98 protein-coding genes and 3 pseudogenes (2 of these 101 cut by a window edge) are annotated in these 115,343 nt (G+C 55.3%); 87 read left to right on the top strand and 14 right to left on the bottom strand.

Features of this window, described 5'->3' with window-relative positions; translation table 11 throughout:
* The 17 genes from JW799_RS13115 to JW799_RS13190 form a co-directional block, all read left to right on the top strand.
* On the top strand, positions 1 to 116 hold the end of the coding sequence (locus tag JW799_RS13115) for a DUF3048 domain-containing protein (RefSeq protein ID WP_205430158.1). It extends 970 nt beyond the left edge of the window; only the last 116 of its 1,086 coding nucleotides appear in the window; its start codon lies off the left edge, out of view; it ends in the stop codon at positions 114 to 116.
* Positions 117 to 215: 99 nt separating this feature from the next.
* The gene (locus JW799_RS28635; protein ID WP_338026264.1) at positions 216 to 701 is read left to right on the top strand and encodes a PucR family transcriptional regulator ligand-binding domain-containing protein; all 486 of its coding nucleotides are present in this window, start codon (positions 216 to 218) and stop codon (positions 699 to 701) included.
* Positions 635 to 1,870 (top strand): PucR family transcriptional regulator, encoded by a 1,236-nt coding sequence (locus JW799_RS13120; protein ID WP_240353259.1) that lies wholly within the window; start codon positions 635 to 637, stop codon positions 1,868 to 1,870. The genes JW799_RS28635 and JW799_RS13120 overlap by 67 nt, the downstream gene beginning before the upstream one ends.
* A 141-nt stretch (positions 1,871 to 2,011) precedes the next feature.
* Complete coding sequence (locus JW799_RS13125; protein WP_205430160.1) at positions 2,012 to 3,319, top strand: dihydroorotase; 1,308 nt, start codon at positions 2,012 to 2,014, stop codon at positions 3,317 to 3,319.
* Entirely contained in the window at positions 3,316 to 4,494 is a 1,179-nt protein-coding gene (locus JW799_RS13130; protein WP_205430161.1) for a phosphopentomutase, read from the top strand. Before JW799_RS13125 ends, JW799_RS13130 begins: the two co-directional genes overlap by 4 nt.
* Before the next feature lie 206 nt (positions 4,495 to 4,700).
* The gene (locus tag JW799_RS13135; RefSeq protein ID WP_205430162.1) at positions 4,701 to 5,444 is read left to right on the top strand and encodes an ATP-binding cassette domain-containing protein; all 744 of its coding nucleotides are present in this window, start codon (positions 4,701 to 4,703) and stop codon (positions 5,442 to 5,444) included.
* On the top strand, positions 5,444 to 6,220 hold the full coding sequence (locus JW799_RS13140; protein ID WP_080835285.1) for an ABC transporter permease: 777 nt from the start codon (positions 5,444 to 5,446) through the stop codon (positions 6,218 to 6,220). Before JW799_RS13135 ends, JW799_RS13140 begins: the two co-directional genes overlap by 1 nt.
* A gap of 19 nt (positions 6,221 to 6,239) precedes the next feature.
* Positions 6,240 to 7,028 (top strand): phosphorylase family protein, encoded by a 789-nt coding sequence (locus JW799_RS13145; protein ID WP_205430163.1) that lies wholly within the window; start codon positions 6,240 to 6,242, stop codon positions 7,026 to 7,028.
* Positions 7,029 to 7,030: 2 nt separating this feature from the next.
* Entirely contained in the window at positions 7,031 to 8,095 is a 1,065-nt protein-coding gene (locus tag JW799_RS13150) for an ABC transporter substrate-binding protein (protein ID WP_205430164.1), read from the top strand.
* A gap of 16 nt (positions 8,096 to 8,111) precedes the next feature.
* The gene (locus JW799_RS13155) at positions 8,112 to 8,885 is read left to right on the top strand and encodes an ABC transporter permease (RefSeq protein WP_080835279.1); all 774 of its coding nucleotides are present in this window, start codon (positions 8,112 to 8,114) and stop codon (positions 8,883 to 8,885) included.
* Positions 8,886 to 9,001: 116 nt separating this feature from the next.
* Positions 9,002 to 10,255 (top strand): M20 family metallo-hydrolase, encoded by a 1,254-nt coding sequence (locus JW799_RS13160; RefSeq protein WP_080835618.1) that lies wholly within the window; start codon positions 9,002 to 9,004, stop codon positions 10,253 to 10,255.
* Entirely contained in the window at positions 10,252 to 11,040 is a 789-nt protein-coding gene (locus JW799_RS13165) for a dihydroorotate dehydrogenase electron transfer subunit (RefSeq protein ID WP_240353260.1), read from the top strand. The genes JW799_RS13160 and JW799_RS13165 overlap by 4 nt, the downstream gene beginning before the upstream one ends.
* Positions 11,037 to 11,972: a dihydroorotate dehydrogenase gene (locus JW799_RS13170; protein ID WP_205430165.1), complete on the top strand. Its 936-nt coding sequence runs from the start codon at positions 11,037 to 11,039 to the stop codon at positions 11,970 to 11,972. Before JW799_RS13165 ends, JW799_RS13170 begins: the two co-directional genes overlap by 4 nt.
* Before the next feature lie 494 nt (positions 11,973 to 12,466).
* Complete coding sequence (locus JW799_RS13175) at positions 12,467 to 14,170, top strand: methyl-accepting chemotaxis protein (protein WP_205430167.1); 1,704 nt, start codon at positions 12,467 to 12,469, stop codon at positions 14,168 to 14,170.
* Positions 14,171 to 14,998: 828 nt separating this feature from the next.
* On the top strand, positions 14,999 to 18,745 hold the full coding sequence (locus JW799_RS13180) for a PD40 domain-containing protein (protein ID WP_205430169.1): 3,747 nt from the start codon (positions 14,999 to 15,001) through the stop codon (positions 18,743 to 18,745).
* A complete protein-coding gene (locus JW799_RS13185) occupies positions 18,742 to 24,366 on the top strand; it encodes an S-layer homology domain-containing protein (protein WP_205430170.1) in 5,625 nt (1,874 codons plus the stop codon). The genes JW799_RS13180 and JW799_RS13185 overlap by 4 nt, the downstream gene beginning before the upstream one ends.
* Positions 24,367 to 24,785: 419 nt before the next feature.
* Positions 24,786 to 25,502 carry a DNA-binding response regulator gene (locus tag JW799_RS13190; protein ID WP_139787183.1) on the top strand — a complete coding sequence of 239 codons (717 nt, stop codon included), beginning with the start codon at positions 24,786 to 24,788 and terminating at the stop codon, positions 25,500 to 25,502.
* Between the two features lie 656 nt (positions 25,503 to 26,158).
* On the opposite strand, the gene JW799_RS13195 is transcribed toward JW799_RS13190, so the two are convergent.
* The 7 genes from JW799_RS13195 to JW799_RS13225 all read right to left on the bottom strand — a co-directional run bounded on the left by JW799_RS13195 (position 26,159) and on the right by JW799_RS13225 (position 35,581).
* A complete protein-coding gene (locus JW799_RS13195; RefSeq protein WP_080835260.1) occupies positions 26,159 to 27,193 on the bottom strand; it encodes a glycoside hydrolase family 88/105 protein in 1,035 nt (344 codons plus the stop codon).
* Positions 27,194 to 27,220: 27 nt separating this feature from the next.
* The gene (locus JW799_RS13200) at positions 27,221 to 28,066 is read right to left on the bottom strand and encodes a carbohydrate ABC transporter permease (protein WP_080835257.1); all 846 of its coding nucleotides are present in this window, start codon (positions 28,064 to 28,066) and stop codon (positions 27,221 to 27,223) included.
* Position 28,067: 1 nt separating this feature from the next.
* Entirely contained in the window at positions 28,068 to 28,967 is a 900-nt protein-coding gene (locus tag JW799_RS13205) for a carbohydrate ABC transporter permease (protein WP_080835254.1), read from the bottom strand.
* Positions 28,968 to 29,293: 326 nt separating this feature from the next.
* On the bottom strand, positions 29,294 to 30,649 hold the full coding sequence (locus JW799_RS13210) for an ABC transporter substrate-binding protein (RefSeq protein WP_080835251.1): 1,356 nt from the start codon (positions 30,647 to 30,649) through the stop codon (positions 29,294 to 29,296).
* A 108-nt stretch (positions 30,650 to 30,757) separates the two neighbouring features.
* Positions 30,758 to 32,320, bottom strand: a complete 1,563-nt coding sequence (locus JW799_RS13215) for a response regulator transcription factor (protein ID WP_205430171.1) — start codon at positions 32,318 to 32,320, stop codon at positions 30,758 to 30,760.
* A gap of 3 nt (positions 32,321 to 32,323) precedes the next feature.
* Positions 32,324 to 34,072 carry a cache domain-containing sensor histidine kinase gene (locus JW799_RS13220; protein ID WP_205430172.1) on the bottom strand — a complete coding sequence of 583 codons (1,749 nt, stop codon included), beginning with the start codon at positions 34,070 to 34,072 and terminating at the stop codon, positions 32,324 to 32,326.
* 399 nt (positions 34,073 to 34,471) lie between these two features.
* Positions 34,472 to 35,581 carry a rhamnogalacturonan acetylesterase gene (locus tag JW799_RS13225; protein WP_080835242.1) on the bottom strand — a complete coding sequence of 370 codons (1,110 nt, stop codon included), beginning with the start codon at positions 35,579 to 35,581 and terminating at the stop codon, positions 34,472 to 34,474.
* Between the two features lie 290 nt (positions 35,582 to 35,871).
* Here JW799_RS13225 and JW799_RS13230 point away from each other — a divergent pair, with 290 nt between their 5' ends.
* From JW799_RS13230 to JW799_RS13240, 3 genes are all read left to right on the top strand, one after another.
* Positions 35,872 to 36,486 (top strand): DUF47 domain-containing protein, encoded by a 615-nt coding sequence (locus JW799_RS13230; protein ID WP_080835238.1) that lies wholly within the window; start codon positions 35,872 to 35,874, stop codon positions 36,484 to 36,486.
* A gap of 26 nt (positions 36,487 to 36,512) precedes the next feature.
* Positions 36,513 to 37,511, top strand: a complete 999-nt coding sequence (locus JW799_RS13235; RefSeq protein ID WP_080835236.1) for an inorganic phosphate transporter — start codon at positions 36,513 to 36,515, stop codon at positions 37,509 to 37,511.
* A 156-nt stretch (positions 37,512 to 37,667) separates the two neighbouring features.
* Positions 37,668 to 38,612, top strand: coding sequence for a DUF1861 family protein (locus JW799_RS13240; protein WP_205430173.1), 945 nt, complete (start codon positions 37,668 to 37,670; stop codon positions 38,610 to 38,612).
* A 238-nt stretch (positions 38,613 to 38,850) separates the two neighbouring features.
* Here JW799_RS13240 and JW799_RS13245 read toward each other — a convergent pair whose 3' ends face one another.
* Positions 38,851 to 39,387 (bottom strand): hypothetical protein, encoded by a 537-nt coding sequence (locus JW799_RS13245; RefSeq protein WP_205430174.1) that lies wholly within the window; start codon positions 39,385 to 39,387, stop codon positions 38,851 to 38,853.
* 151 nt (positions 39,388 to 39,538) lie between these two features.
* On the opposite strand from JW799_RS13245, the gene JW799_RS13250 reads away from it, so the two are divergent.
* The 3 genes and pseudogenes from JW799_RS13250 (at position 39,539) to JW799_RS13260 (ending at position 41,703) form a co-directional block, all read left to right on the top strand.
* The gene (locus JW799_RS13250) at positions 39,539 to 39,808 is read left to right on the top strand and encodes a hypothetical protein (protein WP_205430175.1); all 270 of its coding nucleotides are present in this window, start codon (positions 39,539 to 39,541) and stop codon (positions 39,806 to 39,808) included.
* Positions 39,809 to 39,989: 181 nt separating this feature from the next.
* A pseudogene (locus JW799_RS13255) lies at positions 39,990 to 40,277 on the top strand (YerC/YecD family TrpR-related protein); the annotation flags it as partial.
* Between the two features lie 733 nt (positions 40,278 to 41,010).
* The gene (locus tag JW799_RS13260; RefSeq protein WP_205430177.1) at positions 41,011 to 41,703 is read left to right on the top strand and encodes a winged helix-turn-helix domain-containing protein; all 693 of its coding nucleotides are present in this window, start codon (positions 41,011 to 41,013) and stop codon (positions 41,701 to 41,703) included.
* Between the two features lie 137 nt (positions 41,704 to 41,840).
* Here the strand turns inward: JW799_RS13260 and JW799_RS13265 are convergent, their stop codons facing one another.
* The 3 genes from JW799_RS13265 to JW799_RS13275 all read right to left on the bottom strand — a co-directional run bounded on the left by JW799_RS13265 (position 41,841) and on the right by JW799_RS13275 (position 43,193).
* On the bottom strand, positions 41,841 to 42,404 hold the full coding sequence (locus JW799_RS13265; protein WP_205430179.1) for a DUF1700 domain-containing protein: 564 nt from the start codon (positions 42,402 to 42,404) through the stop codon (positions 41,841 to 41,843).
* A gap of 2 nt (positions 42,405 to 42,406) precedes the next feature.
* Complete coding sequence (locus JW799_RS13270) at positions 42,407 to 42,751, bottom strand: PadR family transcriptional regulator (RefSeq protein ID WP_205430181.1); 345 nt, start codon at positions 42,749 to 42,751, stop codon at positions 42,407 to 42,409.
* A 193-nt stretch (positions 42,752 to 42,944) separates the two neighbouring features.
* Positions 42,945 to 43,193 carry a hypothetical protein gene (locus JW799_RS13275; RefSeq protein WP_205430183.1) on the bottom strand — a complete coding sequence of 83 codons (249 nt, stop codon included), beginning with the start codon at positions 43,191 to 43,193 and terminating at the stop codon, positions 42,945 to 42,947.
* A gap of 397 nt (positions 43,194 to 43,590) precedes the next feature.
* Here JW799_RS13275 and JW799_RS13280 point away from each other — a divergent pair, with 397 nt between their 5' ends.
* The 41 genes from JW799_RS13280 to JW799_RS13475 all read left to right on the top strand — a co-directional run bounded on the left by JW799_RS13280 (position 43,591) and on the right by JW799_RS13475 (position 90,965).
* Positions 43,591 to 45,441 carry a sensor histidine kinase gene (locus JW799_RS13280; RefSeq protein WP_080835214.1) on the top strand — a complete coding sequence of 617 codons (1,851 nt, stop codon included), beginning with the start codon at positions 43,591 to 43,593 and terminating at the stop codon, positions 45,439 to 45,441.
* Positions 45,419 to 47,038, top strand: a complete 1,620-nt coding sequence (locus JW799_RS13285; protein WP_205430186.1) for a response regulator — start codon at positions 45,419 to 45,421, stop codon at positions 47,036 to 47,038. Before JW799_RS13280 ends, JW799_RS13285 begins: the two co-directional genes overlap by 23 nt.
* Before the next feature lie 123 nt (positions 47,039 to 47,161).
* The gene (locus JW799_RS13290) at positions 47,162 to 48,154 is read left to right on the top strand and encodes an ABC transporter permease (RefSeq protein WP_080835209.1); all 993 of its coding nucleotides are present in this window, start codon (positions 47,162 to 47,164) and stop codon (positions 48,152 to 48,154) included.
* A gap of 20 nt (positions 48,155 to 48,174) precedes the next feature.
* Positions 48,175 to 49,110, top strand: coding sequence for a carbohydrate ABC transporter permease (locus JW799_RS13295; protein ID WP_080835206.1), 936 nt, complete (start codon positions 48,175 to 48,177; stop codon positions 49,108 to 49,110).
* Between the two features lie 116 nt (positions 49,111 to 49,226).
* Positions 49,227 to 50,834, top strand: coding sequence for an ABC transporter substrate-binding protein (locus tag JW799_RS13300; RefSeq protein ID WP_240353261.1), 1,608 nt, complete (start codon positions 49,227 to 49,229; stop codon positions 50,832 to 50,834).
* A 192-nt stretch (positions 50,835 to 51,026) separates the two neighbouring features.
* A complete protein-coding gene (locus JW799_RS13305; RefSeq protein WP_080835611.1) occupies positions 51,027 to 51,869 on the top strand; it encodes an Rpn family recombination-promoting nuclease/putative transposase in 843 nt (280 codons plus the stop codon).
* A gap of 171 nt (positions 51,870 to 52,040) precedes the next feature.
* A complete protein-coding gene (locus JW799_RS13310) occupies positions 52,041 to 52,886 on the top strand; it encodes a sirohydrochlorin chelatase (RefSeq protein WP_080835199.1) in 846 nt (281 codons plus the stop codon).
* 42 nt (positions 52,887 to 52,928) lie between these two features.
* A complete protein-coding gene (locus JW799_RS13315) occupies positions 52,929 to 53,846 on the top strand; it encodes a diacylglycerol kinase (RefSeq protein WP_080835196.1) in 918 nt (305 codons plus the stop codon).
* 204 nt (positions 53,847 to 54,050) lie between these two features.
* Positions 54,051 to 55,751: a 23S rRNA (uracil(1939)-C(5))-methyltransferase RlmD gene (gene rlmD, locus JW799_RS13320; RefSeq protein WP_240353262.1), complete on the top strand. Its 1,701-nt coding sequence runs from the start codon at positions 54,051 to 54,053 to the stop codon at positions 55,749 to 55,751.
* Positions 55,752 to 56,029: 278 nt separating this feature from the next.
* Positions 56,030 to 56,581, top strand: a complete 552-nt coding sequence (locus tag JW799_RS13325) for a cupin domain-containing protein (RefSeq protein WP_198829970.1) — start codon at positions 56,030 to 56,032, stop codon at positions 56,579 to 56,581.
* Between the two features lie 197 nt (positions 56,582 to 56,778).
* Positions 56,779 to 57,606, top strand: a complete 828-nt coding sequence (locus tag JW799_RS13330; protein WP_198828569.1) for a ParA family protein — start codon at positions 56,779 to 56,781, stop codon at positions 57,604 to 57,606.
* A complete protein-coding gene (locus JW799_RS13335) occupies positions 57,554 to 58,501 on the top strand; it encodes a ParB/RepB/Spo0J family partition protein (protein WP_429847922.1) in 948 nt (315 codons plus the stop codon). Before JW799_RS13330 ends, JW799_RS13335 begins: the two co-directional genes overlap by 53 nt.
* 74 nt (positions 58,502 to 58,575) lie before the next feature.
* Positions 58,576 to 58,788, top strand: a complete 213-nt coding sequence (locus tag JW799_RS13340; RefSeq protein ID WP_127486717.1) for a hypothetical protein — start codon at positions 58,576 to 58,578, stop codon at positions 58,786 to 58,788.
* Positions 58,776 to 59,384 (top strand): hypothetical protein, encoded by a 609-nt coding sequence (locus tag JW799_RS13345; RefSeq protein ID WP_205430188.1) that lies wholly within the window; start codon positions 58,776 to 58,778, stop codon positions 59,382 to 59,384. Before JW799_RS13340 ends, JW799_RS13345 begins: the two co-directional genes overlap by 13 nt.
* A 40-nt stretch (positions 59,385 to 59,424) precedes the next feature.
* Positions 59,425 to 60,546 carry an SAF domain-containing protein gene (locus tag JW799_RS13350; RefSeq protein ID WP_205430190.1) on the top strand — a complete coding sequence of 374 codons (1,122 nt, stop codon included), beginning with the start codon at positions 59,425 to 59,427 and terminating at the stop codon, positions 60,544 to 60,546.
* Positions 60,547 to 60,557: 11 nt separating this feature from the next.
* Positions 60,558 to 61,265 carry a hypothetical protein gene (locus JW799_RS13355; RefSeq protein ID WP_205430192.1) on the top strand — a complete coding sequence of 236 codons (708 nt, stop codon included), beginning with the start codon at positions 60,558 to 60,560 and terminating at the stop codon, positions 61,263 to 61,265.
* Positions 61,266 to 61,298: 33 nt separating this feature from the next.
* Positions 61,299 to 62,144 (top strand): CpaE/TadZ family protein, encoded by an 846-nt coding sequence (locus tag JW799_RS13360; RefSeq protein WP_205430193.1) that lies wholly within the window; start codon positions 61,299 to 61,301, stop codon positions 62,142 to 62,144.
* Positions 62,141 to 64,012, top strand: coding sequence for an ATPase, T2SS/T4P/T4SS family (locus tag JW799_RS13365; protein WP_205430196.1), 1,872 nt, complete (start codon positions 62,141 to 62,143; stop codon positions 64,010 to 64,012). Before JW799_RS13360 ends, JW799_RS13365 begins: the two co-directional genes overlap by 4 nt.
* A complete protein-coding gene (locus JW799_RS13370) occupies positions 64,002 to 66,071 on the top strand; it encodes a hypothetical protein (RefSeq protein WP_205430197.1) in 2,070 nt (689 codons plus the stop codon). The genes JW799_RS13365 and JW799_RS13370 overlap by 11 nt, the downstream gene beginning before the upstream one ends.
* A 76-nt stretch (positions 66,072 to 66,147) precedes the next feature.
* On the top strand, positions 66,148 to 66,627 hold the full coding sequence (locus tag JW799_RS13375) for an ABC transporter permease (protein WP_205430198.1): 480 nt from the start codon (positions 66,148 to 66,150) through the stop codon (positions 66,625 to 66,627).
* Between the two features lie 80 nt (positions 66,628 to 66,707).
* On the top strand, positions 66,708 to 67,097 hold the full coding sequence (locus JW799_RS13380; protein ID WP_110843994.1) for a hypothetical protein: 390 nt from the start codon (positions 66,708 to 66,710) through the stop codon (positions 67,095 to 67,097).
* Between the two features lie 10 nt (positions 67,098 to 67,107).
* Positions 67,108 to 67,656 (top strand): hypothetical protein, encoded by a 549-nt coding sequence (locus tag JW799_RS13385; RefSeq protein ID WP_205430199.1) that lies wholly within the window; start codon positions 67,108 to 67,110, stop codon positions 67,654 to 67,656.
* Positions 67,643 to 68,626: a hypothetical protein gene (locus tag JW799_RS13390; protein ID WP_205430200.1), complete on the top strand. Its 984-nt coding sequence runs from the start codon at positions 67,643 to 67,645 to the stop codon at positions 68,624 to 68,626. The genes JW799_RS13385 and JW799_RS13390 overlap by 14 nt, the downstream gene beginning before the upstream one ends.
* A gap of 113 nt (positions 68,627 to 68,739) precedes the next feature.
* A complete protein-coding gene (locus tag JW799_RS13395; RefSeq protein ID WP_338026266.1) occupies positions 68,740 to 69,846 on the top strand; it encodes a copper amine oxidase N-terminal domain-containing protein in 1,107 nt (368 codons plus the stop codon).
* A 385-nt stretch (positions 69,847 to 70,231) separates the two neighbouring features.
* Positions 70,232 to 73,669: a DUF5704 domain-containing protein gene (locus JW799_RS13400; protein ID WP_205432966.1), complete on the top strand. Its 3,438-nt coding sequence runs from the start codon at positions 70,232 to 70,234 to the stop codon at positions 73,667 to 73,669.
* A gap of 30 nt (positions 73,670 to 73,699) precedes the next feature.
* Complete coding sequence (locus JW799_RS13405) at positions 73,700 to 74,176, top strand: hypothetical protein (RefSeq protein ID WP_205430201.1); 477 nt, start codon at positions 73,700 to 73,702, stop codon at positions 74,174 to 74,176.
* A gap of 21 nt (positions 74,177 to 74,197) precedes the next feature.
* Positions 74,198 to 74,464: a helix-turn-helix domain-containing protein gene (locus JW799_RS13410; RefSeq protein ID WP_205430202.1), complete on the top strand. Its 267-nt coding sequence runs from the start codon at positions 74,198 to 74,200 to the stop codon at positions 74,462 to 74,464.
* Positions 74,465 to 74,477: 13 nt separating this feature from the next.
* Positions 74,478 to 81,749 carry a DEAD/DEAH box helicase family protein gene (locus JW799_RS30405; RefSeq protein WP_205430204.1) on the top strand — a complete coding sequence of 2,424 codons (7,272 nt, stop codon included), beginning with the start codon at positions 74,478 to 74,480 and terminating at the stop codon, positions 81,747 to 81,749.
* Between the two features lie 181 nt (positions 81,750 to 81,930).
* Positions 81,931 to 82,215, top strand: coding sequence for a hypothetical protein (locus JW799_RS13420; RefSeq protein WP_062410487.1), 285 nt, complete (start codon positions 81,931 to 81,933; stop codon positions 82,213 to 82,215).
* A 49-nt stretch (positions 82,216 to 82,264) separates the two neighbouring features.
* A complete protein-coding gene (locus JW799_RS28650) occupies positions 82,265 to 82,660 on the top strand; it encodes a hypothetical protein (protein ID WP_240353266.1) in 396 nt (131 codons plus the stop codon).
* Positions 82,657 to 83,214 (top strand): DUF3991 domain-containing protein, encoded by a 558-nt coding sequence (locus tag JW799_RS28655; protein WP_338026268.1) that lies wholly within the window; start codon positions 82,657 to 82,659, stop codon positions 83,212 to 83,214. The genes JW799_RS28650 and JW799_RS28655 overlap by 4 nt, the downstream gene beginning before the upstream one ends.
* A gap of 163 nt (positions 83,215 to 83,377) precedes the next feature.
* The gene (locus JW799_RS13430) at positions 83,378 to 83,668 is read left to right on the top strand and encodes a type II toxin-antitoxin system Phd/YefM family antitoxin (RefSeq protein WP_036623502.1); all 291 of its coding nucleotides are present in this window, start codon (positions 83,378 to 83,380) and stop codon (positions 83,666 to 83,668) included.
* Positions 83,646 to 83,963 carry a type II toxin-antitoxin system RelE/ParE family toxin gene (locus tag JW799_RS13435; RefSeq protein WP_124331898.1) on the top strand — a complete coding sequence of 106 codons (318 nt, stop codon included), beginning with the start codon at positions 83,646 to 83,648 and terminating at the stop codon, positions 83,961 to 83,963. Before JW799_RS13430 ends, JW799_RS13435 begins: the two co-directional genes overlap by 23 nt.
* Before the next feature lie 218 nt (positions 83,964 to 84,181).
* Positions 84,182 to 84,622: a plasmid mobilization protein gene (locus JW799_RS13440; protein ID WP_240353268.1), complete on the top strand. Its 441-nt coding sequence runs from the start codon at positions 84,182 to 84,184 to the stop codon at positions 84,620 to 84,622.
* A gap of 14 nt (positions 84,623 to 84,636) precedes the next feature.
* Positions 84,637 to 86,061, top strand: a complete 1,425-nt coding sequence (locus tag JW799_RS13445; protein ID WP_205430206.1) for a relaxase/mobilization nuclease domain-containing protein — start codon at positions 84,637 to 84,639, stop codon at positions 86,059 to 86,061.
* Positions 86,033 to 86,866, top strand: a complete 834-nt coding sequence (locus JW799_RS13450; RefSeq protein ID WP_240353269.1) for a PcfB family protein — start codon at positions 86,033 to 86,035, stop codon at positions 86,864 to 86,866. The genes JW799_RS13445 and JW799_RS13450 overlap by 29 nt, the downstream gene beginning before the upstream one ends.
* Complete coding sequence (locus tag JW799_RS13455; RefSeq protein ID WP_205430210.1) at positions 86,863 to 87,768, top strand: ArdC-like ssDNA-binding domain-containing protein; 906 nt, start codon at positions 86,863 to 86,865, stop codon at positions 87,766 to 87,768. The genes JW799_RS13450 and JW799_RS13455 overlap by 4 nt, the downstream gene beginning before the upstream one ends.
* Positions 87,769 to 87,807: 39 nt before the next feature.
* Complete coding sequence (locus JW799_RS13460; RefSeq protein WP_205430212.1) at positions 87,808 to 87,999, top strand: hypothetical protein; 192 nt, start codon at positions 87,808 to 87,810, stop codon at positions 87,997 to 87,999.
* 99 nt (positions 88,000 to 88,098) lie between these two features.
* A complete protein-coding gene (locus JW799_RS13465; protein WP_240353271.1) occupies positions 88,099 to 89,754 on the top strand; it encodes a VirD4-like conjugal transfer protein, CD1115 family in 1,656 nt (551 codons plus the stop codon).
* A 5-nt stretch (positions 89,755 to 89,759) separates the two neighbouring features.
* Positions 89,760 to 90,059: a glutamyl-tRNA amidotransferase gene (locus tag JW799_RS13470; RefSeq protein WP_425351434.1), complete on the top strand. Its 300-nt coding sequence runs from the start codon at positions 89,760 to 89,762 to the stop codon at positions 90,057 to 90,059.
* A gap of 66 nt (positions 90,060 to 90,125) precedes the next feature.
* Positions 90,126 to 90,965, top strand: coding sequence for a VirB6/TrbL-like conjugal transfer protein, CD1112 family (locus JW799_RS13475; RefSeq protein WP_144878491.1), 840 nt, complete (start codon positions 90,126 to 90,128; stop codon positions 90,963 to 90,965).
* 2 nt (positions 90,966 to 90,967) lie between these two features.
* On the opposite strand, the gene JW799_RS13480 is transcribed toward JW799_RS13475, so the two are convergent.
* Positions 90,968 to 91,219, bottom strand: coding sequence for a helix-turn-helix domain-containing protein (locus JW799_RS13480; RefSeq protein WP_054819090.1), 252 nt, complete (start codon positions 91,217 to 91,219; stop codon positions 90,968 to 90,970).
* A 169-nt stretch (positions 91,220 to 91,388) separates the two neighbouring features.
* On the opposite strand from JW799_RS13480, the gene JW799_RS13485 reads away from it, so the two are divergent.
* Genes JW799_RS13485 through JW799_RS13500 form a run of 4 tightly spaced genes read left to right on the top strand, consistent with a single transcriptional unit; the run spans position 91,389 to position 94,677 of the window.
* Positions 91,389 to 91,574: an aspartyl-phosphate phosphatase Spo0E family protein gene (locus tag JW799_RS13485; RefSeq protein WP_205430214.1), complete on the top strand. Its 186-nt coding sequence runs from the start codon at positions 91,389 to 91,391 to the stop codon at positions 91,572 to 91,574.
* 29 nt (positions 91,575 to 91,603) lie between these two features.
* Complete coding sequence (locus tag JW799_RS13490; RefSeq protein ID WP_205430216.1) at positions 91,604 to 91,960, top strand: hypothetical protein; 357 nt, start codon at positions 91,604 to 91,606, stop codon at positions 91,958 to 91,960.
* A gap of 34 nt (positions 91,961 to 91,994) precedes the next feature.
* Entirely contained in the window at positions 91,995 to 92,360 is a 366-nt protein-coding gene (locus JW799_RS13495; protein WP_205430217.1) for a PrgI family protein, read from the top strand.
* Positions 92,353 to 94,677 carry a VirB4-like conjugal transfer ATPase, CD1110 family gene (locus tag JW799_RS13500; RefSeq protein WP_205430218.1) on the top strand — a complete coding sequence of 775 codons (2,325 nt, stop codon included), beginning with the start codon at positions 92,353 to 92,355 and terminating at the stop codon, positions 94,675 to 94,677. The genes JW799_RS13495 and JW799_RS13500 overlap by 8 nt, the downstream gene beginning before the upstream one ends.
* A 726-nt stretch (positions 94,678 to 95,403) precedes the next feature.
* Here JW799_RS13500 and JW799_RS13505 read toward each other — a convergent pair.
* Positions 95,404 to 96,414 carry a ketoacyl-ACP synthase III gene (locus JW799_RS13505; RefSeq protein WP_240353658.1) on the bottom strand — a complete coding sequence of 337 codons (1,011 nt, stop codon included), beginning with the start codon at positions 96,412 to 96,414 and terminating at the stop codon, positions 95,404 to 95,406.
* Between the two features lie 854 nt (positions 96,415 to 97,268).
* Here JW799_RS13505 and JW799_RS13510 point away from each other — a divergent pair.
* The 8 genes and pseudogenes from JW799_RS13510 (at position 97,269) to JW799_RS13540 (ending at position 102,798) form a co-directional block, all read left to right on the top strand.
* Positions 97,269 to 97,598 carry an ArsR/SmtB family transcription factor gene (locus JW799_RS13510; RefSeq protein WP_205430219.1) on the top strand — a complete coding sequence of 110 codons (330 nt, stop codon included), beginning with the start codon at positions 97,269 to 97,271 and terminating at the stop codon, positions 97,596 to 97,598.
* 174 nt (positions 97,599 to 97,772) lie between these two features.
* The gene (locus JW799_RS13515) at positions 97,773 to 99,533 is read left to right on the top strand and encodes a SulP family inorganic anion transporter (protein ID WP_205430232.1); all 1,761 of its coding nucleotides are present in this window, start codon (positions 97,773 to 97,775) and stop codon (positions 99,531 to 99,533) included.
* Positions 99,534 to 99,581: 48 nt separating this feature from the next.
* A complete protein-coding gene (locus JW799_RS13520; protein ID WP_205430234.1) occupies positions 99,582 to 99,911 on the top strand; it encodes an ArsR/SmtB family transcription factor in 330 nt (109 codons plus the stop codon).
* A 96-nt stretch (positions 99,912 to 100,007) separates the two neighbouring features.
* On the top strand, positions 100,008 to 100,787 hold the full coding sequence (gene istA / locus JW799_RS28660) for an IS21 family transposase (RefSeq protein ID WP_240353272.1): 780 nt from the start codon (positions 100,008 to 100,010) through the stop codon (positions 100,785 to 100,787).
* Between the two features lie 47 nt (positions 100,788 to 100,834).
* Positions 100,835 to 101,227: a Mu transposase domain-containing protein gene (locus JW799_RS28665; protein WP_240353273.1), complete on the top strand. Its 393-nt coding sequence runs from the start codon at positions 100,835 to 100,837 to the stop codon at positions 101,225 to 101,227.
* 4 nt (positions 101,228 to 101,231) lie between these two features.
* Complete coding sequence (gene istB / locus JW799_RS13530; protein WP_205430236.1) at positions 101,232 to 102,008, top strand: IS21-like element helper ATPase IstB; 777 nt, start codon at positions 101,232 to 101,234, stop codon at positions 102,006 to 102,008.
* 98 nt (positions 102,009 to 102,106) lie between these two features.
* Positions 102,107 to 102,298 (top strand): annotated as a pseudogene (locus JW799_RS13535) (transposase); the annotation flags it as partial.
* A 296-nt stretch (positions 102,299 to 102,594) separates the two neighbouring features.
* Positions 102,595 to 102,798, top strand: coding sequence for a hypothetical protein (locus JW799_RS13540; protein ID WP_205430238.1), 204 nt, complete (start codon positions 102,595 to 102,597; stop codon positions 102,796 to 102,798).
* A gap of 212 nt (positions 102,799 to 103,010) precedes the next feature.
* On the opposite strand, the pseudogene JW799_RS13545 reads toward JW799_RS13540, so the two are convergent.
* Positions 103,011 to 103,787, bottom strand: a pseudogene (locus JW799_RS13545) (IS1595 family transposase).
* 563 nt (positions 103,788 to 104,350) lie between these two features.
* Here JW799_RS13545 and JW799_RS13550 point away from each other — a divergent pair.
* The 11 genes from JW799_RS13550 to JW799_RS13600 form a co-directional block, all read left to right on the top strand.
* Positions 104,351 to 104,878, top strand: a complete 528-nt coding sequence (locus JW799_RS13550; protein WP_205430240.1) for a hypothetical protein — start codon at positions 104,351 to 104,353, stop codon at positions 104,876 to 104,878.
* A gap of 264 nt (positions 104,879 to 105,142) precedes the next feature.
* Positions 105,143 to 105,289: a hypothetical protein gene (locus JW799_RS13555; RefSeq protein ID WP_205430242.1), complete on the top strand. Its 147-nt coding sequence runs from the start codon at positions 105,143 to 105,145 to the stop codon at positions 105,287 to 105,289.
* Between the two features lie 20 nt (positions 105,290 to 105,309).
* Complete coding sequence (locus JW799_RS13560; protein ID WP_205432969.1) at positions 105,310 to 105,777, top strand: cupredoxin domain-containing protein; 468 nt, start codon at positions 105,310 to 105,312, stop codon at positions 105,775 to 105,777.
* A 15-nt stretch (positions 105,778 to 105,792) separates the two neighbouring features.
* Positions 105,793 to 107,466 carry a cbb3-type cytochrome c oxidase subunit I gene (locus tag JW799_RS13565; protein WP_205430244.1) on the top strand — a complete coding sequence of 558 codons (1,674 nt, stop codon included), beginning with the start codon at positions 105,793 to 105,795 and terminating at the stop codon, positions 107,464 to 107,466.
* Positions 107,467 to 107,633: 167 nt separating this feature from the next.
* Positions 107,634 to 108,257: a hypothetical protein gene (locus JW799_RS13570; RefSeq protein WP_205430246.1), complete on the top strand. Its 624-nt coding sequence runs from the start codon at positions 107,634 to 107,636 to the stop codon at positions 108,255 to 108,257.
* A 1,407-nt stretch (positions 108,258 to 109,664) separates the two neighbouring features.
* Positions 109,665 to 110,753, top strand: a complete 1,089-nt coding sequence (locus JW799_RS13575) for a GerAB/ArcD/ProY family transporter (RefSeq protein ID WP_205430248.1) — start codon at positions 109,665 to 109,667, stop codon at positions 110,751 to 110,753.
* A complete protein-coding gene (locus JW799_RS13580; RefSeq protein WP_205430250.1) occupies positions 110,750 to 112,309 on the top strand; it encodes a spore germination protein in 1,560 nt (519 codons plus the stop codon). Before JW799_RS13575 ends, JW799_RS13580 begins: the two co-directional genes overlap by 4 nt.
* Entirely contained in the window at positions 112,306 to 113,475 is a 1,170-nt protein-coding gene (locus JW799_RS13585) for a Ger(x)C family spore germination protein (protein WP_205430252.1), read from the top strand. The genes JW799_RS13580 and JW799_RS13585 overlap by 4 nt, the downstream gene beginning before the upstream one ends.
* Positions 113,476 to 113,972: 497 nt before the next feature.
* On the top strand, positions 113,973 to 114,293 hold the full coding sequence (trxA, locus tag JW799_RS13590) for a thioredoxin (RefSeq protein WP_085170068.1): 321 nt from the start codon (positions 113,973 to 113,975) through the stop codon (positions 114,291 to 114,293).
* An 81-nt stretch (positions 114,294 to 114,374) separates the two neighbouring features.
* Positions 114,375 to 115,160: a sulfite exporter TauE/SafE family protein gene (locus tag JW799_RS13595; protein ID WP_085170067.1), complete on the top strand. Its 786-nt coding sequence runs from the start codon at positions 114,375 to 114,377 to the stop codon at positions 115,158 to 115,160.
* A 16-nt stretch (positions 115,161 to 115,176) separates the two neighbouring features.
* Positions 115,177 to 115,343, top strand: the 5' portion of a protein-coding gene (locus tag JW799_RS13600) for a rhodanese-like domain-containing protein (protein WP_205430253.1). 154 nt of this gene lie beyond the right edge of the window; only the first 167 of its 321 coding nucleotides appear in the window; the start codon lies at positions 115,177 to 115,179; its stop codon lies off the right edge, out of view.

The raw sequence follows: 115,343 nt of genomic DNA on the forward strand, positions 1-115,343 counted from the left end.
GCGATATCGTCCGGCTGGTCAAGGACGGCGCCGAGCTTCCTTTCGCGCCGGGCAAGACGTACTACCACGTCCTCCCGAGCTCGTCGCCGCTCGCTTCTCTCGTAACCTATCAATAGCCGAGAGCGGACAGGCGAAAAAAGGCGGTTTTGACATTTTAGGTTATAATAAAATTACACCAACGTCACAAAGACAACCAGAAGGAGAACACCATGGGAGTGACCGTCAGAGAAGCTCTCGGCATCGGGGGCTTTACGAAGTGCAAAGTGGTTGCCGGAGAAGCGGGGCTCGACCGGGAAATCGAATACATCACCGTCATGGAAGTGCCGGACGTCATTCAATGGCTGAAGGGCAACGATTTGCTGCTGACGAGCCTGTATCCGATCAAGGACGACCCCGAAGCGATCCGCGATCTGGTGCGGCAGCTCGACGAGGTGAACAGCTCGGCGCTGGCGATCAAGACGCAGCGCTACGTGCAGGAAATTCCCCGGCCGATCATCGAAGCGGGGAACCGGCATAACCTGCCGATTATCGAGATTCACAACGAGGTATCCTACCTGGACATTATGACTCCGCTCATGCAGATCATGGTCGACCCGGCGCTTAGCGGCAAGCAGGAGCTGGAGGCCTTTTTTCATTGGATTACGGAGCTGGCGATGGGGGGAAGGGCATTCCCGCGCTGGTCGAGGCGATGCAGCAAATGACCGACAATCTGATCACGGTCGGCTCGGATATTCCCGGTCTCGACGGATTGTTCAAGGGGCGCAGCATTTTTCCGCTGTCCCGGCTGCAGCGCAACGAGCTGAAGGCGGCGAAGCGCTCCATCCGGATGGAGCGCATGCTCGACGGACGGCTGACGCCGTGCATTGTGACGCCGCTTCAACTGAGCGACGAGCTGTATGGCGACGTCACGTGCTGGCAAACGAAGCGGCCGCTGGAGGAGCGGGATTTTCACCTTCTCGACCGCGCCGTGCCGCTACTCGCGCTGGAGTTCCTCAAGGTTATCACCCGCAACGACGTGGAGCAGGCGTTCAAGGACGATTTGCTGGCGGAAGTGCTTGACGGCAACGTGCCGGACAAGGCGGAGACGATCGAGCGGGCGCGGCTGTACGGCTGGGATTTGTCCGTCGACTACCAGGTGTTCGCGATCGCGTACGCCGGCGGCGGCCAGAGCCAGGACAATCTCGAAAGCAAGGAGCTGCGCCTGCAGGAGCAAAAACGCAAGCTTGTCCGCAAGGCAAACGAGTTTTTCCGGTTTCGCGGCGCGGGCACGATCGCGCTGGCCCGCAAGGAGTACCTCGTGATCCTGTACCCGGTAACCGGCGGGAGCGAGAACGGGCTGCCGGAAGGCGCGGACAAGAGCGCCGTCATTCAGACGGCCGAGGCGATCCGCAAGCAGCTGTCCCACGATTTCGGCGATTGGGCGTTTACGGTCGGGATCGGCCGTTTTTACCGGGGGCTCGAGGGCATTCGCCAAGGCTACGTCGAAGCCGTCAAGGCGATCCGGCTGGGGGCTCCCGTCGCCCAGGAGAAAGGCGTCGTCCATTTCGACGATCTCGGGGTTTTTCGCATTTTGAGCCAGTTTCACGATTGGAACGAGCTTGAAGATATTTACAAAGAGACGATCGGCAAGCTCGTCGAATACGATTTCAGCAACAACTCCAACCTCGTCCAGACGCTGACGGAGTACTTCGCCTGCAACTGCTCGCTAAACGAAACGGCCGAAAAGCTGTACGTGCACGTAAACACGATGAAATACCGGCTGCAAAAAATCGAGCAATTGACCGGGCACGGCATTCACGATGCGGAAAAGCGGCTGCTGCTCCATCTCGGCATTCACATCCACCAAATATTGCAAACGGGCCATTATTGACATTCCTGACATGGCGCCGCGCAGGCATTTCTGGCCGCACCGACGAAACGTCGGTGTTTTTTTTGTCCTTTTCCACATATTAATGGCCTTCCGAAATTGATACCGTTTTTACAGATGCTTTGGTCAGGGAGTGAGATCGATTTGAAAACGCTTATTCAAAACGGGACGGTCATCAATCCCGACACGAACCTGCAGGAAAAAGCGGACCTATGGATCGAGGACGGCAAGGTGGCGGCCGTCGGCCGCAGCCTGCAAGGGGAGGCGGACCGCATTATCGACGCGTCCGGTCTGCTCGTCGTGCCGGGCCTCGTGGACATTCACGTGCATTTTCGCGATCCGGGCTTTACGCATAAAGAAACGATCGAGACCGGTTCGCTCGCGGCCGCGGCCGGAGGGTTCACCTCGGTCGTCTGCATGCCGAACACGAAGCCGGCCATCGATACGCCGGAGACGCTGGAGTACGTGCTGCGAACCGGCCGGGAGCGAGGCGTCGTCCGGGTGTACTCGTCCGGCGCGATCACCTATGGCATTCGGGGCGAGGAATTGACCGATCTGAGGGCGCTGGCCCAGGCGGGAGCGGTGACGTTCACCGACGACGGCCGGTCGCCGATGAATCCGAAGCTGCTGCTGGAAGCGTTCCGGACGGCGGCCGAGCTCGACATTCCGATCAGCTCCCATTGCGAGGAGCATTCGCTCGTGACCGAAGGGGCGATGAACCGGGGCAGGGCGAGCGAAGCTGTCGGCGACCCGGGCATTCCGGCGCTCGCGGAGGAGCTGGTCATCGCGCGGGACATTTTGTTCGCGGAGGATGCCGGGGCGAGGCTGCACATCCAGCACGTCTCGACGGCGCGCGGCGTGCAGCTCATCCGCGAGGCGAAGCAACGGGGCGTGAAGGTGACGGCCGAAGGCGCGCCGCACCACTTCACGCTGACGGACGAGCGGGTCGTCACGCACGGGACGCTGGCGAAGGTCAATCCGCCGCTGCGCACGGCGGCCGACGTCGAAGCCGTCATCGCCGGGCTTGCCGACGGCACGCTGGACGCGATCGCGACGGATCATGCGCCGCATGCGGCCGAGGAGAAGGCGCTGCCGCTCGGCAAGGCGCCGTTCGGCATGGTCGGGCTCGAAACCGCGGTCGGGCTGACGTTTACCGCGCTCGTGCATACGGGCAGACTGTCGCTGATGGAGGCGATCGCCAAGCTGACCGTCGTCCCGGCCCGGATCATGGGCCTGCCCGCGGGCACGCTGGCGCCGGGCGCGGCGGCGGATATCGCGTTTATCGATCCGGACAAGGAATGGATCGTCGATCCCGCGGCGTTCCGGTCCAAGTCGAACAATTCGCCCTTTGCGGGCATGAAGCTGAAGGGCAAGGCCGTTCGGACGATGGTGGCGGGCGAAACGGTTTACGACGAAAGCGGAGCCGGAAAGGGAGGAGCGGAAGGCCAATGACGAAGCCGTTTCAACGCGTGTTTCTGATCGTGCTCGACAGCGTCGGCATCGGCGAGCTGCCCGACGCGGCGGCTTACGGCGACGCCGGGGCGCACACGCTCGGCAATATCGCGAAAGCCGCGGGCCCGCTGGCGCTCCCCCATCTGGAGCGGCTGGGCCTGGGGGCGATCGCGCCGGTCGACGGAATCGCGGCCGTCGCGGCGCCGCGGGCCCATTACGGCAAAATGGCCGAGCTGTCCAAAGGAAAGGATACGCTGACCGGCCATTGGGAGCTGATGGGCGTGCCGATGGACGTCGCCTTTCAAACGTATCCTTCGGGTTTTCCGGAGGAGCTGATCCGGCAGCTCGAAGCGGAAACGGGGCGGGGCGTCATCGGCAACAAAGTGGCGTCCGGCACCGACATCATCAAGGAGCTGGGCGCCGAGCACCAGCAGTCCGGCAGCCTCATCGTCTATACGTCGGCCGACAGCGTCCTTCAAATCGCGGCGCATGAAGACACCGTTCCGCTCGAGGAACTGTACGACATCTGCGCCAAAGCCCGCAAGCTCACGCTGAGCGAGCGTTATTTCGTCGGGCGGGTGATCGCCCGGCCGTTCGCCGGCGCTCCCGGCCGCTACGAGCGAACGCCCAACCGCAAGGACTACGCGGTGGCGCCGCCGCGCCCGACCGTTCTGAACGGGCTCGTCCGGCACGGCTACGACAGCATCGGCATCGGCAAAATTTCCGATATTTTCGCCGGCGAGGGCATTTCGGAAAGCTGGCCGACGAAGTCGAACGCGCACGGAATCGAGACGTTTCTCGGCGTCATGAACATGAACTTTACCGGCCTGTGCTTTCTTAACCTGGTCGATTTCGACTCGCTGTACGGGCATCGCCGCGATCCGAAAGGCTATGGCGCCGCGCTCGAGTATTTCGACGCGAAGCTTCCGGACATGGCCGCCGCGCTGCGCGAAGACGATCTGCTGATCGTTACCGCCGACCACGGCAACGACCCGACCCATTCCGGCACCGACCACACGCGCGAGTACGTGCCGTTGCTGGCGCTGCGCAAAGGGATGGAGCGCGGGAGCGATCTCGGCGTTCGCGCGACGTTCGCCGACGTCGGCGCGACGATCGCGGACAACTTCAAGATCGATCCGCCGGAAGTCGGGACGAGCTTTCTGCGACAGCTGTAGAAATTGGAAAATCGGGACATAACTAACCGGAAGGAAAAATCCGGGTGTCAACCGGACGGACATTGTCGTTGTGGATCCGGACAAATGCAGTCGGACAAATTTGTCCGAAGCGACATTTTGTTTAACAACCTTAATTTATACAATGATTTTATTCTAACGGACGTCGAATTGAACGGAATTTTGTCAAACGAGGAGCGTGAACGGGCGTGTCCAGCACGGCAATTCGCATCGAGAACATCAATAAAATTTACAAGGCCCGAGACGGCCGCGAAGTGCAAGCTCTGACCAATATCAATCTGAACGTGAAGAAAAGCGAGTTTATCTCGATTATCGGGCCGTCCGGCTGCGGCAAGTCGACGCTGCTCCGCATTTTGGCCAGCCTGGACAAGCCGACGAACGGCGTGATCGACTGGGAGAACTCGGCGGACAACATCGGCTTCGTGTTCCAGGACGCGACGCTGCTCCCGTGGAAGACGGTTTACCAGAACGTCAAATTCCCGCTGGAGGTCAAAAAGCTCGCGACCAAGGAAAATCTGGCGAACCTCGACAAGTTGTTGGAGCTGGCCGGGCTGAAAGGGTTTGAAAAAGCGTATCCCCGCGAGCTGTCGGGGGGCATGAAGCAGCGGGCATCCATCGTCAGGGCGCTGTCCTACAACCCGGACGTGCTGCTGATGGACGAGCCGTTCGGCGCGCTGGACGCGCTGACGCGGGACAAGATGGGGCTCGAGCTGCTGCGCATTTGGCAGGAAACGAAAAAAACGATTCTGTTCGTCACGCACAGCATCGCGGAATCCGTTTTTCTTTCCGATAGAGTCATCGTCATGTCGCCGCGCCCGGGCAAAATCGACGAAATCATCGACATCGACCTTCCGCGTCCGCGCACCGTAGACGTGAAGGAGACGCCCGAATTCAACCAATACGTGAAAAAGCTAAGGGAAGTGTTGGGTTAATGTCGGCGCTTCGAAAACTGGGTCAATACGTCGTCGCGATCGCCGTTCTGGTGCTGATCTGGTATTTGTACGTCCTCATTTTCGACGTGCCGAAGTTCATTTTGCCGGGACCGGCGGAAGTCGGCAAGGAATTCGTCGACATGATTTCCCGGGAAAACGTCCTGTACCACTTCATGGTGACGACCGGCGAAATTTTGGCCGGATTCGTGCTCGGCGTGCTGATCGGCTATCTGGTCGGGTATCTGATCAGCAAGGTGAAAATTTTGGAAGAAGCGCTCATGCCGTTCATTCTGCTCGCGCAGACGGCTCCGAAAATCGCGCTGGCTCCGCTGTTCGTCATCTGGTTCGGCCTCGGCTTCGCTTCCAAGCTCGTGCTGATCATTTCGATGGTGTTTTTCCCGGTCATGCTGGGCGCGATTTTCGGCATCAAGAGCATCAGCTACAACATGAAGTGCCTCATGCAAATTACCGGCTTGAACTGGTGGCAGCGGATCGTGCAGGTCGAGCTTCCCCACTCGCTGCCGCAAATTTTCGCCGGACTGAAAGTCGGCATGATCCAGGCGGTCATCGCCTCGATCGTGGCCGAGTACATTTCCGGACAGAGCGGACTGGGCTTCCTGCTCGTTTACGGCAGCACGACGTACAATTCGCCGATGCTGTTCGCCAGCATCATTTACACCGTGATCGTCGGCATCATCTTCTATGCCATCGTCGCGGCGCTGGAAAACCGCTTCTTATTCTGGCACGATTCCAAGCAAATCGGCGGCAAGGTTTGAGGGGAGGTGACGAGAGATCGTGAGCAATACGTTCATTAACGCGGATTTTCCGATGTATGACGGCGACAAGGTTCCGCATCTCCGCATTTCCGAAGGGCAGGTCGCTCCGTACGTGCTCCTTCCGGGAGACCCCGCCCGCGTCGATCTGATCGGCGGCTTGTTCGACAGCTACGAGATCGTCGGCGCGAACCGCGAGTTCAAAATCGGAACGGGCGACTTCAAGGGAGATTCCGTATCCGTATGCTCGACGGGAATCGGCGGGCCTTCGACCGAAATCGCCGTGCTCGAGCTGCTGCAGCTCAAGGCGAAGTGCCTGCTGCGCATCGGCGGGACGGCGGCCATCCAGGAAGGCATCGACTGCGGCGATCTGATCATCAATACCGGCAGCGTCCGTCTCGGCGGCAGCACGAATCATTACGCCCGCCCGGAATATCCGGCGCTCGCCCATTACGCGGTCGTCCAGGCGCTGATCGAAGCGTGCAAGGAGCTCGGCTACCGGTATCACCTCGGCATCGGGGCGACGACCTCCTCCTTTTACAACGGGCAAGGACGCAGCGTCAGCCGGCACAATTACAGCGAGAACATCATCGAGGAAATGCAGGGGCTCGGCGTTCTGAACCTGGAAATGGAATCGGAAACGATTCTGACGCTGGCGTCCCTGATGGGCGCTTACGCGGGCACGCTGCTGGTCGTCCATGCGAACCGGGCGACGAACAAATGGCTTGTCGATTACGAGGAAAGCCAGCTGAAACTGTGTAAGGCGGCACTTCGCGCCGTACAAATATTAATCCACAAAGGGGATATCTAAACGTGAAAAAGTTGACGGGTCTTTTGCTCAGCATCATTATGCTCACGGTCGTCCTGGCCGCATGCGGCGGCGGCAACAACGCGAACAACGGGGCCGCCTCGCCGTCGCCTACGGGCACCGCATCCGCCGGCGCCGAAGACACCGGCTCTACGGAAGTGAAGAAAGTCACCGTGCAAATGGACGGCGCGGCAACGCCTTATTACGCGCCGATGTATGTCGCCAAAGAGGAAGGCTACTTCGAGGAAGCGGGCCTTGACGTCGAATTCGTTTACGCGGACGCCGCCAGCATCGTCAAAAACGTCGGCGCGAACAATGTCCAATTCGGCTTCCCGAACGCCGACTCCGTCATTACGGCCAAATCCCAGGGCATTCCGGTCAAGGTTGTCCACACGACGTATCAGCACGGCCTCGGCGCCACGATCTTCAAAACCGACAGCGGCATCGCGAGCCCTGCCGACCTGAAAGGCAAAACGATCGGCGTCACGAGCTACGGCAGCCCGAACTATATCCAGCTGCAAGTCATGCTGCAAAAGAACGGCATGTCGATCAAGGACGTCAACACGAAAATCGTCGGCACCGGCGCCATCGTCAACGCGCTCGTCGACGGCCAGGTGGACGCGATCACGTTCTCCATGCTGCGCACGGTCGAACTGAAGGATCAAGGCGTGGACGTTTCCGAAATCCGTTCCGACGAGTTCCTGCCGTCCTTCGGCAACGTCGTCATTACGTCCGACGAGTTCCTCGAGTCGAACCGCGATACGGTTATCGCCTTTAACGGGGCTTTGAACAAGGCGATTCAATATATCATCGACGGCAACGTCGATGCGGCCGTCGAAATGGCCATCTCCAAGTACGCGCAAACGGCCGAAGGCAAGCAGGCCATTACGGCCAAAATCATCAACGAAGTGTTCATTCCGTACCTGTGGCAAAGCGATCTGACGAAAACGGACGGCCTCGGCGCCGCCGATCTGACGAGATGGCAAGGCGCGATCGACGCGCAAAAGGAATACGAGATCATCCAAACCGACTTCAAAGCGGAAGACCTTGTCGTGACCGACTTGAAGTAACTCAGGGGCTGGGCTAATGAATAACGCTCTGCGCAAGACCATTCTTTTCATAGGCACGCTGGCGGTTTTCGTTTTGGCGTGGCAGGGGTACGTCGCTCTATCGGGCGTACCTCCCCAAATTTTGCCGGCGCCGGGCGCGTTCGTGCAAAAGTTTATCGACAACGTGACGATGAGCGGTTTCGGAGAGCACATGGGAACGACGCTGTACGAAATCGCGATCGGCTTTCTGATCGGCTGCGCGGCGGGACTCGTTATCGGCTATATTTTGGCCAAGAGCCCGCTCGTCGAGCGGCTGCTGACGCCGTATATCGTGCTGGCGCAAATCATTCCGAAAATTTCGATCGCTCCGCTGTTCCTGCTCTGGTTCGGCCTCGGGGCTTCCGCCAAGGTGGCGCTCGTCGTCATCGGCGTGTTTTTCCCGATCATGGTCAACACGATCATCGGAATCCGGTCGGTCGAAAACAACATGAAAGACCTGCTCTACATTCTTCGGGCGTCCCCGCTGCAGCGGTTTTTCTCGGTGGAAGTCCCGTTCTCGCTGCCGTCCATTATGGCAGGGGTTAAAGTGGCCACCACCTACGCGATTACCGGCGCGGTCATCGGAGAAATGGTCGGCGCCAAAGCCGGCCTCGGCTACCTGGTCATCTCCGGGAGCGAAAACTACGACATCAACATGATTTTAACGGCGGTGCTGATTCTCAGCCTGATCGGCCTGGTTCTGTACCTGCTCGCGAATTATGCGGAGAAAAAGCTGCTTCACTGGCACGAATCGCAACAAGTCATCATGTAACGAGAGTTCGACAGGTTTGACGGACGCCCCGACGTTTGTGGCTATCGCAGGATAGGCGAAAACGTAAGGGGTGTTCTTCTCTCATGGCAATGCACGGCTCGGATGAGGTGAAAAGCATGAATGCGGAACGCTTGGGCGAAATTTTGCAAGCCATTAACGAAATCGGCGCGACGGAGGAATTCGGCGTCACGCGTCTCGCATATACGAAGGAACATTGGGCGGCCAACGAATGGTTTATCCGGCAATGCCGGGAGGAAGGGCTGTCTGTAACGATAGATGCCTGCGGCAACGTGATCGCCCGCAGGGAAGGGAGCGATCCGGGCTTGCCGGCCGTCGCCTGCGGCTCCCATCTGGACACCGTCCAGAACGGAGGGCGATACGACGGGACGCTGGGCGTCGCGGCCGGGCTCGAGGTCGTGAAAAGCCTGAACGAACGGGGAATCGCCACCCGGCATCCGATCGAAATCATTTCGTTCGCCTGCGAGGAGTCGGCCCGGTTCGGCGTTTCGACGATCGGCAGCAAGGCGATGGCGGGCCTGATCGACAAGGAGCGGCTGAGAGAGCTGGCCGACCGCGACGGCGTCACGTTTCCCGAGGCGCTGGCGGAAGTGTCGCTCGATTTCGAGAACATCGAGTCGGCGGCGCGGCGCAAGGAAGAACTGAAGGCGTTCCTCGAGCTGCACATCGAGCAGGGACCGGTGCTGGAAAACGGCGGCCTGCAGGTCGGGATCGCCACCGGGATCGCGGCGCCGACGCGGTTCGAGCTGACGATTCAGGGCAAGGCGTCGCATTCCGGCACGACGCCGATGAACATGCGGAAGGACGCGCTGATCGGAGCGGCGGAAATCATTACGAGGCTGGAAGAAGCGGCGTTGGCCGAGGCGTCGCACGGCACGGTGGCGACCGCCGGCGTCTGCGAGGTAACGCCCGGCGCGATGAACGTCGTGCCCGACCGGGCGAGGCTCAAAATCGATATCCGCGGCACCGACAAAGCGTCCCGGCGCGCCGTGCTGGAGCGCATCTCCGCCGCGGTCGCCGATATGGAATCGCGCCGCGGCCTCGCGGCGAGCTTCCATTTGCTGAGCGACGAAGAGCCGGTCTCGCTCGACGGGCAAATCGCGGCTTACCTGACGCGCAGGAGCGAGGAGCTCGGGCTTGCCGGCGTCCGGATGGTCAGCGGCGCGGGGCACGACGCCATGAACATGGCGCGGCTGTGCCCGACAGGCCTTATTTTTATTCCGAGCCGCGAGGGCATCAGCCACCACAAGGACGAATTCAGCTCGCTGCAGCAAATCGCGAACGGCGTTCTCCTGCTGGAAGAAGCGATTCTTCATTACGCGGAGGTCGTCCGAGAAGGAGGGAGATCATGAAGGCGGCAAAGCTTCGGGTTTTGGAAAATCGGCAAGTCAGCGAGCGTTACTGGCACATGGTCGTGGACGCCGCGGAGCTTCCGGACGAGGTCAAGCCCGGACAGTTTTTCAACGTTCGCTGCGCGGACGAAATTTATCCGCTGCTGCGGCGCCCGTTCAGCATCTATAAAATCAACAAGCGGGAACGCACGCTGGAATTCCTGTACTTGGTCAAAGGCGTCGGCACCCAGCGGCTCACGGAAATTCGGGCGGGGGAAAAGGCCGACGTGTTCGGACCGCTCGGCACCGGCTTCAACCTGAACGCGGAGGACGGGGCGATGCTGATGCTCGCCCGCGGCGTCGGCATCGCCACGCTGGCCGCGCTGGCGCAGGAAGCCGCCGAGAAAGGCGTGAGGAGCGTCGCGGTGCTGAGCGCGCGCAGCCGCAACGACCTGCTCGCGGCCGAAACGCTGGAAAGCTACGGCGCGAAGGTGTACAAGGTCACCGACGAAGAAGGCAACAGCGACGTGGCGTCCGTCGGGAAGCTGCTGGAGGGGATTTTCCGCGAGGAGAACATTACGGCGGCTTATACGTGCGGCTCCAAGCGTCTCGCGGAGCTGCTGCAGCGGATGGCCGCGGACAAGCATATTTTCGCGGAAATCGCGCTGGAAGAAAACATGGGCTGCGCGATGGGCGTCTGCTTCGCCTGCGTGTGCGACATTCAGGAGCAGGACGGCTCCGTGCGCACGGTGCGGGTGTGCAAGGAAGGCCCCGTATTCCCGCTCGAACAGGTGGTGATCGCATGAGCGAAACCCGCGTCACTCCGGAAACGTTGAATCTGGAAGTCCGCATCGGCGGGCTGCGGCTGCAAAACCCGATCATGCCGGCATCGGGCGCGTTCGGGCAGGAGATGGACGAGGTCGTCGACTTCAACCGCATCGCGGCGATCGTTCCGAAGAGCATCACGAAGGAGCCTCGCAAGGGCAATCTGACGCCGCGGGTGTGCGAGGTGCCGGGCGGGATGATCAATTCGATCGGCATTCAGAGCAAGGGGCTCGAGTACTACCTTGCGAAGACGATCCCTTCCTTCAAGGGCTACGACGTGCCCCTCATTTCCAGCATCTCCGCCGACTCGGTCGAAGAATTCGCGGAGATGGCGGAAACGATCGGCGCGCTGCCGGAAGTGGCCGCGCTGGAGCTGAACATCTCGTGCCCGAATTTGAAGGGCAACGGACTCGCGTTCGGGATGGACCCGGAAGTAACCCGCCGTCTGATGGTCCGAGTGAAAGAGGTCACGGACAAGCCGATCATCGCCAAGCTGTCGCCGAACGTGACCAGCATCCAGGAAATCGCGATCGCCGCCGAGGAAGGCGGGGCCGACGCCTTGAACGTCGCAAACACGATTTTGGCGATGGCGATCGATATCCATTCGCGGCGGCCGAAAATCGGCAATGTCATGGGCGGCCTGTCCGGTCCGTCCGTCAAGCCGATCATCGTGCGGATGATCTACCAGGTTCGTCAGGTATCGAAGCTGCCGATCATCGGCTGCGGCGGCGTCATGAACGGCGAAGACGCCATCGAGATGATGCTGGCCGGCGCGACGGCGGTGCAGGTCGGCACCGCGAGCTTCATCAATCCGACGGCGCTCACGGATATTTTGGAGGAAATCAAAGGCTACATGGTTCAGTACCAGATTCGCGACGTAAACGAACTGATCGGCGGCGTCCGGATCTCGTAAGTCTGCATGGATTTCGGCAAAGGATGTGAAGGCATGTTTCTGAATCGTCCTCGATCGCGGATCATCCTTGCCCTCGACACGCCCGACCGGACCGAGAGCTTCCGCGTTCTCGACGCTTGCCGGGACGCGGTCGACGCCGTTACGCATCCCGGGGGGCTCGAGTATACGAGACCTCATTCGCGATTCGCGGAAATTCGCCGAGATGGCGGCATATCTGGTCTGTTTTGACATTCAGGCTCCGGGCATTTGCCCGGAGCAAATTCGCGTTTTGCGGGATACGGTAGGACCATTATCGCGTGCGGGGTGGCTGCCCAAGCGGAACGATACAGGCAGCCATTGCGGCCGGCGCGGACGATGCCATGCAACATGCCCTCGGTGATCGAGGGAGAACGGGTCGCGCGGGAATGGCTGGAGGAAATCCGCCGCGATATGAACGAACAACGACAGAATGTAGCAGTATAGCAGTATATCTTGCATTTCGGAGGTTGGGCTTCATGGTTCTTCTTCGCAATCTGAATATTCGCTATAAAATTTTGCTGCTGAATTCGGCAGCCATTGTCGGAATGCTCATCATCGCGACTGTCGGTTTTTACTATACGTACGACATGTCGAAAAATTCGGAAGAGATGTACAAGGAACGGCTTACTCCTATCCAGCTCGTCGGCAACGTACAGTTGAAAAAAGAAACGAGCGATTCGCGGCTGCTGGAGTTCATGCTGACCAAGGACGAATTGCTCCGGATGCGAATCGGAGATTTGAGGGAAGAAATCGATGCTTCCGTGTCCGAACTGGAGAAGATCGCGGCAAACGACGCGAAAGCGACAGAGCTGCTAAACCGGTACAAAGAGCTGATTCCCGCCTATCGGGAAGCCGCGAACAGCTTGATGGACTTGGCGTTATCCGGACAGGACGCGCAAGCCTACGATGTTTTTGTCAATCAGGTCAGCATTCTCGGGGGCCAGATCGGCGACGTGCTGAACGAACTGGCCGTCTATAACGAACAAGTCGCCGGCGATTTATACGAGAGCACGCAAAGCCAGCGCACCCTCTCCCAAACGATCGTCATCGTCATTTCCTTGCTGCTCATCGGCCTGTTCCTGTGGCTCGGTCTCTTGATCAGCCGCTATATCACGAAACCGGTTCGGGAATTGCAGGATTTGATGGGGAAGGCCGCGGAGGGCGATTTGTCGGTAAAAGGCACGCATGCGTATAAGGACGAAGTCGGCAAGCTGACGGAATCGTTCAATGCGATGATGGGCAACCTGCGGGGACTGATCTCGCAAGTAGCGGAAAACGCTCTGACGCTGTCGGCCAGTTCGCAGCAGCTTTCCGCGAGCGCCGAGCAAGGAACGTTCGCTTCGGAACAGATCGCCGCATCGAGCGAGAAATTGGCGGGAGCGCTGGAACGGCAAAGGAACAGCGCCCAGGATGCGTACGACGCGGTAGAGTACATAAGAGAAAAAATCGATACGCTGGAAACCGTCGGAAACGAAATGTACCATATTGCGGGCGAGGCGGCCGCCGTATCCAAAGAAGGAGCGGTTACCGTTCAATCCGTTTCCGGCCAGATGAATTCGATTTACGCGTTCGTAAGCGACATGAGCTCGTTCGTTGGGATGCTGACGCGCCATATCGCCGAAATCGAACGCAGCGTCCGCACGATTCAGGAGTTGTCTACGCAGACGAACGTTCTGGCGCTTAACGCGACCATCGAAGCGGCACGCGCCGGCGAAGCCGGGCGAGGCTTCGCGGTCGTCGCTGAAGAGGTGCGGGCGCTGGCGGAATCGTCCACCGGCTCCTCGAAGCAAATTACCGGCCTGCTCGGCCAAATCGGGTCCGAGATGGAGCGCATCAACCGGTCCATGCAGCACGGGCTGAAAGAAGCCGAGCAGGGCATCGCCCAAACGAAGCATACCGAAGCCGCGTTCCAACGGATCGACGGCTCGGTCGATTCCGTGGCCGAGCACGTATCCGGCATGAAAGAAGCGATCGAGCAATTGGCCGCCAGCCGCGAGCAGATCGTCACGGTGATGGAGGTGGTCAACGGCGTCGCGGAGCAGGGCATCGCGGCGAGCCGGGACAATGTCGCCTCCACGCAGGAGCAGCTTTCGAGCATGGAGGAAATCCGGCACGCCACGCAGTCGCTGGCCGAATTGGCCGAAGAGCTGCAAACGAAAATTCAACATTTCAAGCTGTAAGCCGGGAAGCGCGCGGACTCGAAGACGTCTGCGCGCTTTTTGCGTTAGAGGGGCAAGTTTCGGTATCCCCGTCGCTCAGAGGAGTTGTTGCGTTTCGTGTTGCCTAGTGCCGGTATCCCGCCGCTCAGAGGAGTTGTTGCGTTTCGTGTTGCCTAGTGCGTACCCCGTCGCTCAGAGGAGTTGTTGCGTTTCGTGTTGCCTAGTGCCGGTATCCCCGTCGCTCAGAGGAGTTGTTGCGTTTCGTGTTGCCTAGTGCCGGTATCCCCGTCGCTCAGGGGTGTGGCTGCGTTTCGCGCAGCCTAGTGACGATAACCCCGCCGCTCAGAGGAGTTGTTGCGTTTCGCTCACCTAGTGACGATATCCCCGTCGCTCAGAGGGGGATTTCCTCCAAACGTACGTTTTCCGCTCCAGTCCTCGTGTCCGCATCGCTTTTTCGCCTTAGGGCCCGCCCGCTCACAAGTCGCGAGTCATGTCTTTGTTTTTCAGCCGCTCCCGTAAAGAACCGCGCTGCATATCCGAAGGAAACTCCTCCCCATGCTGTCGAATTCGCTCGCTTTCCGGCGCTTCCGACGTCGCTTTTTCGTCAGATGGTCCTATGACTTTTCGGTGAAAAATGTGACCGTGATGACAAAAACGATGACAAACGATCACTGGTCGAAAACGCCCGGCAAAATTACGCTGAAATGAGCAGAACCTCGCACGAGCGAAGCCGACTCCGGCGAGGACGGTTCATTGTGCCGGATCGATCGCCGTTAACCGGATCGGATACGTCTCAAATGGGCCGGGCCCATACGAAGACCGAAGTCGAATCAAGGGAGGAACTTACAGGTGTTACGGAAATCGCGTGAAGCAAGGAGCGAATCGGCGAAAATCGGAGGGGCGCCGAACTTCAAGCGCCGTTGGCGGCGCGCGCGGAATTGCGGGTTGACCGGGCTGCTCGCCTTGTCGCTGCTGACGGGCAGCGTCGGGCAGCTTGCCTATGCGCAGGAACGGCCGGCTGCCGATCCTCTGGCGTCGCTCGACGATTGGATCGGGCAACTGGTCGGAGAGCCGCAAGATGAAAACGGGATTTCGATCGGGGATGCCGTATACGGGGATGAAGGGAGCTTCTCCGTTGCGGATGCTGTATATGGCCTTCCGGTCAAGATCAGCGCTGCTGTCGGAGGAGCGCCGGGCACGGGCGACAGCATGTCCCCCTCGGCGAGCGGGGACGGCCGGTATGTGGCGTTCGCATCGACGGGTACAAATCTGGTGGATGGGGATACGAACGGCAAGCAGGACGTGTTCCTCCACGATCGGCAGCTCGGCACGACGAAGCGGGTAAGCGTCTCCGCCGGGGGCGAGGCGAACGGCGACAGCTATGCGCCTTATGTCAGCTTCGACGGGTCGTACGTGCTGTTCACGTCGAAGGCGACCAATCTGGTTGCCGACGATACGAACAACCACGAGGACCTGTTTCTCTACGAGGCGGCATCAGATATGGTGCACCGGGTTGCCGCGTACGTATCCGGCTCGGAATACGCCGGGATGGGCAGTTCCTACGGGATCAGCGCGGACGGCCGGTATGTCGCCTATGCGGGCAAAACCGGCTCGACCGGCGATCACGACATTTGGCTGCTGGACCGGCGGACAAGCGTTGTGAAGCGCATCGCCCGGCAAAATTACATCTACGAGACGTTCCGGGCGAGGGTGTCGATCAGCGCGGACGGCCGCTTTATCGCCTTCGATTCGAGAGGCACGAGGATCGTGCCCGACGATACGCGAACGAATATCGGCGCGAACGACCGGGCGGTCTATTTGTACGATGCCGCGCTGGACGAAATGAAGATGATCAGCCGGTCTCCGTCCGGCGAGCGCGGCAATCATTACAGCTATTATCCGATCGTAAGCGCCAATGGCCGTTATGTCGCCTATTTATCCAAAGCGAGCAATATCGTCCCGGCGGATACGCAAAATACGCAGGACGTATACGTTTATGACCGACTGACCGGCACGACGGAGCTGGCCAGCCCGAACGGCCAGGGCGCGCAGGTCGACTCGGATGCCTACGATCCGTCGATCAGCGCGGACGGGCGCTACATATCGTTCCACGCCGACGGAGCTTTCGATCTGGCTGACGGCGGCAGGACGGACGTGTACGTACGCGACCGGGTTGCCGGCACGACGCGCTGGGTCAGCAAGACGGCGGGCGGCGGCAACGCCGATCAGCCGGCGGATCGGGCGGTGCTGAGCGCGGACGGAGGCACTGTCCTTTTTGAGACGAGCGCGACGAATATGACGGAGACGGCCGATGCGGACGCCGTCCGGGATTTGTATGCCGTAGCGCTGCAGACGGATGCCGTAGCGCCCGAATGGCCGGAAGGCGCGTCCGTAACCGCCGCGCCCGGAGGCACGTATATTGCGCTGAGCTGGCCGGCCGTGCCGGGAGCGACCTGGTACAAGGTGTCGATCGACGGCCGGGTCGCGGGCGTGACGTCCGATACGTCGTTCGCTTTCGACGGGCTGGTGCCGGGAACGGCGCACAGCTATCGCGTGGCGGCGGGGACGTCCGGCTATGTTTGGTCGGAGTGGACGCCGGAATCGATGGCGACGACGCTGTCCGAACGGGAGACGACGGCTCCGCCTGCCGCGAACATGACGGTTGCGCCGGTGCTCGGCGGCGCGCAGGTCGCGTGGACGTATCCCGCGGATCCCGACGTCGTCGGGGCGAAGGTGCGCTGGCGCAAGCCGGGCGGCACCGTCTACGAGTCGCCGCTGTACCCGAGAAGCGTCACCTCCGCGATCGTGCCGAATTTGGAGAACGGCGTCTCCTACGAGTTGTCGGTCGCCATCGTAGACGGCGACGGCAATCGGGGCGAAAGCCCGTGGACGCGAAGCAAGCTGCCGAACGGTCCGGCGCTGGTGCGAATCGACGTGCTGCGGGGAACGGGGCAGCCCGCGCCCAGCTACAACGCGCAGGCGCTCGACTTGAGCGCCGACGGCCGCTATACGCTGTTCGCAACCGACATGCACGGACTTGTTCCGGAGGACGATCGGGCGGAACCGTACAATCCGTATTCCTCCACGCACCAGCTGTATTTGTACGACGCGGACCTCGGCTCCGTCACTCTCGTCAGCCGCAGCGCCGACGGCAAGCCGGGCAACGGCAATTCGAACAACGGTTCGATCAGCGGCGACGGCCGATACGTCGCCTTCGGCTCCCGGGCGTCGAATCTGCTCCCAAATACGCCGGATACGAACGGCAGGTGGGACGTGTTCCTGCTGGACCGCGACGTGAACGCCAACGGCGTCTTCGACGAACCGGGCGACACCTCGTTGTCGAAAATCAGCACGCCGCTCGGGGACGGCGGCCAAGCGGACGGCGACAGCTCGGGTCCCGACATGAGCGCCGACGGCAGCACGATCGTATTCAGCACGAACGCGCGAAACCTCGTGGAAGGGGCGCCGACCGCAGGTTATTACAACGTCATCTACGATACCGTCACCCGCGAGATGGGGCCGCTGATCATGCCCAACGGCGAATCGCCGGGAACGGGCGGCGACGCGATGGACATCAGCGCCGACGGCAAGACGATGGTCTTCTACACGTACAAGCCGCTCGTCGATAGCGATAACAACGATACCTTCGACACGTACTGGTACGACCGACGCGATCCGGAAAGGCCGCGCATCGTCTGGCTGAGCAGCCTCATTGCCAATCGAAAAAATGCCGGTTCGGCCTACCTGGACGGCAGCGGCAGGTATGCGGCGTTCAACATGACGATGTCGAACAATAGCAGGCAGGCATTCGTGTTCGACTCCCAGGCACCGGAGGGCACTGCGCCCGAACCGTTGATCGCAGTGCCGGAAGGAAGCCCGATGACGCTGGATTCCTTGACCGTATACGGAATGACAAACGACGGCAGGCAAGTGCTGTTCAGTTCTTCCGGCAAGCATATCGTGCCCGGCGATACGGACAACATTGCGGATATGTTCCTGTGGGACCGGGAGGCGAAGAAAGCGTCGAGAGCTTCGATTCCGTACGACCCGGGCGTGAAGCTTACAAGCTCCCCGTATGACGGCATCGTGAGCGGCGACGGAACGCGCATCGCGTACGAATCGACGATGATGAACATGGTGCGCGGAAGCGAGCGCACCGAATACGGCTTATACGTCCAGCGCACCGCGCCGGCTGCGGCGGGGCTGGCGGATCTGGAGCTGACCCTGCAAGGGACGGAAGTCCGGCTGGCATGGGACGGTCCGGAAGAGGGCAACGAAATCGCAGGCTTCCGCGTCGTGAGGAAGCAAGGGGAAGGCGATTGGGAGACGCTGGCGGACAGGATCGACGCTGCGGCGCGCACGTATACCGATCGAACGGCCCAGCTCGGCGGGACGTATACTTATGCCGTGTTCAGTCTCGACGTCAACGGCACGGCCGCGCCTTACTCCGCGGAAAAGACGATTGCGATCGGCGGAAGAGGAATCGATACGTTCACGCACACGATGCCGCTGTACTTCCGGCAATTCGCCGGACAGGGCGAGCGCATCGCCCTCCGGATGACGGGGGAGCCGGGGCGGAATCGGAAGCCGAATTGACTTATGCGGATAGCGAGGGGGTTGAACGAACGGCAACGGCGGAGCTGGCGGAAAGCTTGCCCGGCGTCTACGAGGGAGAACTTGCCGTACCGGAATTCGCCGCGGAGCTTCTGTCGCTGAAGGGCGTGCTGAATACGGACGAAGAGGAGCATGAGAAGGAGGCGCTGCGGCAGCCGATCCCGGTCGGCGCAACGGTAATCGTGGAGTTGACCGGTCAAGCCTCGCCACCCGACGATGGCCTGCTGACGATGCGCAGTACGTCCGCTCGCGCCAGTCAGACGGCGATTCTGAATGGGAGGCGGACGCTCGAATTCAAGGGAATGCCGGCGGCGGGCGACTATACGTTCACGTTGACTGGAGCGGGCGGGGTCGATCTGCTTGCCGAAAACCCGGATCCGCTCCCGCCGCTCATCGTGCGCCAGGGCGATCGGCGCGAAGATATCGAGCTCGAGCCGATGCTGCCGGCCAGCCTGTCGCTGACCGTAACGAATGACCGCGGATCGTTCAGCGGGGTCCATGTCGTCGTCGCCGACGAAAACGGGGACACATTGGCAACCGGCACGACACTGCAGAACGGACGGCTGGCGTTCCCGCCCTTTCGGCAAATGGTCGGCAAGAAGGCGAAGATTTTCGCCACCCCGTCCGATCCGATTTACGCGCCTTTCGAGTTGACGCTGGAGCTCAGGCCGGGCAGCCAGCACGAGTCGATCCGCATCCCGCTGCGAACGGATGCCGAGATTGCGGGAACCGTCGTCGACCCGGAAGGCAAGCCGGTTCGCGAAGCGACGGTGCAGGCTTACTTCCGGGGAAACAGCTTCCAGACCGTCACCGACGACAATGGCGAGTATTCGATCCAGGTTCCGACGGGAGACGTTCAACTTCAGGTATCGCTCGGCGGCCGGTTCGGCGGAGGCGGGAAGACGCTGAGGACGGAGAGCGGCCAAACGCTGCGGTACGATTTCCGGTTCAGCACGCCGGTACCGGCGGTCGTCAAACTGAACTTGTACACGGAAGACGTGAACGGCACGTGGATCGGACCTTACGATCTGGATTGGCGGGAATTTGTCCATTTCCGCATCCGTTCGACGGGCCATGTGACCGGATCCGGGCAACCGATTCTCGTGTACGCGGCTGTCGGCGACAAGGTGAACATATGCGCGGACGGGGTGGAAGGCGGGTACGGTTCGGGCTGCGTCGAAGTCGTGATCGACGACGACCGCCGCGTCGAAGCGGAGCTGAAACTTAAGCGGTTGCTAAGCAACGTCGAGGGCGGTTTGACCGAGTCGCCGGCAACGTTGATCGTAAACAGGCTGGAAGAATCCGGAAGGCGAAAAAATGTCGCCGCCAGGACGGTGTCCGACAGCCGCTTCTCGATCGACCTGCCGGGCGGGGGACTGTACGAGCTCAGGGTTCAATATTCGAAATCCGGCGCAACGGCGATTCGCACCTTCGAGGTGGACGACAACGACGTCGTCGATCTGGGCGAACTGAGTGCGGAGCCGACGGGCACGTTCGCCCGGCAAGCGGGCAACTATGTGCTGCTGGGCACTTCCAATGCCGTGCCCGGCACATCCGTCGCGGTCCGGATCGGCTACCGCAACGGCGGCGTGCCGCAAGCGGGATCCGCGACGGTCCGGCTCGATGTGCCGGCCGGGGCGGCGCTCGTGCCCGGCAGCGTCGTATGGAACGGCCGGCCGGCGACGCTTGTCGAATCGGATGGCGTTTATTCGCTTGAGTTGGGGAACGTTCCGGCACTGGGTGCGGGTACGATTCAGTACTCTCTGATGCTGCCGAGCGAATGGGCGGGAAGCAGGCTGAACGTTTCGCCGCGCATCTCGTTCGCCCGGGGAGGCGAGCGCGTCGAGGAAGAGCTCGGTTACGCGAGCGCCGCCGTCGCGCAGGTGACGCTGGTTGCGCCGGACCGCACCGCCTCCCGCGAGTTCCGGGTAACGGGGACGGCGCCGGCCGGCAGCCGCGTCGTCGTTTACGCCGGAGATGCGGCGGTCGGCGCGGCCGAGACGACGCCCGCAGGGCGATGGGGCATCAAGGCGGCAATGGCCGGGACCGGCTTCGCCGACCGGTGGCAATTGCGCGCCGTCGCCTCGCTCGGCGACAAGACGTGGAGCAGCGAGCCGAGAACGGTCGAATACGACGAAAATCACGTCGAGCCGATCGCCTTCACGCTGCAGCAGACCGACGGGCGTCTCATCGAGCTGGATCCGCGGGAGAATGTGCCGCGATTCCCGTACGTGTTCGCGCCGAGTTTGCCGTTCGTGCTCACGGTCACGTTCAATCATCCGGACCGGGTTCGGGACGTCGCGTTTTATATCGGCGACACCCGCGTCGAGGCTTCGCTGAAAAACGGCGTGCATACGGCCGTGGTGAGCGGGATGGCAAGGCCCGGCCCGATCGGCATCGACTATCGCGCGCTGGAGACGCCGACCGGGTGGGACGGTCGGGTTCCTTCGTCCGCCGAAATTCGCGCCGCGCTGCCGCCAGCCTTCCGCGATGCAGTGACGGACAATTTGACCGTTTCGCCGCGCAGCCCGGACGGCAACCGGCAGTCGATGTCTTTTTCCGGCAAGCTGCCCGGTTCGTCCGGCGACGTCGACATGACGGTGACGGCTTCGCTGGAGCGTACGACCTACACGCCGACGGCAGCCGACCTGGCGCTGGCCGAAGAGACCGGAATTCCGCTGTACGGCTTGAATCTCGGTTCTTCGTTCAACAATGGCGTGCTCCGAATCGAGCTGACCGGGTATTTGCAGGAGGCGGCGTTCCGGAGCGGATTGAACGTCGGCGAGGCGATGGCGCTGCTGACGGCCGGAGCCGACGCGCAGGCGGCCGCGGCGCTGCGGTCCTCCGGGGCCGCGGACAAAGGAGCGGAAGTGCGCGCGCTGAACAGCGGGATCGGCGCGATCGCGACGCGCGTCGTCGTCTTTTTCGGGAAGGAGCAGGGAACGAATACGTGGAAGACGATCGACGCCGCCTACAGCATCTATGACGGGCGCGGCAGCGGCGACGTGCTCGACCGGTTGGCGGGGCTGATGGATCGGGTCGCGCTGCATTGCGACAAGCGCATTCAGGATGTGTATTACGACCATATCAACTTTTTGAAAAACCATCTGATCGCGGTGGAACTGACCAAGGCGGCGATCATGGTCGCCGGGGCGGCCGCGGGTCCGGCCACGTTCGGGATCGGCACCGTCGCGCTGTTCCTCGTAAGCAACATGACGGGCAAGGTGCTGGACGCGCAGTTGCACGGGATGATCGACCGTCTGGAGCTTGAGATTAAGAACTCCGACTACTGCGAGCCGGATTCGAAGCCGAAGCGGGACATCGCCGATCCGGAGTGGATTTACGACCCGAGCGGCTACGTGTACGAAGTAACCGAGGACAACCGCATCGAGGGCGTTCGGGCGACGGCGCTGCGCTGGAACGAGGAGGCCGAACGCTGGGACGTGTGGGACGCGGAATGGTACGGACAGGATAATCCGCTCTACACGGACGCGAACGGTCGCTATGCCTGGGATGTGCCGGAAGGCAAATGGAAGGTAAGGTATGAAAAAGAAGGTTATCTCCCGGCAGAGAGCGAAGAGCTGGTCGTACTGCCGCCGCATTTCGACGTCAACATCCCGATGGTGTCCACGTTGCCGGCAAAGCCGGTCAGGGTCGAGGCGGCGCCCGGCGGCGCCTACGTCGACATCTTGTTCGATCGCCATGTCGACGGCGATGCCGTGTCGGGACAATTGCTGGCCGTCATTGACGACGAAGGCGATGTGCCGGGCACGTGGGCCGTCGCGGGGGCGGTGACCGACGGCGACTCCAAACGCGTCCGCTTCACGCCCGATGCGCCGCTTGCGAACGGCACTTATCGAATTTATGTCGATGGCGGACTGACGAGCTACGCCGGCATTCCGCTCGCCGAACCTTACGACGAAGAGTTCGAGGTGACGGAAGAGGGCGCGAAGCCGGCGGAAGTGCTCGAGTTGAAGGCCGAGGCCGACAGCGGTACTGCTCTTGTAACCTGGAAGCTGCCGGACGATACGGAATTGAGCCGGATGGAGGTCGCTTACCGGCTCGCAGGCTCGGGCGGCGAGTATACGGTCGAGGAGCTGCCGGACGTTCGGACGTACGCTCTGCTGAACGGACTCGAGGCCGACACGAGCTACGAAGTCAAAGTTCGCGCTTACGATGCTTTTGACAGATTCAGCGAGGCGACCGTTACCGTCGGCACGGCCGGACTGCAGCAGGCATCCGGCGACTTCACGCCGCCTGGGCCGGTGTCGGGCGTTGCGATGACGCCGGCCGCGAGCAGCGTGGCAATCGCGTGGACGGACCCGTCAGATGCCGACTTGTCGGCCGTTATGATCCGGTGGACGAAGCAGGGCGAATCGGCAGCCTCCGAGCCGGTTTCCGTCCCGAAAGGCAAAGGCGGCTACACGATCGACGGCCTGACGCCGTCCACGGCGTATGAAGTCGAGATTTGGACGGTAGACAACACGGGCAACGCTTCGCCGGCGCTGACGCTGTTCGCGACAACGCTAGCCGGGGATGACCCGGGCAATCCGGGGAATCCAGGTAACCCCGGAAATCCAGGCAACCCAGGCAATCCGGGTACTCCCGGTACCCCCGGCAATCCGGGCGGAGGCGATTCGGAACGCGCGGACATTGGCGAGGCAGGCGGCGAGCTGGAGTTTTTCGGCGGGGCATTCAAGCTGTGGCTGCCGAAAGGCGCCGCAGGCGCGGCGAAGCAAGTCGCGGCGACTCGACACGCCGAAGCGCCGACGTCCGGCAAATTACGGTTGTTATCGAAGGCGTACGAATGGAAGCTCGAACCGGACGGCGGCCGGCTGGCCGCCGCGGGCAAGCTGACCATCGCTTACGACGCGGCGCTGCTGGAGGGGGCGGACATCCGCAAACTCGGCATATACCTGCGGGATGACGCCGACGGAACCCGGTGGACGTACGTTGGCGGCATCGTCGACGGATCGGCGCACACCGTGACTGCCGAGACGACGGATCCCGGCACGTATGCGGTACTGCTCGCCGAGCTTACGTTCGGCGATCTGGCGAATCACTGGAGCCGCGCCGATGTTGAAGTTCTGGCGGCCCGCAGCATCGTGAGCGGCACTCCGGACGGCTACTTCCAGCCGAACGGCCGGATCACTCGGGCCGAGTTCGTGAAGCTGCTGATGCCGCTGATCGGCGCCGGCTCGACAGCCGGGACAGCGCTGCTCTTCGACGACGTGGCGCCGGACGCCTGGTACGCGCCGTTCGTCTCCCGGGCGGCCGCGGCCGGCATCGTGCAAGGCGCAAGCGGACGGTTCCGGCCGGCAGACCCGGTGACGCGGGAAGAGATGGCGGTCATGCTGTTCCGGGCGCTTCGCGTCGACCCGGACATCAAGCTGAACGCGCAGGCGGTGCTTGGCGGGTTTGCGGACGGCGATCGGGTATCGGACTGGGCGCTGCTGCACGTCGCCTATGCCGTGCAGAACGGTTTGCTGCAGGGAGGCGGAGGCGTCAGCCTGCATCCCGACGCGACCGCCACGCGAGCGGAGGCTGCCGTCATTGTGCTCCGCGCGCTAACCGCGCAGGGACTGATTGTAGCCAAACCATAAGCAAGAGAGGAGGGACTGTCCGGACAGGGGCAGTCCCTCTTCCTTCATTCGCGGCTTGCGATCAAAGCAATCGAATCAGATCCCTTGGGACGCGAGCCTTTGCAGATCCTGCGCCGACTTATCGTTGCCCTTGTGCAATAGCCGGAAGACGAAGTTCAACGCTTCCACGCGATCATTCGCGGCGAAGGTTCGCAGGGGTTGCAATAGGAGCCAAGCGAATAGGCAATCTATTGCAATTAGCCGGGTTCTCAGATAAGCTAGAAATATATTCGGTCCTGAAGCACAGGCCGCCTACCGTTATTTATACGGGGGCGGCTTATTTGTTTGTCCGGGGTTATGGGCCGGAGCGCAAACTTTCAAGGGGATGGGGATAAGTGATGAAAGCGAATAAGGCGGATGACAGGAGGGACACGCGGAAAATGGAAGGGAGGAAGGAGAACGGCAGGCTCGAGGGGAAAGAGGCGAAATTTGACACGGCTTTTGAGCGGGAATACGGGGAGATGATGAACGCTGCGATCAAGAAGAGCCGCGGCGAGAGGAAGAGGAGGCTGTTGGAGGAACATGGTTTCGCGGAGAAAATGCTGGCCTACGTATGGTGGCAAGCCGTAGGCAACCTGACGCATTTTCATCCCGAGTACGAAATAGTCGACTTGCGGGGCGGAATCCGGTTCGCCGATTATGCCTATCTACCTTCGCCTGTGTTCGGTCTGCTGCTGGAAGTGGACGGCTTCGGCCCCCATTGGCGTGACATCAGCCGCTGGAAATACGACGACAACGAAGAGCGGCAGAACCTGCTGCTTATTGATGAATGGAAGCTGTTGCGCTTCTCGTACGACGGGGTCATGGAGAAGACGGCCCGTTGCAAGCAGACGATCTTAATGGCGCTTGCCCGGTGGGGCCGTCCTGTCGGCGGAGAAAAGGTGAAGCTGAATGTTTATGAACGGGCTGTGCTGCACTATAGCCGATCCATTGGCGGGGAGAAGTTCACGACGAGCCAGATCGCCAAGGCGTTCGATGTGACTCGCAAGACGATAGCCCCGCACCTGGAATCGTTAGTAGAGAAGAATAAGTTAACTGCGGTTTTATCGCCGAAAGGGTGGCGGACAGGATATAAGGAGAGTCGAAAAAGATTCTAACGATGATTTTCGATAGGAAATAAGCAGCCACGACTCAAATGGGGAGGCGGCGTGCGCGGCGGAGGGCTGAGATGAGTACATATTACTCAAGTGAAAGCGGCCGTATTCGGATGGCGGGCCGAGATGAGCAGCCACGACTCAACTAGGACGACGGCGTGCGCGGCGGAGGGCTGAGATGAGTACATATTACTCAAGTGAAAGCGGCCGTATGCGGATGGCGGGCCGAGATGAGCAGCCACGACTCAACTGGGGAGGCGACGTGCGCGGCGGAGGGCTGAGATGAGTACATATTACTCAAGTGAAAGCGGCCGTATTCGGATGGCGGGCCGAGATGAGTAGCCACGACTCAACTGGGGAGGCGGCGTGCACGGCGGAGGGCTGAGATGAGTACATATGACTCAAGTGAAAGCGGCCGTATGCGGATGGCGGGCCGAGATGAGTAACCACGACTCAACTGGGGAGGCGGCGTGCGCGGCGGAGGGCTGAGATGAGTACATATTACTCAAGTGAAAGCGGCCGTATCCGTATGCGGAAGGCGGGCTGAGATGAGCAGCCACGACCCAACTGGGGAGGCGGCGTAAGCGGCGGAGGGTTGAGGTTGATGCCCAATATAAAACCCGCCCCCCGCTCGCGGCGAGGGGCGGGAAACCGGCGGATCAATAAGGATTCTTTTTCGAGTTCAGCAGCTCGGACAGGAACGCGAGGGTCAGGCCTTGGCCCCAGCCCTGGATGCGCTTGTCGGGCACGCCCTTGTAGCCTTCGGCGTCCTCCATGACGGCCGTGCCGGCGGATACGCCCGTGACCGTGCCGTCGTCGGTAATCCGCGCCAGGACGCCGTCGATCGCCTTTTGCGTGTACTTGTTGTACAGGCGGCCTTTGGTCAGCAGCGCGCAGGCGATGCCGGCGGAGCCCGACGTTTCGAGCGGCGAGGTCGGGTCGGTCGTGATCGTGTGCCAGAGGCCGGACTCGGGGTCCTGCAGCCGCACGAGGGCGCTCAGCTGGTCGCGCAGCGAGCCTTCGATGATCATGAACGAAGGATGCGTGACCGGCACGATATCGAGCGCGCGGGCCATCGTCAGCGCCGCCCAGGAGTTGCCGCGGGCCCAGAAGACGCCCGACATGTGGTTGCCGGCAATGTTGTCCCAGCCGTGGTAATACAGGTTGGTCACCGGGTCCTGCAGGACGTTCTCATGACCGTGATACTGGCGCAGGCCGTCCTCGAAGTATTCCTTGCTGCCGAGCAGCGCGCCGATGCGGAGCAGGAAGAAGCCGGCCATGAACATCGTGTCGACCCACGCTTGCTCGGGGAAGTTGTACGTTTCGGAGTTGACGGTGTGCTGAAAAATGCCGTCCCCGAAGCGGGCCGCTTCTCGCGTCAGGTACTCGGCCATTTCCTTGGCCGTTTCGATATATTTTTCTTCCTTGGTCGCTTCGTAAAGCGCGAGCAAGGAGTGGCCGATCGATACCCCGTTGACCGACAGCTTGGGCAGTCCGTCCTCCATATTTTCGTCGACCCACGCTTTTACTTTTTGCAAGTATTCCTCGTTGCCCGTCGCCTTGTAAGCTTCGCAGACGCCGTAGAACGCGACGCCCCCGGGCCAATCCCAGCTGAAATCCATGCGGAACGTGCGGTCGACCACCCGGTCGATGGCTTGGCGGATCCGATTTTCGTCAAATACGAGTGCAGGCATAGCTTCCAACTCCTCCAACATGATGTTTTATCCTTTCAAACCGCTTGTCGCGATGCCGTCTACGATATACTTCTGGAAGATGAAGAAAATGACGAACACCGGGATGAGCGACAGCGACGACATGGCGAACATTCCGCCCCAGTTGTTGAGCGACTCGCCGTCCAGGAACAGCTTGAGCGCCAGCGATACCGGATACAGCTCCGGCTTGTTCAAGTACAGCAGCGGATGGTAGAAGTCTTCCCACGTCCAGTAGAAGGAGAAAATCGCTGCCGTCACGAGGGCGGGCACCGTCAGCGGCAAAATAATCCGGAAAAAGATGCCGTATTTGCTGCAGCCGTCCATTTTGGCGGCTTCGTCGAGGTCGACGGGCACGGTGCGAATGAACTGCATGATCAGAAAGATGAAGAACGGGATGCCGAAAAACTGCGGGACGATTATCGGCTTGAACGAAGACAGCCAGCCGAAGTCCGTGAACATGATGTATTGCGGAATGATCGTCACGTCTCGCGGCAGCATGAGCGTCATCATCATGCAGGCGAACCAGAAGCCGCGTCCGAAAAATTTGATCCGGGTAAACCCGTAGGCGACGAGAGCGGAGCTGGCGACGGCCCCGATCGTGGACAGGAAGACGATGATGAACGAGTTTTTGAAAAAGGTGTCGAACGAGTTGCCGGCGAACCCGGCCCAGCCGGTGACGTAGTTTTTCCATTCGAGCTTGCTCGGAATGAGGCTGTACGCCGTCGTGAATATTTCGTTGTTCGGCTTGAGGGAGCTCGCGAACAGCCACAGGATCGGATAGATCATGACGAGCCCCAGGCCGCCGACGAGGACGTGGTACGAGATCCGCTTCCAAAGCTTGGTCGAGTGCGCCATATCAGTTGTCTCCTTTCGACTCGTAGTGGACCCAGAACTTGGATGTCTTGAACAGAATGAGCGTCAGGACCGCGATGACGATCAGCATGACCCAGGCCATGGCGGAAGCGTAGCCCATCTCGTAAAACTCGAACGCTCTCTTGTACAGGTACAACGAATACAGCAGCGTCGTATCGAGCGGTCCGCCTTCGCCGCGGGAGATGATGTAGGCCGGCGTAAAGGTCATGAAGGCGGAGATCGTTTGCATGATCAGGTTGAACAGGATGATCGGGCTGAGCATCGGCAGCGTGATTTTGAAAAACTGGCGGAATCTGTTCGCCCCGTCCACGCTGGCGGCTTCGTAGTAGTCTTTCGGGATGTTTTTGAGCCCGGCAAGGAAGATAAGCATCGAGGAACCGAACTGCCAGACCGACAGCGCGATGAGCGTCCAGAGCGACGTGCTCGGATTGCCGATCCAGGACGTGCTGCTCTCGATGCCGATCAGGCCGAGCGCCGAATTGATCAGGCCCTGGTCGCCGAACACCTGCGTCCACAAAATCGAGACGGCGACGCTGCCGCCGATCAGGGACGGCAAGTAGTAGGCCGAACGGTACAGTCCGATGCCGGTTACCGCCTTGTTCAAAATCATCGCCACGAGCAGCGCGAACGCCAGCCGCAAAGGAACGCTCGCGACGACGTAGTGGAGCGTGACTTTGACCGAATTCCAGTATTTGTCGTCGTCGGTGAACATCGTTTTGTAGTTGTCCAGGCCGACGAAGTCGGGAGCGGTCAGCAGGTTGTAGTTCGTAAACGAGTAGTAAAGGGAGGAGAACATCGGGAACACGATAAAAATCAGGAAGCCCAGTATAAACGGGGCGGAAAAAAGATACCCGACCACATGGTCGTTGTGGCGCAGCTTCATAACATCAACTCCCTTGGGCAGTAGTCGCGACGTATGTTGGTTCATAGCCGCCGTCCGTGTAAACGCTTATATCCATAGGTTCATTATGAAGGCTGAAACGAACGATCAGAAGGCAAAAAACCGTTCTTTTTGTTTAATTAGCCGACATGAACGGGGCGGGCGAAGGGCGAAAATTTCGGGTACATCCGGCGTTGGCGGGGAGGGCGGGAGGCATGAGGAAGGAAATTTCAAGCACATCCGGCGTCGGCGGACGGGAGGGAGGCGGTCAACACGACGCCAAATGGAAAAAGACCGCCAGGGATCGCCCTGACAGTCTTTCCAAAACCTTATTTCGCCAAAATTTTGTTCGCGTCCTCGCGGAATTTTTTCGCGGCTTCTTCCACCGTCAATTGCTTGTACATGATCTTTTCCGCGGTTTCTTTGAGCAGCTTGTCGACTTCGGTCGCCCCGGCCGGGTTCGGCGGATCCATTTCGCTGCTGTTTTGCTCGGCCCAGGAGACGTATTCGAACACTTTCGTTTGCTCCGGCGACAGGTCCGGCTTGAGCGCTTCCTGGATGGCGGACGAAACCGGCACGCCGCGCTCGCCCATGATGATTTTGTTCGCTTCGACGTTGTTCACCCAGAAGTCGATGAACTTGGCCGCTTCTTCCTTCACCTTCGAGTTCTCGGCGATGGAGAAGTACATGCTCGGCTTCAGGTACAGAGCCTTGTTCTCGTTCCAGCCCGGAACCGGCAAAATTTCGAACGGACGGTTGGCTACCGTGGACGACAGGATATATTGGTTCGACCAGCCCCACGTGCTGACCGCGTTGCCGAGCTCGAGCTCGCCGTCTTCCGGCGTGCCTTTCTTCTGAGCCAGCTTGTCGAGCGACAAAAGGTAGCCTTTTTGATACCAGTCGTTATATCTCGTGTAGAAGTCGATGAAGTACTTGTCGTCGTCGTAGCCGAGGCTCTTGCCGTCGGCCGCGTACATGTGCTGGCCTTGGCTTCTCAAATAGAACGGGAAGAAAACGTCGTGGCGAATGTCCTGCATGAGCAGCTTGCCTTGCGACTTCATCGTTTCCGCGAGCGCGGTCACGTCGTCCCAGGTCCAATCCTGGGAAGGCATGGTGCCGCCGGCCTTTTCCAGCATCGCTTTGTCGATGACGGACAGCAGCGCGTTGGAGCCGAGGTTGAACGCGTACAGCGTATCGTTAACCTTGCCGCCGGAAATGGCGCTTTCGGCGATATTCGACGTGTCGATCGTGCCGTTGTCGATGAACGGCTGCAGGTCGGCGATTTGACCTTGCGTGCCGTATTGGGTCAAGTACGAAATATCCATTGAAATGATGTCCGGCAGGTTTTTGGCGGCCGCTTGCGGGGCCAGCTTTTTCCAATAGTCGTCGAAGCTGGCGTATTCCGGTTCGATCGTCACGTGCGGGTTAAGCTGCTCGTACAGATCGAGAACCTTCAGCGTATAGTCGTGGCGGGATTGTCCGCCCCACCAGGCGACGCGGAGCGTAACCGGCTCCTTGTCTGCGCCGGAATCGGAAGGAGCCGCGGAGCCGGACGGAGAAGCCGAAGGCGATCCGGAGTCCGAAGCGGACGGGCTGGCCGCGCCGTTGCCGTTATTGCTGCCTCCGCAAGCGGCCAAAGCGACGACCAGGAAACTGAGCAGCAGCGTCGTTAAAGCTTTTTTCATTGGATGAGTCCTCCCCTTAAAGCTTTTTGTTCTGCGTTTGTAAATGCTTACATTTCTATTATCCAGACTTCTCGAGGAGAGGGTAAGGCAAAAAACCGATATGTTTGTTCAAAAAGCAGAGCTATCCGGCATCTTCATATACTCGGACGGGGTGCAGCCGATCTGTTTTTTGAACACCTGGCTGAAATATTGCGGATTGTCCCCGAACCCGAGCCGTTCGGCCAGCTCGAATATTTTGATGTCGGGCTGCTCCGCGATGAGCTCGGTCGCTTTTTTCATCCGGGCCTTCATGACGTAGTTGGAAAATTTCTCGCCGGTCTCTTTTTTGAACAGTTTGCCGAGGTAGTCCGCGTTCATGTACAGCATTTCCCCCGCCACGTGGTTGAGCGACAGGTCCGCGTTGCCGAGCTGTTCGCCCACGATGTCGATGACTTTGCGGACGATGGACGTATGCTTGACGACGTTCTGCTCGTAGTTGCGCCCCGCGATTTCGTTCGCCGCCCGCAGGAGAAAATCCTTGATCGCCTGCAGCGTGTTCATTTCCGCGAGCTGGGGAATGCGCTGAAAGCTTTCGTTCATGCGCTCCGGGTCGGACAGGCGAACGAGCGCGACGAACTGCTGAATGGCGTAGGACTTGGCCACGCCGATATCGAGCTGGGCGCGCCGCAGCGAGTCGAAAAAACCGTCGATCGCCTCCGCCGCCTCTTTGACGTTGCCGGACCTGACCGCTCTTGCCAGCCGATCCTCGTCGAAGTCGAGCGCATCCGGAGCCGCCGCCTGCGAGGCAAACGTGTCCTTGCTCGTAATGATGCCGCCTTCGCCGAGGTAGAAGCGGTAATTCAGGCATTGCAGCGTTTCCTGGTACAGGCTGCGGGCCCGGACGATTTCATCCGGACTGCTCAGCGCGATCGTGACGTCCATTTTGTAATATTGCAAAAACGTGCCGCGAATGTCCTGCAGCCGCAGGTGAATCGCTTCCGCGTCTCCCGAATCCTCCATCAGGATGAGAACGTGGTCGCCGATCGTCGTGCTGAGCAGGGAGCCCGGCAATAAATCTTCGGCGATGTTTTTGACGGCGAACAAATGCTCGAACTCGAAAGCGCCCTCCAACTGAAACAAAATCAGGCGCACCGGACGGTCGAACCCGTACTGGAAAAGCCCGCGGTAATAGTCCCAATCTCGGCTGCCGTACGTTTTGTTCGTGACGAATTCCTTGAGCACCTGTTCCTTGACGTGGGGCATCACTTTCTGGAGCCGGTGCTTCATGTTTTGCATGAACGCTTCCCGGTCCGCTTCCCGGTCGAGCTCGGCGACGATTTCCCGGAGCGCCTGCGCGATTTTGTCCTCGTTGGTCGGCTTGACCAGGTAATGCTTGACGCCGTATTGCATCGCCCGGTTCGCATAATCGAATTCGCCGAACCCCGACAAGATGATAAACCGGGTGCGGGGATGGGAGGCATGCGTCCGGGCGACGAGCTCGAGGCCGTCGAGCCCGGGCATCCGAATGTCGCTGATGACGATGTCGGGCGAAAGCTCGGCGATTTTCTCGTAGGCGGCGATTCCGTTCGATGCGGTCCCGGCAAGCTCGGTCCGGTAAGCCGGCCAATCGACCATGCTCGAAATGCCGTCCAGAATGATTCGTTCGTCGTCCGCCAGCAGGACTTTGTACATCGTTTATCCCTCCGTATCGTTCGGTAAGCGGATGATGATCCGGGTGCCGTGGCCGGGCCGGCTTTCGACCTGGACCCCGTAAGCTTCCCCGAAGCTCAGCTTGATGCGCTCGTCGATATTGATCAAACCGATGCCGTTGCCTTTCGAGGCTAACCGGCCGCTGCGAAGCCGGGCAAGCGTATCCGCCGGCATGCCCGGACCGTCGTCCTCGACCGTCAGATTCAGGCTGTTCTCCGTCTCGTACGCCCGGATCCAGATGGAGCAGCCGTCGATGGACGGCTCGAGCGCGTATTGAATGGCGTTCTCGAGCAGCGGCTGCAGCGTGAGCTTCGGGACTTTCAGATGGTGATACCGCTCCGGAATTTCCAGGGAAAAGACAAGGCGCTCCCCGAACCGGAACTTCTGGATCGTAATGTAGCTGCGCACGATGGCGATTTCGTCGGCCAGCGTCACGATCGGCTCCTTTAGGCTGACGGAATTGCGTAGGAGCAGGCCGAGCGCCTCCACCATCTGCGATATTTGCGTCTGCTTGTTCATTTTGGCGATCCAGTTGATCGATTCCAGCGTGTTGTACAGAAAATGGGGATTGATCTGGGCCTGGAGCGCCTTGAATTCCGTTTCCTTCAGGAGCAGCCGGTTCGAATAGTTTTCGGTAATGAGCGTGTTGATCCGCTCGATCATGAGCCGGAACGTTCGCTGCAGCAGCCCGATTTCGTCCATCGCTTTCGAAGCGTCGTCGCCGCTCAGCACGTTCGCTTCCGCAAAATTCCCTTTTTCCGCCAGTTTCATGCGTCCGATCAGCTCGTCGATCGGTCTCGTCAGGCTCCGGGAAAAGCGGATGCCCCACAGGATGACCAGGATGAAAATGACGCCGAACACGATGACGACAAGCCGTTTGACGAAAATGATCCGCTCGAAAACCTGGTTGTACGGCGTCAAGTTCAGGTACGTCCACCCAGTCGAGGCCGATCGGCTGTGGGAGACGAACAGCGTTTCGCCGCCCGACGTTTCGGTGAAATAGCCTTTCCTGTCTTCGTTCAGCCGGTCCTCGATGACGGCCGTATCGAAGGAGGGCCTGCGCGGATAGACGACGTCGCTGTCCGACAAAATGAGCAGCTCTCCCTCTTCCGCGACCGATTTCCGGACGATGGCGTCGAGGTTGACGCGGATGATGAGCGTGCCCAAGTAAAGCAAATCGATGTTCGTCGTCGAAAAAGAACGGATGTCCCGGACCGAAATGAGCGCGGAATCGTTCTCGTCCGGAAACACCCAGACGTCTCCGCCCCCGGCTTCCCCGGCGAGCTGCATGATGCGGGCTTTTTTGGCGGAGCCGATGGAGTACGTATTGCCCGCCGCATGCTCGGTTCCGTTCGAATCGATCAGATGAATCGAGAACAAATTCGGCTCCGAGCCGATATACGACAGAAGCCGGTCGATCAAATTAAGGCGCAGGAGGTGGGAATCGTAATCCGGCCCGCTCGTGCGCAGCGAGCGCAGCATGTTCTGAAGCTGGACGTCGGCGACCATGTTGTACGAAATCTGCTCGATGCGCTGCAGTTCGCTTTCGATCGCCGACGACGACAAATTCAGCACCTGCGACGATTTGTCGTAAAGCTGGCGATCGTAGATCGAAAACGCGTACTGCTGTACAAGGGTCGTAAACGCGAAGGTGACGATGATGGTCAGGGCGATCAGGATGGAAAGCTTGTTCCGGATTTTCATATGGCGATAGGCGCGAAACCATTTTTCCATAACCCAAGCTCCCGTCCTATTAAGTAAAGAAAATTATGTCATCAAAGCGGAAACGCTGTCAATGGAAAGCCAAGGAGAGAAAGGAAGGAGGAGGGGCGACGGTATAAGCGGAGGATAGGAAGCCGGCATTCGCGGACGGGCGGCGGCAGCGTCGTCCTGACGCAAGTGCAGCCGGCAGCTAGGATTTGCGCCGGGAGGCAAGACGAGTACGAGGCAGGGAGCGCCGGAGAATAAACGAACGTGCGGGCAGGGGGAAGTCGGATGGGCGCCGTTAGCGTCCAAATGGGATGGGACCAAGCGGCCAGGCCCCGGGGGCTCGGCGGGGAGCCCCGACCCGTTCGTCGGGACCGCACGCCCGGCTCGGAACTCTTGCTAACAAATGAAATCGTCGGGCGGGCACTACCGCAAGTAACCGGCAAGCGGCCAAAGCTTGAGTGCCCGAATGCCATCGGCGACAAGCCCGGCGACGGCGATTCCGCCCCGTTCCTGGAAATGGGTGTTGTCCTCGACGCCTCCGGGAAAATTGGCGAATTCGCCGGGCGCCCCCCACATGAACAGATTTTTCGTTTCTTCTTCTCCCAGTTCCTCGAACAACCGCTTGCTCGCGGCAGCCAGATCGAGGAGCGGCACTCCTTCCTCTTCGGCCAATTCCCGCACCGCGTCCAGGTAAGCCCCGTGCGTATCGCGGAGGGTCCCGTTTTCCTCGAAATACCGGCGATGCACGGAGGTGACCAGCACGGGATGGGCGCCGCGCTCGCGGGCCCCGTCGATATATTTTCGCAAATACGACTTGTATGTCGTGGAAGGCTCCGTGTGCCGCTCCTCGTCGGGCTTCTGATCGTTATGTCCGAATTGGATGAGCAAATAATCGTCGGCCTTGATTTCGTTCAAAATCGCGTCCAGCCGACCTTCGTCGATGAAGCTTTTGGAGCTGCGGCCGGATTTCGCATGGTTGGCCACGACGACGTCGTGCTTCAGGAAGCTCTGAAGCATCTGTCCCCAGCCGGCGTACGGAAACCCGTCCTCCGGCTGATCGGTCACGGTCGAATCGCCGGCCAGGAACATCGTCGCCGCATGCGGGGCGGGCGTAATTTCCAGCGCGTTGACGCGCGGGGCCGGACCGGAAAAATGCAGCTTGAGCTGCCCGTCCCGGACGCTTGCCGCAACGGTTTCCCGCACGAATTGGCCGGCCGAAACGCTGCGCCGCTGCAATAGCAGACGGCCGGGCGAGGCTTTGAGCGTCGTGCACGCCGGAGCGATCCAGTCCCCCATCAGGACGGACAGCGTATAATTGCCGTTCGGAACGTCCACGATGAATACGGCGTCCGCGGGAATGACGAGGTCGCGCTTGAGCGGGCCGGGCTCCTTGCGGTCGCGGGCGGCGACGGCGGAGCCGGCGGCAAAGCCGTACCCCGAGCCGGAATCGTATACGGTGCGGTCGGTTACTTTTATGTACCCCGATTCGGGTTCGGAGCTGCCGAAATCGAATTTCCAACTCTTTTTATCCATCTTTAAGGCCAACCTCCCGTCGTTTTATCTAATACTGTCATTATAGGACCTTAGCCTTTCCGGCGGTAGGCAATAATCCGGGCGGAATGTTCAATAAACCGTCCAACGGGTAAAACTATGGAGAAAGAAAAGCAACGGCGGTTAGTTCGGTCGGGCTTAGGCCAAACTTTGATAAAGTCCGTCAATTGTCGGCAAAGAGTCTGTACCTGTTTGTAAAGCCTGTGTTAAGATATGATGTGGATTTGTAAACTAAACGTTAAGGCATCCATCAGTGGAAAGAAGGGCTATCGGTGTTTCGGAAAAAGGATATTTTCTTTAAAACGTTGGAGGAAATGGCCGATCTCATCGTCGAAACGGTTGACCGGTTTGCGGCCGCGGTCGACGGAGATTTGCCGGATACGGCGGCTTTCGCCAAAGAAATGAAGGAGTACGAGCATCGCGGCGACAATTTCGCCCACCTGATTTTGACCGAATTGAACAAGACGTTCATCACCCCGATCGAACGGGAAGACATCATGGCCCTCACGAAAATGCTCGACGACGTGCTCGACGGCATCGAGGCGAGCGCCTCCCGGTTCGACATGTACCAAATTTCGAAGGCCGACCCCTACATCCGCAAATTCGGCGACTGCCTCCGCCGTTCCGGCCTGGAGATCAAATCCGCCATTTACTTGCTGACCCAGAAGAAGCTGCTGGCCATGCAGACGCACTGCGTGACGCTGAACGAGCTCGAGAACGAAGGGGACGAACTGATGCGGCAAGGCATCAAAAATTTGTTCGTCAACGTCAAGGACCCGATCGAACTGATCAAGCACAAAGAAATTTACGAGCGGCTGGAAGAGACGACCGACGCCTGCGAAGACGTTGCAAACATTCTCCAGTCGATCATTATGCGCAATTCGTAAGAGCGCGATAGAAGAGACGTGACAAGATGGATCAGTTAACTATAATTGTCGTTCTAATCGTCGTACTGGCGCTTGCTTTCGATTTCATCAACGGGTTTCACGACACGGCCAACGCGATCGCCACCAGCGTTTCCACCCGGGCCCTGCGCCCGCGCGTCGCGATTTTGCTGGCGGCCGTCATGAACTTGATCGGCGCGCTCATGTTTACCGGAGTCGCGAAAACGATCGGCGGATCGATCACGGACCCGTTCAAGCTCGAGCACGGGCTGACCGTCGTCATGGCCACCTTGATCGCCGCGATCGCTTGGAATTTGATCACATGGTGGTTCGGCATTCCGTCCTCGTCCTCGCACGCGCTGATCGGGTCGCTGGCCGGCGCCGCGATCGCTTCCGAAGGCTGGAACGGCATCAATTATTCGGGCTTTTCCTCCATCGTGCTGGGCCTGGTCATTTCGCCGGTGATCGCGTTTGCGCTCGGATTTACGATCATGTTCCTGTTCAAGCGCATCCTGGCTCGGACAAGCCCGCATCAGATCAACAAGGTTTTCCGTTCGGGACAAGTTCTTACCGCCGCCTTCCAGGCGTTTACGCACGGCACGAACGACGCGCAAAAAGCGATGGGCATCATCACGATGGCGCTCGTCGTCGGAGGCTTCCAGACGACGCTCGACGTGCCGTTCTGGGTCAAGCTTTCCGCGGCGCTCGCCATGGCTCTCGGAACGTCGCTCGGCGGCTGGAAAATCATCAAGACGATGGGGACGAAAATTTTCAAAATCGAGCCGATCAACGGCTTCTCCGCCGACCTCAGCTCGGCCGCCGTCATTTTTTCGTCGACGCTGCTTCATCTTCCGGTCAGCACGACTCATGCGATTACGTCGTCCATTTTGGGCGTCGGCGCGGCCAAGCGTTTCCGCAGCGTTCGCTGGGATACGGCCGGCCGAATCGTCATGACGTGGATCGTCACGATTCCGATCGCCAGCGTCCTTGCGGCTTGCGTGTACTGGGTTTTGAGTTTGTTCCATTGATCCGCCGTCGGTTCTTTCGCTCGCTTTTCCGGCCAAACATCCATCACCATTTTAGCGGATTCTGGTTACAATAGTAGTGAATCCAACTTTTTGCCTGTCTTGATCTTGCCGCCAATCGGCCGCCGCCGGCGACCGTTTGGAGTTGGGAGGTACGTCATGCAGACATCCGTACTACAAGCCAAATCGTGCGCCGAATTGTTCGAGGAGTTCAAAAAAGAACGCCCGGACGTCCGGGGAGAGAAGCTTGTCTTCACTGGCGTCGGCGGCAGAGACGTGTATAATATTACGGCCCCGTTCCAGGACGACGGAGAATGGGTCATCGCGGGCCGGGTCGAAAGAAGAGACAGCGAGAGGTCGCAGGTGATGTTTTTCGTCGAGCGGCACGGCCAGTGGCAGCCGCGGCCGAACGCCCCGGTGTTCGCGCTGCAGGATCCTTTCGTCACCTTTATTCGGGGGGAGCTTGTTTTCGGCGGCGTCGAAGTGTACTTCGACAGCTCCGACGAGCATTACGTCACTTCGTGGCGGACCGTTTTTTACCGCGGGCCCCGGGTGAACGAGCTGGAGCCTTTCGCCAAAGGGCCGCTGACGATGAAGGATATCCGGCTTGCGGAGATCGGCGACGGACGAATCGGCGTGTTCACCCGCCCGATGCCGGTCGACGATGCCCGGGCGATGATCGGGTATACCGAAATCGGAAAGCTCGAAGAGCTGACCGAGCAGGTGTTGGAAACCGCGCCGGTGCTTCCGGATCAGTTTCTGAAAGCGGAATGGGGCGGCGCGAACGAGACGCACAGGCTCGCGAACGGATGGATCGGCGTTTTGGGCCATATTGCTTGCATGGAAGAAGGAAACATCCGGCATTATTATCCGATGACTTTCGCCCTTCATCCGGATACGCGCAAGTATACGCCGATCAAGCTGATCGCTTCGCGGGATATGTTTCCCGACGGCCCGGCGAAACGGGCGGACCTGGAGGACGTGCTGTTCAGCGGCGGGCTGCATCGCCACGAGGACGGCACGGCCACGCTGTACACCGGCGTCAACGATGCGGAAGCGCACCGGATCGTGATCGAGGATCCTTTTTTGGAGTACGAGCAATAGATCGCTTTTGAACGCCAATAAGCGGCAAAGCCTGGGGATGTTCCGGCTTTGCCGCTTATTTGGCGTCTGCGGGACCCGTGCGCAAGCGCCGTCCCCGGCGCTGAAGCGGGCATGGACGCGGGACCCGTGCGCAAGCGCCGTCCCCGGCGCTGCGGGCATGAACGCTGCCCGAGCCGACGCCCGGATCCGGCGGCATGCGAGGTTCGCTGCGGGCGCTCTTTCGCGAAGCGCCGCTTTTTTATCGGCGCTTGCGCGGCCGGCCGCCGCCCGTTCGCCGCACGGCGCTTCTGTATGAGCGCCTGCCGGAGCCTCCGTAGCCGCGCTTGCCGGAGCCGCGGCGCCCCGTTCGCCTGCGCGATCTTTTGCGCGGGCGGTACTCGATGCCCGGCGACAGGTCCGAGCCGGCGGTTCCGGCCTTGCCTTTGCCGATAAACAGTTTGATAAGCGGAGCCATTTGCTGCATGGTGGCTACGAATTTTTGGATTTTTCCCATGTTGGCGAGAATGCCGTCGATACCGCCCAAACGATCGACCAATCCCTTGATGTCGTTCAGGTTGGCGAAGGCGGCGAGTCCTTTGGCCGGAGCCGCGGCCTGGACGGCGGGGTTGACGACTTCGACCGGACTGAAGGGAACCGGGGGCCCCCCGAAGGGATCGCCGAGTCCGGGAAACGCGCCTCCCGCTCCTTGAGGCACTCCCCCGAGCGGCGGGCCTCCGCCGCCCGGACCGGGAGTCAGGCCGCGCAGGGAGGGCGGATTGCTGTTGGCGTTGTTCATATGGCAGGTGTCACACCCTTTGACGAAAAAGTAGGTTCAAGCATGCGGGCGTTGCCCCGGATCAAGCTCCATATCGGTACGCATGCTACAGGTTATGTGCGGAGGGGGCTCCGGGACTGGACGGTAGCCCGTGATCCGGAGAAATTCGTCGTTGGAAAAGGCGGGCGCATCGGGAAGGAGGGCAAAAGACTTGCAGGGGGAAGCTTCGAAGGCTGGAAGGCTGGAAGGGCGGAAAGGCCGGAAAGGCGGAAAGGCGGAAAGGGGGAAAGGCGGAAAGGCCGGAAAGGCCGGAAAGGCTGGAAAGGCTGGAAAGGCTGGAAAGGCTGGAAAGGCTGGAAAGGCTGGAAAGGCTGGAAAGGCTGGAAAGGTTGGAAAGGTTGGAAAGGTTGGAAAGCGCTTGCCAGGCGACAACGCTGAATGAACCGGCTGGTAAAGTTACAAATAAAGGGAAGGGAAATGGAGAAGGGCAAAGAATGAATAATAGGAGCGTGGAAGTAGTTTATTTCTGTGAAGCGTGAATACGGTGATGCTTGAAGAAGTTTTCGAAACAAAGTAGAATGAAGGAAATCGGGAAGCGATGCCGCGAATTGAGGTGATTCGGTATGCAATTGAAAAAACTGAACGACAAGACGATCGACCAATTGTTCGAGGCGGTGCTGACGCTTAAGACCGTGGAAGAATGCTACATCTTTTTCGACGATCTGTGTACGGTGAACGAGATTCAATCGTTATCTCAGCGTCTGGAAGTCGCCCGCATGCTGGGTAAAGGAAACACTTACAATAAAATCGAAGCCGAAACGGGCGCCAGCACGGCGACGATCTCCCGGGTGAAGCGCTGCCTGAACTACGGCAACGACGGTTATAAGCTTACGCTGGAACGGCTTGGCCGGTTCGGAAACGGAGCGGACGAGGAGAAGGCGGAGGAAAAGGCCGAGGAAAAGGCCGAGGAAAAGGCCGAGGGCTAAGGTTGAGGGCAGGTTGAGATTAGGTTAAGGCTGCGCCCGGCCGGAAGCGAGCGGTAAATAGGCCCAAGTAGAGCACGGGGTGCGCTACATGGGGGGAAGCGAGCGGTAAATAGGCCCAAGTAGAGCACGGGGTGCGCTACATGGGGGGAAGCGAGCGGTATATGGGCTCATGTAGAGCACGGGGTGCGCTACATGGGGGGAAGCGAGCGGTTTATGGGCTCACGTAGAGCACGGGGTGCGCTACTTGGGGGAAGCGAGCGGTATATGGGCCCAAGTAGAGCACGGGGTGCGCTACATGGGGGGAAGCGAGCGGTATATGGGCTCATGTAGAGCACGGGGTGCGCTACATGGGGGGAAGCGAGCGGTATATGGGCTCATGTAGAGCACGGGGTGCGCTACATGGGGGGAAGCGAGCGGTATATGGGCTCACGTAGAGCACGGGGTGCGCTACATGGGGGGAAGCGAGCGGTATATGGGCTCATGTAGAGCACGGGGTGCGTTACATGGGGGGAAGCGAGCGGTTTATGGGCTCATGTAGAGCACGGGGTGCGCCAGATGGTTTTATTACGATAGCTTACGGACCTAAAGAATAGGCCGTTCGTTCGGGAGATGTCCCGAATGGACGGTCTGTTTTTATACAAAAAGGAGGTTGTCAAAAATGAGAGCGATTGAAAAAGAACCGTTCGAACAAGCCTACAACCAAATGATGGAAAGGGAAATCAAAGCCAGCCGGGGAGAGCGCAAAAGCAGACTTCAAAAGGACCACGGATTTTTGGAAAAGTTGTTTTTGGAAAAAGTGTGGTGGCCGGCTGTAGGGAGTTTGGAATATGTGCATCCGGAATATGAAATCCGCGACTTCAAGGACGGATCGAGGTTTTGCGATTTTGCCTATCTTCCGCCCAAGGGGAGCAAGATTCTGCTTGAGGCGGACGGATTCGGCCCTCATTTGCGCGATGCGAGCAGGTGGAAGTTCGGCGACGATCTGGAAAGGCAAAACCACATCTTGATCGATGGATGGAAGCTGCTGCGGTTTTCGAAGGACTATATCGTTGAAAAGCCGAAGCAATGTCAGCAGACGTTGCTGCTGGGATTATCGAAATGGACGGGGACCGGCGCTAAAGAAAGCATTGCGCTTAACGTTTACGAACGAGCGATTTTGCACCTTGCAGCGGAATATCCGAACGAACTAACGCCCGCTTTTATAGCCGATATTCTGCAAATAAATCGTAGGACGGCTACCGCTAATCTTCGTTCTTTGGAGGAGAAAGGATTTTTTGTTTCCATTCGCTCGGTGAAGGGACGCAGAATGAGGTACGCTCCATTGGCCTCGGCACGAAATTTGGGGAGGTAAATATATAGATAAGGGAAAGTGGGCGTTACAAATTCCCATAAACGGAAACGACATCTCGGACATCCTGTCAGAAAACGGCCGGTCCGGCCTTTGCCCCGCGAGGGGAAGGACCGGCCGGTCGGACCGATCGGGCACGGTTACGCTTGAGCCTGCGAGCCGGGCAGCGTGGCCTTGTAGCGGCTTGACAGGAAGGAGAGGTACTTGTGCAGTCCCTTCCAGCTTGCATAAGCGATGCCGCCGACCAGGCCGGCGATGGGGAGGGCGACGGCCAGACTCCATTCGGTCGGGACTTGCATGTCCGGGCCGAAGCCGATTTGGATCCAGGTGACGCCGAACGTTCGGATCGCCCCGGCGAGCGCTATGCAGACGGAGCAGAAGCCGAAGCCGTACGCGATCGTGGCGAGAACCGGAATGACCATGACGCTCAAAAGCCCCGTCGTGCAATAAAAGCCGATCAGCGCCATCATTTCCCTGAACGATCGCGCGGCGGAGCGGCCCATCATGTATTCGCTCCGGTAGGCTTTGGCGAGCTTGCGGGGATGTCCGAGCCGGGCCAGAACGACCGCCTCCGGCTGACCGTTGGCGATGCTTTCGGCGAGGTGGCTTTCGATTTCTTTTACCGCGTCGAGCCGTTCATCCTCCGGCAATTTATCCAAATGGGCATACAGCTGGTCCAGGTAAACTTTGCTTCTTGGGCTCATATTCATCCGTTTTCTCCTCCAGAAGCCTGAATTTGCCGGATCGCTCCGCTGATTTTGTCCCATTCCGCCGACATGGCGAGCAGCAAGGCGGTTCCGGCTTCGGTCAGGCTGTAATATTTTCGCGGGGGTCCGGACTCGGATTCCTTCCAGAACGACCGGATGTAGTCTTCTTTTTGCAATCTGCGCAGCAGCGGGTACAACGTGCCCTCCGTTACCGCAAGCGGCTCCCAGCGATCCAGCAGCGTGACCAGCTCGTAGCCGTACCGGGGCTCCTTGTCAATCAACTGCAAAATACAAAATTCCAGCAGCCCCCGTCTGACCTGGGAGGTCCACTCCGACATTTCCATACTCGATCGCCCCTTCTGCTACCATATTACCACACAGTATTATGCATAACAAGGTACTGGGCGAAACGAGTAAGCCTGATCGCACTGAAACCAGGCTTTACTCGCGATACGATGCGAAAACCTGCAAGGGAGCAGGCTTTTCCCAAAACTTGGATGCTTGCGGGAGCAAAGATGCGAACATGCAGTTTTTAATCTATTGTTCGTTCTTCTCCGGCATTTCTTCCCCGGAAGCTTCCCGATTCGCGTACTGGTCTTGATCGCTGCCCCAGACATAGTCGTAGTTGGTCGGGTCCGGCCGGATACCGTCAGGCTGTTCATGCCCGAGCTGCTCCTGTCCAAACTGCTCCTGTCCAAACTGCTCCTGTCCAAGCTGTTCCTGTTCAAGCTGTTCCCGTCCCGGCCGTTCCGGCAGCCGGTTTGCTTTTCCGCTTTGTTCGTTCATGAGCGCACTTCCTTTTTTTGCATTTCAGTATGCGCAAAGGCCCGTCCTTCTAGTCGGCGGCCGCAGAAGCCGGCACCCGGACGATGGCGACGGTGCGCCGTTGACGCGGGAGGATGCGAGGGGACGCGGCTTCTGAGCGAAGGGGATATCGCGATAAGCGGGAAAAAGAAGGAACCGGCCGGAGGCGGGCGGAAGCGCCGGGAGACGGGGCGGAGGCTGGATATGGGGCGTAAGAGTAGAGTTTCGGAAACCGGTCATTCGGCGCGCTCGGAAGCGCTTTGCGGATATGGAAGGTAAAACGCATACCTTCCTTTTTGCTTCCATTTTTTTGTTGCCGGATTCAAAAACGCTGTGTATGCTAGGAGCAGGCAAGTCGACAGCCCCAAGGGGGGAACGCATGCATTTTTGGCAATCCGTCCGGTTCAAAATCGTATTCGGCTTCTGCGCGATCATCGCGCCGCTCGTCCTGTTTCTCATCTACAACAACGTGTACGCGATGAGGCTCGTCACCAACCAGATCTCCTCCCACTACAACAAGCTGCTGGACATGAACGTCCGCGAGAACGACCGCATCCTGCAGGAGTACATCTACTATTTGACCCGCCTGGATCGTCACTCCGACATCCCGCTGCTGCAAACGCTCAGCATTCTTGACAGCGATTACACGATGGCCAAAATCCGCCTGATGAACCAGTTCGCCCTGGACTCCAGCGGGATTTACTACAACATGGACACGATTTTCCTTTACATCAAAAACAACGAGGACCTGTTTTTCGTGACCAGCGACAACACGAATTACCGGGAAAAGCAGGACGCCCTCGTCAAGTGGTCCCGGGAAAATCTCGGCGACATGGCGGCTCCCGAGACGAACCGCTGGCGCACGATCGCGGTGGAGGGGGAAACCCGCGCCAATTATTTGCTGCACACGCACGAGCTCGGGCTGGACGTGTACTCCGGGGTCATCGTGCAAACCGGCAATTTGCTGCGGGTGCTGGAAGGCTTCGACGTCGGCCCGGAAGGCGGGGCGTTTCTACTCGACGGGGAAGGCCGCCTGCTGGCCGAAAACGCGTTTCCGCTGCTCGCGGACGCGGAGTTTCGGAAGGAAATGGCGAGCCGGTCGGGCACCTACGGGAACGTCGAGTACGGAGGCGAGTCGTATTTGGCGCTGTCCAAGCCGTCGGCTTTCGCGGACGTGAACTACGTCATCGTGATGAAGGAATCGTATATTTTGCAAAACCTCCCCTTTTTCCAAAAGATGTTGTACTACTGGATTCCGCTCATGGTTGCGCTGCTGCTGACGTTTTACCTCGTGTTTTTGCAGCGGATCATTTTCAAGCCCCTCGTCGAGCTGCTTCGCGGCATGCGGAAGCTGGGACAGGGGCGCTTCGACGTCCGGCTGCCGGCCGGCCGCAACGCCAATACGGAGTTCGCGTTCATGTCGGGAACGTTCAACCAGATGGCGGAGCAGATCGAAAAGCTGAAAATCGACGTGTACGAGGAGCAGCTTCGCGTCCAGCGCGCGGAATACAAGCATTTGCAGGTGCAGATCAACCCGCATTTTTACATGAACAGCCTGAACATCATTTACAACCTCGCCGCCCTCAAGGACTTCAAAACGGTGCAAAAGCTGTCGCTTCACCTGGCGGATTATTTCCGGTTCCTCATGCAAAGCCACCGGAGTCTCGTCCGCCTGGAGGAGGAAATCAAGCATATCGGACACTACCTGGAAATCCAGAAGCTGCGCTATGTGAACAAGCTGGATTACGAGTTCGATATCGCGCCCGCCCACCTCGCCTGCCGCCTGTCGCCGCTGATGGTGCAGCCGTTCGTGGAAAACTCGGTCATCCACGGGTTCAACAAGCGCCGCCAGGACGGCACGATGTTCCGCATCCGCATCGTCACGGAAGAAGATCCGGCCGAGCCGCAGCGGTACGTGCTGCTCCGGGTGGAGGACAACGGGCCGGGCTTCCCGGAGGGGATGCTGGGCGAGCTGGAACGGGGCACGTATATGGACGGAGACGGGGAGCAGCATTTGGGGATCTGGAACATTTTGCGCCGTTTCAACATGCTGTACGAGGGCGACGGGGGCATCGCGTTTCGCAACGCGGACGGGGGCGGGGCGGTCGTGGAAATCCGCCTGCCGCTGGGACGGAGCCAGACGCCGGGCGGCGAGGAGCCGGAGCCGGGATTAAAGGAAGGCGCGCAAGGGTCGAAGGAGGAAACGTATGCTGACGTTGTTGGTCGTTGACGACGAAATTTACGCCCTGAAGGGGATTACGCAAGGCATCGACTGGTCGGATCTGCCGTTTGCGAGCGTGCTCGAAGCGGAAAGCGTGTCGGAAGCGCTCGAGCACGCGCGGAACGGCCGCGTGGACCTGGTCATCTCCGACATCGAAATGCCGGAGGCGAACGGAATCGAGCTGCTGCGCCGGCTCAAGGAGCTGTCGCCGGAGACGCTGACGATTTTTCTGACCGGACATGCCCGGTTCGAATACGCGCAGGAAGCGCTGCATTACGGCTGCTTCGATTATTTGCTGAAGCCGGTCGACCACGACGCGCTGAAGGACATCGTCCGCCGGGCGGTGCGGGAGATCGAGCGGCGCAAGGAGCAGCTCGCGTTCGAGCATATGCTCGATCAGTACCGCCGGCAGTGGGCGCAGCAGCTGCCGATTCTGATCGAGCGGTTCTGGCAGGAGGTGCTGGCGGGCCGGTTCGCGCTGTCCGAAAGCCGGCTGGAGCGCGAGTTCGCGCGGTACGATATTCCGCTCGGCAAGGGAGGGCGCGTGCTGCCGGTGCTGCTCAGCATCGAAGGCTGGGACGCGGAGCTGGGCGAGCGCGACGAGAGCATCATGGAATACGCGGTGCGCAAGGCGGCCGAGGAGATCGTGCTGGAAGGCGGGCCGGGCGTCGTGCTGCAGGACCGCGATTTGAACGTCGCGCTGGCGTATGCGGGCGGCGGGGCTTTGGACCGCAAGGCGCTGCTGGGGCGGTGCGCGCAGTATGTGGCGGCTTGCAGGCAGTATTTTCACTGCAGGGTGTCGTGTTATGTCGGCGACGCGGAGGCGGTCGCCGGATTGCCCGCGGCGCTGGAGCGGTTGACGCAGCTGGAGCGGGCCAACGTGGCGGCGCCGCAAAGCGTCATCGACGCGAACGAGGCGGAGGCGGGCGCCGCCGCGATCGGGGGCGGGGGCGGGGTGCCCCCCGCGCCTTCGTTCACGGAGTGGGGCGTGCTGCTGGACGGAGGGGAGACCGAGGCGCTCGCGCTCGGCATCGAGCAGGCGATGGCCCGCTACCGGAGCGAAGGGGCGAGCCGGGAGCATCTGGAGCTGTTTTATTACGGGTTCGTCCATATGCTGTACCAGTCCGCCTCGCGCAAGGGGGTGCCGGTTTCCGACATCGCGACTTCGCAGGAGCTGGGCGAGGGGCTGGCGATCCGGACGCCGGAACTGATGCAGGGCTGGGCGGGGAAGCTGATCCGGAAGGCGGGGCTCGTCTTCCAGGAGAGGCAGCGCGACCCGTCCGCGGTCATCGCCAAAATCCAGGCGTTCATCCAGGAGCATCTCGACCGGGATTTGAGCCGCGACGACATCGCGCAGTCGGTGTACCGCAATCCCGCCTATTTGTCGCGGATGTTCCGCAAGGAAACGGGCATGTCGCTGACCGATTACATCGTGCAGATGAAGATGGAACGGGCGAAGCGGCTGCTGACGGAGACGAACGACAAAATCAGCAACATCGCGGAAGGGCTCGGGTACGGCCATTTTTCGTATTTTGCCAAGCTGTTCAAAAAGACGTGCGGCGTGACGCCGCAGGAGTACCGCAAAAAGCACCAGACGGTGCGGTGAGCGAGTCCGATCCATTTTTCCCAAATGTCACCAAAGTGCTATGTCGGTCACCCCAGTAGATAGATGGCGGCGAAGGCGTCCCGTTACAATGAAGTCACGCAAAACGTCTGACGAAGGATTGTGATGGAGATGGCGCAAGCCGCGCAAGCGACCGTTCCCCGGCGAAAGACAGGCCGGGCGGAGAAGCCGCTGAACCAAAGCTACTGGAAAAAATACGGGGTTTTCTATTTCATGATGGCCCCCGCGCTGATCGTGCTGCTCGTCAACAACTATTTGCCGATGATCGGCGGGCTGATCGCGTTCAAAAACATGTCGTACTCGTCGCCGAGCTTTTTCACCAACTTTCTGGAGAGCCCGTGGGTCGGCTTTCAAAATTTCGAATACCTGTTCAATACGACGGACGCCTGGATCATTACCCGGAACACGCTCGCGTACAACGCGGTTTTCATTTTCCTGAACCTCGTGATCGGCGTGGGGCTTGCGCTCATGTTCAACGCGATGCGCAACCGCCGGGCGGCGAAGGCGTATCAGACGGCGATGTTCCTGCCTTATTTTCTGTCCTGGATCATTCTCGCGTATCTCGTGTATGCGTTTCTGAACCCGGAAATCGGGATCGTCAACCGGGTCGTGCTTCCGTGGTTCGGCGCGGAGGCGGTCGACTGGTACTCCGATCCGAAATGGTGGCCGGTCGTGCTGCCGCTCGTCAACACGTGGAAGGGCATCGGCTACTACGCGGTCATTTACCTTGCCGCCATCGTCGGCATCGACAACGAGTATTACGAGGCGGCGCATATGGACGGCGCCAGCAAAGCCCGGCAAATCTGGAGCATTACGCTGCCCTTGATCAAGCCGGTCATCATCACGATGACGCTGCTGCAGATCGGGCGGATTTTTTACGCGGACTTCGGCTTGTTCTTCCAGGTGACGCGCAACGCCGGAGCGCTCTACGACAAAACGCTCGTCATCGACACCTACGTGTACCAAGGCTTTCTCGTTACGGGGGATATCGGCATGTCCTCGGCCGCAGGGATGTACCAGGCCGTCGTCGGCTTCGTGCTTGTGCTGGCATCCAACCTGATCGTTAGGCGCATCAGCAAAGACGACGCTCTGTTCTGACCACCGAAGGAGGGAATCCCATGGCTACGGCCGCAACCGCAACCCGTACGAAAAAGCTCCGCCCGAACGAAATTTCGCGCGGCTCCAATATCGTCATCAATCTGTTCTTCCTGTTCTACACGGCGCTGTGCATTTTGCCGCTGCTGCTCGTCGTCGCCGTGTCCTTTTCGGACGAGCGGGCGGTGACCGTCAACGGCTACAAGCTGTGGCCGGAGCAGTTCAGCCTCGCCGCTTACGACTTTTTGCTGAGCGACTGGTGGGCGATCGCCGAATCGTACGGCGTTTCGATCATCGTCACGGTCGTCGGCACGGTCGTCGCGCTTACGATCATGACGATGTACGCGTACCCGATATCGCGGCGGGACTTCAAGCATCGCAACATTTTTTCGTTCATCATGTTTTTCACGATTTTGTTCAACAGCGGGCTCGTTCCGTTCTATCTCGTCTACAAGCAGGGGCTGCAGCTGCAGGATACGCTCGCGGTGCTGATGATTCCGCTGTTCGTGCAAGGATTTTTCGTCATCCTGATCCGGACGTTTTTCACGAATTCGATCCCTCCGGCGCTGGTCGAATCGGCCAAAATCGACGGGGCCGGCGAGTTCCGGACGTTCGTGCAAATCATCATTCCCTTGTCGCTTCCGGTGCTCGCCTCGGTCGGCCTGCTGTGCACGCTCAACTACTGGAACGACTGGTTTCTGAGCCTCTTGTTCATTTCGTCCGACGGTCCGATGAGCATCCAGTTCCGCATGTACCGGACCTTGCTGGACATTCAATATTTAAGCTCCAACGCGCAGGCCTACTCGGCCATCATGCAGGCGAACCCGAATTTCCGGATGCCGAGCGAAACGGCGCGGATGGCGATGGCCGTCGTGGGCATCGGCCCGATCATCTTCATCTATCCGTTCTTCCAGCGCTATTTCATCCAGGGGCTGACCGTAGGAGCGGTGAAAGGGTAAAAAGATCCGAACAGGCAAATGGCACAGTCGGCTGCGGCAAGACGATCCGATCGGCTTCAACCGGTTACCGGCCGGTTAGGCATAGATTATCCATTTAAAAAAGGGAGGCAATACCGATGCTCAACAAGAGCAGAAAGCCGCGCAAGTCATTTTTGATGCTGACGGCGCTGATGGTCGCGCTCGTCGCCGTGCTGGCGGCATGCGGCGGAAACAACGGAAACGGCAGCAACAGCTCGCCGTCCGCAAGCCCTTCGGGAAGCGCATCTCCGTCCGCAAGCCCGTCCGAAAGCGCTTCGGCGGCGCCCAGCGATGCCGCGTCCGACCTGAAGGAGTACGAGCTGACGCTGTTCCTGCCCGGCACGCCGCCCAAGGACGAGCAGAAGGTAGAGGCGGAAATCAACAAGCATTTGAAGGAAAAAATCAACGCGACGCTGGACATCAACTTCATCGACTGGGGCCAATGGGACAATAAAATGAACATGGCGATCGCAAGCCGCGATCCGATGGACATTATTTTCACCGCGCAGTGGAACGGCCACTCGGCCAACGTCGCCAAGGGCGCCTTCCTGCCGCTGAACGATCCGAACGGCAAGCACGGCAATCTGCTCGAGCAGTACGGACAGGATATTTTGTCGTCGCTGCCGGAAGCGTTCCTCAAAGGCGCGAAAATCGACGGCTTCAATTACGGCGTGCCGGCGAACAAGGAGCTGGCGGAGCAGGGCGGCATCGTGTACCGGACCGATATCGCCGAAGAGCTCGGCCTGACCGAGCAAATCCAGGCGGTCAAAACGATCGCCGACCTCGAACCGATTCTCGCGACCGTCAAAGAGAAGAAGCCCGACATGATCCCGATTTTCATGCGCGACGGCGAGAACTTCAACGCGCACTATTTTGCCAAGTACGATTATTTGGGCGATTCGACGATCGACGGAGTCATCCTGAAGGACGGAACGGAAACGAAGGTCATGGCCCGCTACGAGCATCCGCGCTATATGGAAACGCTGAACATTACCCGCGACTTTTTCAAAAAAGGGTACATCAACAGCGACGCGGCCACGACGCAGCTCGGCGTAAACGACGCAATGAAAAAAGGCGACGTCTTCATGGTCGTCTCCCCGCTCAAGCCGGGCAAGGACGCGGAGCTGGCGAACGCCACCGGCCTGGCCGGCAAACTCGGCCAAGTCGCAATGACGGAGCGGACGGTCGCCACCAGCGACACGGCCGGCTCGATGCTCGGCATCTCCTCGACGTCCGGCGATCCGGCCCGCGCGATGATGCTGATCAACCTGCTGCACTCCGACAAGTACCTGAACAACCTGATCAACTTCGGCATCGAAGGCGACCACTACTCTCGCAGCGGCGAAATCATCACGCCGACGGACAATACGGCGAACTACAGCATCGGCGCGGCGTGGATGCTCGGCAGCCAGTTCCTGAACTACGTCTGGAACACGGAAGCGCCGGACAAATGGGAGCAGTTCAAGCAGTTCAACACGGACGCGCACAACTCGCCGGGCCTCGGCTTCACGTTCAACGCCGAGCCGGTCAAATCGCAGGTGTCCGCGATGAACAACACCCGCAAGCAGTACGACCCGGGCCTCGACACCGGCTCGATCGACCCGTCGAAGGCGGAGGAGTACTACAACAAGCTGAAGGCGAACGGCCTCGACAAGGTCATCGCCGAGAAGCAGACGCAGCTGGACGCGTTTCTTGCGGGGAATTAAGGGATAGATTGGGTTGGAGCCGCCGGGCGATTTTGGCCCGGCGGTTTTTCTGTTCAGGTATGAAATCCAAGCCCCGGATGATGTCGACGGAAAATTGGATGGTATTCACCCCGGTCTATGATCCGTTCTTGTTGTGGTATAATGGAAATAGGAAAGTTCGTTCGTAAATCGTGAAGCCATGGGGTTGAGATGATGACCGAACTGTTGGAGCCGACTGTAGATTTTGTATTCAAACAAATCTTCGGAAGCGAAGAGAATAAAGACGACGTTCTGCTCAACTTTCTGAATGAAGCGTTGCGAGAAACCGAACCGAAGCCGTTTGTCAGCCTTGTGTTGCTAAATCCGCAAATGGACAAAAATGCTCTAACCGACAAGCAAGCTATTTTGGATGTCCGCGCTCAGAATGAAGACGGCAAGCAAGTAAATCTGGAAATCCAGGTCACCAATAAATACGATATGCCGAAGCGCAGTTTGTACTATTCGGCAAAGATGTATGAGGAGCAGCTTGCGGAAGGGCAGTTTTATAAAAGTTTAAAGAAGGTTATTTCCATTAATATCTTGACCTATAACCAGATTCCTAATGAACGGTTTCATAATATCTATCACCTGCGGGAAGACCATACCGGCGAGTTGTTGCTGGACGATATCGAAATTCATTTCATGGAATTGTCGAAGCTAAGGCTTACACCGCACAAGATGGATGATCGGTTGGTGAATTGGCTGCTTTTCATTAACGGTGCGCCTAAAGATCGATGGGAGGAATTGGCGATGGATACGCCGGGTTTGAAAAAAGCGATGACAACGCTGGAATTTTTAAGCCAGAACAAGGAAACGCGAATGCTTTACGAAATGCGAAAAAAGGCGCTTCTCGATGAGCAGTCCGCACTGGATTATGCTCAATCACGGGGAAGAGCGGAAGAGAAGGCGGAAGTGGCCAAGAAGATGCTTCATGAAGGCTTGTCCGTTTCGCTCATTTCCAAAGTAACCGGACTGTCCGAAATAGAGATCGAAGCGCTGAGCAAGCAGATCCATTAAAGACCAATTTAATTGCTCGATAGTAAGATTCGGGGCTTCTGCTCCGGTCTTATTTTTTTGCAACGGGTAACCCGGCTGCCGTTCGTTGACATTGAGTTAACGTTTCGATAGCATGAATAGGAAGGTTTGCAAAATGACCGGCGAAGAGTTACCGGAAAGAGGTGCGCGCCCGTGAAGCCCGGAATATTGGTCATCAGCCACGGTTCCCGCGAGAAGGAATGGGTCGAACGCGTGGATCGGACGGTCGAGGAAGCGCGGAGCGTCTTGCAGCGGCGGCTGGCGGGGGCCGGAGCGGCAGCGTTGAACGGGGAAGGTACGAGGGAGAAGCCCGAAGCCGTCGAGGTCGTCGGCGCGTACCTGGAGCTGGTCGAGGGGCGGCTGATCCAGGACGGGGTCGACCGGCTGGAGGAAGCGGGCGCGACGCATGTGCTGGCCGTGCCGCTTTTTCTGTCGTCCGGGAGCACGCATGTCGACGAGATCGGCTGGGCGCTCGGCGCTTATCCGGAGCCGCGAAGAGAGACGGATCTGGAGCGCATGCGGGTCGGCGCGAAGCTAACGTACGGGAGGCCGCTCGCGAACGACGCGGAGGTGGCCGAGGCGCTGGCGGATTTGGCGGCGCGCGTCTCGGAGAGCCCGGCGGAGGAGAGCCTGCTCCTGATCGGCCACGGCAGCGAGGAGCCGTGGTTCCGCGAGGCGTGGGAGCGGGATTTGAGCGGGCTGGCCGTGCGGATTGCGGAGCGCGTCGGCTTTGCCGATGCCGCGGCGGCGATGCTGCGGCCGGATCAGGCGGCCGAGCAGGTCGGGCGGTTGCGCGAGCGGCGGCCGGGGGCGCGGGTCGTGGCGGTTCCGGCTTTCGTGAGCGAGGGGTATTTTACGGCGCAGGTCATTCCCGCGAGACTGGCGGGGCTCGATTGCCGTTACGTTCCGGGATCGATTATCCCGCATCCGCGCATTACGGACTGGATCGTGCGGCAGGCGATGGAATGGCTCGACGGGCTGGAAGCAAATAGAGGATAAAATGGAACCAATCAAGAGGCGGACGCAAAGAGGGGGAGCAAGTTGACGTATAAAAGAGCCCGGTTAATCTACAACCCGACATCCGGCAGGGAGGAAATGAGGCGCCGGCTTCCTTTTATTTTGCAGCGGCTGGAGCAGGGCGGAATCGAGACGTCGTGCCACGCGACGGAGAACCGGGGGGACGCCACGGAAGCCGCTTCGGAAGCGGTGGAGCGCGGCTTCGATATCGTCATCTCGGCCGGCGGGGACGGCACGCTGAACGAAGTGGTGAACGGCTTGTGCCGCCACGACAAAAGGCCCCCGCTCGGCATTTTGCCGATGGGGACGAGCAACGATTTCGCCCGGTCGCATCAAATTCCGAAGCGCTGGGAGGACGCCGTCGACATCATCGTGCAGGGACATACGCGTCCGGTCGATATCGGCCTGGCGGACGGGAATTATTTTATCAATATCGCGGGCGGGGGCTTTTTGACGGAAATTTCGTACGAGGTGCCCAGCAAGCTGAAAACGATGATCGGCCATATGGCTTACTATATCAAGGGCTTCGAGAGCGTGACCCGGTTCCGCCCGACGCGGCTTCGGATCAAGGCCGAGGGCGTCGAGGATATGGAAGGCGATTTTATGCTTTTTTTGATCGCGAACAGCCACACGGTGGCGGGGTTCGACAAGCTGGCGCCCCAGGCGGCGACGGACGACGGGCTTTTCGACGTGATCGTGATGAAAAAATGCAACCTCGCGGAGATGATTCGCATCGCCACGCTGGCCGTGCGGGGGGAGCATATTTCGGATTCGCACATCGTTCATTTTCAAACGAGCAACATCCAGGTGGAGTCGGAGGACCGCGTCCAGCTCAACCTCGACGGCGAACTCGGCGGCGAGCTGCCCTGCTCGTTCACGCTGCTGCCGTCCCATTTGACGCTGCTGGCGAACGAAAGAACGGAAACGGCGGAACAGGGGTAACAAGGGCAAAAAGGGCAAGGCGCCCGCGCTTCTCGGGATTCAGGGACGCGGCGCGATGGCGGTCGTACGCCGCCTTTGGTGCGGCGGCGAGGGTTGTTGCAGCGGGGGTTGCGGGAATAATGGTTCCTGGGGGACTTTCGGGCGGGTACATAGGCAAGAGTTTTTTTGACGAAAAGGGCTAAAGGAACGGAGCGTAATCAGACCATGCGCCAGTCGAACAAAAAGCGGGCGGGGCGCCCGCAGCCGCGTCCGGCCGGCCGGCCGGCGGAAGTTAAAAAGCCCGACAAGGTCGGGGGAGCCGGCATGCCGGGGGGCGCGAAGCCGTCGAACAAGGCGAGGAATGGCGGCGTGCCGGTGAGTGTCGGCCAAGCGATCGAAGCCGAGGTCGTCGGCTTGACGCACGAGGGAGAAGGGGTAGTCCGCGTGGAGGGCTACGCCCTTTTTGTTCGCGGGGCGCTGCCCGGCGACCGGGTGAAGGCCGACGTCGTCAGCGTCGGCAAATCGTTCGGCCGCGCGCGGATGACCGCGCTGGCCGCGCCGAGCGCCGATCGGGTCGGCGCTCCGTGCGCGATTTTTGAGGCATGCGGCGGCTGCCAGCTGCAGCATTGGGACTACGCGGCGCAGCTGCGCTGGAAGCGGCAGCACGTCGCGGACAATTTGGCGCGCATCGGCAAGCTGCCGGTCGCGCCGCTGGAGGCGGGCGGTGGGGAGGATGCCGCCCGCGGCGGGGTTGGCGCCGACGCAACGCGGAGCGGCGCGGGTTCGGCGGCCGCCGGCGAAGGCGGGGCCGGGGCCGGACACAGAGACGGCTCGGGTTCGCCGAATGCGCAACCGGCTGCAAATGCTGCCGCTTCGCATGCTTCCGGCCGCCCGCCGATCGTCGTGCATCCCGTGCTCGGCATGCCCGATCCTTGGCGCTACCGCAACAAGGCGCAGGTGCCGATCGGAAGCCATGAGGGCGGGCTGATCGGGGGCTTTTACGAGCAGGGGAGCCATCAGGTCGTCGACATGGACGTCTGCCTGATCCAGCAGGAGCCGAACGAAGACACCGTTCGCCGGGTGAAGGAAATCGCCCGTTCGCTCGGCTACCGCGCCTACGACCGGGAAACCGGGCGCGGACTGCTGCGCCATATCGTCGTCCGCCATGCGGAAGCGACAGGACAGCGGATGGTCGTCCTGATCACGAACGGCCGGGATCTCCCGTACAAGGCCGAGTTCGTGGGACTTGTTCGCGAGCAGGTCCCGGGCGTGACGAGCATTTGCCAGAACGTCAACACGGAGCGGAGTTCCCTTGTTTTCGGGGAAGAAACGGTCGTGCTGTGGGGAGAAGAGGTCATTTACGACCGGATCGGCGACATCGAGTTCGCGATTTCCGCGCGTTCTTTTTTCCAAGTCAATCCGCTGCAAACGGAAAAGCTGTACCGAACCGCCGTCGAATACGCCGCGCTGACCGGCGAGGAAACCGTCGTCGACGCCTACTGCGGCATCGGGACGATTACGCTTTTTCTCGCTCGGCATGCCCGCCGCGTCTATGGGGTCGAGATCGTCCCGGAAGCGATCGAGGACGCCCGGCGCAACGCTTCGCTTAACGACATCGCGAATGTCGACTTCGCCGTCGGCGCCGCCGAAGCCGTGCTCCCGCGCTGGCAGGCCGAAGGAATCGCCCCGGACGTCATCGTCGTCGACCCTCCGCGCAAAGGCTGCGACCCTGCGCTTCTCGACACGATTTTGCAGCTTCGCCCGGAGCGAGTCGTGTACGTATCGTGCAACCCGAGCACCCTCGCGCGCGACTTGAGGGTGTTGGAGGACGGGGGCTACCGGACGGTCGAGGTGCAGCCTGTGGATATGTTTCCGCATACGGTGCATGTGGAGTGCGTAATAGGAATGCAACGAATCGATACGTAGAAATCCTTTGTTTTCAACACTTTGCGCGTTTTATGACTTTCACGGCAGACGGCAGCGACTTCAAAAATAAGGTGCTCAAAGACAAAATTGAGGTTTCCGTCGTTTTGGACATGGATTTAGACGTCGTATGCGTAGATATGTTGAATTCATAGGAACAGACGCTTGATTAGCGTCGCCATTTGGGTTCTAGCCCATTATTGTACATTTGTATTCCTTAACAATAGGCAACCGCATAGGATAAAAGGTAAATCATGAATCCTGAGAAGAGAGGAATGAATATGTACCTGAATACAGGCTCTCACAGTCCGTGGCATAATCCTATGCATAACAAGTGGAATAACAATTATTGGGGCTATAATTGGAACCCGCATTACTACAACTGGCTCATTAGCAACCGTTATCCATATTACAGATACCCTAAATTAATGGATTACGGATCAAAACCATTTGTAGTGAATATTGACCAAGCCGCTAAACAAAACAATACGTTCCGCACCGCTTTATGGACAGGGAAACATTTTCAAGTGACTTTGATGAGCATTAACGTTGGCGATGACATCGGTTTAGAAGTCCATCCAACTACCGATCAATTCATACGTATTGAAGAAGGCCAAGGACTTGTTCAAATGGGTGATAGCAAAGATAAATTAGATTTTCAAGAAATGGCCTATGATGACTATGCCATCATGATACCTGCTGGAAAATGGCACAATGTAACCAATACAGGAAATACACCGCTTAAAATTTACGTCATTTATGCGCCGCCCGAGCATCCATTTGGTACAGTTCATGAAACAAAAGCAATTGCAATGTCTGCTGAAGAACACTAACACTGCGGCTCCTAACAATTTACCGAATGGCTTCGCATTTCCAAACACTAAGGCAAGCTACTTATACGATATGGATTTGAATATTCAAGAGGACGCCCTTTATGCGGCGTTCTCTTTTATTATAGATACTTTAAAAAAGCCGGTTGCCCTGAAATATCAGAGCAAACCGGCTTTTTGCGTGAAAGGAGAAGTGTAGAATGACCAAGGTGATCGCCCTCGCCAATCAGAAAGGCGGCGTGGGCAAGACCACAACGGCGGTCAACCTGGGGATCGGTCTGGCAGCCGATGGGAAAAAGGTTTTGCTGGTCGATGCCGACGCGCAAGGCAACCTGACGGATTCGTTAGGGTTCCACGAACCGGATAATCTGCCGGTATCTTTGGCCACATTGCTGGCGAAAACGATGCTGGAAGAATCCTATGAAGCGCGGGAAGGTATTTTGCATCACCATGAAGGCGTTGACCTGATGCCAGGCAATATTGAATTGTCCGCTGTTGAGGTATCGCTCGTCAACACGATGAGCAGAGAAACGATTTTGCGTTCGTACATCGACTCTGTTAAAGCCGACTACGATTACGTGCTGATCGACTGCATGCCGAGTTTGGGCATGTTGACCATTAATGCGCTTGCCGCTGCGGACAGCGTCATCATTCCCGTACAGGCGCATTATTTACCGGCCAAAGGAATGACCCAACTGTTGCAGACGATTGCCCGTGTGCGCAGGCAGATCAATCCGAAGTTGCTTTTGGACGGCGTGCTGCTCACGATGGTAGACAGTCGGACTAAATTTGCCAAAGACATTTCCTTTATTCTTCGGCGCGACTACGGCGACAAGCTTCGCGTGTTCAACACCGAAATTCCCTTATCCGTTCGCGCGGCGGAAACAAGCGCCAAGGGGAAAAGCATTTACGTCCATGATCCGGATGGGAAAGCTGCGGAGGCTTATGCCGCCTTTACGAAGGAGGTGCAGAGTATTGGCAGCGAAAGACGACATGCGCGCCAGCATCAAACTGACCACAGTCGCTGATTTATTCTCGACGGAGGAGAGCCGCGCCGATCAGCAGCGGGAAAAGGTGACGGAAATACCATTATCGGAAATCAGCGATTTTCCCAGCCATCCGTTCAAGGTGAAGGCGGACGAAGTGATGCTGGAAATGGCGGACAGCGTGAAGCAATACGGAGTACTTGTTCCCGGACTAGTACGTCCGAAGGCAGGTGGCGGCTACGAGATGGTAGCCGGGCATCGTCGTAAAAAAGCGAGCGAATTGGCAGGCAGAGTAACGATGCCCTGCATCGTCCGCGAACTGGACGACGATCAGGCGACGATCATTATGGTGGACAGCAACCTGCAACGGGAAAATATTGCGCCAAGCGAGAAAGCATTCGCCTATAAGATGAAGTTGGAGGCGATGAAAAGACAGGCGGGCAGACCGAGTAAAGAAAATTCTACCCAAGTTGGGCAGGATTTACGAGGCAAATATTCAGTTGAAATTTTGGCAGATCAGGCAGGCGAAAGCCGCAATCAAATCCAGCGTTATATCCGCCTTACCGAACTGACCCCCACCATTCTCGAAATGGTAGACGATAAACGGATCGCCTTCAATCCGGCCGTAGAACTTTCATACTTGGCCGAAGAAGAACAGAATGCCCTGTACGAAACGATGCAGTCCGAAGACTGCACGCCTTCGCTGGCGCAGGCGCAGCGCATGAAAAAACTGAGCCAGGACGGGCGGCTTAACGTGGATGTCATCTTCTCGATTCTCACAGAGGAGAAGCCGAACCAGAAAGAAAAGATGACCATTCGGCGCGAGCGGGTCGACCGTTTCTTCCCGAGGGACTTTACCGAAAAGCAAAAGGAAGATCTGATCGTACAATTGTTGGAAAGCTGGTATAAAAAACGGCAACGGGAACAGGAACGTTAACCTGTATCCTGTTCGGCAGGCACTCTCCCTTAGGACGGAGAGCTTTTTTATGCCCATTTTTGGGGAGGCGATTCATGATGTATTTCACGAAAGGGAGGCGTCGTCAATATGAGCGCCTGATGCAAGAAAAGCCGGGTTTCAACCGCGTTGAAGTTTTGGAGGATGAGACCGAGCAGCCGCGCACGCGAAACAAGAAATCTCGTGAAGCCGGCCAATCAAAACGAAACCGGAGAACGCAGGAAGATTGCAACTTTCCAGGAAGTGAGGACGGACGATGGAAGAAATGAAGCGAATGGTGGACAACTACGAAGTCGATCAGGCCATCTCCATCGGGAAAGTGGAAGTGCTGCTTGGCATAGACGAAACCAATGCCGAACGTCCGTACATGGTTTGTACCTGCACCCGAAACCATTCGTTGGGTGTCGAGCAATTTTACGCGATTGCGGCCGGCGCGGATTATCTTGAAGCCATGCATGACTTTATTTCCCGCGTGCAATGGGAACTGGAGGATCTCAAAGAAGAAAGGGCCAGCGTCAAGGTCCCCCTATCTCCCCTTACGCAAGCACAATGCCATTCGATTCGCGAAGACATGCGCATTGACAACCAGGTTGTCGTCATCCGGCCGGAACGGTTGCGACCCGAATATCGCACCGCTGTTAACCAGCTTGTGCTGGCGCTAAGCGGTTTTGGCACCTCTGCCTATTCCCGAGGTCGCGCCGTCTACGTGATCAATCTGTATACCGGAGAGGAGGCTCGCTGGAATCGGGAGGATTTTATGGGTCTGATAAAACCGGAGCACATGCCCGCATGGGCGCAAGAGAAACTGGAGCAGCATCAGGCTGTAACCAGGCAAAAGTCTAAGCGCCGCGACGAGGCCCGGTAAGAGATGCAATTCCATATATAGGAGAAAGGAGACGTGAGCGATGTCGTGGATGTATCGGCACCGCAAGACGCTTATTATCGCCGCAGTCGCCATAAGCGTTTGTTTGCTTGCGGCCGCGGCCGTTTATTCTCTGATCAAGCAATCAGAGCAAGAGCAGAAACAGCAACAGATGAAGGAACAATATGAAAGGCAAATCAGGGAACTGAAAACGATAGAGGAACAATCTCGCAGAAGTGTTTGGACTGTGGCGCGCACCATTCCTGCCGGTGACAAGGTGAAGGCGGAAGACCTCAAGTCTGTCCCGATGCCTGCGAATTTGGTGCCGCAAGGGATGATTACCGATCAGAACGCGGTCATCGGCAAAAGCGCCAAAATCGAATTACAGCCAGGCACGCCGTTGATGCCTTCCATGCTGTACGAGGGCGCGCCAATCCCGAAGGATTTGCGGGTGCAGGAGTTTCAAGTCATTCAGCTTCCCTCCAATCTGCAAAAGGGACAGTACATCGACGTGCGAATCAACTTCCCGACTGGCGAGGATTTTGTCTTGCTGGCGAAGAAGAAGGCGCGGGAGTTGTCCGGCAATGTCATCTGGCTGGAAATGAACGAGCTGGATCTATTACGGACTTCAAGCGCGATCATCGATGCCTACTTGCAAGGCGCGCGGCTGTATGCCCTGCCCTACATCGAGCCGGGCTTGCAGGAATCGGCAGTAGTCAATTATCCCGCCAATCCGAAGGTGCTCGACTTGATGGATCATGATCCGAACCTGCTCGAAAAAGCGACAACCGAGCTTGCCCGCCAACTGCGAACGACACTGGATGACAATCTGAAGGCGATGAGCGAGTCGGACAAACTGCGCGTAACGAGCGGAAGCGTAACGGTGCAGCAGCAATTGCAAAACGAACGGATTGTCACGCAGCAAGGCAATGCCATGCATGAGGCGACCCCATCGCCGCCACCGGCAGGCGCAACGGCTACGGTCGATCACGAACCGCCAGCTGCGCAGCCGCTGCCCACCTCTTCCGTTCCGACAACGATGAGTGAGAATCGACCGGAAACGCCAGAGGAGCCTACATCAACTGTTTCAACAGATCCGGCGCCAGCTTCGTCGTCTGGAGAGCCTGCAAAAGTGGATAAATTGGAGCAAATTTTTAATCAGTGAAGGAGGCCGTCATGAAAAAGGTCGTATTTTTCGGCGCGCCGGACAAAAGCCACCTGCTCCTTGTGCTTGGCAAGCTGCTCACGGCGATGGAGAGAAAGGTGCTGATCGTGGATTCCACCCTTGCCCAGTCCATGCAAGGCTATTTGCCGCGAGTGGATTTTGGCTGTTCGTTGCGGGAGTTTGAAGGCATCGATGTGGCGACCGGGCACATCACGCCAGCTCAATTGGAACGTTCTATGTTTCAAGCCGGTGGCGAAACGGCATACGATGTCATGCTGCTCGACACCGATCACACCGAATTTGTGAAAGGACGAGAGTTGCCGGGCTACGACAAGCGGGTGTGGTGCAGCAATTGGAGCCGGCTCGGCATGCATAAAAACGCGGAGCTGATACAGCGGCTGTGCCTTCACGAAGCGGAAGGCCTGCCGCTTTCGTTTTACAAACTGATAGCCCCTACCCTGCCAACCGCTATACCCGAGTCGTATATCGATTCGCTGCTGCCGCAGCAGGCTGTTCGCTGGGAGGACACCGTGTTCCGCTTTCCGCTGGACGAACGGGATATGTCGGTCGAACTGGACAACCAGCATCATGGCCGTATCGACATCAGGCGGCTGACTGGAACTTATCGCCGGACCGTGCTGGACATGCTGCAACAGTTGTTTGATTGCGATGCCAAAACAGCCCGGCGTGCATGGGCGCGTGCGCGAAAGCGTGCGTGAATCCGGTAAAGTCGCATGAAAGGAGATGAAGGAATGGGTTTTACCGTGGTGTTTTGGAGTCCGGTTTCGGGACAGGCCGGTACGACGAGCAACCTGATCGCCGCCGCGGCGCTGCTCGGACTCGAATATTCCTCGCGCCTTTTGTTGCTTGGGCATTTGCAAAGCGAATACGCGGCCATCGAACGCAGCTTTTACCCGAGACGGACCTGGATGAGCAAAGCGGACGCCCCGCCTGACGCGGGTATCGATGCGCTGCTCAGGCTCTTGCAGAACCGCAAGCTGGAACCGAACAGGTTGCGGGATTACACGCTGCCGCTGCTCGCCGACCGGCTCGACATCCTTCCGGGATCGAACAAGCCGGATGCATCGTTTGTTTCAGCCGCTCAGGAATGGCTTGCGCCTCTTTTGGAACTGGCAAGGCGCGCTTACGATCTGGTATTGCTGGACGGCGGAAGCGGCAGTTTGTCGGCGTGGACACAGGCGCTGCTGCGTCAGGCGGATTTGCTGGTCGTCTGTCTGCCGCAAAACTCACTCAAACTGGAGCAAGTTTTTCCGGCTCTGGAGGCGCAGCTTCAGTCCAACCGGAAGCATTTGCTTGTATTCGGACAATACGATCCTCGCTCCGCTTTGACCGTTAAGAATATCAAGCGCCAGTTCCATCGGCGGGAGCCTGCGTACCCGATTGTCCATAATACGGGCTGGCTGGATGCGACCCAACAAGGAGAAGCCGTCCGTTTTCTATTTCGCAACCGACAGGTGCCGCGCGGTCATGAAAACTCACTGTTTATGCAGCAAGTGCGGACATTGGCGCAGGCGCTCATCAACAACGCCGGACTGAACAAGCCTCTTTTCGGCGGGAAGGAGGACGATGACCGATGATGTTCGCGCTGAACGGCTTGCTTCTGGCGGGCATCCTCATCGCGATTGGCGTCTTGCTCTATTTACGCATGAGCCGCCGCTTGCCGGAGCAGCCGGACGAAAAACCGGCCTACACGCTGGAAGCGATGACCACGTTTGTGAAAGAGGCGCTGCACGAGATGACGAGCAGCAGCCTGATCGACTTCGGCTTGTCGGAAGAAGAATACCGCCGTCGCAAAAACAAGCGCGCAGAACTCAAGAAAGCGCTGCGGGGCTGCACGTCCGGAGATTTGCGGGACAAGGCGTATGTGAAGCAGGTCATCGCCGATTTGCTCGAACAGCGCTACAATCTGGACGACAATAACCTGAATCGGCTTCTGCCGTTTGATGACCCGCAGGCGCTCTCACCGCAAGATCAGTTTGACATCCTGCTCTATCTGTTTAAGAAACAACATCGGTTGAGAGCACTGGACGAACTGATTCAAAAATACGAATTGGATCGCCCCAAACGGAGTATGGAAGACGAAGAAACCGAGTCATATCGGATTACCGCCGACGAAATCCGCGACATTTACAAGCGGGAAGCGCGCAAGCTGTCTGCCGAGGACAAAATGCAGATCGTTGTGCAGCGGATCTATCAGCAATACAAAGGATTCAGCGTCATCGACGAAATCCGCGACATGAAAATCGACGGCGTATCGGGCGGCGTCTCCGGCATCCCGCCCTCGATGTGGGAAGGCGAGTGGAGCCTGGAGGAAGAAGCGCTGCTGCGCGAGGTGCCAAGGTCGCATGACAGCGTGTGGCTGTTTTATAAAGGGAAATCCATTCATTTGAGCTTCCTGTCCTTCGGCTCGGAGCAAGAACTGAGGCGCGTGTGCCAGAACGTGTACAAACATAATTTTCCCGGCCAATTGTCCGAGGCGAACGGCTTTAAGGTGAACGAAATGGCCGACGGCTCCCGCGTCGTCGTGCTGCGCCCCCGGTTCAGCGAATCGTGGGCTTTTTTTGTGCGCAAATTCGATGTGCAAAACGCCGCGCTGGAACAATTGATTCAGGACGACAATGCGGAGTTGCCCATCGGGCTGATCCGATATCTGGTCATGGGCGAGCGCATTACGGCCATCACCGGTGCGCAGGGCAGCGGCAAAACGACGCTCTTGATGGCGATGGTGCGCTACATTCCGGCCATCTTGCCGATTCGGGTGCAGGAAATGAGCTTTGAGCTTCAGCTTCGGAAAATATACCGGGATCGCAACATTTTAAGCCTGCGGGAAACGGAAACGATCTCCGGGCAGGACGGGCTGGACATTCAGAAAAAAACGGACGGCTCGGTCAATATTTTGGGAGAAGTGGCGACCGACCCGGTTGCCGCCTGGATGGTGCAGATGGCGCAGGTCGCTTCGCTGTTCACCTTGTTTACGCATCATGCCAAAACATTCCGCGATCTCGTCTATTCGCTGCGCAACTCGCTGCTGAAGACAGGGGTGTTTACGAACGAAAAAGTGGCCGAGCAGCAGGTCGTCAGCGTCATCAACTTCGACATTCACCTCAGGCGGGACGCGGACGGACATCGCTACATTGAACGAATTACCGAATGCGTCCCGGTGGAGCAGGAAGAGGGCTACCCGGAGACGTTCCGCCACAAAACGACGACCGAGGAGAAAATGACGGCGTTCATGGAGACGATGCTGGAATATTTCCGCCGATCGACGGACCGACCGCTTTACGTCGCGCGGAACGTCATCGAATACCGGGACGGACGCTATGTCGCCGTTCATCCGTTGTCCGAGCGAAGCCGCAAGGAAATCGCTGCATGCCTCGCCGGGCCGGACCAGGCGGCGTTCGAGGCGTTTTTGGCGGTTCACTGGGGGGATAGCGATGAGGCTTGAATGGCTGTCCCTGTTGCTGGGCGCCGCGACGGTATTGTTTCTCGCGATGGTGGCGGCGTTTCAATGGGTATCCCGTCACGGTTCGGACGTGGAGGCCGTTCGGCAGTATGAAGCGCTGCGCAAACCGGGCAAAGCCCGCAAGAAGCAAGCGCTGCACAGCGTGTTGCAGCAGTTGTATCGACTATGCGAACGCGTACCGATTCTACGCGCTTATTTGTACCAACTTCGCAAACGAATGACCATTCTCCAGCTTGGCGACGAATGGAAGCTGCGGCTGGAGACGATGAAGACGGCGCTCCTCATATGGGGCGTGCTGCTCGCGGCGGCTGTTCCGCTGGCGCTCGGCGTGCGCGACCCGGCCGCGCTCGGCATGATTGGCATCGGCTTCTGGGTTGGCCACGGGATCTTTTCGGACAACCTGGTCCATCGGCTGGAGACGCGACTGCTTCGGCAACTCCGGCATTTTTTCTCGGATGTGCGTCATCATTATCATCGTCATGGCATGGTGGAAGAAGCCATTTATGAAGCGGCGGACGGCGCGCCGTATGAGATGGCGCTGCACGGACACGAAATATACGAAGTGCTCACGGCAAGCGACGCCGAGCAGCGGCTGGCGCAGTATATCGAGAGCGCGCCGAACCGCTATTTGCAGGGCTTGGCCGGGCTGTCGCATCTGGTGAAGGAATACGGCGACAAACGAACCGCAGCCGGTTCCGTGTACTTGAAGGCGCTCGGGAAGCTCGCGACAGAACTGAATCTGGAACTGCTGCGCCGCGAGCGCCTCAGTTTCCTGTTGCAAGGACTGACCGCCATCGCGCTGTTGCCACTGCTGTTTACCCGGCCGATCGAAGCTTGGGCCAGCCATTACTTTCCGGCCATGGACGCCTTTTATGCGAGCACGACCGGCTGGATCGTGAAAATCGGCCTGATGGCGGTCGTATGGCTGTCCTACGTTCTGCTGCGGAACATTCAGGAGCTGGACGTGAGTCCAAAACCAACCGGCCGAAAAAGATGGGAGAAACGGGTTTACGAATGGCCGTGGATGCGCTGGCTTGTGCATCGTTTCGGTCCCGCCCCCGGTTCCCGTGAAGCTGACCGCATGGTCAAGCTGCTTAAAGACACCGCGTCGCCGCTTCGGCTGGAATGGCTCTATGTGCAGCGCATCGTGGCGGGGGGCATGGCTTTTCTGGCTGTGCTCGGGATGTTTATGGCGCTTCATGCCGCAAGCCGGCATCAAATCTTGTATGCGCCGGTAAAGCAGGGCATCCTGTTCGGCCAACTTTCGCCGGAAGAGGAAGCCAAGGCGCGCGAGGCGGCGGCGCTCGATCGCCGCATCATCGATCGCGTAAAGGAGGTGAAGCATCGCACCGAAGAAACGGTGATGGCCCTGCTCCGCAGCGAATCGCCAGCAACAAACAAGGACGATCAGCTTCGCGCCGCGGCTCGGCGCATTATGGGCAAGCTCACGAAGCTGGACAATCAGTATGTGAAGTGGTGGGAAGCGCTCCTCGCCGCTCTCGCGGGATGGGGCGGCTACGCCATGCCGGTCGGCGTTCGGATGTTCCAGCGGCGCATGCGGCAGATGGAGATGAAGCATGAAGTGGACCAACTGCATGCCGTCATCGCCATGCTGGCGGATCTGGACCGGATGTCGGTCGAGCATCTGCTCATCTGGATGGAACAGTTTGCCCGCGTGTTCAAGGAACCGCTGCAAACGTGCTTGCTCCATTTCGAACAGGGCGCGGATCAGGCGCTGGCGCAGCTGAAAGAGGATGCGCCGTTTGTGCCGTTCGTCCGCACGGTCGAAAAGCTGGAACTGGCGGCGCAAAGTTTGCCGATTCGGGAAGCGTTCGACGACCTGGAGTCGGAACAGACTTATGCGCAGGAGCAGCGCAAACAGGAGTACGAGCAATTGATCGAGCAAAAGGCAGGCTGGGGAAAATGGATCGGGTTTGCGCCGATGATGGCCCTCATTTTCGGCTATCTGGTCATTCCGCTCGTCATCGTCAGCTTGCACCAGATGTCCGTTTACTACGAACAGCTTCAGCGCATTCAGTAAGCGGACAGGTTGCGGCGCTTTCCAAACGGGAAGCGTCTTTTTTATTTCGAATTTCATTTGAAGGAGAGATCGGTTCATGTCCAACGCGCAAAAAGCACTCGTGATGGCGGCAGGCATTTTTCTTGCCATCGCGCTCATTACCCTTGCCGTCGTATTGTTTATTTCCGCACAAGACTCCACCAAGGCGGCGCAAAGCAATTTCAGCAATATCCAGACGGAGCTGTCGCAAACGGCGTTTACGGTGTACGACAACACGACGTTGTCGGGCAGTCAGGTGGTCAACGCGCTGCGCAAGTTCAGCGATAAAGAAGAGTTCGGCATCCAGATTATCACCGGGAAAAATCCGGCGGGTCAGTGGTATGGCAAGGTGATCAACACGGGTGTTCCGATCGACAGCGTGACCTACGGCTCAGTGGTTGGTGAAGCGCCGGGGCAACTGAGCCATGCGCTCGATGAAGCGAATATCAACTACGTCAATCCGAGCGGCAAATTTCGGGCGCAACTGGTGCATGACAGCAGCAACGTCATTCGCGGCATTGTGTTTCGGCAGCAGTAAGCGTCCTTACAGACATCACACGCTGATGGGGCGTCCTTTCGGGTATAGACGGACGCCCAGTTTTTCCAAGGAGGAAGCCGATGGAACATGCCCCCAGAACGATGCTGGAAATGAGCGTGGCCTGTCTTCTCTTTCTGATGGCCGTAACAAGCGGACTGCTACTCTTTCAAACCGGGGCCGCGCTGAACGCCACCGCCTATGTGTCGGGAAAGTCGCTGGATCGCAACATGCAGATGACGGTTTCACCGCTTTCCGGCGACGGCACCGTATCCGGCGCAGAGGTAGCGCAATCCATTGCCCGGCTGGAGACGGGAGACGCGGAAATTGTGGTGGACGGCGTTCGATACGTGCCGCCGCTCGATCGGGACCAGTTCGTCCCCGCCGGCATTCGCCTGAATGCCCGGTATACGGCAGTCGCCCAGCGAGATGCGTCCGGACAACTGGTGCGTCTCATTTTCGCTTTACGCTAAGGAGAATGCCATGAACAGTATCTCGAAAGTTTTCGCGGCGCTCATTGCCGTTCTTTTGCTCTACCTCTACCCCATTTCCGCAGCCTTCGACCAGCAGGACGATATTTCGGAACTGGTCGTCCTGAAAGCGACGACAACGTTTGTGGATGCAGTGCGGGACAAGGGCTTTGTGTCGCCGAGCATGTATACGGACTTTATGGAGGCGATTGCGGCAACAGGCAACTCCTTCGATGTGCAGATGGAACACGGCAGCAAAAAGTACGTTCCGGTCTACGACGACCCGACAAGGCCGGAGACGTTTCGCGGCAGCTACGAAGTGCACTACGACATGTTTTACAACGCGCAAATTTTGCCTGTTCTGTTCCCGATCAGCGCGGCCGCCAAAGATGATCCGACGCGACGCTATAAGCTGCACGTTGGCGATACGTTTGCGGTTACGGTCAAAAATACGAACCGGACTCCCGGCACCATCCTATTCGATTTTCTAAACCAGGCCATCAGTCCGAACGAAAAAATCTTCATTCCTTACGGCGGGGTGGTGCGCAATGAAATGGATTGAATGGGCCATTGTCGGGGCGCTCATTTTCCTGCCGTTTGCGACCGTGAACCGGATTGAAGTCGAAACGCAGCGGAAGGCGCTATTGACCGAGCTGCGCTATAACGCCGCGCTGGATGCCGCGGTGGATGACGCAGCGCGGATGTTGACCGTCAATGCGAATCAGCAGCGGGAGACGCAATACGAATCGGCCAAGCGGGTAGTGCTGAACAAGGACGAAGCGATTGCCGCTTTTTATCGGACGCTGTACGCAAGCTTCGGCATTGCCGACGATCCCGTTGCCCAAGGCGTACTGGGTCGGTATATCCCGGCTATTGCGGTGATTGGTTACGACGGTTTCTACGTCTATGCCGAGGAGGAGTGGACGGGAGCCGACGGGAACACGGAACGGAAACCGGTTTGGGGAGCGAAGAAGCCGTATGCCTACGCCGATTCATCGGGCAACAGCCTTTCGTTCACGCTGGACGATTTCGTCCTCGCTTACGATGCGGACAGCCGGAGCTGGCACGAAGGCTTGCGGGCCGACGTTAGGCATCAGACGAACATTGCGCTATTAAAGGATGCGGAGCGATTTGAGCAGGTGCGCCGGAGCACCATCGTCCGCGCAATTGAAGACGAACTCGCCTACCGGATCAACAAACACAACGAATCGGTTTCCCGATACGGCTTTTCTTACACCTTCACGCTGCCGACCATTTCGCAGGAGGAATGGCACAATACCGTGGATGACGTCGGGGTGCTTGCCTTTATCCAAGGCATTCCGATGGGAGGCAAGTTTTACAACAACTATGCGCTCGGCGGAAGCCGCGTGCTCAAAAAGCCGGAGATTGTCGGAGCCAGGAAAGGAAGCATGAAAGTGTATTATCGCAGCACATGCGACTTTACTTATCCGGTGGAAGAGACGTTTTCCAGCGAAAAAGCGGCCGCGCAAAAAGGCTATATGCCGCTGGGCTGTCCTGACTCGCCATCTTAACGAGACGGCGGTGATTTCGGAAAGTGGACACGCCGCAAAATCGGCTCTATGATAAAAATAATCGTTGAAACTTTCCAATTACATTGTGATCTTTTTCGAGAGGAGTGTAACGCGTGAGGAAATGGGTATTGTCAGGGCTAGTTGCAGCGATGATGTGTAGCTTGTTCGGGACGGCGGTAAGCGCGTCGAGCAACCTGCCGTCCTACGTCGACGTCGTCATGGACGGACAAAAAATCTGGTTTCCCGATGCGCAGGCGTTTGTCGATGAGAACAATCGGACACTCGTGCCGGTTCGATTCATCGCGGAAAAGATGGGCGCGAAAGTAGGCTGGGAACCTGAAACGATGACCGTACCGATTGAGCGGGACGACCTGCATATTGTGCTTACGATCGGCGAAAGCAAGACGCTCGTCAATGGTAAAGAAGTGGCCTTCGATTCGAAGGCGATCACCAGCGGCGGCCGGACGTTTGTCCCGCTGCGTTTTGTCAGCGAAGCGCTGGGGGCGGAAGTGAATTGGGATAGCCCGACATCGACCGTATTTATTTCCACACAAGAAGATGCCAATGCAAAGTACGATGAATGGGGCCGCCTGATTCGCACAACCAATTTGCCGACGAACGCGAAAGACTATCCGTATATTCTGGCCGATGTGCCGAACGAGATGTATGAAATGGCCTATCCCCATTCTCACCCTACGAATAGTAAGGTTTCATCCGTTTTATACTCGACCATACCAGAATTCAACAAGAAAAATGTGGATATGTGGATGAAATGGTTAAAAACGTTCGGCGCGTTGTGGCTGAACGTGGATTACAAAACGATCGATGATACATGGGCGCAAGCGGTATTTGCCACGAAAGTGCAAAGCTCCAATGCGGAATTGAAATATATCCGGCGGTATGTGGAGTGGGTGAAAGAAAACAAGATTCAGATCGAAGGATACCTTGATCCCGAGCCTTCCATGATCTATCGGAACGGATTCGGCGATAATTATATCCGATCCAAATTCAGGATTAAATTTGTTTCGTTTAAGGAAAGTAAAGACTTGCTCTATGATGAAAGGTTCCCTAACCAACAATCTTTGGAAAAAGGAATTTGGTATGAAGGCTACACCGATATCTCGATGTCCACGAATGTGGGAGGCGATTGGGGGCCAACGTTGAAAGTAAGTCCGAGCGCTAGTTTATTCTACAACCATACGATTAAAAGGATGGAGTAGAGATATGAACAAATTGCATAAACGATTCTTGAGCATGCTGCTGGCATGCTTATTTTTGTTTTTCTCCATTCCAACCTCTGTTTTCGCGGGACCTCCCGATGTCAGAACTGAAAATGGCACCATCAAATTTAAGATCACCAGTACGGCTGCAACATCGTCCATTAAATACAGAACCGTGGGTTGGACGGTGCGCCGTGACCAATTATGTACGAATTCGACGCCCAAGCAGTGCGGCGATCCGAGAAGCGGCCAACACGCTTCTTTTTTGGACCAGCAAGTACGGCAAGTCGGCCAAGAACCGAATCCGCCCATCCCCGGCCAGCCTGTCACGACCTATTACGAAGTCAGCGAGGCGCTCGTCACGGAAGGCATGTGGAAAGCGGGCATGGGCGACATCAAAGACAACGACGACTTATATTTGCATGCCATCATGGTGTCTATCGACGGAAACGGCAACGTGCGCAAAGGGCCATTTTATACGTTAGATGAGATCAAAAGGGCTGAACCTTGGGCGCATCCGGACGACTTGGACGATTATTTCGGCATTCATGTACCCTATCGAAGCGCGGAATTTCCCGTTGATGTCATTGCGAAAACCGTGAACGGAAAAGTCATAGAGCAACCGCAAGTTACGTTTCTAAAGGGCAAGTACAAAGTTGGGGAAACGATCGATCATGAATTTCCCGAAACGATCGAGGACAACGGAAAAACGTATAAAATCGTTCGCTCCTATTTATCGCCCAAGCAGGACCCGGCGCAGAAAGACTGGTTGCAGGAAAATCCCGAAACGAATCCGAAAGTGCGAACGAGAAGCTTTACGGTACATCTGGGCGGAACGGACGCGGTTGCCGAATACGCAGAGAACAATCCGGTGAAGGCCATCTATCAAAAAGAAGACGGCACCAAACTCAAAGAAGTGGACAAAGGCGTTTTCGCAACCGGCGAGGAAGCGAACCATACGTTTGAAGGACAAATCACTTTCGGCGGTCAGACGTATGAAATCATCCGCTCTTACATTACGAACAATAACAAACCCGACGAGAAGTTGTTCGTTCTGGAAAAAGGCGACCCGAAGCTCAAAGAGCGCTCCATTCTGGTGGGATCGGGCGGCTCCAACTTTATCGGCATTTACAAAATTCCCTCCTCGGTAACGGTCGCTTCCCGGATTGAAGCGCCGGAAACGGTCGACCAAAACGTGACCGAAGTGGACGGGGATTTTGTTTTTGAAGTCAAGTCGCTAAAGAATTTGAAGTCATACGAAATTACGGATATTCGAAATGCCAGGCTCGTTCAAACGGGCGACAAAACCGGAAACCTCTCCGGCACGTCAACGAGTAAAACGATTCCGATCAAAATCCCGTTCACGTCCGGAGACAAAGTGAGCGTGCAAATCACCGTCGTCGTGAAGGATGTGGACGGCAATACGGGGGATTCGACATCGGACCATTCGGTGCGTAAAGGCGACGGGGGCGGAGAACCTCAACCGGGCGATTCCCAGCAGGCCGAAGCGATGGAGCCGAACGTTTCTGCCGTCATTCAGGCGGATGCGCGCGGCTCAGAAATATTTGATGTATTGCAAGGCATTCCGACTTCGGAAAGTCTGTATGTGAACGCCTCGGCCAAATCGTACCTGTATCGCAACACGTTCACGGAAACGACCGGTACGAAGCAATACCCGATTTCCGTTAGCCGGACGTATACGTTGCGATGGACGGAATACGTACCCGGCCCGCCCGATGCGAACGGGAATTCGACGACCATTCCGGTCCCGCGTTCCGACACACAGACGGTCACCAAAAACTATTCCATTGAACGAAAGTACAGCTACTGGACGATTCAAAATCTCGAAGTGTACGGTATTCAGAAGGCGACGGTGTCCAATTATGCGCTTCCTTCGGGAACGGTCACGATTATGCCGAACGGCTACACAGCCCCAACCGTTTCCGCCGCGCATGATCCGTCACTTAGTGCGCATATCATCGATCCGGTCTATACGAATGTGACGCTTCCCGGACAAACGATTTCCGGCGGTTCCAGCCGGCCTTCCGTACCGAACGAGGACTGGAAGACAACTGCAGAAAGCGCCATCGGCAAGATCAAGGTGAAAAACGACTCGTTCGTTTTTAACGGAAATACAATCATGGACAACCGGACCGTTGAGGAAAAAGCGCCGACGCCGGGGGCGATACCGTCCCCGCCGATGATTTGGCAAGATGTGCTGTACGGCAAAGGTTACCTCATTGACGCTTCCAAAACGAACAAAGTCAATCAGCCGAGTACCGGCACCATATCGTATTCCCTGATTAAAGGCATCGGTGGCGGAGCAAACAAAACGTTTTCCATTGTCGGTATCAACCCGGTAACCGTGCATACGCCGGTGGTGAACTACGCCTCGGTGTCGGACGATCAGGCCCACAACCAGAAAACGCAGCCGACTGCCGGGCGGTCGGCGCTCATTCTGGACCGGCCCTTCACCGTGACGATTCCGACAAGCGGCCCGCACAAGGATATCAAGGGTTACGGCAACCGGGATTATGCCAAGTATGTGAGGGACAAGCAGGTACGCTTTCCGTTCGATGTGTACAAAGCGGATCGCACAACGCTCGTCCCCAAGGAAACGTGGGTATCCATCCCGGTCGGCCAGATGCAGACAACCTTCTATTTACCCGTTTGGGTGGACGAGGGCCATTATGACGTGTTATTCCGAACGTTTGCCGAGAATAGTCCGGCCTCCTTTACGTCCCAGATGAATGCCAATCTGGACTTGTCCAACCATGTGGCTACGCAGGTGGTTCCAGTGGAAGTGATCGGACGTCTCTATGATTTCCGCATCACCGACATTGCCGATTTTGCCTGGGAATCGGTGTTCCGCACCCAAAAGGGCAGCGCGACGCCGACAGGAAACGCCTACTGGGTCGGCACGAAAGGCATTGACGGCGCACCGCGCGGCAATACCCCTCCTTACGTGCTGCCGGTACGGCAAGGCAGTCACCCGGAGAGCGGCAAGAAAAATGTTGCGGTCAAAACGGGTTACCATGTCAAATTCGAAGTCATGACGAAAGGCAACATGTTCGGCTCGGGCGACGGCATCCTCATTACACCGACGTTTTATTTTGTGGACAGCAAGGGGAAGAACAGGCAGGAAGTCGATCTCTACTATCATTCAGGCAGTCAGCGGTTTATTCGTATTGGCTCCAGCGACGATGTGGAGAAACGGTATGTGACGCTCGACGCTCGCCTGCGCAATGTGCCGAAGCAGGAGTTGACCGGCACCGCCGCAACGCTTTGGTCGCTGAACGGTTCGCCCGGAGCGAGGCAGACGTTTATCGATCAATATGTAAAGGATGCGCAGAAGCCGACCTATGTGGGCGGCTACGATATCATGCTGCTGCCGCCTCAGCTTCGGACGTTTGTCGGAAGCACGCAGGTGCCCTCCGGCATCGATGCGGCCCGCGCCAACGCTTCGGTGCAAAAGTGGTTTGGCGATTACAGCGTGCCCGCCGCGCCGTATGTGGTGCCCAAAGGTTTCAATCTGGCGGAATACGGTCGCACGCACCGGCTGGATGACAATGCGCCTATCTTCCTGAAGGATGGGTATATCATCGTCAATTTTAATCTGGAAACGATCCGTAACAAGGACTTGAACCATCCTCATTTGCAGTATATATACGGGCCGCTGAACAACCAATGGCAGATGGAAGGATTTCAGCGCAGCTTCACCGATCCATATGGCGTGACATTTCAGTTAAAAGACGGCGACATTGTGTTTTACCATGCGAATTTATCCTCCTATGACGATTATGGTACAGGGGGAACCCATTAGTGTACTTCTACCAGCCGGGAGGAAGAGAACATGCTGGAAAGATTGCAAATGGCCGTGTCGGAGGATGCGGCCTATTTCTATTCCGCTTCAACGGACAAGGATACAGCACGTGGATGCATCGGTCATCTGCGCGGCTATTTCGGCAGCAGCGGCGAGACGTTCTGGTCAACCTGGTTCGAACACTCGCCTTCGCTAAAAACCCCTACATTCCGAGCGGAACTGGATGAGGTTGTGCAGACATTGACAGAGCAGGGACTGCTCCAAAGCCGCAACCAGATGCACCGTTTTTGCCTGTCGCATCCGGAGGCACGTTTATCGGGGGCTTGGCATTCCGGGGTATACGGTTTTTGTTTTCAAACAGAGCAACATCGGTACTACCTTCGTTGTTTCCCGCACGCTGGAGACTACAATTTCTATCTGTATTGCTACGTCCAGCCGGATCGTTTGACTGAACGGTTGTCGCGCACCCCCCTTTCGAAGGAAACACCGGAGAAGTCGGAACGTTAGCGTCTACTGAGGAGGGAGCCTATGAGTGATCTAATCCGTTATAAACTGCTGGCCAAAGCGAAAGTTTCTCCTGCCGCAAAGCTATTGTATAGCTATCTGATGGACTATGCAGGCGGACGGCAAGGTTCCGTCTTTTTGTCCAACAAGAAGCTGGCCTTGGAGGTGGGAGTTTCTCCATCCACAGTCCGCCGAAATCTGCATCTGTTGCAGCACATCGGATTCCTTCGGATTTCGGCCCGTTATTCCGAGGAAGGCATTCGCCTGACCAATCATATTACGCTTCTGTAAGGGAGGTGCTCTCATGACTGCCAAGTTGCAGCGCATCGTTGAGCTAGCTGCCAGCACGGCTCGCACGGTGACGAACCAGCCTGAGCGCTGGGCGGATTTTTTGCGGACGGCAGCCTGGAACTATAAATATCCGTTTCAGGATCAATTGTTGATCTACGCCCAACGTCCTGATGCGACGGCTTGTGCGCCGATTGAGGTATGGAACAAACGGCTGGATCGTTGGGTGAAACGCGGTGCCAAAGGGATCGCCCTGATCGAAGATCGAGGAAACCACTTGGGCCTGCGTCATGTGTTTGATGTATCGGATACCCGGAGCAGACGCCAACCAGAGTTATCGCTATGGCGCTTGCAGGATAGCGATACGGCTCATGTTATCGAAACGCTGGAAAATGCATTCGGCGCGTCGGATGAGACGGAATCGCATGCGGATCTGCCCGTTGTTCTCCTTGCCGCCGCGCGGAATGCGGTGGATGATAACAGCGCCGATTATATGGCCCAGTTGATCAAAGAGCGGGAGCACAGTTTGCTGGAGGACCTGGACATTTCGCATGTAGAGCTGTTGTTCAAGCAAGCTGCCGAAAAGGCCGTCGCTTACATGGCGATGACCCGTTGCGGACTCGATCCCGCACAATATGTCAGTATCGAGGATTTGTCCGGCATCGGATATTTCAACACGCTTCCTGCATTGTCCCATTTGGGCGCAGCAATCAGCGATGTGTCCGAGATGATGCTGCGGGAAGTGGAATCGACCGTCCGGGCGCTGCGCCGGGATGCACAGCGAATGAATGTAGAGCGTTCGTCTCGCACCCTTGCAAGACCCGATTCCTTGCCGCACAATGAAGCTACTCGACAAGAAAGGAAGGATGAACATGGAACTGACCTATACGCCGCAAGGGGATTATCTATTGCCCAATCTGACGCTGAGCGAAGCGGAGACGACGATCGGGAAGTACGGGATGATGCGCAAGACGTTTCTGAAAACCGAGCGGAAGGGCATGTACGCCCATCTGATGTTGTCGGAGCAGTTGAACCAGCATCTGGCGGACATCGATCGGACAGCGAGGGAACAGATCGAGAGGACGATACAGGAATTGCTCACGTCTCACCCGGCTCCGGACAAGTCGAGCGATCCGCTAGCTTGGACGGGACACATGAACAACCTGAAGCTGCAGGCGGAGGAACTGATTCTCACGGAACTGATTTATCATTAAAATGGTTTGATCGGGAAACGGAGGACCGCAGTCTTCCGTTTTTTCACGACAAAGCGATTATCAACGATATGCTCCGAGCCGCGCCGCTGCGGGAAAGCAAGACGGAAATTGCTGCGTTTTTCCATGCTCATGAAGACGAACGCGATCGCGTGTTGTACGTGCGCAGCTTGTTTCCGGCCGGCATCACCGAACTAACGCTTGATGGAGGCGTAAAAGCCGGGTTTGAACCGTATCGCAATGTTTTACATTTGTGGACAGGTGCGGCTGACGAACGAACGGCGCAAAGTTTCTACGATTGGGGTGTCATCTCCGGGCATATCAACAGCATGCTGCTGTTGAACGAATTTAACTTATCGCAAAGGGCAGAACCCTCCATCCAGCAACAGACGCTGTGGATGGAGCAAGCGGAGGACGAAAAAGCCTCCGCTTTTTTAATTCCGCAAGCGGTCATTGATGCCATTTTGCAAAACGGCAGCGGTTTTGAGAATGGCAAATATCGCATTGCGCTGCATTTCCAGCAGTCGCTGTCTGCGCAGGAGAACGCCGATTTCCTGAAACGGGAATACGGGACAGGTGGTCGTCTTCCCGCGCTGACTGGTACGGATATTCATATGAATTACGACAGCAAAGGCATTACGCTCACCCGCGGCTCCATCATGAACCCGGATACGCAGGTGGTGCTGCCATGGATGAAAGTACAAAAGCGTATCGGCGAACTGCTGGCAGCGGGGCGTTACTTGAATCAGCGGGAAGCCGAGCGGTTGCCCGCTTTTGCAGAGGAACAGGAGGAAAAGCGTAGACAGCAGGAATTGGCCAGGAACGATTTGCCTCAGCCGGGTACATCGTCGGGGCTTTCCGGGCCAGACGCACGAACGGAACCGGAACAAACGCCGGTGAATCGGGAACGGGCGCGCTACGGTTTTGACACTGGCAGTATGGTTTGGATTGGTGCGGACGAATATGAAATTGTGCAACTGGCGCAGCGAACGGTGGTGCTGCAGGACCGGCAGTTCCCGCTCTTCATCAAAGAGGTAAATCGCCGGGATTTTGAGCGAATGCTGCGCGAAAACCCGCTGAACGATCATCTGATTATCGGAGAGCAGGAGTCGGAATGGACTGACGAAACGGCATGGGAACTGACGGAAGATGCGGTTTTACCGGAAGAGCCGGTGACGGAGAGGCCAGAAACCGTATCGCAGCCCGACACTTTCCTTTCCCCTGATCCTGAGGCCGGCCGCACCGCGCCAACCCGTCCGTCTGTCCCGGCGGTCAACTACCGGATTACGGATGATGAACTGGGGCATGGCGGCGCAAAAACGAAGTTCAAATGGAACATGGAAGCGATTCGGCTGCTGAACAAGCTGGAGCAGGAGCAGCGGCAAGCGACAGCGGACGAGCAGGCGGTGCTCGCTCGCTATGTTGGATGGGGCGGTCTCCCGCAGGCATTTGACGAAGCGAACACGCAATGGGCAGCCGAATATGCGGAACTGAAAGATGTGCTGGAGCCGGATGAATATGCATCCGCTCGCGCGTCAACGCTGAATGCCCATTATACGTCAGTGACCGTCATCAAAGCGATGTACGAATGTCTGGAATCGATGGGGTTTCGCAGCGGCAATATTTTAGAGCCGTCCTGCGGCATCGGTAATTTCTTCGGTCTGGTGCCGGAGTCGTTCCAAGGCTCGCGGCTGTTTGGCGTGGAACTGGACAGCATTACCGGCCGCATCGCCAAGCAGCTATATCCGCAGGCATCGATTGCCGTCAGTGGCTATGAACAGACGAACTTGCCGGACAGCTTCTTTGATCTCGCCATAGGGAACGTGCCGTTCGGCGGCTATGGCGTGGCGGATAAGCGTTACGACAAGCATAAGTTTTTGATCCACGATTACTTTTTCGCCAAGACGCTGGATAAAGTGCGTCCGGGCGGCATTATCGCCTTTATTACGTCCAAAGGAACGATGGACAAACAAAACCCTGCGGTACGCAAATATATTGCGGAACGCGCCGCATTGCTCGGAGCGGTGCGCCTGCCGAGTAATGCGTTTCTGGCCAATGCCGGAACCGAAGTAACCGCTGACATTATCTTTTTACAGAAACGGGATCGCATGGTCGCCGTCAGCGAGCAAACCGAACCATGGCTATCTTTATCCGAAACGGCAGACGGTGTGCCGGTGAACAGCTATTTCGCCGCCCATCCCGATATGGTGTTGGGCACTATGGTTTTTGACGACCGAATGTACGGTAACCGTCAGGAAACGTCTTGCAAGCCATTTCCGGATGCCAACTTGGATGAACTGCTTCGCGAAGCGTTGTCCAATATTCATGCCGAATGGGTGGAACTGGAACGGGAAGACCAGCCGGAGGAGGAAGAGCCCTCCCTCCCTGCCGATCCGTCTGTCCGCAATTTCAGCTTTGCGCTGGTTGACGGGCATATCTACTATCGGGAGAACAGCCGGATGCGCCGCGTAGACACGTCGGCTACGGCAGCAGGTCGCATCAAGGGAATGATTCAGCTAAGGGACACCGTGCGCGAGTTGATCGAATACCAAACCGAAGACTACAGCGATGAGATGATTGGGCAGCAGCAGCGTAAGCTAAATGCGCAGTACGATCGGTTTACGGCACAATACGGCCTAATCAACAGCCGCGCCAACAATCTTGCTTTTTCGGATGACAGTTCTTACTTTCTTCTTTGCTCGCTTGAAATCATTGACGAGGAAGGACGGCTGGTACGCAAGGCGGATATGTTCACCAAACGCACCATCCGTCAGCGCATCCATGTAGAACAGGTGGATACCGCTTCGGAGGCGCTTGCGGTTTCCATCGGCGCAAAAGCTCGTGTCGATCTGCCTTATATGGCGGAGCTAACCGGCATGACGGAAGATCAGCTGATTAAGGAGCTGCGCGGCGTCATCTTTCCTAATCCTAAACACCTGAACGAGGAAGGAAAGCCGATCTATGAAACCGCGGATGCGTACCTGTCCGGCAATGTGCGTGAGAAGCTGCGCGTGGCCAGACAGTTTGCCGCATACGATGCCGAACGTTACGGCGAAAACGTCAAAGCGCTTGAAGCGGTACAGCCGAAAGACCTGGACGCTTCCGAAATCGACGTTCGCCTGGGCGCAACTTGGCTGCCGCCAGAGGACATTCGGCAATTTCTGTTTGAACTGGTGGACACGCCGCCGATGTACCAGACCTACATCAACGTCATGTATTCCGAATATACGGCGGCCTGGAACGTCAAAGGCAAAAGCGATGACCGCAGCAACAATATTAAGGCGAACGTCACGTACGGCACAAACCGCGTTAATGCGTACAAAATTTTGGAAGATACGCTTAATCTGCGGGACGTGCGTGTATTTGATACTGTGTATGAGGACGGCGTGGAAAAGCGTGTGCTGAACAAGCAGGAGACTGCCATCGCCCAGCAAAAGCAAGAGATGATAAAAGAAGCGTTTCGCGATTGGATATGGCGAGATCCGCAGCGGCGCGAACGGTTGACAAGGCTGTACAATGACCGGTTTAACGCCATCCGTCCCCGCGAATACGACGGCAGTCATATTCGATTCACCGGGATGAACCCGGAAATCCGGCTTCGCCGGCATCAAGTCAATGCGGTTGCCCGTGCATTGTACGGCGGCAACTCCCTCTTCGCCCACTGCGTCGGCGCGGGCAAAACATTCGCCATGACCGCCGCAGCGATGGAGAGCAAGCATCTAGGGTTGTGCAACAAAAGCATGCTGGTCGTTCCGAACCATCTGACTGAACAGTGGGCGGCGGAGTTTTTGCAGCTTTATCCGTCCGCGAATATTTTAGTGGCGACCAAAAAGGACTTTGAAACGAAAAACCGCAAAACGTTTTGCGCGCGGATCGCCACCGGTGATTATGACGCGATCATTATCGGCCATTCGCAGTTCGAAAAAATACCGATTTCTATGGAACGTCAGCGGCAGCAGCTGTATGAGCAGATTTCGGAAATTACAAGCGGCATCCGGGAACTCAAGGAAGCCAGAGGCGAGCGCTATGCGATCAAGCAGCTTGAAAAAACGAAAAAGACGCTGCAAACCAAGCTGGAGAAGCTGAACGACACCAGCCGCAAGGATGATGTCGTGACCTTCGAGGAACTGGGCGTAGACCGTCTATTCGTGGACGAAGCCGACTCGTACAAAAACCTGTTTCTTTATACGAAAATGCGCAATGTGGCCGGACTGTCGCAAACCGAAGCACAAAAGTCGTCGGACATGTTTGCCAAATGCCGCTATCTGGACGAACTGACCGGAGGCCGGGGCATCATCTTTGCGACGGGGACGCCGATCTCCAACTCCATCACTGAGATGTATACGATGCAACGCTATTTGCAATACGAGCGGCTCAAGCGGCAGGGATTGCAGCATTTTGACGCTTGGGCTTCGACATTTGGCGAAACCGTCACCGCGATCGAGCTTGCGCCGGAAGGAACGGGCTATCGGGCGAAAACCCGGTTTGCCCGTTTTTACAATTTGCCGGAACTGATGAATATGTTCAAAGAAGTGGCCGATATCCAGACGGCTGACATGCTCCAGCTTCCTGTGCCGAAAGCCCACTTCCATAATGTGGCCGTGCCGCCGAGCGACTTTCAGCGCGACATGGTTGCGGATCTTGCCCGCCGCGCCGAACGGGTGCGGGCGAAGGAAGTGGAGCCGCATGAGGACAATATGCTGACGATCACCAATGACGGACGCAAACTGGCGCTCGATCAGCGGCTGGCTAATCCCCTGCTTCCCGACGATGAAGGCAGCAAAGTCAGCGCCTGCGCGGACAATGTCTTCCGGTATTGGGAGGAACATCAGGAGACGCGGTTGACCCAGTTGGTGTTTTGCGATTTGTCCATTCCGAAACAGGATGGTACCTTCAATGTGTACGACGAGCTGCGGCGCAAGCTGATGGAGAAAGGTGTCCCGGCTGACGAAATCGCCTTTATTCACGACGCTAATACCGAGATCAAGAAAAAGGAATTGTTCGCCAAAGTACGCAGCGGACAGGTTCGGATACTGCTTGGATCGACATTCAAAATGGGCGCGGGAACGAATGTACAAACGAAGCTGATTGCCCTTCACGACCTCGACTGCCCTTGGCGTCCGCGCGACCTGGAGCAGCGCAGCGGGCGCATTATCCGGCAAGGCAATCAGAACAGCGAGGTGCATATTTTTCGCTATGTGACGGAGAACACGTTCGACGCGTATTTGTACCAGACACTCGAAAACAAGCAGCGCTTCATTTCGCAGATCATGACCAGCAAATCGCCTGTCCGTTCCGCCGAGGATATTGACGAGACGGCTCTCTCCTATGCCGAGGTGAAGGCGCTGGCGACCGGCAACCCGTACATCAAAGAGAAAATGGACCTGGACATTCAGGTATCCAAATTGAAGCTGCTCAAAGCCAACCACTTGAGCCAGCGCTATGCGCTGGAGGACCGGCTGCTCAAAGTGCTGCCGCAGCAAATCAAGTCCACGGAGGAACGAATTGCCGGCTATGAACAGGACGTTGCTTTGTATACACGTTCTCTGGCATCCGAGGCGGATGGGGCAGATAAATTCCCCGGCATGACGGTCAAGGATTACACCTATTCGGAGAGGGCGGCGGCGGGCGCGGCTTTGCTCGACGCATGCAAGGGCATGACGTCGCCCGATCCGCAAGCAGCGGGAAGCTATCTTGGCTTTTCCTTGTGGCTGTCCTTTGACAGCTTCCATAAGGAGTACAAGGTCACGCTGCGCGGCGCCCTGGGTCATACGGTGACGCTCGGAGCGGATGCAGGCGGCAACATAAGCCGCATCAACAATGCCTTGTCCGACTTGCCTGTAAAGCTGGAGCATGCCCGTGAGCAGCTTGCCACCTTGCGGCAGCAAATGGAAACGGCGAAGGAACAAATCGCGGCTCCATTTGAGAAGGAGCAGGAACTGCAAACGAAAGCGGCGCGGCTTGCGGAATTGAATGCGCTGCTCAACATGGACAAACGGGAAAACGAAGCCGTGGACAGCGTGCCTGACGATGAACCGGAAGCGCCGGAACGGCGGGTGGTGGGCCGTGAGCGATAACGGTCTGACACCGTCGTTCCTACCCCTGAAAGGGAACTTCTTGCTGACCATTACGGAAAAGAACATGGTATCGGTGCGAGCATTTCACAGATCGAAGATATGCCCGTCCGTTAAAGGTAAAATCACATGATGAATTGGACTCCAGCTTCGGGGTCCTTTTCTTATTTCCGGAGGAATGAACATGTTGTATGCCATCCCAAGCGGCGGATGCTTTTGTCCGATTTTGCCGCCTTTTGGTTACGGAACCGGCTTGATCGAGGAGGGAGAAACCGTGCCATCGTTGGAGTTGATATCCAAAGAGAAAAACGGATTTGGCGACACGTATTATTACATCCGCGACTCAAACGGGGTGACCAGTCAAGTTCATGAAGGCGATTTAGACGCATTCATGAAAAAGAAAGGCGTTACGAAGTTGAAGGAAGGCAGAGCTTATACGTACCCCAAAAAGAGGGGTAAGGCACGATGAACAATATACCCATCGGACGCTGTCTGGATTTCCAAATGGAGCTGCGGCAATGAGCTACGTAAACAAGGAACAGATCGAACGCGCCAAAAGACTGGATTTGCTCACGTATTTGCAAATGTACGAGCCTGCGGAACTGGTACGCTGCTCCCGCAATGTCTACACCACCCGAACACATGACAGCTTGAAAATTTCCAACGGCAAATGGTACTGGTGGTCAAGGGGGATTGGCGGGCGCTCGGCGCTGGATTACCTGATCAAAGTGCGCGGCATGCCTTTTCTCGATGCGGTGCTGCAAATGGAAGGCGTTCATCCCGGCAACATGCTTATGGTTTCGCAATCGTGCCAACAACGCACATCTACGGCGCGGTTGGAGCTTCCAGAACCGTATGAAAACTCTCATCGCGTCATGGCTTATTTGAGCAAACGGGCATCCACCGCTCGGTGATCGACTACTGTCTGGAAACGGGAAGGTTGTATGAAAGCCGCCGCTACCACAACGCGGTATTCGTCGGTTTTGACCAAGATGGGACGCCGCGCTATGCGGCGATACGCGGTACGACAAGCACCCGTTATATGGGAGAAGTTGCCGGCAGCGACAAGCGGTATTCATTTTCCATTCCGGCCTCGGAAAACAGTACGGAACTGCATCTGTTTGAGAGCGCCATTGATCTCTTATCCTACTGTACGCTGAAACATCTCGCCGGCCGGGATTGGCGGCAGGCGCATAAGCTGTCGCTGGCCGGAATATACAGGCCCAGGACAAATGGGGAGGACTCTACTCCCCCGTCTGCCCTAACGCATTACTTGCAGTGCTTTCCCCAAGTAAATCGACTTGTTCTGCACCTGGATAATGATGAGCCGGGGCGATTGGCGGCAGCCACGATACAGAGGCTCCTCTCCCCCGCCCTTCTCATATCCGATGAGCCGCCTAAGTTCGGAAAGGATGTAAACAACGAATTGATGGAATTCCGAAGAAGACGCGGTGAACCATCCCGATAGCGGTAGACGCTGAACGGTTGGTGTCTTTTTTTATGGGTTACGGAAAATTTTCGCAGCATGTGGATAAGATGTGAATAGATTGAGGATAAGCGCAACTGCATTGATTGTATAGCATGTAATAGGTATAATAAAATCAATATACAGCTATCAAGGAGTGACCAAGATGATTATCAAGCCTTCCGCCAGTATCCGGCAAAACTATAATGAAATCGCCGATCTATGCAAATCGTCCGGGGAACCGGTGTATCTGACCAAGAACGGTGAAGGCGATCTCGTCGTGATGGACATTGAGACGTTTTCCCGTCGCGAGAAGATGTTAAAGCTGCGCGAAGAACTGCTCGCTGTGCAAGAGGATCGTTTGGCGGGCCGTGTTGGTGTGACGCCGGATGAACTGGACGCTTACCTGGAGGGCATTATAGACGAGGTTCAGCATGGAAAAGATGCCCCGTTATAAGATCATCGTTTCCGATCGCGCCCGCCAAATGCTGGCGGTTCATGTGCGATTCCTTGCGGAAAAAAATCCGGATGCGGCGCGAAAAACGAAAAACGAATTGCTGCAAGCGATACGTTCCTTGGCGAAAATGCCGGAACGCTATCCTTTTCTGGAAGCTGAATTTATTCCGTCAAACAAGTATCACAAGATGTTCGTGGAAAAATGGTATCTGGTGTTGTATCAGATTCAGGATGAAATCGTGTATGTCGATTTCATTGTAGACTGCCGCCAGGATTACCGCTGGTTGGTGCGATAACAAAAAAGTTCTGAGGAAGACGCTGAGCGAATCGGCGTCTTTTTGTGTTTTTGGGGTCCTCTCTTTTTCCCGGCAGGTGCTTGAAGGCGACGCGAGACGGATGTCTCGTGTTGCAGCAAGCACTGAATTTGGTCTCCCAAATTCGGCTTGTTAGGGGCAGGCCCCTAATACCCCACATCTAAACAACACGCTGTTTTTCAAGAATAAAGGTTGCAACAATGAACGGTATTTTTCAGAGACGGCAGAAGCCATTTAGCATTTTTATTAAGACCATTCTTTTGAAGAAAGAAGCGAAAGCGATGAGAAAACGAGGGATTCGCATTCAGGTATGGGTGAACAATGAAGAAGACGCAAGACTCCAAACCAATGCGAAAAAATCCGGACTTTCACGGGAAGGTTATCTCCGTTCCTTGATCAATGGCTATATCCCGAAGGCGCTGCCGCCACCGGATTATTACGCGATGATGCGCCAGCTTCACGCCATTGGCAACAATCTTAATCAACTGGCGGCGAAAGCACATGCGACAGGCCATCTGGATCGGGCCACTTTTCAGCGGGAGGCCGATCAGTTGCGCCGCGCCGTCCAACAGATTCAACAGGCCGTGACTGCGCCGGAACGAAGAACCGAGCAAGCGACTCCAAATGTGCATCCGCCGTAAAGGGGGCGTCACATATGGCGACGACGGCAATATGGGATGTCACCGACCGATTGAAGCGCGTGATTGATTACGCCACCAATCCCGACAAAACAGCGCAAGATCGCGCCGAGAAGAATGAAGGCTTGCGGCAGGTGCTGGAATATGCAAAAGCGGATGTCAAAACGGAAAGGCAGCTTTATGTGAGCGGCATCAATTGCGACCCGCTCACCGCATACGAGCAAATGCAGCGCACCAAGCGTCAATTTCAAAAGATGGATGGCATCGTCGCGTTTCACGGATACCAAGCGTTTGCACCCGGCGAAACGACGCCGGAAATGGCGCACACCATCGGCGTCAAGCTGGCACAGGAGCTATGGGGAGATCGCTTTGAAGTCGTCGTATCGACACATTTGGACAAAGAGCATTTGCACAATCACTTTGTGCTGAACTCCGTCTCCTTTATCGACGGTAAAAGGTACTACGACAACAAAGCTTCCTACGCCCTTCTGCGGAGAACATCCGACCGGTTATGCCGGGAACATGCATTGTCAGTAATTGAGCAGCCCGAGCCGGGCAAGGCCAAACACTACGGAGAATGGAAAGCAGATCAGGAAGGAAAGCCGACTTGGCGAGGATTGATTCGAACCGATGTAGATCAGGCGATTGCGGCATCGATGACATGGACCCAGTTTATCGCCGCGTTGCAGAAGCAAGGCTATGAAGTGAAAACGACCGTGAAGCATATGGCGGTGCGTCCACCCGGTAAAGAACGTTTCGTTCGTTTGCGCAGCTTGGGAGACGACTATACTGAAGATGCTCTGAAAAAGCGGATTTTGCGAAACCGCATTCCCCGTAAATCACAGCCTTTGCCAATGCCGCGACGCAGGCGCGCCGTTTGCAAAGGAACGCTTCGATCCGGCAGGAAGTTCAGCGGCTTGCAAGCATTGTACCTGCGCTATTTATATGAGATGGGCATACTGCCTCATTTTCGCGCGTCCGTGAGAAGGACGCCTTTTTTATTGCGGGAAGACTTGCGGCATTTGGCGGTTATTACCGCGCAGACCAAGCTGCTCTGTCAGCACCGTATTTCCAGCAAGGATCAGCTTTTGGACTATGTATCTGTCACCCGGCAAGAGATGCGCTTGCTTTACGGCGAGCGCAAAGCGCTGTACAACCGCCTCCGCCGCTGCAAGGAGAAAAGCCAGATCGTCGCTTACAAGGAGCAAATAGCCGTACTATCCAAGCGGCTTGCCACGCTCAGAAAGGAGGTGAAGCTGTGTGCGGGCATCCTTGCCCGATCCGGTGAAATGATGACTAAACTACATGGCGACAAGCAAAATCAACCATTACGAAGGGAGGATTCCATCCATGAGCAGTGGAGCCGAGGCGGCCGATCAGGTCGTCAACATGAGTCTGCGGGGCATCGAGGTAATGGCCAAGATTTCCGGCGAAGGCGCTAAGCATTTGGCCGTATATTTGTTTGCCGCCTTGCAGGGGCAGAAACGAACGAAAGGCAGCACTCGTTTGGAAAGCTTGCTTCGCAGCGGCAAGGAACTGAAAGTGTTTGCCGTTAAAAATGAGGACTTGCCTACGTTCTGCAAGGAAGCCAAACGATACGGAGTCCTGTACTGCGCCTTGCGAGACAAAAAGAATGTCGATGGATTGTGCGACGTGATGGTGCGGGCCGAGGACGCATCCAAAATTAACCGCATTGTCGAGCGCTTCAAACTGGCGACCGTGGATACGGCCAGCATTAAAAGCGAAATTGAAAAATCCCGCGCCGGAAAACAGCCCGTTCAACATGCGTCCGAGCAAGGTCATGAGCAAGCATTGGACCAAACTCAGCAGCGGACGGCGGAGCAAGAAATCGCGGCCAAGGGAACGACTCCGGAAAAGAGCGCCGACGATTTTTTGGACGAATTGATGCAAGGGAACAAATCACAGCAGCCAACGTTCCCGGCGCACGACCAACCAAACCCCACAATGGCGACGACGGAGCCGCCCCATCCGTCCGAGCCTACCTCCGGGCGCAGCGAAGCATCCGCAAGGGGTACGATTGAACAGAAAGCCGAGACCGTGCAGCGGCGGCCATCGATCCGTGAACTGCTGCGCGAGATTCGGGAAGAAAATAGGAGAGCGGAGAAAGAGCGGCGTCAGTTGGTCAAGGAACCGTCGCTGACCCAACGAAGCGAGCGAAATGCCGGTAAAGCGAAGACGGGGAAAACCAAATCCAACGAATCTCGAAAGCGAGGGAAAGCCAAATGAACAATCTGGACGATTTATTCCGTCAGGATGCAGCCAGTCGATCATCCACGAATCCGTCCGAACAACCGTTTGACAAGGAAGCCTGGGCACAAAAAAAGCAGGAACTTAGGCAATGGACTTATGAGACGATTGATGCCGCGACATCCTCCATTGCGCAAAGCGGCGATGAGTTTCAGTGTTATCTGGATGTGCAGAGCCGTTTCGATCGCTACAGCGTATCCAATGCGCTTCTGATTCTCGCGCAGCGGCCGGAGGCGACCCGCATCGCCGATTTTGATACATGGAAAGAACAAGGCGTATTTATTCGTCGCAAGGAAACCGGCTTTTACATTTTGGAGCCGGGTGAGGAGTACCGGAGGGAAGACGGCAGCACCGGCATTAGCTATAACCCCAAAAAGATGTTCGACATCGCACAAACGACGGCCAGCCAAAAGAGGGAACAGCCGACTTACCCGGACGACCGGATGCGTATCAAAGCGCTGGTGGATCGCGCCCCCGTCCCGATCGTCATTAACGATGCGCTGCTGCCGGAAATGCATGCAATATACCAGCCGGACACGAGAATTATTGTCATCCGCCGCGGCCTGGATGCCGGGGATATTTTCCGGTCGCTCGCGCAGGAGCTGGCGCATGCGGAACTGGATCGCGGCGATGGCCGTTACAGCCGTTCCGATTCTACGTTCCATGCATATTGCGCCTCCTATATGCTGTGCAAACAGTTCGGCGTAGACACGTCTTCTTTTCGTTTTCATCGAGTGCCGGAGAAGCTGAAGGACATCGAGCCGCAGCAAATTCGCACCGAACTGATGGTGATGAAGGATGCCGCGCATGACATGGCCCGCAGGATGAACCGGATGCTGGCGCAGCAGCGGCAACAACAGCGGCCGGAACCGGCAAGGTAAGCGCCGTCAAGTTCTATTTTGCTCAGGGAGGGAGCGCCTGTGAAGGAAGAAGAACGGATTCTCTGTTTGGATCATTATGAGCATGGCATCGTGGTGCATGCGCTGAATGCGCTGCGTAACGATTTGATCGGTGAGAAGCGCCCCACCGATGCCGTCGATGAATTGTTGCTCAAAACGATTGATGCCCCCATTCAAAAAAATAAGCGCCGGAGCCACCATGAGGCGCGTTGAAACCGCAAGGAGTAACCTGATACTCTTTGCGGTTTTTTTCATTCCCGTCCTGTGGGCGGCGATGCTGACCGCCCTGCACTTTCCGGGGGGCTGCCGGCGATGGTGGAGCATCTCAGCGCGGCGATCAACCACCCGTTCGACATTCAGTGGGTAGACGATACGCCCCGCTGTCTGCTCTTTTTTACGCTAGCTTATGGACTCGGCGTCGGCGTTTATCTGGCTTCTCCTCGAAACTACCGGCGTAGGGAGGAGCACGGCAGCGCCCGTTGGGGCCAGGCGAAAAGCATTTGCGCCAAATATCGAAGCAAGCAGCAGGAACAAAACAAAATTTTAACCAAGCAGGTTTGCATCGGACTCGACGGCCGCAAGCATCGCCGGAATGTGAATGTGCTTGTCGTAGGCGGTTCCGGCTCCGGCAAAACAAGGTTTTATGCCAAACCGAACGTGATGCAGGCGCACACGTCGTTCGTCGTTCTCGACCCGAAAGGCGAAATCTTGCGCGATACCGGCCATCTGCTCAAGGCCAAAGGGTATGACATCAAGGTGCTCGACCTGATCAATCCGCACCGCTCCCACGGCTACAACCCTTTCGCCTATTTAAACGACGACAAGGATGTGCTGAAGCTGGTCACCAACCTGATTCGCAATACAACGCCGAAGGGCAGCAATACGAACGACCCGTTCTGGGAACGGTCCGAAACGGCGCTGCTGGAGGCACTCATGTTGTATTTGCTTTATGAAGCGCCGCCGGAGGAACAGAATTTTCCGATGGTGATGGAGATGATTGCCGCCGCCGAAGTGCGGGAAGAAGACGAAACCTACCAGAGTCCGCTGGACGAGTTGTTTGAACGGCTGGCCATGCGCGACCCGGAGCATTTGGCGGTCAAACAGTACAACATCTTCAAGCTGGCGGCGGGGAAAACAGCCAAATCGATATTGATCGGCCTCGGCGTTCGGCTGGAGAAGTTCAACTTGCATTCGATCGCCGGGATGAGCCTGGTCGATGAAATGGATTTAGCTGTCATGGGAGAAAAGAAGATGGCGTTGTTTGCCGTTATTCCCGACAACGACAGCAGCTTCAACTTCATCGTCGGGATGCTCTACACCCAGCTTTTCCAATGCCTGATGTACGAGGCCGACTACCGTCATGGCGGACGCTTGCCGGTGCACGTGCATTTTGTGATGGACGAATTTGCCAACGTCGCCTTGCCCGATGAATTCGACAAGCTGCTCTCCACCATGCGCAGCCGCGAGATTTCGGTCTCCATCATCCTGCAAAATCTGGCGCAGCTCAAAGCTTTGTATAAGGAGTCGTGGGAATCGATCGTCGGGAACTGCGACGTGTTTTTGTACCTGGGCGGCAATGAACAATCCACCCACAAATACGTCTCGGAGCTGCTGGGCAAGGAAACGATCGACACGAACACGTACGGCCAAAGCAAGGGACGCAGCGGCAGCTATTCGATCAACTATCAGTTGTCCGGTCGCGATTTGCTGACGCCCGATGAGGTGCGTCTTCTCGATAACCGCCATGCTTTACTCTTTATTCGCGGCGAGCGTCCTGTTCAGGACGACAAGTACGATTTGCTCAGGCATCCCCATGTCGAGCTCACGACGGATGGCAGCGGTCTCCCCTACCAGCATGGCGGCACGGAGCACGCTTTGGATTGGCGAAAGGTGTTGCTTCACGAAAACGGAGAGTACGAGCTTCTGTCGGAAGAAGACATGGAGTCGCTATTTTTACGAAGGGAATGATGAAGTTGAAAATCAAAAGGAAACGGCTGCTGGCGCTGTACATCATGCTGGTCTTAACGGGAACCGTGTTCGTCTCCACCGCTTATGCCGAGGGCGACCCGATGACGACGGTCAATAATTTGTCCACCTTCATATTCGGCTTAATCCGGGCCATCGGCATGATCATACTCGGCTTCGGCATTGTCCAGATCGGATTGTCGCTCAAGTCTCATGACCCTTCCCAGCGGGCGAACGGGTTCCTGACGCTCGCCGGCGGGATTATCATCACCTTCACGAAGGAAATTCTTACCCTGATTGCCGGTTAAACAGGAGTCGCAAATGAGGGGAACGGACGGTTTGTCTGTTCCCCGTTTACAGAAAGGGGTGAGAATATGGCCAAAAACAGTTGGATTATTGACAATCTCGAACATGCGCTCGATACGTGGAACGAGAAAATGAACGAAATCTGGCAACTCGTTACCGAGTCGCCGGCCGACTTCAAAGGCGGCGGCGTTTGGCGCGTCATTACCGACATTCATGGCGCGTTGCAGGCGACGGGACTGGCGCTCCTGGTCTTGTTTTTTGTGATTGGCGTGGTGAAGACGACCGGCAGTTTTGCCGAAATGAAAAAGCCGGAGATGGCCGTCAAGCTGTTTATCCGGTTCGTCCTGGCCAAAGCGGTCGTCACCTACGGGCTGGAGCTCATGATGGCGCTGTTTACCATTGTTCAGGGAATCATCTCGACGATGATGGGGCGTTCCGGGTTCGGAAAGACGGAGGCTATGACCTTGCCGAACACCATTGCAAAAGCGATTGAAGACGTCGGCTTTTGGCAAAGCATACCGCTGTGGGTCGTTTCCCTTTTGGGCAGTCTGTTCATCACGGTGTTGTCTTTTGTGATGATTCTCTCGGTGTACGGGCGTTTTTTTCGCATCTATTTATATACAGCCATCGCTCCCGTTCCGCTGTCCGCTTTTGCCGGGGAGCCGAGCCAAAATATCGGCAAATCGTTTCTCAAAGGGTATGCGGCCGCTTGTCTGGAGGGGGCGATTATCGTACTCGCCTGCATCATCTACTCCGCCTTTGCCTCCGCTCCCCCGGCGGTCGATGAAGGCGCGGGTGCAGTCACGATGGTGTGGACCTATATCGGAGAGTTGATTTTCAACATGCTGGTACTCGTGGGGACGGTCAAAATGGCGGACCGGGTGGTGAGGGAAATGATGGGGCTGTAGCTTCATTCCGATTCTTCGCCCAGCAATTCCCGGACGGAAACATCCAGCGCTTTGGCAATCGCCACGACTTCGTAGTCTTGGACAAGCCGATACTGCCCTTCCAGACGCGAAAGACTGGTAGGACTGATGTCAAGGCCAGCCGTTTGCAGTCTGGCGAGAAACTCCTTCTGTTTCATCCCCTTTGCCTTGCGGATGGCAACGACTCTCACGCCGATTATATTTTTGTCGCCTGGCGGTTCTTTTCGATGTTTCATTTGTATGCACCTCACATTACAAGCAAAATTGTACGTGAGTGCATCATTGTTTTAATGCTAATATCGCATTAAAATAAAATAAACCGATTTTCGCAGTAAAATGGAGAGGCAATCTTCCGTTCAGGTAGCTAGGAACGCCGATCTAATGAAGACACTAGGAGGCCGACCGATGACACGTTTGCTTGGTCAATTGGAGGAGGAAAGAAGGAAGTTGAACGAACTCGGGAAAAAATCTCTTGATGAGGGGATTCCTCTGTTCGAGAATGAGGCGGTTCAGGCTCAAAGCCGGAAGGTGGACGAATGGATCGTCCAGTGGCTTCAAAGGAAGTGCGGACGAAAGCATCAGCTGCGCTAGATCGCATTCGCACAAGGAAGGGGATGTCAATGGAGTTTCCGTTATGGTTTCAAGATGCGATCCAGCGGCGGCTGGACCACGTTTCAGCTCGGATCGAACGCCATCCCGAGTTGCGCAAATGTCGCGATGAAGAGAATACAGCTTTTCATGCGATGTTTTCCGGCGTGGAGATGACGCAGTTGCTGGCGTTTATGGAATGGGAGGACAAGGTTCATTTTACGCGGGCATTGGAGAATGAACGCTTGTATTTGCAAGGGATGAGAGACGGCGTACAGCTTGCGTTTGCGCTGCTTCCGATCCCCTTCCATCCGGCGATGAGTTGTTGGCAAGAAACGAAAAAGTCAGAGCCAACATCGGTTCAACCGGAAGCTGAGGGCGAGTTGTAGACCATAGTGAGCATCGTTTATGGGAGGAGTTCAAATGGAAGTGAAAATTAACCGGGAAATCCGGGATTATACCGAAAGCTTATTCTTTGGACTGTCCTTGCGGCAGTTCTTTTTTTCTGTGCTGGCTGTTGGCGTGGCGATCGCACTTTATTTTGGACTGCGCGGCCGCTTTGGTTTGGAAACGCTCAGTTGGATGTGCATATTGGGGGCCGCGCCTTGCGCAGCCTTGGGTTTCATCAATTATCACGGCATGACGGCCGAGCAGTTGCTTTGGACGTATGTGAAATCGGAATTTCTGTTGCCAAGGCGATTCGTCTTCTATTCGACCAACATCTACGTTGAAGCGCTGAAAAAGAGCATGCAGTATCGTGAGCAGGAAAGGATGAAGCGCCGTGATTAAAACGCTCAGACGCATCATCAAGCAGGACAAGGAACGATTTGATATCCCGAAAGGCGTTCAGCAAGTCATCCCGATTCGTGCCCTCTGGCCGGACGGGATTTTTTTTGTCGGCAACAAGTTCTCCAAATCGTATCGGTTCGAGGATATCAACTACGCCGTCGCGTCCAGGGAAGACAAGGAAGCGATGTTTTTGTCTTATTCCGAGCTGCTCAATTCCTTTGACAGCGGAGCGACCACGAAGATCACGATCCATAACCGGCGTTTGAATCGGGCCGATTTTGAAAGCTCGATTCTGATTCCGCTACGGCAGGACCATCTCGATGTGTACCGGCAAGAGTATAACGAGATGTTGCTCGCAAAGGCCATTGGCGCGAATGGAACGATTCAGGAAAAGTACGTTACCATTTCTGTCGTCAAGAAAAATGTGGAGGAAGCCCGTCAATACTTCGCGCGGGTCGGGACCGAATTGATGTCGCATTTTTCCCGTCTCGGTTCCAAATGTATCGAACTGGATGCAACTGACCGTCTGCGCATTTTCCATGATTTCTTTCGGATTGGCGAGGAAGCGGATTTTCGTTTCCATCTGTCCGAAACGATGCGCAAGGGCCATGATTTCAAGGACTACATTTGCCCGGATACGTTCGAGTTTGAAAAAGATCATTTTCGGATGGGCAACTTTTTTGGCCGCGTCATCTTTCTGCGGGAATACGCCAGCTATATTAAGGACAGCATGGTGTCCGAGCTTTGCGACCTGAACCGGAATTTGCTGCTGTCGCTGGATATTATTCCGATTCCTACCGACGAGGCCGTTCGCGAGGTGGAGAGCCGTTTGCTCGGCGTGGAGACGAACATCACCAATTGGCAGCGGCGACAAAACCGGAACAACAATTTTTCCGCCGTGGTCCCTTACGATATGGAGCAGCAACGCAAAGAGAGCAAAGAATTTTTGAACGACTTGACCACTCGCGACCAGCGGATGATGTTTGGCCTGCTGACGATGGTCCATATCGCGGACAGCAAGGAGCAGCTCGACAGCGATACGGAGGCGCTGCTCACAACCGCCCGCAAGCATTTGTGCCAGTTTTCCACGCTTACCTACCAGCAAATGGACGGTCTGAATACGGTGCTCCCCTACGGCTTGCGGAAGGTTCATGCGCTAAGGACGCTAACGACTGAAAGCACGGCGGTCTTTATCCCATTCCGGGCGCAGGAAATTATACATCCGGGCGGCATTTACTATGGACAAAATGTGATCAGCAAAAACATGATAATCGCCAACCGTAAGCAATTGCTGAATGGAAACAGCTTTATCCTCGGCGTATCCGGTTCCGGCAAAAGCTTTACCGCGAAACGGGAAATCGTCAACCAGATGCTGGCCAGCGACGACGATATTATTTTGATCGACCCGGAACGGGAATACTCCGCACTGGTGAACGCATTGGGCGGCGAGACGATTCATATATCCGCCACTTCGCCGAACCATATTAATGCGATGGATATGAATCGTCAATATGGCGACGGAGCTAATCCAATCATTCTCAAATCGGAATTCGTCCTCTCGTTGTGCGAGCAGTTGATTGGCGGATACCAACTGGGAGCCAAGGAAAAGTCGCTCATTGACCGCTGCACCGCCAGCGTATACCGGAAATATTTGCAGAGCAACTACAAGGGACAGCCACCGACGTTGCAGGATTTCCGCGCGGAACTGATGAGGCAAGCGGAGCCGGAGGCGCAGGACATTGCGCTGGCGATCGAACTGTTTACTTCCGGCAGTCTGAACACGTTCGCCAAACCGACCAATGTCAATGTCCATAACCGGCTCATCTGCTACGACATTCTCGATTTGGGCAAACAACTCCTCCCGATCGGCATGCTGGTTGTCTTGGACAGCATCCTGAATCGGATTACACAAAATCGGGCTAAAGGCAAAAATACATTTATCATAATCGACGAAATCTATCTTCTGTTTCAGCATGAATACAGTGCCAACTTTCTGTTCACGCTTTGGAAGCGCGTCCGAAAGTATGGCGCTTTTTGTACGGGCATTACGCAAAATGTGGATGATTTGCTGCAAAGCCATACGGCCCGGACGATGCTCGCGAACAGCGAATTTATCGTGATGCTGAATCAAGCAGCTACAGACCGAGTAGAGCTTGCCGAGTTGCTCAACATTTCGGACCTGCAACTGTCCCACATTACGAATGTTGACGCCGGGAATGGTCTGATGAAGGTCGGCAGTTCCCTCGTACCGTTTACCGACAAGTTCCCGCGGCACACGAAACTGTATGGCCTAATGACAACGAAGCCCGGAGAGTAATGGATAAACAGCAGTAGGCGGCTGGTCGCAAACAGGATCAGCCGCTATGCACTAATATACATCTCTCATGGACTCTTCACCAGTAAATCTTGGCTGTTAGGAAACTTACAATGTTCTGCCGAGTATTCGCATTCCATAGTTTCTGTCACTTCATTACAAAACCTTAATGGGCGGTTTATCCAATTCATCATTTCAAATCGAATGCTTTTTGAGACGCAGAAAAGGTAATTGTATTCACGTATCAAAATGTCCTAAATGACTTTAGGTGCGTTTCGTATTCTTCAAGGACATTTTGATACAAGGAGAGGCACAAATGAAGCTAGCCTATGGCCGAGTATCGGCTAAAGGCCAAACTCCGGCACGACTGCTCGTAAAGTTCCGAGAGCTTGGCATTGAGGACCGTTTTATTTTTGTCGATAAGCAGAGCGGCAAGAAGGGATCGAGGTTGCCCGGGCGGACGGCGTACGATATTTCCTGCAACTCGAATCACAAAGAGATCTCCCAGTGATTGATCAAACACAAATGGGTGACATCCTGTGCCCGACAGCAAACTCATCCATACGATCAAACAGAGCAGTTTTCGGGACTTCTTCACTGACACAACAAATTAATATTTGAATATTTGAATACATTCAAATTGTTTGTTCCCTCATTTCACATGATGTATACCCGCTAAAAAAGAGAGAGGCACCTTCAAGAGGTGCCGCGGCTACATATAATTGTTATTTATAATCGGAGAGGCTCGTTAACGACAGGATCAAGTTGTAACCTTACGAGGACGCCCGAATGCACGAGTCCAGCCCCAAACCCATACAGTAAGGCTTGGTCTCCGATACAGATCTTCCCATTCCGAATCCCAAGATCGAGGGATAGAGGGATCGTTGACGACGATGTATTACCGAAGTAAGTTAGACTATGTAACGTACGTTCTAAAGGGAACTCCAGTTTCTCACAAAGCGGCTCAATCAGTCGCATATTCGCGCTATGGGGAATAAACCAGTCCACATCATTTATAGTCTGACTGCTTTTGTTAATCAATTGATGAATCGAATTGGGTATGGTTCGCATCACCCAACGGAATACTTCCCTTCCGTTTTGGACAATGCAATTGTTGTCGCACAACTTTTGCTCGCCGAGTCTATTGGCAAGCCCTGTCCGATAAATATGGACTCCCCCTGTGCCATCGGAGCCAACATGATGACTGACGAATCCCTCAAATTGGTCATCTCTTTCCACTAGAACGGCACTGGCGGCATCGCCAAACAAGACGCAGGTTGTACGATCCGAATAATCTGTAATTTTGGACAGCGTTTCACCGGCAATGACCAGAACCTTCCTATGCAGTCCAGAAGCAATCAAGCCATGAGCCATGATAAGTCCATAAGTAAATCCAGCACAAGCGGCACTAATATCAATCGCACCAGCGTTTTGAATTTGAAAATGGGCTTGAATTAAGCAGGATACTGTAGGAAAAGGAAAATCTGGTGTAGTGGTGCAAACAATAATAAAATCCACATCCTCGATTGTCTTGTTATACCGAAAGACGAGATTCCTGACTGCACTTATACAGAGATCGCTGGTAAATTCGTCTCGCTCAGCAATACGTCGTTCATGAATGCCTGTCCGCTGTACGATCCATTCATGACTGGTATCCACCATCTTTTCCAAATCATCATTTGTCAGTTTACGTTGGGGTACATACGTTCCAATGGCTGTAATACGCGAATGAATCACCAATATTCCCACCCTTCATCCTTATTGAAATTGCTACGAAATCGGAAATTTTTGTCGATATTCATGAAGTTCTTTTTGAAAACGGTGGAAAGGACTGGATAACATTTTTATATTCCGTTTGAATTTGGTTTTCCTTTTCCGATTATGCTGACACTCGTGGAGTTGATCAATCTGTTTATCGATTTTTTCCCGTAGGGTTAGGATAAACACGATCGCAATGTGAGATTTAGCCAGTTTATGAAGATCAGTAGCAAGAGCCTCACTCAAATTGCGAAGATCCGGAAGGTATAACGACTTTGTCACATAAAAGACCTCTGGCGTAAAGTCCTCACGGTAATCTTGTCCCGGGACTTGCTCCCAAAAGTCATTCCATTCTCGTAGTAGACCAGTTTCATACAAAAAGAACTTTAAAAACCCGCATAACCATGCCGTACAACTTGTATTTCGTTTTTGGCATCCAATACCTTTGACAAGATGTCGACACCCTTGACAACAGGAACCTCCATTGGCGATACAAACGTTACAAATGGAATTGGACCCAATCTCATGTAACGCATGAATCCCCATTGTTATGACGGTTTGTCTGCTTACCTGCATGAAAGGTGTAGTCAATTCGTGAGAGGATGACGAATCTTGATGTGATGAGTCATTACTCGTAGAGTCCGGCATTCGTACCCACTCCTTATGTTCTTTTAATCAAATAATCAGATATTTGAATATAATGTGTATTATATAGGAGTTGCAACCAAATCACAATCCATGCTCCGGTATGCCCTTCTTTCCAGAATGTTTTTGGGTGAAGTTGTGTTATGATATTCATATATTCAAAAGTATAGTGACTAAGGAGGCGTTAGCCGTTGAATCAAAATATCCAACAGTTTAAAGCCGATTTTTTTAAGGCGCTGGCGCATCCCATGCGGATTCGAATCCTGGAGGTTCTGAGTGAAGGAGATAAAAACGTTAATGAGATACAGAGTATTTTAGGCTCAGAAGGTTCAGCCGTTTCTCAGCAGTTGGCAGTATTGCGAAATAAAAATGTGGTGACGGGCTTAAAATACGGTACTTCTGTCATTTATTCGTTACGTGACCCGCTGATTAAAGACCTGCTCGCAGTAACAAAGCAGATCTTCGATAATCATCTCGTTGATGCCATTTCATTACTTGAGGTCATTCGAAATGAATCTTAAACTGAATAACAAGAGGTTCCATGATAACATCAAGGATCACCTTGTTTTTTCGAGTTTCAATCGGGAACGTGCTAAGTGATGTTGGATTTTAGTGATTGACATTGTTCAATGACAGGATTAACATTTCACATATATTCAAATAATCAAATATATTAAAAAGAGAAGGTAGTTCAGATGAAATGGACAGGAAGGTTTGAAGGATACCATGCAACCGCATTTCGTAAGGATCTCATTTCAGGCCTCATTGTTGGCATTATCGCCATTCCATTAGGGATGGCGTTTGCTATTGCGGCTGGTGTAAAACCGGAATATGGCATTTATACCACCATCGTTGCCGGTATCTGTATTTCCTTGTTCGGAGGTTCTAAATTTCAAATTGGCGGCCCGACCGGTGCCTTTATTCCGATCCTTTTCGCGATTGTCATGGAATACGGATACGAAAATTTATTGCTAGCGGGATTTTTGGCGGGAATTATTCTTGTTCTCATGGGGCTATTTAAACTCGGTGCGTTGATAAAGTTTATTCCTCGCCCTGTAACCATCGGATTTACCGCTGGAATTGCCGTCATAATCTTCAGCGGACAGATTGCCAACTTTTTAGGTTTGAGCGGTATCGAAAAACATGAGAATTTTCTGCCTAATATGAAGGAAATTGTGATGCATCTCACAACTACGAACCTCTACAATGTTATCACAGCGGTGGTTTGCTTGGCTGTCATCCTCCTAACACCGAAATTTCTACCGAAAGTCCCTGGTTCCTTGGTGGGACTTGTCGTATCCACTGTAGTGGCGACTGTATTCTTTAAAGGGGAAGTAGCAACGATTGGATCGTCATTTGGAGCTATTCCAAGCACACTACCGCATTTTCGTTTTCCTGATCTAACCTGGGATCACATTGAAAACTTGATTCGCCCCGCTTTTATTATTGCCATGTTGGGCGGCATCGAATCTTTATTATCGGCGGTTGTTGCCGACGGCATGACCGGCAGTCGTCATAACAGCAATCGTGAACTGATTGGGCAAGGTGTCGCCAATATGGTAACCCCTCTCTTTGGAGGCATTCCAGCGACAGGAGCCATTGCACGAACAGCAACCAATATCAAAAACGGTGCGGTCTCGCCTCTGTCGGGTATTATACATGGCATTGTTGTATTGCTGGTGCTCATTTTGTTTGCACCTTATGCATCAGAGATCCCACTTGCTAGCATGGCACCGATTCTAATGCTGGTTGCTTGGAACATGAGCGAACGAAAAGAATTCGCTCACGTCTTAAAAACCAAAACGAGCGATTCTTTTGTCCTTCTCATTACCTTTTTGCTTACGGTATTTACAAATTTAACAACTGCCGTTGAAGTCGGATTAATCTTAGCCGTAATTCTGTTTGTGAAACGAATGGGTGACGGCTTACTGGTTTCCAAGGTATTGCCTGACCCAACAGCTAAACATGAAAAAGTGAAAGCCCATATGGTAACCGAAGGCCACGATTGTCCACAAATCGGGATCTATACCATCGAAGGCCCTCTCTTTTTCGGCGCCGCAAACATGTTTGAAAAGTCCATCATGGATACGATTCATTTAAGACCGAAAGTGCTACTTCTTCGCATGGGAAAAGTGCCTTTTATGGATACGACGGGTGAATCGAATCTAGCCAGTTTGGTGAAACATTTCAAGAAGTTTGGCGGGATTATTCTTGTAACCGGAATTCAATCTCAGCCGCTGGAAGTATTGAGGAGAACAGGGTTGTATACGCTGATTGGGGCTGAACATTTTTTTGGACATACCGGTGAGGCGCTTAACTACGCGCTATTGCAGCTGGACTTGAATAAATGTCTAGGTTGTAAACACTTTGCTTTCCGGGAATGTGCGGCGTTATCAAACAAGGAGTCCCAAAAAGAAGTAATCACCAGCTTGAAGCCAGATCCATCAAGGACCTAACCTATTCTCACTCGGCATCGCTCCAAAGACGAAATGAGGTGAATGGGAATGCAACTTGCACTTCAGCAGTACAGAGTGGATGTTTTTAAGGTCATAGCTCATCCGCTGCGGTTGCAGATTTTGGAGTTATTATGTGAAGGACCGAAAGGTGTCAATGAGCTTCAAACGCGTTTACAAAGTCAAGGTTCTGCTGTTTCCCAACATTTAAGCATTTTAAAAGCGAAGCATCTCGTAATAGGAATAAAGGTGGGAACTCGCGTCGTCTATTCGGTGCAAGATTTTCTCCTATGTGATCTGCTCTTCATGACCAAAAACATGTTTAACAACCAATTAATGAGCGTGATTGACATACTTGATACCAGAACTCATGAACAGTAAGGGTCAGATTGTGAAGAACGGCGGTAAAATCCTCAATAGAATCGGTTGAAAATTCCCCACCATCTCCGCAAAATCTCCCCTAGGGGGAGAGGCATCATGATTCAAAATGGGGAATTCTACTTGATCCACGAAATGAGGAAACGAGGCATGTACATCACCCAAATCGCCGAAGAGCTGGGGAGAGATCGCAAAACGATCCGAAAATGGTTGGAGCAGCCGGAGCCCAAATCTTATCAACGTACGGTCGTGAAACCCTCCAAGCTCGATCCGTTCAAGGACTACATACGCTCCCGGATGAAAGAAGGATGCATCAACGCCAATGTTATTTTTGAAGAGATCAAAGCCCAAGGATATTCGGGCGGCACGACGCAGCTTCGAGAATTCATGAAACCACTGCGCCCCGCGGTCATCCATAAAGCGACTGTCAGATACGAAACGCCGCCCGGGTACCAGGCGCAAGTGGATTGGGGAAAGTTCGTCGCAGACTGGAATGGTCGACCGAAACGGCTATACGCGTTCGTGATGGTACTGGGTTACTCCCGCATGATGTATGTAGAGTTTACGGAGGACGACACGCTCATCGGATGCCATCTCCGGGCTCTGCAATATTTCGGCGGCCGGCCGGAAGTGATTCTGTATGACAACATGAAAACCGTTGTCACAGGCACCGACGACCAAGGGCATCCGATCTGGAACGAACGGTTCTCGCACTTTGCGAGTCATCACGGTATCGCTCTCAAACGTTGCCGGCCTACCGCGCCCGCACGAAGGGCAAAGTCGAAAACGGAATCGGCTACGTCCGTAAAAACTTCTGGCCCCGCGTTCGCTTGTTCACCAGCTTGTACGACCTCAATGTGCAAGCCAGACGGTGGATAGATCAAGTCGCCAACGTTCGAATCCATGGCACCACTGGTGCGGTTCCGATGCAACGCTGGCTCGGGGAAAGGCTGAAAGCGATCAACCTCATTCCGTTCGAGGAAGTCGAGCGCCACCCTCGCAAGGTGTCGGCCGATAGCATGGTCTCGTACGAAGCGAATCGGCACCTCGTTCCCTATCGCTATGTGGGACAGGTCGTATACGTGCAGGATCAGAAAAACGGCCGCATCACCATCTACAGCGGCGATCAGCTTCTAGCCGATCACCCGAAAGCCCTCGGCAAACGGCAGCTTGTGTTGAACCAAAAACACTTCGAGGGGCTGCAAACCGCGGAAAGCACAAGGTCCCCACCCCGATGCCGAAACTGGTTTCAAACAGCGCCCCTGAAGTGCACCAACGTGATCTGGCGGTGTACGAGCAGTTTCTCGACGAGGCGGTGATCCAATGATCCTGCAACATGAATGCCTCAAAGAGGCTTTTGCCGAGTTCGGATGGAGTCGAATACCGGAAGTATTCGCCCACGCCGAAGAAGCTGCTAAGCACAATATACCGTACCTGGAATTTCTGGACAAGCTGTTGCAGGAGGAAATTGTCGCGAAGCGTGAACGATTTATCCGGTTGAAAACGCGAATGGCTCACCTGCCGTATCACCGCACGCTCGATCAATTCGATTTTGGTTTCCAACCCTCCATTGACGAGCGGCGGATCCGGGATCTGGCGGCGCTGCGGTTCGTAGAAAACCGAGAAAATCTTATATTTCTTGGTCCACCGGGAACGGGAAAAACGCATCTTGCCGTTGCTTTGGCACTGGAAGCGATCAAGCACCGGTATACCGTCTATTTCGTGACGGCCCACGACCAAGTGCAGATGCTGCAGCAGGCTTACCACAACCAGACGATCAAGCAGAAAATGCGGGTACTAACAAAGCCGAGCTTGCTTATCATCGATGAAATCGGCTACCGGAAGATGGAGGAGCCCGCCGCGCACTTCTTCTTTCAGATCGTCTCAGAACGCTACGAAAGCGGATCGATCATCCTGACGTCAAACAAGTCTTACGGCACGTGGGGCGAGATTTTCGGCGATTCGGTACTGGCCTCCGCCATCTTAGACCGATTGCTCCACCATTCCACGACGATCAATATTAAAGGGGAGAGCTACCGCATCAAGGAAAAGAAGAGAGCCGGATTCTTTAAGCCCGAATTGACTGAAGCCAAGGAATGAATGTGATTTTCGCCGCGCCGCCCCCCTAGGGGGCACCTTATTCAATCATAATGGGGAATTTTCAACCGATTATTTTGGGGAATTTTCATTGGACTTGACATATGAAGTATCGGTATGGGAACCGGCAATTTTGGTGCAGAGGGTATTACGTGGATACGGTGGGGCGAAACAAGAAAGTGATCGAAGAATACATTCGCAATCAGCTAAGTGAGGATAAGAACTACGAACAACTCACGATGAAAGAACTGATCGACCTGTTTACGGGTGAGTCGGTGAAAAAGGGCAAGTAAAGCAGCTCCTTTTCAGGGGCTAGCCCGAGGCAACACGCGGTTGGCAGACTTCTAGTGCCCCTTTGAGGCGCTTGCTTGTAACATGCCCTTATAGGGCTGATGGAAGCCACCGGCTAAGCCGGTGGTTATGACTCTCGACATACCGACATTTTGTGTGAGAAACGCCAATATCTTTACTTCCAGATGACATTGTCAATTGGAATATTACCGTCACTTAATCCGAGCGCCAACACCCACCAGATGCCTATATTTTTGAAGTTCCGGTACGATGAAAGGTTGCGTCGGAGAGCGCCCGAATGATGATCGAACGCGAAGAGGGGAGCGATTACCGGATGGAACGGAGAGGTCGAATCGGCTGTCGGCTCCCTTTTGTGAACGGCCAGTCGCGGTTACTGCGGTTCCTTCTCGACGTGCGCTTCGTCTTTCTTTTTGAAACAGCTCTCGCAAGATGCGGAACGCCTTATATTGTTCTTTTTCTTCCTGCTGAAGCATTAACATGATGCCTTCTCACACCCATTGCATAAGCTGCTTTTATCGTCGCAAGACATATCCGACGTATAAATTTTCAACTAATAAATTTGTCCATAAGGTGTTACATCCGGTCTGATCACACGTCATATAAGGTACAGGTACAGCATGATTCACAACAAATACGCCTTGTTCAATAGGCTAGGAATAAAAAAATATGAATATCAAGTTAGCTCCGCTTTGTTCATGCGGTTAGTTCGTTGTACGTGATGGTGTCGGTTGATGTACAAGCAACCAGCAGGCGATTAAACAACTGTCCCTCAAACTGTCGACGGTTTGTACGAAAGCAGAATTCATTAAGGTAGGACTGCAGATGCTTAGCGTCCAATCAGTAAAATGTACCGCCGATAAAGGCTTTAGCGTTAGAGATCATTGTGTGCAGCCATTTCAAATGATCGGGATTTTCCTTAACATCAAATTTGATCGGCAGGTGGTTGTACTCTTCTGCAAGTGCGTTGTACGAGCGATACGCATCACTGTTAATCGTGGAGTCTGGCTTGATGTGTTGCTTGGCAAACTCGACGAGCGTTTTGCTCTGGACATTTGGAATCACCTGCATCTTGACATATTGCGGTGCACCTTGGTTGTTAAGGGAGACTCCGACAAGAACCGGCGTTTGCTCGGTACCGCGACCACGTTTACCGCCCTCCGTGGGCGCTCCGAAGAATGCATCATCGAGTTCTATCAAACCGGCCAGTTGATAGTTGCCACCGCGATCTCCCATGGCTTTGCGAATTTTGTGAAGCATCAGCCATGCTGTTGGATAGGAGATCTCCAACTCACGGGAAAGAAAAACAGCAGAGACTCCGCGTTTGTCGTGAGCCACAAGGAATATCGCCCAAAAAAATTCTTGATGCTCACATTTTGGGCAACAGAAGCCGTTTGGCCAGCGGATCTGAAACAAGTGATCACGGCACGCATCTTCTAAATCAAACTTTTCTTGAAATCTCTTTAACGTCATTTTCTCTTTTTAAGCCACATCGACCACTCCCGAACGTTCGTTGTTCGATGGTTGAGCAATGCGCCGGAAGAAAAAGTCAACAACATTGCAGATGTTAACGTCACTCTTGTTACGATTTTGAACAGTTTCATTTGTTTCATTCCTCCCTAGGAAAATGAAATTTTGATAGAAAATAAAAGACAACGTGATAACGAATTGAATTGCTTTTAGTACGCTGAGAGCTCACTCGGAAAAGAACCAATACTGACTGCCCACATTCACGTCTTTTGGCCCTACCTAGCTTAGGTTAAATCAGTTCCACCTGAATTGATCGACCATCCGTTTGTGCGTACTGAACCATCTTTTTGTTTGCCTCATCTACGGTCAGCTCTGAATCCGTTGTTTCATCTACACTGAGATTATTCAAAGAAGTCGAGAACTCCTTGGGAACCCGTTTCCAGTCCAATAATCCGGGTTTGTAACCTCTATAACCAGTGAGAAGACCGACGAAAAAAAAGCGTAACCGCGATGGAAGCACTTCGCTTTGGGTATGAGAGGTAAAGAAGCATACTGAAGAAGAACCATTGACAAGCACGGATAATAGTCCTGTTCCACAGGAAAGAAACGATGGTGCGGACGGGAAAAGGAACGCGTGGGATCTTCGTTTTGGCAGCAAGAAGGGGAATTTTCTTACTTCCATAACGATTCATAATGGAAAAGCCGTTACTAAAAAGGTGAGAACGGACGATAACAATTTACTTCGGAAAGGACAGTATGCTATTTCTGATATTAACATTGATTCTCCCGAGGCAGTTGAACTAGCTACTGAAGTACTGGGTATGCGGCCGGGAAATCCTGAAATACAGGATGACTGGATCAAGGGGTATCATTTTACGATCAGCGGATATCTTACTGACCCCAACTCCTACGATATGCGTTTGCTTCTAAGAGTTATGGGCATCTCACCGAATTCTCCCAACAGTGAGAGTGAAAGCTTGAGAATGACCGTATTCTTTGATGGCAAAACAGGCGAAATGTTGAACGCCTCCGAGATGACTGGTTACGACAAGGAGGGACGTACTTCGTGGAAGGATGTTAGTGGGTCAAATTAATTCCGGCGTTGACATAAATGACGGGTGATCCTTCAGGATCGTAATAACGGTCTATCAGGGCTCTCCGAAAAGCTTAACGATGTACAGCGGGAGTTGGCCCGCCTAATTTTGACGTCAATATACAGTGGATGTCCAACAATCGGCTTTTGCATGGCATAGGCATCACAGAGCAACTCGGACCGTGTGTAAATCATCCATTGAATCTGAATATGTTTCCTTATTCGTGGGATACTACCATAAACCACGTGTAGGGGGCGGACATTAATGGCCGAGTCAAAGCGTTATGAACGCGCCAAATCTCCGGAAGATGAGGAGAAGCTCCAAGATACCTTCGTAACCTCGATCGTCATAGGCTTGATCATCTTGGCGATTTGGTTTTCCATCTTTTTCGTTTACTTGGATCGATTGTGAAGAAGGAGAGCGGGATTATGATCCATTTTCCCCGGTACGAACGCATTTGGCTGATCGCGGGAATCTCCACGCTGTTCCTCTTCCTGCTGCTGTTTGGCATTATGGCGGTGGGAATGGGGCTGAATCCGCCCAACCATACGGAGACGATCGACCCGAAAGCCGTCGCAGCAACGCCTCCGTTCGACAATCCCGGACTGAAACAAATCGGGAATAACGAGTACGAGCTGACGATGACGGCGCAAATTTTTATGTTCAGCCCGAGCGAGATCACCGTTCCTGCAGGATCGAAGGTGCATTTTCAAGTAACCACCCCTGACGTCGTTCACGGCATGCAAATTGCCGGAACCAATGTTAATATAATGGCCATCCCGGGACATATCACGAGATATACCCATACCTTTCACGATCCGGGGGATTACTTGATCGTCTGCAACGAATATTGCGGAACGGGTCACCACTACATGATAGGCCGGTTTGTAGTTCAGTAAGGAGGACGGATCCGGATGACGGATAACGCAATCAAGGAAGAGAAGGGATTTTCCTTTACGAGGAAAGATTCGAGTCTCATATTGGCCTTTCTAGGGGTTTCCTTCGTAGCTTTGTTATTGGGAGCCGTTGCGGGGCTGCTGCAAGTGTTGGAGCGCGGCGGGTATATATCGCTTCAACCGCAGTGGTATTACCTGCTGCTGACGCTGCACGGCGTAGCGTTGGCGCTCATTTTCACAACGTATTTCATCATTGGCTTCCTGTACTCCGGGGTCATCAAGACGTTGGGCGGCAAAATGCACGACGCCGACCGGCGCACCGGCTGGATCGGATTTTGGATGATGACGATTGGGATCATTCTCGCTTTGTTTGCAATTGCCAACCAGAGCTCCAGCGTGCTTTACACGTTCTACGCGCCTATGAAGGCGTCCCCTTGGTTTTATGTAGGGCTTGCGTTGGTGGTGGTGGGCAGCTGGGTGGGAGGCACTCCGATCTTCTCGAGCTACGCGAAATGGCGGAAAGCAAACAAAGGCCAGCCTTCTCCGCTGTTTGCCTTCATGGCGGTCGCCACATTCGTGCTCTGGGTGATTGCGACGCTCGGCGTAGCCATTGAAGTCGTGTTCCAGCTCATCCCTTGGTCCTTCGGTTGGGTGTCGGACATTGACGTGTCGCTCAGCCGCACGCTGTTTTGGTATTTCGGGCATCCGCTCGTCTACTTCTGGCTGCTGCCGGCCTACATCTATTGGTATGTCAATATCCCGGCCGTCGTGAAAGGCAGGCTGTTCAGCGACTCGCTGCCGAGGTTGACGTTTATTTTGTTTATTTTGTATTCGATCCCCGTCGGATTTCACCATCAGCTGATGGAACCGGGCATCACCTCCTTTTGGAAGTTTCTGCAGGTGATCTTGACGATGCTGGTGGTCGTCCCGTCATTGATGACGGTGTTTGCGATTCTTGCCACGTTCGAGATCGCAGGACGCATGCAGGGTGCCAAGGGGAGATTCGGTTGGGTGAAAAAGCTGCCATGGAACGACGTCCGATTCCTCGTCCCGTTCTTCTCCATGGTCATGTTTATTCCTGCCGGCGCCGGCGGCGTCATCAGCGCGAGCTACCAACTGGATCAAGTTGTTCATAACACGCTGTTCATTACCGGCCACTTCCATATGACGCTGGCGACAACCGTCGTGTTGACTTTCTTCGGCATCTCATATTGGCTGATCCCGCTCTTGACGGGGCGGACGCTAACGCGGTTCGCCAACAACCTTGGCATCGTCCAAGGCGTCGTGTGGCTGCTCGGCATCTTCCTGATGAGCGTGCCGATGCACATCGTCGGCGTGCTCGGCGCCCCCAGACGGAGCGCGTTCAGCACGTACGCCGGTCATCCGGTCGTGCAGGAATGGAAGCCTTATCTGCTGTCTGCCGGGGTAGGCGGTACGCTGCTGTTTATCGGGATATTGCTGTATCTCTGGGTCGTGCTCTACCTGATGTTCTTCTCCCCGAAAGCCGAGAAGCCCATGCCGTACCCGATCGGCCGGGTGGATCCGAAATATCAAAAGCCGCCGTTGTTCTTGGAGCGTTGGCCGGTCTGGATCGGCCTGACATTCGCGCTGATCCTGATCGCCTACCTGTGGCCGGTTCTTCAGATGATTCAACACGCTCCCCCCGGCTCGCCGCCGATTCGGACGTGGTGAAATGTGCAGTCTTGCGGCCGCCTTCGGGCGATTGCTTTTTTTCATAGTAAAGTCTTGGAGGTTCCCAACTTTTTTAATCGGTTAATCGCCTATGCCTGGTCTGCCGTCAATTTTGTACATAACTACAGATAAATAGCATGGGATCCATAATTAAGGAGGAGTTCACTTTGTCACCTGAACAAACTAAGAAATTTGAACAAATAGAAAAATTATCGGAAAAACTTACAACTTCACAGGTTGACTTCTGGCAACAATATTCCAGTTGGACTTCATGGCAATTTTGGTTTTTGATTGGAGTACTTTTTTTATCGTTGTTTATTCTTTACCTGTTTATTGACAGAAGGAAGGCTCTACTTCTAGGGTTCTTTGGCTTAAATGTTCATGTTTGGTTGAGTTATTTTGATGATATTGCACTATCGAATGGGTTATGGAGCTTTCCATATAAGGTAGTCCCTTTTTTGCCCGCTTTTGCATCGGACGCAGCTATTGCTCCAGTAGCATTGATGTTGGTTTTTCAATGGACGTTGAACTATAACAAAAATTACTACCTATACGCAACAGGACTTTGCTTATTTCTTGCCTTTTTATGGAGGTCCCTTTTGTCAACGATTGGATTATTTCAAGTCAAGAACGGGATCAATTATCTATACCTATTCCTTGGATATATAACTGTAATGTTAGTATCCAAATGGATAACAAAAATATTTGTTCATTTTCAAAAAAAGCCGGAAAATCCGTTCAGAAAGAAAATGAACCTGAATATTCTTCCGGAAAAAGAAAAAGCAAAATAGAAATTTTATAACATGGTAACCACTATTGCTGAGGAAAAGGAAGGAAATAACCGAACATAACATTCCACTTTCAAGCATCCACGGATTCCGAAATACGCCCCGAAGTGGTTTTCTACACATATAATTAGCTTTTGGGGCAATCCAGTAAATGATATTTAGGGTGGATCGTCAACCTTGGTATTTGTAATAAGAAGAAGGTTCAATTAATGGGAATAAAAAGTCAGTATAAATCCCCGATTTCAGCTTTATTATGGTCAATAACTATGAGCGGATTCGGTCAGTTATATATCGAACAATACTTTCTCGGTACGGTACTTCTGGTGTTAGAATGTTCAACCAATATGTTTTCTTTATTAAATTTATCTATACTGCATACTTTTCACGGATGTTTATGGTTTTTAATATGGCAAGCATATAACAAAGCTATCATATTGAATTATCAGCAGGAAGGTAAAAAACCGCCCGAACAAACGTACTTACACTGGATTTTGTATAGGATTGGTAATTGGCATGAATTTTGGAGTCTATTGGCATCACCACTTTCTCGCTAAATTTTTTGAATCTCTCATTAGCCCTGTTATTAACGGGCTTTTTCTTGGGAGCATTGGTGGAATTACAGGTCATTTTAAAAAAAGGCATTAAAAAAACTAAGAAAGGCATGCTTGAAGAAAAATAGGATGAAAAAATTGATTTTCACAGACGAAGCCCATGTTTGATACTTTATGGTGGCTTCATTAAAATAAGCGTTTGATTTTACACGATAAACCGAATGTTGGTTTGCGCTGTCCAAACGAATGTTTCAAGTCCACAATGTTAAGCCATATTTCTTGACAGTTATGCAGCGTAAATATTCCCTAGTTCTTACGGGTATACTACAATTGGCATGGATTCTCAGACTGAGCATACAAGGGGGATGGACATGGACTCTGTCTCTTGAAATCCTCAATTCTGATTCTCACAAAGGAAAGAAAATGATTCCAAATTGCCATGTATATTTTCGGGGGGGGGGGACATTTTATTTTAGATATGTCAAGGGAATTTTTTCAGGAGTAAGGGATGAATATTATGGAGAATGAACAGAAACGCCAAATGCGTCTTAGATCTGAAGAAATCGCAAACCATAGATCGAGCGCATTTAAGAATTTGTTGAAAATGGATTTATTTTTGTCTTGGAGTCTTTTCATTGCACTTACTGTTCGACTATTGGTTACTGGACAGGTCTTTATTAAGGTTAATGACGGGAAAATTAATTCGTTATGGATGATACTCACCTCAATAATGAGCGTTTTATTGTATCGACGTGTGTATAATCTTGTGGATGATTTCTCACACAAAGATAACCAAGCCGATAATGAATAAGTTTGATAGCCGATCAAATGCTAAGCAGGTCAGAGGGGAGTATTTGCGATGAGCAAATCCGAAACGATCAGTGTTCTTCAAGCTTCCATGATTATGATCTCAGTCGCGGGGATTCTGGATCACGTCATTGTCATTCCGATGCTGCTTCAATCTGCAGGGAGGGATGCATGGGTTTCCGTGTTGTTCTCGGCGATCCTGCTTCTGGGTTGGATTCCGCTCATTTTTTTTGTGATGAAACGAAGCGGGCAACAGCATCTTTTCGTCTGGATCAAACATCGGCTCGGTTCCGTATTCGCCTGGTTCATTATCCTAATCATAGGGATTGAACTGTTTCTAATGAGCACGATGACCATCCGGGATGTTTCCTACTGGACGAATATTACATACTTGCCGAAGACGCCGAATTTGATTCTTGTTTCCTTTTTCGCTCTCGTTACATTTTTTGTCGCCTATTCCGGTTTGCGTTCCATTGCGATCGTGAATGGGATCCTGTTGCCCTTTGTTGTGTTGCTCGGGTTCTTTGTCATGACTTCAAATTTTGCCCATAAAGATTATTCCCTGCTTTTCCCATTGTTCGAAGAAGGATACGAACCTGTGTTGAAAGGAATGGTGTATGCCGGGTCAGGGTTTGCTGGGATGCTTTATTTTGTATTCATGCAACATCGGCTGCGATCGAAAATGAGCTTGCTTCCTCTACTGATCACAGGAATGATCCTGGTGGAATTGACACTCAGTCCATTAACGGGAGCAATTGCGGTATTCGGACCGGATGAAGCCGCCCGAATGCGCTTTCCGGCCTACGAACAATGGAGGCTGGTCACGTTCGGACATTTCCTGGAACACGTCGATTTTCTGTCCATTTACCAGTGGCTTGTCGGTGCTTTTATACGAATATCGCTCGGAATGTTCCTGATCCCGGATCTGCTAAATATACCGAAGAGTAAAAAACGAACGGTACTTTTGATCGTGTTGTTTGCCCTTATGATTGCGGCTTCCCAAATCCGTGTCAGCGATCAAATGTTCATGAAGTTCTTATCGGCGGTGTACCTTCCGTACTCTTTGCTCTTCGTCCTGATTTTATCGGCACTGTTAGCCGCGGTGGCATGGATAAAGAACAAAAAGAAGGTGGAGTTATGAAAACCTGGCAGCTCCTCGGTAAGCTTTTGAAAAATAAACGAATTGCGCAAAAAAATGGACAAGAATCGTCTGCCGTTGCGGGAACGCGTCATGTTGACCCTTCTTTGGCGAAAAGTGAAGCATGGGTAAAGGATACGTTCGCCGAATGTCACGATGTCAAAGTTCAAAAAATAGGATTTCACGAAGGGCAAGACGTTACCGTCCTGCTGGTCTATTGCGAAGGTTTGTCCGACACGAAACGAATCAATGAAACGATTATTCCCAGCCTGCGCGAATGGTTGAGCGAAATTCACATCCGGCCCCTGAATGAGGAAACGTTCATTTCTGATTGGCCGATCTCTTCGCTCAAAAAGGAGACGATGCTGGAAAACCTCGTGCCGAAAATATTCAACGGACAATTGATTCTGTTTGTCGATGGCCTAGCATCCGCTTATACACTTGATATTGCGAACCTTCCCCAACGAAAACCCGAAGAGGCGAGTACGGAAGTCTCGATTCGCGGGCCGAGGGACGGGTTTATCGAGGATCTTTCCGTCAACGTTGCGTTGGTTCGGAAACGATTGCGGACGGAGTCCCTGTCCTACGAACAATATATGCTCGGTAAGCGCAGCCAAACCAAGGCGGGACTCCTTTACATCAAAGATGTTATCCGGCCGGAAGTGGTGGAGGAAATCAAACAGCGGTTAACTGAAATCGACATCGATGCTGTATATAGCGGCAACGAACTGGAGGAGTTGTTGGCGGAATCCAAATGGAGCCTGTTCCCGCTGTTCGAATATACCGGACGGCCGGATTATGTGGTTGCCGCCTTATTACGCGGCCGCTTCGCCATTTTGCTGGACGGTGTGCCGACGGCCATCATCGCCCCGGCCAATCTGACGCTTCTTTTCAAGTCTGCGGAAGATCTTCACAATGCGTATTGGTTTGTGGCATTCGGCAGAATGTTACGCCTGCTCGGCTTAAGCATCTCCTTATTTCTTCCCGGATTTTATATCGGCATCGCTACTTATCATCAGGACCAGCTTCCCTTGACGCTGCTGGCTACACTCGTGATGGACAGGAAAGGAGTACCGCTCCCCACCCCGATCGAAGCCCTGATGATGCTGCTCTTATTCGAATTGTTCAGGGAGGCCGGCGTGCGTCTGCCGAACGCCGTCGGTCAAACGCTTGCGGTAGTAGGCGGTCTGATCATCGGGGACGCGGCCATTCGCGCAGGGATGACGAGTCCCTCGCTGCTCGTTGTGATCGCTACAACGGCTGTCGCCACGTTTACCCTGGTGAACCAATCGTTGACCGGAACGGTGAGCGTTCTTAGAATTGGAATTCTTATCGTTTCGTCTGTATTGGGAATTTTCGGTTTTATTCTTTCCGTGTTTGTGGTTTTGATCTGCCTGGCCAATTTGCGTTCCTTCGGCGTCCCTTATCTGGCCCCGATCTCGCCTTTCACATTTCGCGATGCGGTCCACGCGCTGTTTCGTGCTCCGGTTTCCTATCTGAAAAAACGTCCGAAGATGTTGAATACAGTCGACTCGACAAGGGGAAAGGGCGGGAAATGATGAAGCATGGCATCTGGCGGAAGGCGGTGTTCGTTTTTTTGATTCTTCCCATGATATCGGGTTGTTGGAATATGAGGGAACTGGAGCATATGTTTTATGCGCATGCCATCGGCATCGATTATATAGATGGTCAGTATAAGCTATATGCGCAAATTTTGGATTTTTCCACGTTGGGCAAGCAGGAAGCCGGCGGATCGAAAAGTGAGACCACAGAGGGAGCTTGGGTAGGGAAAGGGGTTGGAAATTCGTTCCAAGAGGCCGTCCATCATTTATATGCGACTTCGCAGCGGAGAATCTACTGGGGCCACCTGAACTCCGTCGTCTTGAGCGAAGCGGTGCTGAAACATGGGATTCACGAAGTGGTGGATCAGTTAACCCGCTATAATGAATTTCGTTATACGTTATGGGTATTTGGAACCCGCAATTCAGTGGAAGAGGTGCTGCTCGCTTCGCCCATACTGGAATCCTCGCCTGTTTATTCGCAATTGAGTGATCCGGAAGACGTATACGAGCAAAGTTCGTTTATACCGCCCAAGCGGTTATACCAGCTCATCACCGAATTAAGAGAACCGGGAAAAACCCCGCTTCTTCCCTTAATTCATTTATCCAAGGGGCGTTGGGTTGACAAAAAGACGCAATATAGCGCCCTTGAACTCGAGGGGGTAGGTATTATCAAGGACGGAAAATGGAACGGTTGGCTTTCCAAAGAAGATATTACGGGGAGTCGTTGGTTGGATAGAGGGACAGTCCGTACTCCACTCGTGATCGATTCGGATAAGCAACCTGCTGCCGTTGTTATATTCGAGCATCCGAAACCTCGAATCCATCCGGAAATGCGCAACGGCAAAATATATTTTAATATTGGTGTAACCGTAAAAGGCAGTATCAGTTTAATGGTAAAAGAAGTTTCCGAGGCGGAGATAGCGAGCCGGTCGGAAAAACTGATCGGCGAAGAGATCAGGCGTACATTCAAGGAAGGACTCAAGCAAAAGACGGATAGTCTCAATTTGCTCGACTCTTTTTATCGGAACAAATTACCGGAATGGCGCAAACTTACACAACTTCGGGAATTCGCTCTGGACGCGGAATCGCTTCAAAGCATCGATGTCAAAGTGCAGATTACGAACAGCGGCAGGACGGTGGGTCCCTTCTCTCCTTCAAAATAAGCAATTCACTTATCGTGGAGTTTACTTCACCTTAAAAAAACAATATGCGGCGGTTTCCTCCATCACGACTGTTTGGTCCTGTGTCGAAGCAAAACCCCTTGTGAAACCTAAACATATTTTCGATGCAGTGTCGGCAACCTCCCAAGCTTCGTATAAGGCAGTCCGAACTTGATTAGCAGATCAAAGAACGGAAACCGCCCATCACAAAAAGGAGGCAATTAGTCGGGTGCGGCAAGCATTCTTCACGCCAATCATATTTCGGATCCACGAAAGTGGGAGAAAAAGGAAGGCTCAGCCCTAGTGCGCCGACGACTGCTATTAGCAACCGACATCAGGATCAAGGCAAAGATGAGATTATAGACATGGCCGCTAACTACATCATTTAGCATCGGCTCTTGCAAAGCACTTTATCATTAATCTTGACTTTTAATCACAAATATTTTAATATACCCATAGGGGTATTAGTATATGACATTAATCACAGAGAGGATGATTTCATGGCAACAATAAAAGCAACGGACGATACCTTGGATCAAATCATCAAAAATAACAAAATCGTGCTGGTTGATTTTTGGGCCCCGTGGTGCGGACCATGCCGCATGATTACTCCTGTTTTGGAACAATTGGCCGATGAAGTGGATAAAGAGGCAGTTATTGCAAAATTAAATGTGGATCAAAATCCGTTAGCCTCGGTAAAATACCGAATCCAAGGTATTCCAACATTAATACTCTTTGTTAACGGGGAGGAAGCCACAACATTCGTTGGTATTCAGCCGTTAAATAAACTAAAAGCATTCATCATGCAATATGCAAATTAATTTTTTTTGATCAAAAAAATACCCCTATACGTATATTGAAAGAAGCATTATTCGGAATAATACACACGAAAGGGGTGTCTTATGGAACTGGATTTCGGTTGGATCCTCACGCTTTTCGTTATTGGTTTCATCGGTTCATGGATTTCAGGAATGGTCGGGATCGGAGGTTCCATTATTAAATATCCGATGCTGCTGTATATTCCCCCTTTACTTGGTTTTGCGGCGTTTACCGCACAAGAGGTTGCTGCGGTAAGTGCGGTGCAAGTATTCTTCGCAACGTTGGCTGGCATGTTTGCTTACCGCAAAGGAGGGTTTATCAACAAGAAGCTCGTCCTTGCCATGGGGATTCCTATCATTGCGGGGAGTTTTATAGGCGGCTACGGTTCGAAATTTCTGTCTGATTCCGCGATTAACTTGACATATGCCGTTATGGCGCTCGTTGCGGCCGTCATGATGTTTATGCCAAAAAAAGAAATGGACAGGGCTGACTATTCTAATGTTAGCTTCAACACAACCGTTGCAGCAATCGCCGCTGCAATCGTGGGTATTTTATCGGGTATCGTTGGCGCTGCCGGCGCATTCATCACTGTCCCGATCATGCTGATCGTTCTAAAAATTCCTACGCGTGTGGCTATCGCTTCTTCATTGGCGATTACGTTCATTTCCTCGATTGGCACTACGGTCGGAAAAGTCATGGGGGGTCACCTGTTGCTGATTCCATCCCTGGTGATGGTAATAGCGAGTATCATCGCCTCACCGCTGGGTGCCAAGCTTGGCAAGAAAATGAATGTGAAGGTGCTGCAATGGATTCTCGCCGCGCTCATTACGGCAACAGTCATCAAGATTTGGATGGATATTTTAACTTAATGAGGTGTGAATGAAAATGGCTGGGGAATATTTAAATAATATCCTCCCCCGTGAAGTGCAAAAGCGGCTTGAGCAGGGGGAGAAATTGAACTTACTGGATGTGCGCGAGCAAGACGAATGGGAGTCGGGACATATTCCCGGCGCCAAGCATATCCCGCTAGGTACAATTGGTGAAAGACGCAA

The sequence above is a fragment of the Cohnella algarum genome (genome assembly GCF_016937515.1).
GTDB lineage: Bacteria > Bacillota > Bacilli > Paenibacillales > Paenibacillaceae > Cohnella > Cohnella algarum.

Coding starts and splice junctions, on each gene's coding strand:
- JW799_RS13130 (WP_205430161.1), top strand. CDS start 3,316: ATGACGAAGCCGTTTCAACGCGTGTTTCTGATCGTGCTCGACAGCGTC.
- JW799_RS13140 (WP_080835285.1), top strand. CDS start 5,444: ATGTCGGCGCTTCGAAAACTGGGTCAATACGTCGTCGCGATCGCCGTT.
- JW799_RS13155 (WP_080835279.1), top strand. CDS start 8,112: ATGAATAACGCTCTGCGCAAGACCATTCTTTTCATAGGCACGCTGGCG.
- JW799_RS13160 (WP_080835618.1), top strand. CDS start 9,002: ATGAATGCGGAACGCTTGGGCGAAATTTTGCAAGCCATTAACGAAATC.
- JW799_RS13165 (WP_240353260.1), top strand. CDS start 10,252: ATGAAGGCGGCAAAGCTTCGGGTTTTGGAAAATCGGCAAGTCAGCGAG.
- JW799_RS13170 (WP_205430165.1), top strand. CDS start 11,037: ATGAGCGAAACCCGCGTCACTCCGGAAACGTTGAATCTGGAAGTCCGC.
- JW799_RS13175 (WP_205430167.1), top strand. CDS start 12,467: ATGGTTCTTCTTCGCAATCTGAATATTCGCTATAAAATTTTGCTGCTG.
- JW799_RS13190 (WP_139787183.1), top strand. CDS start 24,786: ATGGAAGGGAGGAAGGAGAACGGCAGGCTCGAGGGGAAAGAGGCGAAA.
- JW799_RS13195 (WP_080835260.1), bottom strand. CDS start 27,193: ATGCCTGCACTCGTATTTGACGAAAATCGGATCCGCCAAGCCATCGAC.
- JW799_RS13200 (WP_080835257.1), bottom strand. CDS start 28,066: ATGGCGCACTCGACCAAGCTTTGGAAGCGGATCTCGTACCACGTCCTC.
- JW799_RS13205 (WP_080835254.1), bottom strand. CDS start 28,967: ATGAAGCTGCGCCACAACGACCATGTGGTCGGGTATCTTTTTTCCGCC.
- JW799_RS13210 (WP_080835251.1), bottom strand. CDS start 30,649: ATGAAAAAAGCTTTAACGACGCTGCTGCTCAGTTTCCTGGTCGTCGCT.
- JW799_RS13215 (WP_205430171.1), bottom strand. CDS start 32,320: ATGTACAAAGTCCTGCTGGCGGACGACGAACGAATCATTCTGGACGGC.
- JW799_RS13220 (WP_205430172.1), bottom strand. CDS start 34,072: ATGGAAAAATGGTTTCGCGCCTATCGCCATATGAAAATCCGGAACAAG.
- JW799_RS13225 (WP_080835242.1), bottom strand. CDS start 35,581: ATGGATAAAAAGAGTTGGAAATTCGATTTCGGCAGCTCCGAACCCGAA.
- JW799_RS13235 (WP_080835236.1), top strand. CDS start 36,513: ATGGATCAGTTAACTATAATTGTCGTTCTAATCGTCGTACTGGCGCTT.
- JW799_RS13240 (WP_205430173.1), top strand. CDS start 37,668: ATGCAGACATCCGTACTACAAGCCAAATCGTGCGCCGAATTGTTCGAG.
- JW799_RS13245 (WP_205430174.1), bottom strand. CDS start 39,387: ATGAACAACGCCAACAGCAATCCGCCCTCCCTGCGCGGCCTGACTCCC.
- JW799_RS13260 (WP_205430177.1), top strand. CDS start 41,011: ATGAGAGCGATTGAAAAAGAACCGTTCGAACAAGCCTACAACCAAATG.
- JW799_RS13265 (WP_205430179.1), bottom strand. CDS start 42,404: ATGAGCCCAAGAAGCAAAGTTTACCTGGACCAGCTGTATGCCCATTTG.
- JW799_RS13270 (WP_205430181.1), bottom strand. CDS start 42,751: ATGGAAATGTCGGAGTGGACCTCCCAGGTCAGACGGGGGCTGCTGGAA.
- JW799_RS13275 (WP_205430183.1), bottom strand. CDS start 43,193: ATGAACGAACAAAGCGGAAAAGCAAACCGGCTGCCGGAACGGCCGGGA.
- JW799_RS13280 (WP_080835214.1), top strand. CDS start 43,591: ATGCATTTTTGGCAATCCGTCCGGTTCAAAATCGTATTCGGCTTCTGC.
- JW799_RS13285 (WP_205430186.1), top strand. CDS start 45,419: ATGCTGACGTTGTTGGTCGTTGACGACGAAATTTACGCCCTGAAGGGG.
- JW799_RS13290 (WP_080835209.1), top strand. CDS start 47,162: ATGGAGATGGCGCAAGCCGCGCAAGCGACCGTTCCCCGGCGAAAGACA.
- JW799_RS13295 (WP_080835206.1), top strand. CDS start 48,175: ATGGCTACGGCCGCAACCGCAACCCGTACGAAAAAGCTCCGCCCGAAC.
- JW799_RS13300 (WP_240353261.1), top strand. CDS start 49,227: ATGCTCAACAAGAGCAGAAAGCCGCGCAAGTCATTTTTGATGCTGACG.
- JW799_RS13305 (WP_080835611.1), top strand. CDS start 51,027: ATGACCGAACTGTTGGAGCCGACTGTAGATTTTGTATTCAAACAAATC.
- rlmD (WP_240353262.1), top strand. CDS start 54,051: ATGCGCCAGTCGAACAAAAAGCGGGCGGGGCGCCCGCAGCCGCGTCCG.
- JW799_RS13325 (WP_198829970.1), top strand. CDS start 56,030: ATGTACCTGAATACAGGCTCTCACAGTCCGTGGCATAATCCTATGCAT.
- JW799_RS13330 (WP_198828569.1), top strand. CDS start 56,779: ATGACCAAGGTGATCGCCCTCGCCAATCAGAAAGGCGGCGTGGGCAAG.
- JW799_RS13340 (WP_127486717.1), top strand. CDS start 58,576: ATGATGTATTTCACGAAAGGGAGGCGTCGTCAATATGAGCGCCTGATG.
- JW799_RS13345 (WP_205430188.1), top strand. CDS start 58,776: ATGGAAGAAATGAAGCGAATGGTGGACAACTACGAAGTCGATCAGGCC.
- JW799_RS13350 (WP_205430190.1), top strand. CDS start 59,425: ATGTCGTGGATGTATCGGCACCGCAAGACGCTTATTATCGCCGCAGTC.
- JW799_RS13355 (WP_205430192.1), top strand. CDS start 60,558: ATGAAAAAGGTCGTATTTTTCGGCGCGCCGGACAAAAGCCACCTGCTC.
- JW799_RS13360 (WP_205430193.1), top strand. CDS start 61,299: ATGGGTTTTACCGTGGTGTTTTGGAGTCCGGTTTCGGGACAGGCCGGT.
- JW799_RS13365 (WP_205430196.1), top strand. CDS start 62,141: ATGATGTTCGCGCTGAACGGCTTGCTTCTGGCGGGCATCCTCATCGCG.
- JW799_RS13370 (WP_205430197.1), top strand. CDS start 64,002: ATGAGGCTTGAATGGCTGTCCCTGTTGCTGGGCGCCGCGACGGTATTG.
- JW799_RS13375 (WP_205430198.1), top strand. CDS start 66,148: ATGTCCAACGCGCAAAAAGCACTCGTGATGGCGGCAGGCATTTTTCTT.
- JW799_RS13380 (WP_110843994.1), top strand. CDS start 66,708: ATGGAACATGCCCCCAGAACGATGCTGGAAATGAGCGTGGCCTGTCTT.
- JW799_RS13385 (WP_205430199.1), top strand. CDS start 67,108: ATGAACAGTATCTCGAAAGTTTTCGCGGCGCTCATTGCCGTTCTTTTG.
- JW799_RS13390 (WP_205430200.1), top strand. CDS start 67,643: ATGAAATGGATTGAATGGGCCATTGTCGGGGCGCTCATTTTCCTGCCG.
- JW799_RS13400 (WP_205432966.1), top strand. CDS start 70,232: ATGGGCGACATCAAAGACAACGACGACTTATATTTGCATGCCATCATG.
- JW799_RS13405 (WP_205430201.1), top strand. CDS start 73,700: ATGCTGGAAAGATTGCAAATGGCCGTGTCGGAGGATGCGGCCTATTTC.
- JW799_RS13410 (WP_205430202.1), top strand. CDS start 74,198: ATGAGTGATCTAATCCGTTATAAACTGCTGGCCAAAGCGAAAGTTTCT.
- JW799_RS30405 (WP_205430204.1), top strand. CDS start 74,478: ATGACTGCCAAGTTGCAGCGCATCGTTGAGCTAGCTGCCAGCACGGCT.
- JW799_RS13420 (WP_062410487.1), top strand. CDS start 81,931: ATGTTGTATGCCATCCCAAGCGGCGGATGCTTTTGTCCGATTTTGCCG.
- JW799_RS28650 (WP_240353266.1), top strand. CDS start 82,265: ATGAGCTACGTAAACAAGGAACAGATCGAACGCGCCAAAAGACTGGAT.
- JW799_RS13430 (WP_036623502.1), top strand. CDS start 83,378: ATGATTATCAAGCCTTCCGCCAGTATCCGGCAAAACTATAATGAAATC.
- JW799_RS13435 (WP_124331898.1), top strand. CDS start 83,646: ATGGAAAAGATGCCCCGTTATAAGATCATCGTTTCCGATCGCGCCCGC.
- JW799_RS13440 (WP_240353268.1), top strand. CDS start 84,182: ATGAACGGTATTTTTCAGAGACGGCAGAAGCCATTTAGCATTTTTATT.
- JW799_RS13445 (WP_205430206.1), top strand. CDS start 84,637: ATGGCGACGACGGCAATATGGGATGTCACCGACCGATTGAAGCGCGTG.
- JW799_RS13450 (WP_240353269.1), top strand. CDS start 86,033: ATGGCCAAGATTTCCGGCGAAGGCGCTAAGCATTTGGCCGTATATTTG.
- JW799_RS13455 (WP_205430210.1), top strand. CDS start 86,863: ATGAACAATCTGGACGATTTATTCCGTCAGGATGCAGCCAGTCGATCA.
- JW799_RS13465 (WP_240353271.1), top strand. CDS start 88,099: ATGGTGGAGCATCTCAGCGCGGCGATCAACCACCCGTTCGACATTCAG.
- JW799_RS13475 (WP_144878491.1), top strand. CDS start 90,126: ATGGCCAAAAACAGTTGGATTATTGACAATCTCGAACATGCGCTCGAT.
- JW799_RS13480 (WP_054819090.1), bottom strand. CDS start 91,219: ATGAAACATCGAAAAGAACCGCCAGGCGACAAAAATATAATCGGCGTG.
- JW799_RS13485 (WP_205430214.1), top strand. CDS start 91,389: ATGACACGTTTGCTTGGTCAATTGGAGGAGGAAAGAAGGAAGTTGAAC.
- JW799_RS13490 (WP_205430216.1), top strand. CDS start 91,604: ATGGAGTTTCCGTTATGGTTTCAAGATGCGATCCAGCGGCGGCTGGAC.
- JW799_RS13495 (WP_205430217.1), top strand. CDS start 91,995: ATGGAAGTGAAAATTAACCGGGAAATCCGGGATTATACCGAAAGCTTA.
- JW799_RS13515 (WP_205430232.1), top strand. CDS start 97,773: ATGAAATGGACAGGAAGGTTTGAAGGATACCATGCAACCGCATTTCGT.
- JW799_RS13520 (WP_205430234.1), top strand. CDS start 99,582: ATGCAACTTGCACTTCAGCAGTACAGAGTGGATGTTTTTAAGGTCATA.
- istA (WP_240353272.1), top strand. CDS start 100,008: ATGATTCAAAATGGGGAATTCTACTTGATCCACGAAATGAGGAAACGA.
- JW799_RS28665 (WP_240353273.1), top strand. CDS start 100,835: ATGCAACGCTGGCTCGGGGAAAGGCTGAAAGCGATCAACCTCATTCCG.
- istB (WP_205430236.1), top strand. CDS start 101,232: ATGATCCTGCAACATGAATGCCTCAAAGAGGCTTTTGCCGAGTTCGGA.
- JW799_RS13540 (WP_205430238.1), top strand. CDS start 102,595: ATGATGATCGAACGCGAAGAGGGGAGCGATTACCGGATGGAACGGAGA.
- JW799_RS13555 (WP_205430242.1), top strand. CDS start 105,143: ATGGCCGAGTCAAAGCGTTATGAACGCGCCAAATCTCCGGAAGATGAG.
- JW799_RS13565 (WP_205430244.1), top strand. CDS start 105,793: ATGACGGATAACGCAATCAAGGAAGAGAAGGGATTTTCCTTTACGAGG.
- JW799_RS13575 (WP_205430248.1), top strand. CDS start 109,665: ATGAGCAAATCCGAAACGATCAGTGTTCTTCAAGCTTCCATGATTATG.
- JW799_RS13580 (WP_205430250.1), top strand. CDS start 110,750: ATGAAAACCTGGCAGCTCCTCGGTAAGCTTTTGAAAAATAAACGAATT.
- JW799_RS13585 (WP_205430252.1), top strand. CDS start 112,306: ATGATGAAGCATGGCATCTGGCGGAAGGCGGTGTTCGTTTTTTTGATT.
- trxA (WP_085170068.1), top strand. CDS start 113,973: ATGGCAACAATAAAAGCAACGGACGATACCTTGGATCAAATCATCAAA.
- JW799_RS13595 (WP_085170067.1), top strand. CDS start 114,375: ATGGAACTGGATTTCGGTTGGATCCTCACGCTTTTCGTTATTGGTTTC.